Source organism: Pseudarthrobacter sp. Pseusp20 (assembly GCF_059492155.1).
The window spans coordinates 1,636,404-1,751,746 of record NZ_CP168521.1 but is presented as its reverse complement, the minus strand read 5'-3'; the positions used below and the strand labels follow the sequence as shown (position 1 = coordinate 1,751,746).

The 115,343-nt window shown below is 67.6% G+C and carries 82 protein-coding genes, 1 pseudogene and 2 riboswitches (2 of these 85 cut by a window edge); of the genes and pseudogenes, 30 read left to right on the top strand and 53 right to left on the bottom strand.

Going from position 1 to position 115,343, the window contains the following annotated elements; all coding sequences use genetic code 11:
- Positions 1-1,016 carry the 5' portion of a CoA-acylating methylmalonate-semialdehyde dehydrogenase gene (locus ACEN9K_RS08090; RefSeq protein ID WP_018771622.1) on the bottom strand. 469 nt of this gene lie to the left of the window's left edge, so the window shows 1,016 of its 1,485 coding nt (coding positions 1-1,016); the start codon lies at positions 1,014-1,016; the stop codon falls past the left edge of the window.
- A gap of 34 nt (positions 1,017-1,050) precedes the next feature.
- Entirely contained in the window at positions 1,051-1,971 is a 921-nt protein-coding gene (gene mmsB, locus ACEN9K_RS08085; protein WP_056390018.1) for a 3-hydroxyisobutyrate dehydrogenase, read from the bottom strand.
- Between the two features lie 141 nt (positions 1,972-2,112).
- Between mmsB and ACEN9K_RS08080 the strand changes: the two genes are divergently transcribed.
- Positions 2,113-3,015, top strand: a complete 903-nt coding sequence (locus tag ACEN9K_RS08080) for a LysR family transcriptional regulator (RefSeq protein WP_026266127.1) — start codon at positions 2,113-2,115, stop codon at positions 3,013-3,015.
- Positions 3,016-3,050: 35 nt separating this feature from the next.
- Here the strand turns inward: ACEN9K_RS08080 and ACEN9K_RS08075 are convergent, their stop codons facing one another.
- From ACEN9K_RS08075 to ACEN9K_RS08060, 4 genes are all read right to left on the bottom strand, one after another.
- Positions 3,051-4,196 (bottom strand): zinc-binding dehydrogenase, encoded by a 1,146-nt coding sequence (locus ACEN9K_RS08075; RefSeq protein WP_495635521.1) that lies wholly within the window; start codon positions 4,194-4,196, stop codon positions 3,051-3,053.
- 8 nt (positions 4,197-4,204) lie between these two features.
- Positions 4,205-5,587 carry an MFS transporter gene (locus ACEN9K_RS08070; RefSeq protein WP_018771618.1) on the bottom strand — a complete coding sequence of 461 codons (1,383 nt, stop codon included), beginning with the start codon at positions 5,585-5,587 and terminating at the stop codon, positions 4,205-4,207.
- A 166-nt stretch (positions 5,588-5,753) separates the two neighbouring features.
- Entirely contained in the window at positions 5,754-6,869 is a 1,116-nt protein-coding gene (metX, locus tag ACEN9K_RS08065; protein ID WP_144600399.1) for a homoserine O-acetyltransferase MetX, read from the bottom strand.
- A gap of 12 nt (positions 6,870-6,881) precedes the next feature.
- A riboswitch (SAM riboswitch) is annotated at positions 6,882-6,997 on the bottom strand.
- Between the two features lie 100 nt (positions 6,998-7,097).
- Positions 7,098-8,420, bottom strand: coding sequence for a bifunctional o-acetylhomoserine/o-acetylserine sulfhydrylase (locus ACEN9K_RS08060; RefSeq protein ID WP_495635520.1), 1,323 nt, complete (start codon positions 8,418-8,420; stop codon positions 7,098-7,100).
- A gap of 43 nt (positions 8,421-8,463) precedes the next feature.
- Positions 8,464-8,578, bottom strand: a riboswitch (SAM riboswitch).
- Positions 8,579-8,797: 219 nt separating this feature from the next.
- Between ACEN9K_RS08060 and ACEN9K_RS08055 the strand changes: the two genes are divergently transcribed.
- On the top strand, positions 8,798-9,436 hold the full coding sequence (locus ACEN9K_RS08055; protein ID WP_026266126.1) for a VOC family protein: 639 nt from the start codon (positions 8,798-8,800) through the stop codon (positions 9,434-9,436).
- A gap of 189 nt (positions 9,437-9,625) precedes the next feature.
- On the top strand, positions 9,626-11,257 hold the full coding sequence (locus ACEN9K_RS08050) for an HNH endonuclease signature motif containing protein (RefSeq protein ID WP_495635519.1): 1,632 nt from the start codon (positions 9,626-9,628) through the stop codon (positions 11,255-11,257).
- Between the two features lie 45 nt (positions 11,258-11,302).
- On the opposite strand, the gene ACEN9K_RS08045 is transcribed toward ACEN9K_RS08050, so the two are convergent.
- The 6 genes from ACEN9K_RS08045 to tdh all read right to left on the bottom strand — a co-directional run bounded on the left by ACEN9K_RS08045 (position 11,303) and on the right by tdh (position 17,713).
- The gene (locus ACEN9K_RS08045) at positions 11,303-12,082 is read right to left on the bottom strand and encodes a CPBP family intramembrane glutamic endopeptidase (RefSeq protein WP_056391015.1); all 780 of its coding nucleotides are present in this window, start codon (positions 12,080-12,082) and stop codon (positions 11,303-11,305) included.
- A 111-nt stretch (positions 12,083-12,193) separates the two neighbouring features.
- Positions 12,194-12,982 (bottom strand): DeoR/GlpR family DNA-binding transcription regulator, encoded by a 789-nt coding sequence (locus ACEN9K_RS08040; protein ID WP_018771901.1) that lies wholly within the window; start codon positions 12,980-12,982, stop codon positions 12,194-12,196.
- A 100-nt stretch (positions 12,983-13,082) separates the two neighbouring features.
- Positions 13,083-14,294, bottom strand: coding sequence for an imidazolonepropionase (gene hutI / locus ACEN9K_RS08035; RefSeq protein WP_495635518.1), 1,212 nt, complete (start codon positions 14,292-14,294; stop codon positions 13,083-13,085).
- 11 nt (positions 14,295-14,305) lie between these two features.
- A complete protein-coding gene (locus ACEN9K_RS08030) occupies positions 14,306-15,421 on the bottom strand; it encodes an NAD(P)/FAD-dependent oxidoreductase (protein ID WP_495635517.1) in 1,116 nt (371 codons plus the stop codon).
- A gap of 40 nt (positions 15,422-15,461) precedes the next feature.
- On the bottom strand, positions 15,462-16,658 hold the full coding sequence (locus tag ACEN9K_RS08025; RefSeq protein WP_134164498.1) for a glycine C-acetyltransferase: 1,197 nt from the start codon (positions 16,656-16,658) through the stop codon (positions 15,462-15,464).
- An 8-nt stretch (positions 16,659-16,666) separates the two neighbouring features.
- Positions 16,667-17,713, bottom strand: a complete 1,047-nt coding sequence (gene tdh, locus ACEN9K_RS08020) for an L-threonine 3-dehydrogenase (RefSeq protein ID WP_134164499.1) — start codon at positions 17,711-17,713, stop codon at positions 16,667-16,669.
- A gap of 130 nt (positions 17,714-17,843) precedes the next feature.
- Between tdh and ACEN9K_RS08015 the strand changes: the two genes are divergently transcribed.
- Entirely contained in the window at positions 17,844-18,755 is a 912-nt protein-coding gene (locus ACEN9K_RS08015) for a LysR family transcriptional regulator (RefSeq protein WP_018771896.1), read from the top strand.
- A 48-nt stretch (positions 18,756-18,803) separates the two neighbouring features.
- Here the strand turns inward: ACEN9K_RS08015 and ACEN9K_RS08010 are convergent, their stop codons facing one another.
- The 5 genes from ACEN9K_RS08010 to ACEN9K_RS07990 form a co-directional block, all read right to left on the bottom strand.
- Positions 18,804-19,430 (bottom strand): DUF5666 domain-containing protein, encoded by a 627-nt coding sequence (locus ACEN9K_RS08010; RefSeq protein WP_495635516.1) that lies wholly within the window; start codon positions 19,428-19,430, stop codon positions 18,804-18,806.
- 190 nt (positions 19,431-19,620) lie between these two features.
- Positions 19,621-21,129 carry an Asp-tRNA(Asn)/Glu-tRNA(Gln) amidotransferase subunit GatB gene (gene gatB, locus ACEN9K_RS08005; RefSeq protein ID WP_018771894.1) on the bottom strand — a complete coding sequence of 503 codons (1,509 nt, stop codon included), beginning with the start codon at positions 21,127-21,129 and terminating at the stop codon, positions 19,621-19,623.
- The gene (gatA, locus tag ACEN9K_RS08000; RefSeq protein WP_495635515.1) at positions 21,129-22,703 is read right to left on the bottom strand and encodes an Asp-tRNA(Asn)/Glu-tRNA(Gln) amidotransferase subunit GatA; all 1,575 of its coding nucleotides are present in this window, start codon (positions 22,701-22,703) and stop codon (positions 21,129-21,131) included. Before gatA ends, gatB begins: the two co-directional genes overlap by 1 nt.
- 2 nt (positions 22,704-22,705) lie before the next feature.
- Positions 22,706-23,002: an Asp-tRNA(Asn)/Glu-tRNA(Gln) amidotransferase subunit GatC gene (gene gatC / locus ACEN9K_RS07995; RefSeq protein WP_268002848.1), complete on the bottom strand. Its 297-nt coding sequence runs from the start codon at positions 23,000-23,002 to the stop codon at positions 22,706-22,708.
- Positions 23,003-23,148: 146 nt separating this feature from the next.
- Positions 23,149-24,645 (bottom strand): CitMHS family transporter, encoded by a 1,497-nt coding sequence (locus ACEN9K_RS07990; RefSeq protein WP_268002847.1) that lies wholly within the window; start codon positions 24,643-24,645, stop codon positions 23,149-23,151.
- Positions 24,646-24,881: 236 nt separating this feature from the next.
- Between ACEN9K_RS07990 and ACEN9K_RS07985 the strand changes: the two genes are divergently transcribed.
- Complete coding sequence (locus ACEN9K_RS07985) at positions 24,882-26,651, top strand: sensor histidine kinase (RefSeq protein WP_495635514.1); 1,770 nt, start codon at positions 24,882-24,884, stop codon at positions 26,649-26,651.
- Positions 26,644-27,306 (top strand): response regulator, encoded by a 663-nt coding sequence (locus ACEN9K_RS07980; protein ID WP_018771890.1) that lies wholly within the window; start codon positions 26,644-26,646, stop codon positions 27,304-27,306. The genes ACEN9K_RS07985 and ACEN9K_RS07980 overlap by 8 nt, the downstream gene beginning before the upstream one ends.
- 13 nt (positions 27,307-27,319) lie before the next feature.
- On the opposite strand, the gene ACEN9K_RS07975 is transcribed toward ACEN9K_RS07980, so the two are convergent.
- The 21 genes and pseudogenes from ACEN9K_RS07975 to ACEN9K_RS07875 all read right to left on the bottom strand — a co-directional run bounded on the left by ACEN9K_RS07975 (position 27,320) and on the right by ACEN9K_RS07875 (position 65,240).
- Positions 27,320-27,700 (bottom strand): RidA family protein, encoded by a 381-nt coding sequence (locus ACEN9K_RS07975; protein ID WP_056390984.1) that lies wholly within the window; start codon positions 27,698-27,700, stop codon positions 27,320-27,322.
- Positions 27,701-27,746: 46 nt separating this feature from the next.
- Positions 27,747-28,250: a GNAT family N-acetyltransferase gene (locus tag ACEN9K_RS07970; protein ID WP_134164504.1), complete on the bottom strand. Its 504-nt coding sequence runs from the start codon at positions 28,248-28,250 to the stop codon at positions 27,747-27,749.
- A 182-nt stretch (positions 28,251-28,432) separates the two neighbouring features.
- On the bottom strand, positions 28,433-29,242 hold the full coding sequence (locus tag ACEN9K_RS07965) for an inositol monophosphatase family protein (protein ID WP_495635513.1): 810 nt from the start codon (positions 29,240-29,242) through the stop codon (positions 28,433-28,435).
- Entirely contained in the window at positions 29,239-31,575 is a 2,337-nt protein-coding gene (gene ligA / locus ACEN9K_RS07960; RefSeq protein ID WP_495635512.1) for an NAD-dependent DNA ligase LigA, read from the bottom strand. The genes ACEN9K_RS07965 and ligA overlap by 4 nt, the downstream gene beginning before the upstream one ends.
- Positions 31,576-31,631: 56 nt before the next feature.
- Complete coding sequence (locus ACEN9K_RS07955; RefSeq protein ID WP_268002846.1) at positions 31,632-32,255, bottom strand: hypothetical protein; 624 nt, start codon at positions 32,253-32,255, stop codon at positions 31,632-31,634.
- A 123-nt stretch (positions 32,256-32,378) separates the two neighbouring features.
- Complete coding sequence (locus ACEN9K_RS07950; RefSeq protein ID WP_223994565.1) at positions 32,379-36,824, bottom strand: type VII secretion EssC family protein; 4,446 nt, start codon at positions 36,822-36,824, stop codon at positions 32,379-32,381.
- Positions 36,821-37,525: a hypothetical protein gene (locus ACEN9K_RS07945; protein ID WP_018771884.1), complete on the bottom strand. Its 705-nt coding sequence runs from the start codon at positions 37,523-37,525 to the stop codon at positions 36,821-36,823. Before ACEN9K_RS07945 ends, ACEN9K_RS07950 begins: the two co-directional genes overlap by 4 nt.
- Positions 37,526-37,603: 78 nt before the next feature.
- On the bottom strand, positions 37,604-39,385 hold the full coding sequence (locus ACEN9K_RS07940) for a serine/threonine-protein kinase (protein WP_495635511.1): 1,782 nt from the start codon (positions 39,383-39,385) through the stop codon (positions 37,604-37,606).
- Entirely contained in the window at positions 39,382-41,388 is a 2,007-nt protein-coding gene (locus tag ACEN9K_RS07935) for an FHA domain-containing protein (RefSeq protein WP_018771882.1), read from the bottom strand. Before ACEN9K_RS07935 ends, ACEN9K_RS07940 begins: the two co-directional genes overlap by 4 nt.
- Positions 41,375-42,307, bottom strand: a complete 933-nt coding sequence (locus ACEN9K_RS07930; protein ID WP_018771881.1) for a PP2C family protein-serine/threonine phosphatase — start codon at positions 42,305-42,307, stop codon at positions 41,375-41,377. Before ACEN9K_RS07930 ends, ACEN9K_RS07935 begins: the two co-directional genes overlap by 14 nt.
- A complete protein-coding gene (locus ACEN9K_RS07925; RefSeq protein ID WP_018771880.1) occupies positions 42,304-43,584 on the bottom strand; it encodes an RDD family protein in 1,281 nt (426 codons plus the stop codon). The genes ACEN9K_RS07930 and ACEN9K_RS07925 overlap by 4 nt, the downstream gene beginning before the upstream one ends.
- A 261-nt stretch (positions 43,585-43,845) precedes the next feature.
- Positions 43,846-43,926 (bottom strand): annotated as a pseudogene (locus ACEN9K_RS07920) (zinc-ribbon domain-containing protein); the annotation flags it as partial.
- Positions 43,923-46,541, bottom strand: a complete 2,619-nt coding sequence (locus ACEN9K_RS07915) for a transglutaminaseTgpA domain-containing protein (protein WP_495635510.1) — start codon at positions 46,539-46,541, stop codon at positions 43,923-43,925. The gene ACEN9K_RS07915 and the pseudogene ACEN9K_RS07920, both read right to left, overlap by 4 nt.
- Complete coding sequence (locus ACEN9K_RS07910; RefSeq protein ID WP_018771878.1) at positions 46,538-47,881, bottom strand: DUF58 domain-containing protein; 1,344 nt, start codon at positions 47,879-47,881, stop codon at positions 46,538-46,540. The genes ACEN9K_RS07915 and ACEN9K_RS07910 overlap by 4 nt, the downstream gene beginning before the upstream one ends.
- A 73-nt stretch (positions 47,882-47,954) precedes the next feature.
- Positions 47,955-48,926 carry an AAA family ATPase gene (locus ACEN9K_RS07905; protein ID WP_018771877.1) on the bottom strand — a complete coding sequence of 324 codons (972 nt, stop codon included), beginning with the start codon at positions 48,924-48,926 and terminating at the stop codon, positions 47,955-47,957.
- A gap of 52 nt (positions 48,927-48,978) precedes the next feature.
- Complete coding sequence (locus tag ACEN9K_RS07900; protein WP_495635509.1) at positions 48,979-55,089, bottom strand: Ig-like domain-containing protein; 6,111 nt, start codon at positions 55,087-55,089, stop codon at positions 48,979-48,981.
- A 147-nt stretch (positions 55,090-55,236) separates the two neighbouring features.
- A complete protein-coding gene (locus tag ACEN9K_RS07895; RefSeq protein ID WP_495635508.1) occupies positions 55,237-61,410 on the bottom strand; it encodes an Ig-like domain-containing protein in 6,174 nt (2,057 codons plus the stop codon).
- Positions 61,411-61,544: 134 nt separating this feature from the next.
- Positions 61,545-62,624 carry an adenylate/guanylate cyclase domain-containing protein gene (locus ACEN9K_RS07890; protein WP_223995152.1) on the bottom strand — a complete coding sequence of 360 codons (1,080 nt, stop codon included), beginning with the start codon at positions 62,622-62,624 and terminating at the stop codon, positions 61,545-61,547.
- A gap of 145 nt (positions 62,625-62,769) precedes the next feature.
- Positions 62,770-63,366, bottom strand: coding sequence for a PH domain-containing protein (locus ACEN9K_RS07885; RefSeq protein ID WP_018770088.1), 597 nt, complete (start codon positions 63,364-63,366; stop codon positions 62,770-62,772).
- Complete coding sequence (locus tag ACEN9K_RS07880) at positions 63,359-64,267, bottom strand: biotin--[acetyl-CoA-carboxylase] ligase (protein WP_134164515.1); 909 nt, start codon at positions 64,265-64,267, stop codon at positions 63,359-63,361. Before ACEN9K_RS07880 ends, ACEN9K_RS07885 begins: the two co-directional genes overlap by 8 nt.
- A gap of 85 nt (positions 64,268-64,352) precedes the next feature.
- On the bottom strand, positions 64,353-65,240 hold the full coding sequence (locus ACEN9K_RS07875; RefSeq protein ID WP_224084385.1) for an SDR family oxidoreductase: 888 nt from the start codon (positions 65,238-65,240) through the stop codon (positions 64,353-64,355).
- A gap of 216 nt (positions 65,241-65,456) precedes the next feature.
- On the opposite strand from ACEN9K_RS07875, the gene ACEN9K_RS07870 reads away from it, so the two are divergent.
- The 4 genes from ACEN9K_RS07870 to ACEN9K_RS07855 all read left to right on the top strand — a co-directional run bounded on the left by ACEN9K_RS07870 (position 65,457) and on the right by ACEN9K_RS07855 (position 70,669).
- Positions 65,457-67,040, top strand: coding sequence for an acyl-CoA carboxylase subunit beta (locus tag ACEN9K_RS07870; RefSeq protein ID WP_018770091.1), 1,584 nt, complete (start codon positions 65,457-65,459; stop codon positions 67,038-67,040).
- Positions 67,040-67,282 carry an acyl-CoA carboxylase subunit epsilon gene (locus ACEN9K_RS07865; protein ID WP_224084473.1) on the top strand — a complete coding sequence of 81 codons (243 nt, stop codon included), beginning with the start codon at positions 67,040-67,042 and terminating at the stop codon, positions 67,280-67,282. Before ACEN9K_RS07870 ends, ACEN9K_RS07865 begins: the two co-directional genes overlap by 1 nt.
- 68 nt (positions 67,283-67,350) lie before the next feature.
- Complete coding sequence (locus ACEN9K_RS07860) at positions 67,351-69,036, top strand: DUF885 domain-containing protein (protein ID WP_495635507.1); 1,686 nt, start codon at positions 67,351-67,353, stop codon at positions 69,034-69,036.
- 184 nt (positions 69,037-69,220) lie between these two features.
- The gene (locus ACEN9K_RS07855; protein WP_495635506.1) at positions 69,221-70,669 is read left to right on the top strand and encodes a dicarboxylate/amino acid:cation symporter; all 1,449 of its coding nucleotides are present in this window, start codon (positions 69,221-69,223) and stop codon (positions 70,667-70,669) included.
- A 93-nt stretch (positions 70,670-70,762) separates the two neighbouring features.
- On the opposite strand, the gene ACEN9K_RS07850 is transcribed toward ACEN9K_RS07855, so the two are convergent.
- The gene (locus ACEN9K_RS07850; protein WP_495635505.1) at positions 70,763-71,323 is read right to left on the bottom strand and encodes a hypothetical protein; all 561 of its coding nucleotides are present in this window, start codon (positions 71,321-71,323) and stop codon (positions 70,763-70,765) included.
- Between the two features lie 163 nt (positions 71,324-71,486).
- Between ACEN9K_RS07850 and ACEN9K_RS07845 the strand changes: the two genes are divergently transcribed.
- From ACEN9K_RS07845 to ACEN9K_RS07820, 6 genes are all read left to right on the top strand, one after another.
- Positions 71,487-72,161, top strand: coding sequence for a TetR/AcrR family transcriptional regulator (locus ACEN9K_RS07845; RefSeq protein WP_495635504.1), 675 nt, complete (start codon positions 71,487-71,489; stop codon positions 72,159-72,161).
- A gap of 18 nt (positions 72,162-72,179) precedes the next feature.
- Positions 72,180-74,702 carry an MMPL family transporter gene (locus ACEN9K_RS07840; RefSeq protein ID WP_495635503.1) on the top strand — a complete coding sequence of 841 codons (2,523 nt, stop codon included), beginning with the start codon at positions 72,180-72,182 and terminating at the stop codon, positions 74,700-74,702.
- Positions 74,703-74,711: 9 nt separating this feature from the next.
- Entirely contained in the window at positions 74,712-75,356 is a 645-nt protein-coding gene (locus ACEN9K_RS07835) for a Maf family protein (RefSeq protein WP_018770098.1), read from the top strand.
- A gap of 129 nt (positions 75,357-75,485) precedes the next feature.
- Positions 75,486-77,297, top strand: coding sequence for an acetyl/propionyl/methylcrotonyl-CoA carboxylase subunit alpha (locus tag ACEN9K_RS07830; RefSeq protein WP_495635502.1), 1,812 nt, complete (start codon positions 75,486-75,488; stop codon positions 77,295-77,297).
- 18 nt (positions 77,298-77,315) lie between these two features.
- Positions 77,316-77,753, top strand: coding sequence for a YybH family protein (locus ACEN9K_RS07825; RefSeq protein WP_018770100.1), 438 nt, complete (start codon positions 77,316-77,318; stop codon positions 77,751-77,753).
- A 43-nt stretch (positions 77,754-77,796) separates the two neighbouring features.
- A complete protein-coding gene (locus ACEN9K_RS07820; protein WP_495635501.1) occupies positions 77,797-78,528 on the top strand; it encodes a glutamine amidotransferase in 732 nt (243 codons plus the stop codon).
- Between the two features lie 58 nt (positions 78,529-78,586).
- On the opposite strand, the gene ACEN9K_RS07815 is transcribed toward ACEN9K_RS07820, so the two are convergent.
- A complete protein-coding gene (locus ACEN9K_RS07815) occupies positions 78,587-79,996 on the bottom strand; it encodes an MFS transporter (RefSeq protein WP_495635500.1) in 1,410 nt (469 codons plus the stop codon).
- Positions 79,997-80,274: 278 nt separating this feature from the next.
- Here ACEN9K_RS07815 and ACEN9K_RS07810 point away from each other — a divergent pair, with 278 nt between their 5' ends.
- The 3 genes from ACEN9K_RS07810 to ACEN9K_RS07800 are packed head-to-tail and all read left to right on the top strand — an operon-like array spanning position 80,275 to position 85,452.
- Complete coding sequence (locus tag ACEN9K_RS07810) at positions 80,275-81,687, top strand: MFS transporter (RefSeq protein WP_495635499.1); 1,413 nt, start codon at positions 80,275-80,277, stop codon at positions 81,685-81,687.
- 1 nt (position 81,688) lies between these two features.
- Positions 81,689-83,896, top strand: coding sequence for a molybdopterin oxidoreductase family protein (locus ACEN9K_RS07805; protein WP_495635498.1), 2,208 nt, complete (start codon positions 81,689-81,691; stop codon positions 83,894-83,896).
- On the top strand, positions 83,893-85,452 hold the full coding sequence (locus ACEN9K_RS07800) for an FAD-dependent oxidoreductase (RefSeq protein WP_495635497.1): 1,560 nt from the start codon (positions 83,893-83,895) through the stop codon (positions 85,450-85,452). Before ACEN9K_RS07805 ends, ACEN9K_RS07800 begins: the two co-directional genes overlap by 4 nt.
- Positions 85,453-85,473: 21 nt before the next feature.
- Here ACEN9K_RS07800 and ACEN9K_RS07795 read toward each other — a convergent pair whose 3' ends face one another.
- Genes ACEN9K_RS07795 through ACEN9K_RS07770 form a run of 6 tightly spaced genes read right to left on the bottom strand, consistent with a single transcriptional unit; the run spans position 85,474 to position 90,398 of the window.
- Positions 85,474-85,857 carry a hypothetical protein gene (locus tag ACEN9K_RS07795; protein WP_134164525.1) on the bottom strand — a complete coding sequence of 128 codons (384 nt, stop codon included), beginning with the start codon at positions 85,855-85,857 and terminating at the stop codon, positions 85,474-85,476.
- Positions 85,858-85,866: 9 nt separating this feature from the next.
- Positions 85,867-87,453, bottom strand: a complete 1,587-nt coding sequence (locus tag ACEN9K_RS07790) for a radical SAM protein (protein ID WP_223994505.1) — start codon at positions 87,451-87,453, stop codon at positions 85,867-85,869.
- A 16-nt stretch (positions 87,454-87,469) separates the two neighbouring features.
- On the bottom strand, positions 87,470-87,829 hold the full coding sequence (locus ACEN9K_RS07785) for a hypothetical protein (protein WP_495635496.1): 360 nt from the start codon (positions 87,827-87,829) through the stop codon (positions 87,470-87,472).
- A gap of 1 nt (position 87,830) precedes the next feature.
- Positions 87,831-88,178: a hypothetical protein gene (locus ACEN9K_RS07780; protein WP_495635495.1), complete on the bottom strand. Its 348-nt coding sequence runs from the start codon at positions 88,176-88,178 to the stop codon at positions 87,831-87,833.
- The gene (locus tag ACEN9K_RS07775) at positions 88,175-88,933 is read right to left on the bottom strand and encodes a prolipoprotein diacylglyceryl transferase (protein WP_223994501.1); all 759 of its coding nucleotides are present in this window, start codon (positions 88,931-88,933) and stop codon (positions 88,175-88,177) included. The genes ACEN9K_RS07780 and ACEN9K_RS07775 overlap by 4 nt, the downstream gene beginning before the upstream one ends.
- 49 nt (positions 88,934-88,982) lie before the next feature.
- Complete coding sequence (locus ACEN9K_RS07770) at positions 88,983-90,398, bottom strand: NAD(P)H-quinone dehydrogenase (RefSeq protein ID WP_495635494.1); 1,416 nt, start codon at positions 90,396-90,398, stop codon at positions 88,983-88,985.
- Positions 90,399-90,501: 103 nt separating this feature from the next.
- Between ACEN9K_RS07770 and ACEN9K_RS07765 the strand changes: the two genes are divergently transcribed.
- Positions 90,502-91,320, top strand: coding sequence for a purine-nucleoside phosphorylase (locus ACEN9K_RS07765; protein ID WP_018770111.1), 819 nt, complete (start codon positions 90,502-90,504; stop codon positions 91,318-91,320).
- 57 nt (positions 91,321-91,377) lie between these two features.
- Entirely contained in the window at positions 91,378-93,126 is a 1,749-nt protein-coding gene (locus tag ACEN9K_RS07760) for a phospho-sugar mutase (protein WP_134164530.1), read from the top strand.
- A 71-nt stretch (positions 93,127-93,197) separates the two neighbouring features.
- Here the strand turns inward: ACEN9K_RS07760 and nirD are convergent, their stop codons facing one another.
- Positions 93,198-93,578, bottom strand: coding sequence for a nitrite reductase small subunit NirD (gene nirD, locus ACEN9K_RS07755; RefSeq protein WP_018770113.1), 381 nt, complete (start codon positions 93,576-93,578; stop codon positions 93,198-93,200).
- Between the two features lie 272 nt (positions 93,579-93,850).
- Between nirD and nirB the strand changes: the two genes are divergently transcribed.
- From nirB to ACEN9K_RS07725, 6 genes are all read left to right on the top strand, one after another.
- Entirely contained in the window at positions 93,851-96,493 is a 2,643-nt protein-coding gene (gene nirB, locus ACEN9K_RS07750; protein ID WP_495635493.1) for a nitrite reductase large subunit NirB, read from the top strand.
- A 2-nt stretch (positions 96,494-96,495) separates the two neighbouring features.
- Positions 96,496-97,527 (top strand): uroporphyrinogen-III C-methyltransferase, encoded by a 1,032-nt coding sequence (gene cobA / locus ACEN9K_RS07745; RefSeq protein WP_495635492.1) that lies wholly within the window; start codon positions 96,496-96,498, stop codon positions 97,525-97,527.
- A gap of 14 nt (positions 97,528-97,541) precedes the next feature.
- Positions 97,542-98,708: a uroporphyrinogen-III synthase gene (locus ACEN9K_RS07740; RefSeq protein WP_018770116.1), complete on the top strand. Its 1,167-nt coding sequence runs from the start codon at positions 97,542-97,544 to the stop codon at positions 98,706-98,708.
- Positions 98,709-98,931: 223 nt separating this feature from the next.
- Positions 98,932-99,804 (top strand): FAD-dependent oxidoreductase, encoded by an 873-nt coding sequence (locus tag ACEN9K_RS07735; protein ID WP_026265906.1) that lies wholly within the window; start codon positions 98,932-98,934, stop codon positions 99,802-99,804.
- A gap of 89 nt (positions 99,805-99,893) precedes the next feature.
- Positions 99,894-100,613 carry a deoxyribose-phosphate aldolase gene (gene deoC / locus ACEN9K_RS07730; RefSeq protein WP_056393529.1) on the top strand — a complete coding sequence of 240 codons (720 nt, stop codon included), beginning with the start codon at positions 99,894-99,896 and terminating at the stop codon, positions 100,611-100,613.
- Positions 100,614-100,665: 52 nt separating this feature from the next.
- Positions 100,666-100,929 carry a hypothetical protein gene (locus ACEN9K_RS07725; protein WP_018770119.1) on the top strand — a complete coding sequence of 88 codons (264 nt, stop codon included), beginning with the start codon at positions 100,666-100,668 and terminating at the stop codon, positions 100,927-100,929.
- A gap of 81 nt (positions 100,930-101,010) precedes the next feature.
- On the opposite strand, the gene ACEN9K_RS07720 is transcribed toward ACEN9K_RS07725, so the two are convergent.
- A complete protein-coding gene (locus ACEN9K_RS07720) occupies positions 101,011-101,823 on the bottom strand; it encodes a metal-dependent hydrolase (RefSeq protein ID WP_018770120.1) in 813 nt (270 codons plus the stop codon).
- Between the two features lie 6 nt (positions 101,824-101,829).
- The gene (gene mfd / locus ACEN9K_RS07715) at positions 101,830-105,594 is read right to left on the bottom strand and encodes a transcription-repair coupling factor (protein WP_495635491.1); all 3,765 of its coding nucleotides are present in this window, start codon (positions 105,592-105,594) and stop codon (positions 101,830-101,832) included.
- Between the two features lie 268 nt (positions 105,595-105,862).
- On the opposite strand from mfd, the gene ACEN9K_RS07710 reads away from it, so the two are divergent.
- Genes ACEN9K_RS07710 through ACEN9K_RS07700 form a run of 3 tightly spaced genes read left to right on the top strand, consistent with a single transcriptional unit; the run spans position 105,863 to position 108,135 of the window.
- Positions 105,863-107,368: an SDR family oxidoreductase gene (locus ACEN9K_RS07710; RefSeq protein ID WP_056393527.1), complete on the top strand. Its 1,506-nt coding sequence runs from the start codon at positions 105,863-105,865 to the stop codon at positions 107,366-107,368.
- Positions 107,369-107,412: 44 nt separating this feature from the next.
- On the top strand, positions 107,413-107,910 hold the full coding sequence (locus ACEN9K_RS07705; protein WP_018770123.1) for a DUF2505 domain-containing protein: 498 nt from the start codon (positions 107,413-107,415) through the stop codon (positions 107,908-107,910).
- 3 nt (positions 107,911-107,913) lie between these two features.
- Positions 107,914-108,135, top strand: coding sequence for an SCO4848 family membrane protein (locus ACEN9K_RS07700; protein WP_056393524.1), 222 nt, complete (start codon positions 107,914-107,916; stop codon positions 108,133-108,135).
- Positions 108,136-108,225: 90 nt separating this feature from the next.
- Here the strand turns inward: ACEN9K_RS07700 and sufU are convergent, their stop codons facing one another.
- The 4 genes from sufU to ACEN9K_RS07680 form a co-directional block, all read right to left on the bottom strand.
- On the bottom strand, positions 108,226-108,675 hold the full coding sequence (gene sufU, locus ACEN9K_RS07695; RefSeq protein WP_018770125.1) for a Fe-S cluster assembly sulfur transfer protein SufU: 450 nt from the start codon (positions 108,673-108,675) through the stop codon (positions 108,226-108,228).
- A gap of 23 nt (positions 108,676-108,698) precedes the next feature.
- Positions 108,699-110,024: a SufS family cysteine desulfurase gene (locus tag ACEN9K_RS07690; RefSeq protein ID WP_026265910.1), complete on the bottom strand. Its 1,326-nt coding sequence runs from the start codon at positions 110,022-110,024 to the stop codon at positions 108,699-108,701.
- A gap of 541 nt (positions 110,025-110,565) precedes the next feature.
- Positions 110,566-113,139: a LuxR C-terminal-related transcriptional regulator gene (locus ACEN9K_RS07685; protein WP_495635490.1), complete on the bottom strand. Its 2,574-nt coding sequence runs from the start codon at positions 113,137-113,139 to the stop codon at positions 110,566-110,568.
- A gap of 70 nt (positions 113,140-113,209) precedes the next feature.
- Positions 113,210-115,343 carry the 3' portion of a helix-turn-helix transcriptional regulator gene (locus ACEN9K_RS07680; protein WP_082581843.1) on the bottom strand. The gene runs 503 nt beyond the window's last position, so 2,134 of the gene's 2,637 nt are visible here — the last part of the coding sequence; the start codon falls outside the window, past its right edge; it ends in the stop codon at positions 113,210-113,212.

Here is a 115,343-nt window from a genome sequence, read left to right as displayed (position 1 = left end):
TCGGCCCCCGCCACATAGGAGGCCACGCGGTCCCGGTGCTCCGCGGTGATCAAGGGGCCCATCTGGGACGCGGGGTCCGTTCCCGGGCCGATCTTCAAACCCGCCATGCGGCTGGAGATTGCCTTCACCAGGTCGTCCGCGATGTTGCCCACGGCCACCAGGACGCTGACGGCCATGCAGCGTTCGCCGGCTGACCCGTAGGCGGCCGAAACCGCAGCGTCGGCAGCCATGTCCAGGTCGGCGTCGGGAAGCACCACCATGTGGTTCTTGGCACCGCCCAGTGCCTGCACCCGCTTGCCGTGTTCTGCCGCCCGCTTGTAGATCGACTGGGCAACGGGAGTGGAGCCGACAAAACTCACGGCTTTGACGTCCGGGTGCTCCAGCAGGACATCCACGGCTTCCTTGTCACCGTGGACCACGTTCAGCACCCCGGCCGGCAGGCCCGCTTCGGCGAAGGCCTCCGCGATGAAGACGGCGGCCGACGGGTCCTTCTCGCTGGGCTTCAGCAGCACGGTGTTGCCGCAGGCCAGGGCACTGCCGATCATCCACAGCGGCACCATGGCCGGAAAGTTGAACGGCGTAATGCAGGCTACGACGCCCACCGGCTGGCGGACGGAGTGCACGTCCACCCCGGTGGAGACCTGCTCGGACCGCTCGCCCTTGAGCATGTGGGACAGGCCGGTGGCGAAATCGATGTTCTCCAGGCCGCGGGCGATTTCGCCCTCTGCGTCGGAGAGGACCTTCCCGTGCTCGCTGGTGAGGATGGCCGCGAGCTCGGGCTTCCGCTGGGTCAGGATTTCGCGGACCCGGAAGAAGATGCCGGTCCGCCGGGCCAGGCTGGTGGCCCGCCAGGCCGGCAGCGCGGAACGGGCAGCCGCGATGGCTTCCTCTGTCCGTGCCGCCGAGGCAAGCGCCACCTGCTTCTCCTGTTCACCGGTGGCGGGATTGAACACCGGGCCGAAGCGGTCTGCGTCGCTGACGCGGGTGCCGTTGATGTAGTGCGGGATGGTTTCCACGGGGAGTCTCTTTTCCTGCGTTGCGTGGTGCGGGCTAGTTGGCGGACGGCGCCGGGTTGGCGGGTTCGAGTGAGCCGTCCACGAGCTTGATGATCATGGAGCAGTCCTTGCCGGCGTCACCGGCGTCAATAAGCCGCTGGAACAGCTGCTGGACGTGCCTGCCGATCTCCAGGGGCGTGCCGGTATCCTCGGCTGCGCTGATGGCCAGCCCAATGTCCTTGTTCGCCAGCTCTGTGGTGAAGGTGGGCGCGAAGCCGTTGTTCGAGGCTGCGGTGGGAACCACGCCGGGCACTGGGTACCAGGTCCGCAGTGCCCACGAGTCGCCCGAGGAGACAGAGGCAATGTTCCAGAAGACCTGCTTGTCCAGGCCCAGCCGGTCGGCGAGCACAGCGCCCTCCGCGGTGGAGGCCAGGTTGATGAAAAGCATCAGGTTGTTGCAGATCTTGGCCGCCTGCCCCGTTGTGGGGCCGCCCGTGGGGATGATGTTGGCGGCCATGGGGCCGATGTAGCCCGTGGCGTCCGCCACGGCCCCCTCTTCGCCGCCAACCATGAAAGTAAGCGTTCCCGCTTCCGCCCCGCTCATTCCACCCGACACCGGGGCGTCCACGAAGCGGAAGCCGGCGGCAGCAGCGGCGTCGTGCAGTTCCTGGGCGGAGGCGACGTCGATGGTCGAGGAGTCAATCAGCAGCGTCCGGGTGTCCGCGTGCGCCAGCACGCCGTCCCCGCCGAGATACACCGCACGGGCGTGTTCACCCTTGGGCAGCATGGTGAACACGGCGTCCGCACCATCCACCGCCTCGGCGATGCTGGCGGTCCGCTTGACGCCGCCTGCTTCAGCGGCTGCCAGGGCTGCCGGGTTGAGGTCGAAACCGCGCACATCATGCCCGGCTTTCGCCAGGTTTACGGACATGTGGCCGCCCATGTTGCCCAGGCCAATCCAACCGATAACTGCCACGAGTAAGCTCCTTTGCTTCCATTCCAGCCGTACTGCCGGCATGTCTGTGTCAACGATCACACCCTGTTAGAGTGCAATCAAGGGGAAAAATCACAGAGGCCATGTGCATTGCTGCACATCGAAGGAAGGACCGCAGTGGACCTGAGACGGTTGCCAAGCCCCGACGACCTGCTCATCCTGCTCACCGTTGCCCGCCTGGGCCGGTTCAACGCGGTAGCCGAGACGCTGGGAACAACCCACACCACCATCTCCCGCCGCATCCTCGCCCTGGACAGGCAACTGGGCGGCCGGACTTTGGAACGCAGCCCGCAGGGTTGGGAGCTGACGCAGCTCGGTGCCGCGGCCGTGGAAGCGGCAGAGGCGATCGAAGGTACCCTTGGCTCGCTGTCCGGCCTGATCAGCCAGGACCAAAGCACCCTCGCCGGCCTGGTCCGCGTCGCCACGACGGACGGCGTGGGAGCAGTGTTCGTCACCCCGTCGCTGGTGCGGCTCCAGCAGCAAAACCCGCAGCTGAACATCGAAATGCTCAGCGCCACCCGGAAAGTCAGCCAGAACCGGTCGGGCGTGGACCTGGAGATCGTGGTGGGCCGGGCGGACGTCACCACCGCGCAGACAATCTTCCTGAGCAACTACTACCTGCGCCTCTACGCCAGCTCAGCGTATGCCGCCCGGCATGGTCTGCCGGAAACGCTCGACGACGTGGGGCAGCACGGGTTTGTGTCCTACGTCGAATCCGCACTCCAGGTGGCGGAGCTGGGGCCGCGCTGGTCTTCGCAGCTTCCGCTGCCCAGGACGAGCTTCCAGGCCACCAGCGTGTTCGCCCAGGTGGAGGCGGTGCGGCAGGGTGCGGGCATTGGGCTGCTGCCCAACTTCATGGTGGCGGGCTGCGGGGACTTCGTGCCCGTCCTGGCAGCCGACTTTGAGCGCCAGCTCCCCATCTGGGCCGTTGCCCGCCCGGAGTCGCTCCGGTCCGCACCGGTCCAGGCGGTGATTGCGGCACTCAAGGCGGAAATGAAGGAGCGCTCCGGGGTGCTGGCGGGGTAAGCGCTGTTCTTGCGGACCCAGGCCCCCCGCACAAGTCAGGCCTGGAACAGCCGCCTTACCACCTGCCCGGATGCCAGCGCGTCCAGGCCCTCATTGATCTCGCTGAGCGGCCGGGTGTCAGTGTGTAGCAGCTCAACCGGCAGCCTGCCTTCGCGCCAGAACGCCAGGTACTGCGGAATGTCGCGCGCCGGCACGGCATCCCCCATGTAGGAGCCCAGCAGCCGTTTTCCCGCCCCGGCCAACTGCAGGGCCGGCACCGTCAACTGGGCGGACGGATGGGGCAGGCCCACCGACACCACGGCGCCTCCCCGCGTCACCTGCTCCAGGCAGGAGGCGATAACGCCTGCTGATCCCACTGCTTCAATGGCAACGTCCACACCGTCCCCGGACGCTTCCGCGATCAGCCGTGCCGCGTCCTCCGGCGTTCCCACCGATGTGGCGCCGGCGTCGCGGGCCAGCTGGTGCTTGCCTTGGTTTGGATCGATGGCAATGACGTCGGCGGCTCCGGCGAGGCGCGCTGCCATGACGGCTGACAGGCCCACGGCTCCGAGGCCGAACACCGCTACGGACTGCCCCGGACTTACAGCCGCGGTATTCAACACTGCACCCATTCCGGTGAGCACGGCGCAACCAAACATCGAGGCAACCGTGTCCGGGACGTCGTCGTCGATCACCACCACCGATTCCCTTGCCACCACTGCGTAATCGGCGAAGGCCGAGACGCCAAGGTGGTGGTTGATCCGTTCCCCTGCCGGAGTCCGCAGCAGTGCCGGCCCGTGCAGCAGGTCGCCGGAGCCATTGACCTCTGCGGCACGGTGGCAGAGGGCCGGCCGGCCGGCCAGGCATGCACGGCACCCGCCACAGCTCGGCACGAAGACCAGCACCACATGGTCGCCGACGGACACGTCGGACACGCCGGCCCCCACGGACACCACCCGACCCACCGCCTCGTGGCCCAAGGCCATGGGCAGCGGCCGGACGCGGGAACCGTCCACCACCGAGAGGTCCGAGTGGCAGAGGCTGGAGTACGTGATGGCAACACCAAGCTCACCGGCGCGGGGCTCCGGCTGCTCCAGTTCCTGCACCAGCAGCGGAGCGGCCTCGGAGTAGGTCTGCTTCCCGTTGCCGGCCCCCGTGGTGGGGGCGGCGGGAACGGTGGAGTACAGGACGGCGGCTTTCACGGATCCTGCTACTTCTTGCGGGCGGCAAGGAGGTCGGCGGTGCCCTGGGCGTCGGCGGCGTCCACGTCGTGCAGCGAGATGCCGCGGGTTTCCTTCAGGAAGTAGACCGCGACGGCGGTAATGGCGCAGGCGATCAGCAGGTAGACCGCCACGGGGACGGAGGATTTGTAGGCGCCCAGGAGCGAGGCGGCGATGATCGGGGCCAGGGATCCTGCAACGATCGACGTCACCTGGTAGCCCAGGGAAACCCCGGAGTAGCGCATCCGGGTGGGGAACATTTCCGCCATGATGGCAGGCTGCCCGGCGTACATGAAGGCGTGGAACACCAGGCCGATCATGATGGCCGCCAGGATGATGGCATCGTTCTTGGTGTCCATCATGGGGAAGGCGAAGAAGCCCCAGGTGGCCCCCATGATGGCGCCGGCCATGTAGACGGGCCTGCGGCCAAACCGGTCCGACAGCTTGCCGACCATGGGCACGACGGCGAAGTGCAGGGCGTGGGCAAGGAGCAGCAGGAGGAGGATGCGGGTGGTGTCGGCCTGGACCACGGTTTTCAGGTAGGTGATGGAGAACGTGACCACGAGGTAGTACAGGATGTTTTCCGCCAGGCGCAGGCCCATGGCGGTGAAGACGCCGCGGGGGTAGCGCCGGAATACCTCAGCGACGCCGTAGCCCTTGTGGCCGGCTTCGACCTCTTTGCGGGCTTCGAGGAAGATCGGTGCGTCATTGACCTTGGTGCGGATGTAGTAACCGATCAGGACGATCACCGCGGACAGCCAGAACGCTACGCGCCAGCCCCACCCCAGGAAGGCGTCCTGGGTCAACGTGGAGGACAGGGTGAACAAGACGGCGGTGGCAAGCAGGTTTCCCAGCGGCACTGCCGACTGTGGCCAGCTGGCCCAGAAACCGCGGGATTTGCTGGGGCTGTGTTCGGCCACGAGGAGGACGGCGCCGCCCCACTCGCCGCCAACGGCAAAGCCCTGGGCGAACCGGAGGACCACCAGCAGTGCGGGAGCCCAGTAGCCGATCTGCTGGAACGTGGGCAGGCAGCCCATGAGGAAGGTGGAGACGCCTACCAGGATGATGCTCAGCTGCAGCAGCTTCTTGCGTCCGAACTTGTCGCCGAAGTGGCCAAAGACGATGCCGCCGATGGGGCGCGCCACGAAACCGACGGCATAAGTGAGGAAGGCGGCGATGATGCCATCCAGTTCTGTGCCGGCGTTGGGGAAGAAGGCCTTTCCGAACACCAGGGTGGCAGCCGAGGCGTAGAGGAAGAACTCGTACCACTCAACAACGGTTCCGGCCATGGAGGCCGTAACCACTTTCTTAAGGCCTGAAGCCTTGACGTCGGTTTCCTCTGTGCGCCTTGCGGCGGAGCTTTCCGTACTCATGCGAACTCCTTCGGCGTCGTCGTCGACACCACGGGGACCAATCAATGGCGGCCGGGTGTGATGCACACCACGAACGCACCGGATTCGATTGAGTATGGTCTGCCTGCGGTGCAACCTCAACGCCGATTAGTGCAGAAGGCATCTGCAGGAATGCACATGCGGGGCGCTAGGCCAGGAAGCTGCTCCGGAGCTGGCTGCCCAGCTGCCCGATCTCTGTCAGGAACCCGTCGTGCCCGATCGGCGCCTGGATGACGTGCACGTCCACGTCCCCCGGCAGGGCCTGGGCCAGCTCACGGGACTGCGACGGGAAATACAGCCGGTCCGAATCCACGGCGGCCACGAAGAACCTGGCGGTGGACCTGGCCAGGGTTTCGGCCAGGGTTCCGCGGCCCCGGCAGATGTCATGGCTCATCAGCGCCTCGGTGAGGGCGATATAGCTGTTGGCGTCGAAGCGCTTCACGAGCTTGCTGCCCTGGTGGTCCAGGTAGCTTTCCACCTGGTAGCGGCCGCGGGCGGCCAGAGCCTCACCCTTCAGGGGCGACTCCGGCGCCTGGGGTTCCCGGCCGAAGCGGCCTTCCAGTTCAGCCGCGGACCGGTAGGTGATGTGGGCAATGCGCCGGGCAAGTGCCAGCCCGGCTTCCGGGCAGGGGCCGCCATAGTAGTCGCCGCCGTTGAAATGTGGGTCCTGCCGGATGGCCAGGGTCTGGGCCTGCGCGAAGGCGATCTGTTCCGCCGTGCTCGCGGCACCCACGGAGATGACGGCGCAGCGCTGCACCCTCTCCGGGTAGGTCACTGCCCATTCAAGGGCGCGGGCGCCGCCCATGGATCCGCCCAGGACAGCGAACCAGCTGCTGATGCCCAGCTGGTCAGCCAGCCGGGCCTCTGCCACCGTGCTGTCCCGCAGGGTGACCAGGGGGAAGCGGGAGCCCCAGGGGGCTCCGTCCGGGGCGGCCGAGGACGGGCCCGTGGACCCGTAGCAGCCGCCCACGATGTTGACGGACACCACGAAGAACTTGTCCGTGTCCACGGGAGCGCCGGGACCGGCCAATTGTTCCCACCAGCCTTCTTCGTCCGTGTCACCGCGGGTCACGTGGGTGCTGCCGGTCAGGGCGTGCTCGATCAGGATGGCGTTGCTGGCGTCGGCGTTGAGCGTGCCCCAGGTTTCGTAGGCCAGCGTGACGTCCGGGAGGTATCCCCCGGCTTCAAGTTCCAGCCCTCCGATGGAGGCGTAGCGGACAATTCCGTGTTCGGGGATGGTGGTTCGGGCGACGGTAACCGTCATGGCAAGACCTCTTCTACGCGCTTGCCTGCCGTCGTCTGACCGGCAGGCCAGGTCCTCACCCGGGGCACCCCACCGCGGATGGAGGGTTGCCGGCCAGCAAGCCGGGGCTGTCACTGGCACTCATGACCTGGTTCGAGTGTACGAAACACCCCCCGCTCCAGGCCAAGAGTGTGACTGGTTGTGACTTCCCCGCTTGCCGGCCCTCCCGGCGTCAGCCCTGGCGCGCTTTTAGCTCTGGGCGCCTTTGGCAGCGCGGAAACCCGCTTCCAGGTCGGCCAGGATGTCATCGATGCGCTCCAGGCCAACAGAGAGCCGGACCAGTCCCGGATTCACCCCGGCCACCGCTTGCTGCTCCGGCGAGAGCTGGCTGTGGGTGGTCGACGCCGGGTGGATGACCAGGGAGCGGACGTCGCCGATGTTGGCCACGTGGGAGTGCAGCTCCAGGGCGTCGACGAAGCGCTTGCCCGCCTCCGCTCCGCCGGCAAGGTTGAAGGCCACGACGGCGCCCGTTCCCTTGGGCCCGTACTTGCGGCCACGCTCGTACCAGGGGCTGGAGGGCAGCCCGGCGTAGGCGACGGATTCGACGTCGTCCCTTCCTTCCAGCCAGCGCGCCACTTCCGTGGCGTTGGCAATGTGGCGTTCCACCCGCAGGCTCAGCGTCTCCAGGCCCTGGGAGATCAGGAAGGCGTTGAAGGGGGAAACCGCCGAGCCAAGGTCGCGCAGCAGCTGGACGCGGGCCTTGAGGATGTAGGAGAGGTTGGCCCCCAGTGTACCGTCGGCGCCTAGGTCGCGGGCGTAGACCAGGCCGTTGTAGGTGGGGTCCGGGGTGTTGAAGCCGGGGAACCGTTCAGGGTCATTGCCGAAGTCGAATTTGCCGGAGTCCACGATCACGCCGGCAATTGCGGAGCCGTGGCCGCCCAGGTATTTGGTGGCGGAGTGGATCACGATGTCCGCACCCCACTCCAGTGGGCGGATCAGGTAGGGCGTGGACAGGGTGTTGTCCACGATCAGTGGCACGCCTGCCTGGTGGGCCACCTCCGAGATGCCTTCGATGTCCAGGACGTCCTGGCGGGGATTGGACACCACTTCACCGAAAAAGAGCTTGGTGTTCGGCTGGACGGCGTCGCGCCACTGGTCCAGGTTGTCGGGATCCTGGACGAAGGTGACCGAGATGCCGAACTTCTTCAGGGTGTGGGCGAACAGGTTGTACGTTCCGCCGTAAAGACTGGGGCTCGCCACAATATGGTCCCCCGCCTCCGCAATGTTCAGCACCGCGAACGTCTCGGCGGCCTGGCCAGAGCTCAGCAGCAAAGCGGCCAGGCCTCCCTCAAGGCTGGCGATCCGCTGTTCGACGGCATCCTGGGTGGGGTTGCCGATCCGGGTGTAGATGGGTGCAAGTTCGGCGAGGGCAAAGCGGTTGGCTGCGCTTTCGGCGCTGGGGAACACGAAGGACGTGGTCTGGTAAATGGGGAGCGCGCGGGCTCCGGTGGCACTGTCGGGCTCCTGGCCGGCATGGATCTGGCGGGTTTCGAAAGACCATCCGTTGGACATCCAAATCTCCTTTGACGTGGGCCCGGAATGCGTGGGGCAGTACGGGCCGCGCTTGCTTCCGGCTCTTGCCGGACAGCCAGGTCCTCACCCGGGGCACCCCACCGCGGGTGGAGGGTTGCCGGCCAGCGAGCCGGGGCTTGGCGCTGGCGCTCATGACCTGCGCCCAGTCTAGGAACGGGGTAGTCGCCGTGGACAGCATTGTGACGAACAAGGTCGCCCTGCATGGCTTTCGAGCCGCCACAGGTGGGCCGCCCCGCACCCGGCCGGGGACGCCGCCGTCGTCCTTCTTGCCCATGTTCCCGGCCCTTTTCCCGGCCGCCTTTCCAGTAAGGGTACCCTTAGCTGAGAGCCGGATCACAAAGTGCCAAGATGTTGCCATGCGCATGGATCACGTCTCTTACGCCTGTGAACAAGATGGCCTCGCGGCCACTACCGAACGTATTTCATCTGCCCTCGGCGTTGAGGCAGTGAAGGGCGGGGTGCACCCCCGGTTCGGAACCCGGAATATGATCATCCCGCTCGCCGGGCACAAGTACCTGGAAGTCGTAGAGGTCCTGGACCACCCGGCTTCGGACAAGGCACCGTTCGGACAGGCAGTGCGTGCCCGTTCCGCGGCCGGTGGTGGCTGGATGGGCTGGTGCGTCGAAGTGGACGACCTCGCCCCGTTCGAGGCACGCCTTGGCCGCGCCGCGGTGAACGGCAACCGCAAGTTCCCGGACGGCCGGGAGCTGGTCTGGAAACAGATTGGCATCCTTGGCCTTATCGCCGATCCCCAGGTGCCGTACATGCTCAAGTGGGAAGGCGACCCGGCACTGCACCCGTCCAACGCCTACCCCAGCAACCTTAAGATGAGCTGCCTGACCATCGCCGGCTCCGCGTCCCGCGTGACCGAGTGGCTGGGTGAACCGGTGGAGAAGCCGCTTGAGGACGTTGCGGTGGAGTGGGTCGCCCCGCACGGAACTCCGGGCATCCTGTCGGTCACGTTTGAAACCGCCAACGGAGCCGTCACCATCTGACGCTCCACCCCAGCCTCCCGGAATGTCCGGGAGGGGGTTCGCCGGGCCAGTACCCGGATCAGCTTCGGCCGCCATCAGGTGGTGACAACGGCGTCACTACCCGATGGCGGCCGAATTCATTTAAGTGGCTGCTTCCTACATCGCTGCGATCCAGGTCTGAATGTCGGTGCCTCGCTGGATGATGTGGGTATGGGAATCGGCACGGATGTTGGGGTGGTGTTGGAGGGTGTTTCTGCCTCTGTTGCTGCCCTCGATGCGCTGGACCGTGAGGATCATTTCCTTGCCGCCGGGTCCGGTGTTGGCGCTGACGTGGATGTGCTGCAGCGGCGGTATGAGCTCCGGCTGGAACGGCTGGAGGCAGTCTCCCGGGTCGAGGCTCAGCTCGCGGCGGTGAAAGCCCTGGACGCGGCAGAAGCGGTCGAGATCCAGCAGGCACTGCTTGCCCCCGACGCCCCGGTGAATGAGCGTATGTTTTCGGAGACGTCAACGGTGGAGGAGATCGCCGGTGTCCTGACTGTCAGTTCGGCGGCCGCGGGTGCTTTGGTGGAACAGTCCCGGCTCGTGTGTTCCCTGCCGCCGCTCCTGGGCGCCCTGTCAGCCGGTGCCGTGTCGTGGCAGCATGCCAGGATTGTCGCCGATGCAACCGAGGGGCTCACCCCTGACGGGGCTGCTGCCTTGGTGGCGCACTTCTTCGACCCCGCCGCCCCCAACCCCGCCCGCGGCGCCGCGCCCGGTGAACTTGTCCCTGCCCGGTTCCGCGCCAAGGTCCGCGCCTGGCGGGAACGCCACCACCCCGAAACCCTCGAAAAACGCCACGCCAAAGGCGTCGCGGACCGGCGGATGGAATACACCCCGGACCGCGACGGCATGGCCTGGCTCTCGCTCTACCTCCCCGGCGACACCGCCTGCGCCATCTGGAACCGCACCACCGCCACCGCCCGCGGCCTCCAAGGCCCTAACGAGCCCCGCACCCTCACCCAACTCCGCCCCGACATCGCAGCATCACTCCTCCTCGGCGCAGGAACCACCACGGCCACGGGTGATCCTGCGGGAACAACTACCGGGAGTAGCGGTGATGTTGGAAAGGTCCCCACCCCGCGGGCCGATGTCCTGGTCACCGTCCCGGTGTTCGCGCTGCTCGGGCTGACCGATGAGCCGGCGGTGCTGGACGGCCTGGGCCCGATCCCGGCGTCGATGGCGCGGACGCTTGTCGCGGACGGGGCGGAGTCGTTCTACCGCGTCCTGGTCGACCCCCGCGACGGGGCACCACTGGAGATCGGACGCACCCGCTACCGGCTCCCCGAAACCATCAAACAATGGATCCGCATGCGGGACGGAAAATGCACCTTCCCCGGCTGCACCAACCACACCCCCGACAACCACACCGACCATGGCACAGCCTGGGACCACGGCGGCAGAACAGCCGTCCGGAACCTGGCGCAGCTTTGCCCCAAACATCACCGTTTGAAGCACGCCCGCACCTGGAACCCGGATCCCGCGACGGAACACGGACCACCCGGCTGGACCTCACCCACAGGCCGCCACTACAACCCCGAACACCAAGACCCCCAACCAACCCACTGGCCGCCAGGAATAGTGCCGCTTGCCGCCGTTCCAGCCTGGCCGGATCCGGAAATGGAGGAATCCGAAATGGATCCGGAAGTGGAGGAGCTTGAAATGGAGGAACCCGACGGCGACAACCTGCTGGACCCGGAGGACCTTTGCGCTGCTGATGCCCTCTGGGACGACTTCTACGCGAAACCCTTCGTGTTGCCACCAGACCCACAAGCAGACTGGCCGTTGCTGCTGACGCTGATGTGACAGCAACAAGCATGGCTGGAGTCGCCCAGGCTGGTGTCCAGGGTCCTACCCCAACCCCATGGCTTTGCCGAACAGGCTGAAGCCAACGAAGGCCACGATATCCAGCAGGGCGTGGGCGATGACCAGTGGCATGACCCGGCGGGTCCGGGTGTACAGCCAGGCAAAGACCACGCCCATCACGGCGTTGCCAATGAAGGGACCAAAGCCTTGGTAAAGGTGGTAGCTGCCGCGCAGCACGGAGCTCGCCGCAATGGCCAGCGGCATGCTCCAGCCGAACTTGCCAAAGCGGTCCAGGAGGTAGCCCACCACAATGACTTCCTCAAGCACGGCGTGCCGCATGGCGGACAGGATGAGCACAGGCACGGTCCACCAATAGGCATCCAGGGCGCTGGGGATGATGGCGGTGGTAATTCCGAGCGCCCGGCCGGCCGCATAGAGACCCAGCGAGGGTATGCCGATCAGTCCAGCCAGTCCGAGGCCCTGGAGCAGATCCCTGCCGGGCCGGGCAAAATTGAACCCCAGTTTCTGAAAGGCAGAGCGGGAGTTGCCCGCCTCGCCCGGCACTGCCTGGCGCTGGTCCGTCAGGAAGTAGAAGACCAGCAGCACGGGCACCAGCGCAAAGATGATGTCCAGCAGCTGATATGTGAGGTCGAAGTATTCGCGGGTGCTCTGGGAGCGGTTCAGGGTGGACGTGCCCTCGGCAAGCGGGGCACGTGTCATCTTGTCCAGCAGCTGCACCACGGAGTAGACAGCCGACTGGCCCAGGGACAGGCCCAGGACGATCCATACTTCGAGCCGAAGGCGACGGCGGGAGGGAACCAGCATGTTCCCATCTTGCCTTCAGTTTCTGGATCCGGCCTGATGGAGCGGCTGGTGTCCGCAGTCACAAGCGGGCAGCGGTGCGCCGCCGGAGGAGCCCGGTGCCGGCAGTTCGGGTCAGGCGGGCGCGACAATCACTTCCGTGCCGTTGGCTTCAAAGGCAGCCTTGTCGCGGGGCGAGATGCCGGCATCGGTGATCAGCCGGGTGAAGTTGTAGCCGTCCATGGTGGCGAAGGCCCGCACGCCCACTTTGGAGGAATCGGCCAGGACGTAGGACACCCTGGCCCTGCTGGCCAGCAGCGCATTGACGGAGGCCTCCCCCTCCCCCGTGTTGGTGGGCCCGACTTCGGGATCGATGCCGTTGACGCCGATGAAGGCGATGTCCAGCACCACCTTCTGCATGATGATGTCCGTATAGGGTCCCACCAGTTCATAGGACCGCGGGTTGAGGATTCCACCGGTCACCATCACCTTGATGTTGGGCCGTACGGCCAACTGGCCCGCGATGTTGATGGCATTGGTAACCACGGTGAGGGTGGGCTGGTTGGAGGGGGCGTTCAGGTCTTCCCGGGTGGCCAGGATCTGGGCGAGCGCTGTGCTGGTGGTCCCTCCGCACAGGCCAATCACAGCGCCGGGCCGGATCAGCGCCGAGGCGCACTGCGCGATTTGTTCCTTGGCTTCGGCGTGGTCGTCGCGGTTGTAGCGGCCGGGGAGGTCGTAGGCCAGGGCACCGGTGGTGGCGCCGCCGCGGGTACGCGTCAGCAGCCGGCGTTTGGCGAGGCTGTCCAGGTCACGCCGAGCGGTGGCCGGGGATACGTTGAGGGTGCTGACAATCTCGTCGACCTCCACCTGGCCGGTTCTGGCCAGCAGGTCAAGAATCGCGGTCAGCCGGTCAGTGCGCGTCATGCAAGCGGGGCCTTTCCGTACATCAGCCACCACGATCGATGACGTTTCCTGATTATAACTCAAGGAAAACAGTCAGGAACAATCAAAAAACGGTATGGACCTACCGCTCCCTGGCTCCGGCCCGCCACACAGCGTACGTTAATGGCATGCCGGGACGGTAAGCGAGATGCGTTGCGGACGGGGCGTTGAGCAGGTGCAGGTCGGCGCGGTGCCCGACGGCGATGGACCCCACGGCGCGTTCACCGTCCGCATCGCGCCCGCTTTCCTTGTGCAACGCCAGTGCGCCGCCATAGGTGGCGGCGCGGACGGCCTCATACACGCTCAGGTGCATCTGGAGGACGGCGGTGGTGACGCAGAATGCCATGGAACTTGTATACGACGTTCCGGGATTGCAGTTGGAAGCGAGCGCCACCTGCACACCGGCGTCGAGAAGCGTGCGGGCTGGGGCCAGCGGCTGGCGGGTTGAGAGGTCGCAGGCCGGGAGGCAGGTGGCCACAGTGCCCCGCTCGCCTGTGCCGGTGGCGGGGTCCCACCCGGACCAGGAAGCCGCAAGGGACTTCACGTCCTGCCCTGCCAGGTAGTTGACGTGGTCCACGCTGGCGGCCGCCATCTCCACGGCAAGCTGCACGCCGGGGCCCTCACCCAGCTGGTTGCCGTGCACGCGCAGGCCCAGTCCGGCTTCGCGGCAGGCCGTCAGCACGCGGCGGGACTGTTCGGCTGTAAACGCGCCCTCCTCGCAGAAAACGTCGGCCCACTGGACGTAGGGGCGGACGGCATCAAGCATCGGTCCGCAGACCAGGTCTGTGTACTCCTCCGGGTCCTGTCCGGCAGGAACCAAGTGGGCGCCCAGGTAGGTCACTTGGTCCGCCACGCCGGCGGCGATACGCGCGCTGCGGGCCTCGTTCCCGATATCCAGGCCGTAGCCGGTCTTCGTTTCCAGGTAAGTGGTCCCCTGCGAGACTGCCTCGGCAACCCGGCCCATGGCCAGGCGGGTGAGGTCAAAGTCCGACGTGGAACGCGTGGCGTTCATGGTGACGGCGATGCCTCCGGCAGCGTACGCCTCCCCCGCCATCCGTGCTTCGAATTCCGCGGTACGGTCCCCGGCGAACAGCAGGTGGCTGTGGGAGTCCACCCATCCGGGGAGCATGGCGCGGCCGCCGGCGTCGATGGCTTCGTCCGCCGCCGGGGCCTCGGCCGCGGCGCCGATCCACGAGATCCGTTCGCCCTCGACCACTACCGCCGCGTCCTTCAGGACCCGGTGTTCAAGGTCCTGGGTCATCAGCTCGGCAATATTGGTGATCAGGGTGCTCATTGAACCATTCTTCAGCGTCGGATGGACCAGCGGCTGGCAGCAAGGGCCCGCGCTGTCCGGGATTCCGGACCGTCGGCGGCGGCACCTCCGGACGCTCCCTGGCCGGCGAGGATCTGGTCAGCCGCCAGCTCAGCCATCGCAGCGGAGGTCTGGAAGCCGTAGCCGCCCTGCCCCACGAGCCAGTAGAAGCCGGGGGCTTCGGCATCGAAGCCCGCCACCGGAACCCCGTCGGCGGCCTCAGTGCGCAGGCCGGTCCAGGCGCGGCGGATTCCCGTGATCCCCAGGCTGGTGATGGAGTTCAGCTTTTCCACCAGGCGCTCCACGTCGCCTGGCCGGGGCCGCGCGTCCTCGGGGCCACTGGGCACGGTTTCGGACGGCGAAACCAGGACGTCGTCACCGTCAGGGCGGAAGTAGAAGGTATTGTCCGCGGCCGCCACCATCGGGGTGGCGGCAGGCAGGGGGCGTTCGACGGCGGCAATCGCCGCAGTGCGCCGGTACGGCTGCAGCCCCAGCTTCTCGACGCCGCTGATAACTGCGAGCTCATCAGCCCATGCACCGGCTGCATTGACCAGGACGCCGGCTTCAAAGCCCTCGGCCCCGGCACCTACCTGCCATCCGGAACCCAGCCGTTGCGCGGAATGCACCCGTGCGCCGGTGATGATATCGGCTCCGGCCTCGAGTGCCTGTTTGCGGTGCGTGTCCAGGAGCAGGGGCGCGTTGCAGCCAAACGAGCCAGTATCCAGTCCGGCGGCGGCGAAGGTTCCCGGGAGCAGGGCCGGGCACAGCTCAAGCGCGCGGTCAACGGCGATGGGCTGCATGTGCCCGCTGGATTCCGCGGCAACATCGGCCTCGGAGCCGATCAGCATGAAGCTGCGCGGCGTCAGGACCGGTTCCGGCAGTTCCGCGTCCCGCGCCGTGATCAGTTCCAGGGTCCGGAGCGTGAGTTCCTGCACCACGGGAGGGCCGTAGCTCGGGATCAGCTGCCGGGCGGAGCGGGAGGACGTGTGGTACGCCAGCTCCTGCTCCGCCTCCACCAGTGCCACGCTGCAGCGGCCGGCCAGCGCGGAGGCCAGGGACAGGCCGGCAATGCCGCCGCCCACGATCAGGACATCGTAATGTGCTGCCATCCGTCCATCCTTGCAGAGTTCGTGGCCGGTGGAACTTTCGTCAGGCTGCTGCTTCGGCGCGGCTGGCGACGAAGGCACGAACGCACGCTTCGACGTCGTCCGCTGAATGGGCGGCGGACAGCTGCACCCGGATCCTCGCGGCACCGCGCGGAACCACGGGGAAGCTGAAGGCGGTGACGAAGACGCCGTGCTGCAGCATCCGGTCGGCAACCTTGGCGGCCATCACGGCATCGCCGAACATCACCGGCACGATGGCGTGTTCGCCGGGCAGCAGGTCGAAGCCCTCCCCGGTCATGCGGCGGCGGAACAGTTCGGCGTTTTCGAAGAGACGGCGGCGCAGGTCGGCCGAGTTTTCCACCAGGTCCAGAGCCTTGAGGGTGGCGGCCACAATGGCGGGAGCCACCGAGTTGGAGAACAGGTAGGGGCGCGCCTTCTGCCGCAGCATGGCAATGATCTCCCTGCGGCCGGACACGTAGCCGCCTGACGCCCCGCCCAGGGCCTTGCCGAAGGTGCCGGTGTAGATGTCCACGCGGGAGGACACGCCGGCGTGTTCGGGGGTGCCCGCGCCGGTGGCGCCCATGAAGCCCACGGCGTGGGAGTCGTCCACCATCACCAGGGCGCCGTACTTTTCGGCGAGGTCGCAGATGGCCTCGAGCGGAGCCAGGTAGCCGTCCATTGAAAACACGCCGTCGGTGACGATGATCTTCCGGCGGGCGTCCTGCGCCTCCTGCAGGCGGGCCTCGAGCTCGGCCATGTCCTGGTTGGCGTAGCGGTAGCGGCGCGCCTTGCACAGCCGGATGCCGTCGATGATGGAAGCGTGGTTGAGGGCGTCCGAAATGACCGCATCCTCGGACCCGAAGAGGGATTCGAAGACGCCGCCATTGGCGTCGAAGCAGCTTGAGAACAGGATGGTGTCCTCGGTACCCAGGAAAGCGGAAACCCTGGCCTCGAGTTTGAGGTGCAGGTCCTGGGTTCCGCAGATGAAACGGACGCTGGCCATGCCGAAGCCGCGCTCGTCCATGGCGGCCTTGGCGGCATTGATGATGTCCGGGTGGTCGGCCAGGCCCAGGTAGTTGTTGGCGCAGAAGTTCAGCACGTCGGCACCCGGCGCGCCGATCTGTCCGGCGGTGATGTGGCTGGACTGCGGCGAACTGATGCTGCGTTCGGTCTTGTAGAGCCCGGCGGTGCGGATTTCCTCCAGCTCGTCGCGAAGCTGGTCCTTGATGGAGGTGTACATGGGTTTCCTTACAGTCGGGTCCAGTCGAGGACTACTTTGCCGCCCACGCCGCTGCGGGCAATGTCGAAGCCCTTCTCCCAGTCCGTGGCGGGAAGCGTGTCCGTGACCACGGCGGAGATGCCCGCATGGAGCACGGGGTTGGATGAGAGCATGGCGCTCATGGCGTACCAGGTTTCGTACATCTCCCGGCCATAGATGCCCTTCAGGGTCAGCATGTGGGTGACCACCTTGCCCCAGTCGATGATGATTTCCTGGCTGGGCAGCCCCAGCATGGCGATCCGGCCGCCGTGGTTCATGTTGTCGATCATCTCAGGCAGGGCGGAGGGGTGGCCGGACATTTCCATTCCGACGTCGAAGCCTTCGCGCATGCCGAGCTCGCGCTGGGCGTCGCGGACCCGGGTGGTGGAGACATCGATGGCGAGGTCGGCCCCGAGCTGCCGGGCCAGGTCCAGCCGGGGCCGGGAGACGTCGGTGATGGCGATCTTGCGGGCTCCGGCGTGGCGGGCGACGGCGACTGCCATCAGGCCAATGGGGCCGGCCCCGGTGATGAGGACGTCCTCCCCCACCAGCGGGAAGCTCAGTGCGGTGTGCACGGCGTTGCCGAAGGGGTCGAAGATGGCGCCAAGTTCGGGCGTGACGGAGGGGTCGTGGTGGACCCACGCGTTGGTCTCGGGGATCACCACGTACTCGGCGAAAGCCCCGTCGCGCTGGACCCCCACGCTGACCGTGTGGATGCACATCTGGCGGCGTCCTGCGCGGCAGTTCCGGCAAATGCCGCACACAACGTGGCCTTCCCCGGAGACCCTGTCGCCAACCTTGACTTCGCGGACGTCTTCGCCCACCTCCACCACTTCGCCGTAGAACTCGTGGCCGGCGATGAGGGGCGCTTCGATGATCCCCTGGGCCCAGGAGTCCCAGGACTGGATGTGCAGGTCCGTGCCGCAGATCCCGGTGGTCATGACCCGGATCTTCACGTCCGCCGGACCGGCCTCCGGCTCGGGCCTGTCGACGAGTTCGAAACCGGCCTGCGGGCCGGGCTTGTACAGGGCCTTCATTGGCGTCCTTACTTCTTGGCATTCAGATCTGGAGGTCTTGTCCTCCTCATTGAAGCCTCGGCGAAGCGTTAGCACAACAGGAATTTTCTCAATCAACGATTTAGGAATTGCTAATGATTAGACTGGCAGGGTGGAGATACATCAGCTGGAGATCCTGCGTGAACTGGGCGCCCTGGGGAGCGTGAAGGCCGTAGCAGACACCCTCATGGTGACCCCGTCTGCGGTCTCGCAGCAACTGGCCCACCTGCAGCGAACAGTCGAGGTGCCGCTGACACGCAAGGAGGGCCGGAACCTGGTGCTTACGGAAGCCGGCCAGGTGCTCGCCGACGCAGGCGCCGCCGTCGTCAGCGCCATGGCCGACGCCCGCGGAGCCCTGGGCACCTACCACCACTCGCCGGCCGGCCGGGTGACGCTCAGCGGCTTCCACAGTGCCGGGCAGGCGCTGTTCGCGCCGCTGGCGCGCATGCTGGACCGGCCGGAACACCCCCGGATCGAACTGTCCGATGAGGATGTTGCCCAGCAGGACTTCCCTGCCCTCACCGCCCGATACGACCTGGTCCTGGCGCACCGCATGGACCACAGTCCCCGCTGGCCCGCGGAACGTGTGGCCGTGATCCCGCTGGCGCACGAGCCCCTGGACGTGGCACTGCCCGCCGGCCACCCGTTGGCCCAAAAAGATACGGTCACGGCGGACGACGTCGGCGCCGAGGCCTGGGTGACCAGCCACCCCGGCTACTCCCCCGCCGATGTCCTGTCTGCCGTCGCTGCCGTGTCCAGCCGGGAGCCAAACATCGTCCACCGCATCAACGACTACTTCACGGTGGCGGCGCTCGTGGCCGCGGGCGGCGTGGTGGGGCTGCTGCCCAGGTACACGGCAGGGCCGGTCCTGAATCCGGGCATTGTGCTGCGGCCCCTGGAAGGCATCAGCACGCGCCGCAGGATAGACCTGCTGGCCAGGCCGGAAAACCTGAAACGGCGGGCGGTGGTGATGGTCTGCGAGGCGCTGGAGGACATCATGGCCGGGCTGGTGCGGCAGGGCTGACCTGGGCTCAACCCGCGCTGGAGGGGCAGCTCAAGGGGCAACCGGACGCTATGCCCCTTCGTCGTCCTGGTGGTTCCCGTTGCCCATCTTGTGTCCAAGGCCGTGGCCGCGTCCCAATCCAAGGCCAGGCCCGTCACCGGCACCCTTCACGATCCGTTTGGCTGCTGCCTTGTCCCCGTCCTTGGTGCCGGAGATGCGTACTGTGTCCCCGGCGGCGATGTCTGCGGTGGTTCCGTCCGTCGGCTTAAGCCGCTGGCCGTCGTCGCCTGTTGGAAACATGGTGATCCTGGTATCGGCGTTGACGGCGTAGGTCTGGGAGTAGCCGTCCTCGCTTTTGACGGTGATGGCCGAATCGCTGACCGATTCCACCGTCCCACGCTGTTCCAGGACGGTCTGGAACGTGCCGTCGGCGCTCTTGACCACGCCCTCGCCGTGGAGTGCCTGCGGACGTTGGGCCTTCTTGTCCTGCTTGTCCTGTTGGTCCTTCTTGTCCTGCTGGCCGGGTGCAGAGTCTTTGCCGGGTGCAGTGTCTTTGCCTGGTGCCGTTTGCGAGGGCGACGGCGTCGGCGTGCCCGTGGCGGACCACGCCAGGGCCGTCCCTGTACCCGTCAACGCCAGTGCCACTGCCCCGGCAAGCAATGCCTTGCGCGCCCTCATCGGTTCCCTTGCCACCATGGTTGTTCCTCCCGCACGCCGCCGGGGCACCAGCGCCCCGTGGGCTCAAGTGTAAGTCCGCCGCGGACGCGCAGCCACGGGTACTTTCAGCCGGCGGCACCTGAGTACTTAAAGCCCAACTGGGTCGCAGTTAATGTCGTTATCAGCGCTCAAAACGACATCTGCTGCGACCCAGTTGGGTATCGGAGTGCTAGACGGTGACGCCCAGCTTCTCCAGGATCAGTTCCCGGACTCGGGCGGCGTCGGCCTGTCCGCGGGTGGCCTTCATGACCCCGCCCACGATGGCGCCGATGGCCTGGACCTTACCGCCGCGGATCTTGTCCGCGACGTCGGGCTGGGCAGCGAGTGCGGCATCGATGGCTTCCAGGAGGGGGCCGTCGTCGGAAACCACGGCGAGTCCGCGCTTCTCGACGATCTCTTCGGGGGTGCCTTCGCCGGCGAGCACGCCGTCCAGCACTTCCGTTGCCATCTTGTTGTTGATCTTGCCGGCCTCCACCATGCGGTTGAGCTCCACGATGGTGGCAGGCTGGACGCCCAGCTGGCCGGGGTCGACGTCGGCGGCCTTGGCGCGGCCCACGATCTCGCCCATCCACCACTTGCGGGCCACGGACGCGGACGCGCCGGCCGCGATGGTTTCCTCGATCTCGTCCAGGACGCCGGCGTTCACCACGTCGCGGAATTCCAGGTCAGAATAGCCCCAGTCGGCCTTAAGCCGCTTGCGGCGCTCGGCCGGCGGTTCTGGCAGCGTGGCGCGCAGTTCCTCCACCCATTCACGGGACGCCACCACGGGGACCAGGTCCGGTTCCGGGAAGTAGCGGTAGTCGTCCGCGTCCGACTTGGGCCGGCCCGACGTGGTGGTGCGGGTGTCCTCGTGCCAGTGCCGGGTCTCCTGGACAACGGGATTGCCGGAGTCCAGGACGGCGGCGTGGCGCTGGATCTCGTAGCGGACGGCGTGCTCGACGGCGCGCAGCGAGTTCACGTTCTTGGTTTCGGACCGGATACCGAACCGTTCCCGGCCGTGCGGGCGGAGCGAGACGTTGGCGTCGCACCGCACGTTGCCGCGTTCCATGCGGGCATCGGAGACGCCAAGGTTCTTGACGATCTCGCGGATGGCGGCCACGTAGGCCTTGGCCAGTTCCGGGGCGCGGGAGCCGGCGCCCTCGATGGGCTTGGTGACGATTTCCACCAGCGGGACGCCGGCACGGTTGTAGTCCACCAGCGAAAAGTCGGCGCCGTGGATGCGGCCGGTGGCACCGCCCATATGGGTCAGCTTTCCGGCGTCCTCCTCCATGTGAGCGCGCTCGATCTCCACGCGGAACACGGTGCCGTCCTCCAGTTCCACGTCCAGGTAGCCGTCGTACGCGATGGGCTCGTCGTACTGGGAGGTCTGGAAGTTCTTGGGGGTGTCCGGGTAGAAGTAGTTCTTCCGGGCAAAGCGGCAGGATTCGGCGATCTTGCAGTTCAGCGCCAGGCCGATCTTGATGGAGGACTCCACCGCCGTCTTGTTGACCACGGGCAGCACGCCGGGCATGCCCAGGTCCACCTCGTTGACGTTGGTGTTGGGCTCGTCGCCGAAAACGTTGGGTGCGGAGGAGAACATCTTGGTCTTGGTGTTGAGCTCCACATGGACCTCAAAGCCCAGGACGGGGTCGTACTTCTCCATGGCCTCTTCGAAGCTCAGGATTGCCTCGGTGTTCATTATTTTGCCTCCTGGGCTTCGAGGGTACCGGCTGCGGCAAGGTCGGGAGCCTGGGCCAGCAGCGGGCCGCCCCACTTGGCTTCGAGCAGCGATTCCAGGACCGCGCCAACCCGGTAAAGGCGGGCGTCCTCGCGGGCCGGGGCCAGCAGCTGGATGCCGACGGGAAGTCCGTCCTCGTCGGCCAGGCCGCCGGGCAGTGACAGGCCGGGAACACCTGCCAGGTTGGCGGGGATGGTGGCGACGTCGTTCAGGTACATGGCCAGCGGATCGTCCAGCTTTTCCCCGAGCGGGAAGGCCGTGGTGGGGGCGGTGGGTGAAATCAGGACGTCGGCCTGTTCAAAGGCGGCGTCAAAGTCCCGCTGCACCAGGGTGCGGACCTTCTGGGCCGAGCCGTAGTAGGCGTCGTAGTAGCCGGCGGACAGGGCGTAGGTGCCCAGGATGATGCGGCGCTTGACCTCGTCGCCGAACCCGGCGGCGCGGGTGGCACCCATGACGCGTTCAATGGTCATGGGCCCGTCCTCGGGGAGGACGCGCAGGCCGTACCGGACGCCGTCGAACTTGGCCAGGTTGGAGGAGGCCTCGGACGGCATGATCAGGTAGTAGGCGCCCAGGGCGTACTGGAAGTTGGGGCAGGAGACCTCCACGATCTCCGCGCCGGCATCCTTGAGCAGCTCCAGGGCGTCGTTGAAGCGGTTTTCGACGCCGGCCTGGTAACCCTCGCCGTGAAGTTCCTTGATGATGCCGATCCGCAGGCCATCGACGTTGCCGGTCTTCGCGGCAGCCACGAGGTCTGCCAAGGGGTCCGGCAGCGACGTGGAGTCGCGGGGATCGTGGCCGCCGATGACCTGGTGCAGCAGGGCGGAGTCCAGCACGGTGCGGGTGACCGGGCCGATCTGGTCCAGCGAGGAGGCCATGGCGATGGCACCGTAGCGGGAGACGCTGCCGTAGGTGGGCTTCACGCCAACGGTTCCCGTGACGGCACCGGGCTGGCGGATGGAGCCACCGGTGTCCGTTCCCAGGGCGAGGGGCGCTTCGAAGGCGGCAACCGCCGCAGCCGAGCCACCGCCGGAGCCGCCGGGGATCCGGTCCAGGTCCCAGGGGTTGCGGGTGGGGCCGTAGGCCGAGTGCTCGGTGGAGGAGCCCATGGCGAATTCGTCCAGGTTGGTCTTGCCAAGGATGGGCATCTTCGCGGCGCGCAGGCGCTCCACCACGGTGGCGTCGTACGGGCTGTGCCAGCCTTCGAGGATTTTGGACCCTGCAGTGGTGGGCTGGCCGATGGTGACGATGAGGTCCTTGACGGCGATGGGGACGCCGGCCAGGACGTGCAGGGCCTGGGCCTCAGCACCGCCGGCGGCGCGGATGGCGTCCACCTCGGCGGCGACGGCGAGCGCTTCCTCGGCGTTGACGTGCAGGAAGGCGTTGACCTTGCCGTCGACGGCGGCGATGCGGTCCAGGTAGGCCTGGGTAACTTCGACGGCGGTGACCTCGCCGGCGTGGAGCTTTTCGGCCAGCTGCGCGGCGGACAGCCGGATCAGGGTGTCGGCGCTGGTGCCGGCGGTGTTGTGTTCAGTCATGGTTATGCCTCATCCAGGATGGCCGGGACCTTGAAACGGTTGTCATCGGAATCCGGGGCGCCGGAGAGTGCCTGTTCCGCCGTGAAGGTGTGTCCAACAACGTCGTCGCGGAACACGTTGGTGAGCGGAATGGGATGGGACGTGGCCGGGACGTCATCCCCGGCGGCCTCACTGACGGACTTGACCGAATCGACGATGACGGCGAGCTCGCCGGCCATCCTGTCCAGCTCTTGGGCACTCATCTCGATGTGAGCGAGCCGCGCGAGATGCGCGACGTCGTCACGGTTGATCGCAGCCATGGATCTCCCCTGCAAAGTTCGGATTGTTTTCCGATCCAGTCTAGTGCGGAAACGCAGATGCCCGTCTGACGGCCCCCAGCGGGCGTCAGACGGGCACCTTACTTACCCGGTCCTGCCTCGGGGACAGGAGCGCGGGCAGCTAAAGACTAACCGATACCAATGGCTCCAGTCAGCAGCCCGACGCCGAGCATTACCAGGGAGATGACGGCAGTGCGCCACAGGACCTTCTTGTGGTGGTCACCGAGGTCCACCTTGGCCAGCGAAACCAGCAGCAGGATGGCAGGGACCAGCGGGCTCTGCAGGTGGAACGGCTGGCCGGTGATGGAGGCACGGGCCATGTCAGCGGCGCCAACGCCGTAGTGGGCGGCGGTCTCGCTCAGCACCGGCAGTACGCCGAAGTAGAAGGCGTCGTTGCTCATGAAGAACGTCATGGGGATGCTCAGGATGCCGGTGATGACCGCCATGAACGGGCCCATGGAGGACGGGATGATCTGGACGAGCCATGCGGACATCGCTTCCACCATGCCGGTGCCCTTGAGGACGCCGGTGAGGACGGCTGCGGCCATGACCATGCTGACGACGGCAACGATGGAGGGGGCGTGGGCGATCAGCTGGGCGCCCTGGTCCTTGACCTTGGGGAAGTTGACCAGCAGGGCGACCGCGGCGCCCACCATGAAGACGAACGGCAGCGGGATGATGTTGGCTACGAGCACCACCATGACGGCGACGGTCAGGGCCAGGTTGAACCAGAACAGCTTGGGGCGAAGGGTGGAGCGGTTCGGGTCAAGGGCGGTGTCGGTGAGTCCGGCGCCGCTGTCCTCAAGGAGGGTGTCGGCGCGGTCCAGTACGGCCACGGAGGATCCTGCCGGGGAGCCGTCGACGGCGGGGGCTGCTCCGCCGGGGTTGCCCTGGCGTCCGCGGCCGGTTCCGGCACCCGTGCCGCCGGTTCCGCCGGCGGAGGCACCGCCGTCGGACATTCCGTCAAACCCTGCCGCCGTCTCCGGGACGCCCCAGATTTCCGGAGCGGTGGCACGGAGGCGGTTGCGCTCCTGCAGGCCCAGCAGCCAGGCGAAGGCGAACACGACCACCAGGCCGGCCACCAGGGACGGGATCATGGGGACGAAGACGTCATTGACGTCGATCTTCAGGGCGGTGGCGGCGCGGGCGGTGGGGCCGCCCCACGGCAGGATGTTCATGGTGCCGTTGGCCAGGCCGGCCACGCAGGTGAGGACCACGGGGCTCATCTTGAGGCGCAGGTAGACCGGCAGCATGGCGGCCGTGGTGAGGATGAACGTGGTGGACCCGTCGCCATCCAGCGACACGGCGGCCGCCAGGATGGCGGTGCCCAGGACAACCTTGGCGGGGTCGTTGCCCAGCTTGCGGAGGATGAACTTCACCAGCGGGTCAAAGAGCCCGACGTCGATCATCAGGCCGAAGTAGATGATGGCGAACATCAGCAGCGCCGCGGTGGAGGTCATGGACTTCATGGAGTCCATCACCATGTTGCCGATGCCGAGGCCGGCGCCGGCAAAAAGGCCAAAAACAGTAGGGACAATGATCAACGCCAGCACTGGCGTCAACTTCTTCGTCATGATCAGCACCATGAATACCGCGATCATGGCGAATCCAAGTATTACCAGCACAGCCGGCTCCTTCTTGTGAACAGCACCACAGCGTTGTGATGCGTGCTACAGACTGTAGGGTGGCGTCCGTCACGGCAGTGCCTTTGGCTCAATTGATTGGCATACTGCTTATTGGGAGCATTTTGCTCATTGTGCTCACGGGCCTGATGCGCTGAAACCACCGGCTCGGCCGCACCCGCATCCTACGCAAGAACACCCCTGCCAATACACTGCCAATACACCGTCAAGGAGGATGAATGCAGCGTTCCGCACCCCGGCCGCCGCTGCGGTTTTCCACCCAGACGCTGCTGCTGCAGCTGGCGGTGGTGCTGCTGGTGGTGCTGCTCAGCGCCACCGTGCATGCCTGGCTGACGTACGACCGGGTTGGCAGCGACGCCGAAAACCAGGCCCTGACGCTGGCGCGCACCGTTGCCTCGGATCCGCAGGTCAGGGCCGACGTGCTGGCCATCAGTGAACAGCCCGGCACTCCCCCGCCCGGCGAGCTTCTGGCCGGGCCGCTCCAGTCAGCAGCCGAGGCAGCGCGGACCCGGACCGGAGCGCTGTTCGTGGTGATCACCGACGAAACCGGGATCAGGCTGGCCCATCCCGATCCCCAGCGGCTGGGTGAGAAAGTCAGCACGGACCCGTCCGAGGCGCTGTCCGGCCAGGAAATCACCACCCGGAACACCGGAACCCTGGGCCCCTCCGCGGGCGCCAAGGTTCCCGTGTATGCGCCCGGCAGCACCACGGTGGTGGGTGAGGTGAGCGTGGGCTACTCCATGGAGACGGTGGCCCAGAGCGTGGCCCGCGACATCGGGCCGGTGGCGCTGACGGCCGCGGGTGCCCTGCTGGCCGGGATCCTGGGGTCCTTCCTGCTGCGCCGCCGCCTGCAGCGGCTCACCCTTGGCCTGGAGCCGGAAGAGATCAGCACGCTGGTCCACGACCAGGTGGCGGTGCTGCAGGGCGTGGACGACGGCGTCATCGGCGTCAGTGCCGACGGCCGGGTGAGCGTCTTCAACGCCGCGGCGCAGCGCCTGCTGGAGTTGCCGGATCTGTCCGGCACCCGGTGGGAGGATGCCCCGGTTCCGGAGCAGCTGAAGTCCCTTACGCGGACCGCGGCCGGCGCTGTGGCAGTTCCAGGCGCTGTGGCAGTTCCAGGCGCCGCCGGTCCGGCCGTGGATGCGCTGGAACTGGTGGCCGGCGGCCGGGTCCTGGTGGCGAACGCCCGCAAGGCGCTGCACCACCGGGAGGACCTGGGCTGGGTGATCATGCTGCGGGACCGCACCGAGCTGCAGCAGCTGACCCGCCAGTTGGACGCCGTGGGAACCATGTCCACCGCACTGCGTGCCCAGCGGCACGAGTTCGCCAACCAGCTGCACACCCTGGCCGGCTTCCTGGGCATCGGGCAGCACCAGGAGGCACGGGACTACCTTGCCCGGTTGGCCGCCACCGGTCCGCTGAAGTTCCCGGTGGACCAGGCGGAACTGTTACAGGACCCGTATCTCCAGGCCTTCGTCGGCGCCAAGGGCGTGGAGGCGGACGAGCGCGGCGTTGCGCTCCGCATCGGCCCGGAGACCCTGGTCAGGGGGCAGGTCACCGAAGCCCAGGACGTGACCACGGTGCTGGGCAACCTGATCGACAACGCCGTCAACGCCGCCGTTGCCGGGTCATCAACGGAGCGCTGGGTTGAGCTTGAGGTCCTGGATGAGCCGGCCGACGACGGCGGAACGCTGCATATCGTGGTGGCGGACTCGGGTGACGGGCTGGCAGAAGGCACAGACGCGGAGGGCGTGTTTGCCGAGGGTTTCACCACGGCCTCCGGCCCTGTCCGGGCAGGTGGCGGACAGGGCTTCGGACTGGCTCTCGCGCGCCAGCTGGCACGGCGCCGCGGCGGCGACGTGAAAGTGCTGGAGCGCGGAACCAAGGGCGGGCCGGGCGCCGTGTTCATGGCGACCCTTCCGCAGACGACGGCGGGAAAGCCCGCCGCCGCAACCCCGGGGGCAGCCGGAAAGGATGAGAATGGCTGACGATTTTCGGGTCCTGATCGTGGACGACGACTTCCATGTGGCCAAGCTCCACGCAACGTATGTCGACTCGGTGGCAGGGTTCCTGGCGCTGGCGCCCGTGGGCACTGCCTCCCTGGCACTGCAGGCCATCCACAGCCTGCGGCCGGACCTGGTGCTGCTGGACGTGTACCTGCCGGATGCATCGGGCCTGGACCTGCTGCAGCAACTGGATGTGGACACCATCATCCTCAGCGCCGCCTCCGATGCCTCGTCCCTCCGGGTGGCGTTCCGCCGGGGAGCGCTGGGATACCTGCTCAAGCCCTTCACTGCGGAGTCGCTGTCCCAGCAGCTGCGCTCCTATGCCCGGTACCGGCGCCTCCTGGGCCAGCCGGGGGCACTGGACCAGGAGGCGGTGGAACGTGCAAAACGTTCCCTGATTCCGGGTGATGTCACGCCGTCGTCGAAACCCCGCTCCGCCACCGAAGCGGCAGTGCTGGAGTCCCTGGCCCCCGGTGAGCAGTACTCGGCCGCGGAAGTGGCCTCCCGGGTGGGCGTCTCCCGGGCAACCGCCCAGCGGTACCTGTCCTCCCTGGCCGACGACGGCGCGGTGGACATCCAGCTCCGCTACGGCACCACCGGCAGGCCGGAACACCGGTACGGCCTGCCGGCGCGGTAATCCAGGGAGAGCGTCAGGCAGCTTTCTGGGCGACGAGTTCGATCTCGACAAGCATCTTCGGATCCAGGAACGGCAGCACGTGGACCAGGGAGAGGGTGGGGCGGATGTCACCGAACACCTCGCCGTGCGCCCGGCCGGCCTCTTCCCATTTGCTGATGTCCGTCAGGTACAGCTTGGACTGCACAACGTCCTCGTAGCCGAAGCCGGCGTCGGCCAGGACCTTGCCGAGTTTCTGCAGGATGTACTGGGTCTGGGTGTAGAAGTCGTCCCCCACGATCCCGTCGTCACCGCTTGCCGCGGTTGCGGAAATGTAGAGGGTGTCGTCCACCTGGACGGCACGGGAGTAGCCGAGGGTCTGTTCCCAGACGGATCCGCTGCCGAAGGTTTTGCGCATGGGTGGCCTTTCAAAGCTGGAATGGGTCGCCACCACTGTAGGGCTGCTACAGGTCGCGCCGGTAAACCAGCAGTTTTGTGTCGGTTCCGGGAACGAACCAGTCCCGTTCAGCCACCCGGTGGAAGCCGGTCCTGCGGTACAGGCCGTGCGCGCTTTCCCAGTCTTTCCCCGTGGTCAGGGCCACCGCGCGGATGCCTGGAAGGGTACGGGCATAATCGATGATTGCCTCCACCATGGCCCGGCCGGCGCCGCTGCGCTGGACGGCAGGGTCCACTACCAGCATGCGGAATTCCAGCTCGTCCGGCAGGGCAATGTCCGCGTAGGGTTCCCCGGCGAGCGCCAGCGTGACGGAGCCGATGACGGTTCCCTCCCGTTCGGCTACCCAGATGGTGGCCTGTTGGGCCCGTTCAGCAACGTCCATGATCTTGACCATGTACGGATGGGCGGGGTCGTCGAAGTAGCCTGCGGAGAGATAGGAGTCGCCGGTGATCCGGGCGATGGCCGGGAAGTCGGCTTCGACGGCGGGACGGATGGTTGGCTGCTGCTGCACCCGTCAATGGTAGTGGCGGCCCGGCCCCGGTTCCGGCGGAAACGCGCTTTCCGTGATCGAACTATCAGAACCGGTGAGCGGTACCAGTGCAGTACCAGTGCAGTACCAGTGGGCAGTGCCGGTGTTGCAGTGCCGGTGTTGCAGAGCCAGTGTTGCAGAGCCGGCCCGGCTTCCCGCGCCGCCTAGAGCGGAAACTTGCCGCTCAGCTCCAGGCTGGCCGCGCACGTCCAGGCGTCGAGCCGCTCCTCATCGGTGGGACCGCCGTCGAGCGGGCTGGTCAGGCGTGGCCTGCGCACCCAGCAGCCGGCTTCCTCCGCGATCAGCGCCCCGGCCGAGAAATCGTGCTCGTTCAGGCCCCTCTCGCCGTAGGCGTCATGCGTTCCGTCCGCCACCATGCACAGGTCCAGGGCCGCGGAACCAAGCCGGCGGACATCGGCAAACCCATCCATCAGGGTGGCGAAGGCGGCAGCCTGCTGGGAGCGGATGCCGGGTTCGTAACTGAATCCGGTGGCCAGGATCTGCCCGGTCCGGCCCGGGACCGGGCCCTCAAGCCTGGTGGTGGTTCCGCGCTCCTCCAGCCAGGCACCCCGGCCGCGGGCGGCGTAGTAGATCCGGCCCAGCGCCGGGGCGTTGACCACGCCGGCCAGCCAGGCGCCGTCGGAGTCGGCAACAGCCACGGAGGTGGCGTAGTAGACGATGTTGCGGATGAAGTTGGTGGTGCCGTCCAGCGGATCGATGGACCAGCGGTAGCCGGTGGGATCGGCGGGGCGGGTGGTGCCCTGTTCCTCGCCGGTGATGCTGTCCCCCGGGCGGGCCGCGGCAATGACGTCCCGCACCGCGTTTTCGGCGGCGACGTCGAAGGCCGTCACCCAGTCCCCGGCCGCCCCCTTGTTGCTGGCGTCCAGCGCGTTGCCGTCCCGGCCGGAAAGGACCCTGGCGCCAGCCGCGGCGGCCCGTTTGGCGACCTCCAGCAATTCCGAAGCGGACGTCATGCGTTCTCCTCCACTGCGGCCGGTACGGCCGCTTCCCCGTTGGCGTCCCCGTCCGCTCCCGGCGCTGCCGCATCCCCCAGGGCTGCCGCATCCCCCAGGGCTGTCGCATCCCCCAGGGCTGCCGGGCCGCCGTCGAGCAATTGCCGGAACCCGTCCTCGTCCAGCACTGGAATCCCCAGCTGCTCTGCTTTGTCCAGCTTGCTGCCGGCACTTTCGCCGGCCACCACGTAACTGGTGTTTTTCGAAACGGAACCGGCCGCCTTTCCGCCGCGGAGCAGGATGGCCTCCTTGGCCTCGTCGCGGCTGAAGTTGGGCAGCGAGCCGGTGACCACCACCGTCAGCCCTTCGAGCGTGCGCGGCATGGATTCGTCCCGTTCGTCCTCCATGCGCACCCCGGCGGCGGCCCAGCGGTCGATGATTTCAAGGTGCCAGTCCTCCGCGAACCATTCCTTCAGCGCGGCGGCGATGGTGGGACCCACGCCGTCCACATGGGCCAGCTCCTCCTCCGACGCTGCCCGGATGCGGTCCATGGAGCCGAACGCCTGGGCCAGGGCCCGGGACGCCCGCGGGCCCACGTGCCGGATGGACAGGGCAACCAGCACCCGCCACAGGGGCTGGGTCTTGGCCTTTTCGAGTTCCTTGAACAGCTTCTGCGTGGTGGCGGTGGGCCTGGACGGCGACTTGGCCGTGCCCTTGCTGAAGAAGTACGGCACCAGCTCGTACTCGCCGGTGGGAACGCCCTTGGTTTTCTTCTCCCTCCGGATCCGGACGCCGGCCAGGTCCTCGGGGGTGAGGTCGAACAGTCCGGCTTCGGAGGCCAGGGGCGGAACATCGGGTTCGGCCGGCTGGGTCAGCGCAATGGCCGCTTCCCAGCCCAGGGCCTCGATGTCGAAGGCGCCACGGCCCGCTACGTGGAACACCCGCTCACGAAGCTGCGACGGGCAGGACCTGGCGTTGGGGCAGCGGACATCCACGTCCCCCTCCTTGGCCGGGGCCAGCGGAGTACCGCAGGATGGACATTCGGTGGGCATCACGAAATCCCGCACGGGCGGGTCCTGCTGGTCCCGGAGGGCCAGCACCGGGCCCACGATTTCGGGGATGACGTCGCCCGCCTTCCGCAGGACCACGATGTCGCCGATCTTGACGCCTTTGGCCTTGACCACGTCCTGGTTGTGCAGGGTGGCCATTTCCACCGTGGAGCCGGCCACCTTGACCGGCTCCATGACCCCGTAGGGGGTGACGCGGCCGGTTCGGCCCACGTTGACCTGGATGTCCAGCAGCTTGGTGTGGACTTCCTCCGGCGGGTACTTGTAGGCCACGGCCCAGCGCGGAACGCGGGTGGTGTTGCCCAGGGCCCGCTGGGTGGCAAAGTCGTCCACCTTGATCACGATGCCGTCGATTTCGTGGAGCAGCTTGTGGCGCTGGTCCCCGTAGCGCTTGATGAAGCCAAGGACGTCTTCCCTGGTCTCCAGCACCTCGAAGTACGGGCTGACCGGCAGGCCCCACTCCTTGAGCAGCCCGTATGTTTCCGACTGGCTGCCGGCCGCGAGCCCCTCGCGGGCGCCGATGCCGTGGACGAACATCTTCAGCGGCCGCTTGGCCGTCTCCGCGGGGTCCTTCTGCCGCAGGGAGCCGGCGGCCGCGTTGCGGGGATTGGCCAGCGGTGCCTTGCCGGCTTCGATCAGGGCCTCGTTGAACTCCGCGAACGCCTTGGAGGGGATGAAGACCTCCCCGCGCACCTCCATTTCGGCGGGGAAACCGCTGCCGCGCAGTTCCTGCGGGATTTCCTTGATGGTGAGCAGGTTGTGGGTGATGTCCTCGCCCGTGGTTCCATCGCCGCGGGTGGCAGCCCGCACCAGTCTGCCGTCGCGGTACAGGAGGTTGACAGCAAGGCCATCGATCTTGAGTTCGGTAAGCCAGGCTGCCTTGGTGCCGCCGTCCCCGATTTTTTCGATGCTGGCCTCGGCCCGGTTGAGCCAGGCCTCAAGCTCGTCCAGCGAGAAGACGTCTTCCAGGCTGTACATCCGCTGCAGGTGCTCCACGGGCGCGAAGGCGGCGGATACTTCGCCGCCCACTTCCTGCGTTGGCGAGTCGTTGGCCACCAGTTCCGGGTGCAGCGCCTCGATCTCCTCGAGGCGGCGGAAGAGGGTGTCGAACTCGGCGTCCGAAACCAGGGGTGCGTCCTCCTGGTAGTACGCGAACCGGTACTTCCGCACCAGGTCCGCGAGGTTTTCGTATTCCTCGCGGATGGCTTCGGTGGGAACGGCTTCGGGCTCGTGTGGTTCCGCGGTTCGGGTGGCGGTCTGTTCTGCGGGTCCTGGTCCTGTGCTCACAGACCTATCTTGCCTTACACCTGCGACAGCCAGCGGGCAGGGCGGCGTGAACGCTGTCAGTGCGAGCGCAGCCGGTTCCGGTTTCGGTTCCACCAGGCGAAGGCGCCCGCGGAAACGCCCACCAGCAGCGCTCCAAGGGCGATGGGCAGGAGCGCAGGTCCGCCGGGGCCCTCGTCACGGGCAGGGGCAGCAGCGGCAGCCATCCGGGCAGGCCCGGCAGTCCGGTTGACCGGGCTGTTCCAGTCCACCCCGCTGGAGGGGCCGGTCGGCGGCCGGTAGCCGGCAGCGGGTGACGTGGTTCCGGTGGCGGACCCATCCGGGAGTTCCGCTGCCGTGGCGGGAGGCCCGGCCGGTTCGGGAGTGCCTGCCTGCGGCTGCGCGGCTGGCTCCGTTGGCTGCGGCTGGAGTGGCTGGGCGGGAGGCTCGGCGGGTGGCGCCGGTTGGGCCGGCGGCTGGGCAGCCTCCTTGGATTTGCGGGGCCGGCCGGGGTCGGGGTTGTCGGCAAGGATGGGCACGCAGACAAGACCGCAGTCTGGTGGGGCCTGGGTGCCTGCCGTCGGAGAGGGGTCCGCGGTTGCAGCCAGCGCGGGACCGGAGGGGAACAAGCCGAGGGCCAGGGCAAGGACAGCTGCTGATGCCGTCGTCGAAACAGTGCGGAGGATCGGGGCGGACGGGGTCATTGCTACCTTTCGATGCGCGCAGTCCCCCCACCGCGGCTTTCTGGTGTCCCCGGTAGTCTTCTACAACGTCCTGCGGGGCCGCAAATCCCGACGGATCGCGGCCCCCGCATTCATCGGCGCTGTTCAGTCCCGGTTTTCGGGCGGGAGCGCCACCTGGATTTTCCGTGCCTTGCCCCGCCCCACCACGTACCCGCGGCCCGGAATGAAGTCCGGGCTGACCCGGCCCAGGGACGTGTTGAGCAGGCTGTCGCCCTCAATATCCCCCGGGTTCAGCAGCAGGCCGCGGCGGCCCGATTTGAAGGGCTGGGCAAGCTGCCAGGCGGAGGACCAGGTGGAGGATTCGGACTCGCCGATGACCCATTGGTCTGCTTTGAGGGACGCCGTCACCAGCTGCGCCATTCCTGACTCGGCGATGGTGTCGGTGAACTCGGTGAGGCCCTCGATGAAGAAGGCCACGGTGCCAGGGTTTCCGGTGGAGTGCTCCACCAGGTCCTCCACCACTTCGGCGACGTCGTCCGGGCCCACCACGGCGCGGTTCCAGATGGGGAGGGACGCGACGGCGGACCGGCGGGACCCGAGGTAGACCAGTTCCGTGGCGGGATTGGACCGGCGCAGCGCGTAGGCCAGGGTGACCAGCGCCACGGTGCGCCCCGAGCCCGGCGGCCCGGCCAGGAGCAACGGTCCGCGCGCCATGAGTTCGGCCGGTTGCAGGGACTCGTCGTCCACTCCAATAACGGGCAGGTCGGGGCTGCCGGCCGGCAGGACATCCAGGTCCACCTGCTCGGGGAGACGCTCAATGCCCGGGGCGGTTTCCAGGCCCTGCCGCTGCATGGCTTCGCTGAGCTTATGGACCTCGCGGGCCTGCAGGGCCAGGTTCGAATTGCCGCCCAGGACGGCCAGCTGGACTTCAAGCCCGTCCAGCAGCCCACGGCCCGGGGGCGACGTGGCCGTGAGGACATCCCTGGGAACATCCATGGAAATGTAGTCGTCCTCAGAGGACAGGCGCAGGACCAGGCGGCGCTGGATGGAGGCGAGCAGGGACGCGGGGACGGCGTTGGGCCGGTCCCCGGTCACCACCAGGTGGATGCCCAGGGTCCGGCCGTCCGTGGCCAGCTGCAGGAAGATGTCCCAGAGCCCGGAAAGCTTGCTGTGCTCGTACGCCTCGCGGAAGGCTGACATGCCGTCCACCAGCACGAAGATCCGCTTCTCGTCCGGCCGGTTGGCCAGCCTCCGGTACTCCACGATGGTGGAGGCGCGCACCTCGGCGAACTGCGCGGAACGCAGCTCGGCGATGTCCCGGAGGAGGCGCAGCAACCGCCCGACGCGTTCGACGTCGTCGCCATTGATGATCTCCCCCACGTGCGGAAGCTCCTCAAGCATCCGCAGCCCGGAAGAGCCGCAGTCGATGCCGTAGACGTGGACGGGGCCGCCGCGCGGGGTGACGGCCGCGGCAATCGCGATGCCGCGCAGGGCGGCGGACTTGCCGGAACCACCGGTGCCGTAGATGGCCATGTTGCCGTCGCGGTCAGGCTCGTAGAAGACGGTGGGCTGATCCTGGTGGACGGGGTCGTCCGCGACGCCCAGCAGCAGCTGTTCGTCGGTGCGGGGGTTGGGCAACTTGGAGAAGTCGTAGGTCTTGGCCAGCTCGTCCAGCCATGGTTTCCGCGGCGGCCGGATGGCCAGGGTGTCCGCCGCGTGCACGATGGTGGAGGTCATCCTGGCGATGTCATTGGGACCGGCCGGTTCCGGGGCCGCAGGCTTTTCGGGTGCCGGCGCTTCCCAGCTGGGACCGGAGCCGAAGGCCATCTCCACGATGTCGATCTGGGGGCGCTGCGGTTTATCCGTGGTCCAGCCGCCGGCGTAGCCGGTCTGGAATCCCTGGATCCGTCCGGGCCCGGTCTTGGCGGCACCGCGGCCCGGGATGGCGGGGTCGAAGTAGGCAGCATCCGGCACCCCCAGGATGTCGGTGGCGTCGTCCTCGTCGGCCATGCGCAGCGCCACCCGCAGGTTGGTGTTGGCGCGCAGGTTGTCCTTGATGACGCCCGCCGGCCGCTGGGTGGCCAGGATGAGGTGCAGGCCCAGGGAACGGCCGCGGGCGGCGACGTCCACCACCCCGTCCACGAATTCGGGCACGTCGTTGGCCAGCGCGGCGAACTCGTCCACGATGATCACCAGGTACGGCGGCGCCTCCGGGTCCGCCTCCCGCTGCAGGGCCAGCAGGTCCTTGGCCTTCTTCCGGTTCAACAGCTGCTCGCGGTAGTGCAGCTCCGCGCGCAGGGATGTGAGGGCCCGCCGCACCAGGTGCGGGGAAAGGTCCGTGACCAGGCCCACCGTGTGTGGAAGGTTGATGCAGTCGGCAAACGCCGCTCCGCCCTTGTAGTCCACGAAAAGGAAGCTGACCCGGTCCGGGCTGTAGGCCGCAGCCATGCCCATGACCCACGACTGCAGGAACTCGGACTTGCCGGCACCGGTGGTGCCGCCCACCAGGGCGTGCGGTCCTTCGTTCTTCAGGTCCAGGTACAGCGGCTCGATACCCTTGGATCCCACCAGCGCCCTGAGGGTTCCGTTGTCCTTGCGGTTGGCCACGGCGGTGGCGTGCAGGGAGTTGTTTTCCGTCCAGCGCTCCACCACGGCCTGCGGATTGTCCAGGAAGTCCTTGCCGATCAGGGCCGCATAGGACACCGCGCGGGGCAGGTCGGAATCGTCATTGACCGGCTTGCCCACGTCAACCACGGGCGCCAGCATCCGGGCCAGCTGTGCTGCGAGCTCCGCGTCCACGCTCTCGCAGCTGACCGGGTAGGTGTGGCGGCCCAGCCGGACCTGGCCGGTGGTGGTGCCATGGTCGCCGTCCACCACCATGAAGTCACGGCAGGCAGCCGGGAGTGACTGGATGTCAGTGGCCACCCACAGGATGTGCACGCCGGAGTCGGGACCGCGTTCGGCCAGCCGGGTCAGGCGGCCGCGGTCCACCGGGGCGTCGTCCTCCACGATGACCAGCACGGAGGGAAGGACCGGCTCTTCGGGCTCATGCTTTACGGGGTCGATGCCGGGGCGCAGGTCCGGGCCTGACCGTTTGGCCGCCGCCTCCCGGGCGTCGACCAGGTCCTCGAGGCGGGCCAGCAGTGAGGAGCCGCCGGCCGACCCCGCGGCAAGGTGGTCCCCGCCCAGCGGGCTGTGGCCCGAGCCTACGTGCGGCAGCCACTGCAGCCAGTTCCAGCGCTCCCGCGACTGGGCGGACGTGATGGCGGTGAGGACCACCTCGGCCGGGGAATGCAGTCCCACCAGCTGCAGCACCATGCCACGGGCCACGTCGTCCACCAGGCCGCGGGCGCCGGCGATCCCCAGCGCGCCGGAGGTGCGCAGCTGGGACACCACGGGGACGCCTTCGATCCCGCTGAACTGCTTGATGCAGTCCTGGATTTCGCGGCTGTACTGGACCTCGGTGTCGTTGCTGGAGGGCTCTTCCAACGGGATGCGGGACGGGGCGGTCCCCAGCCCGAACCGCAGGCCGAGGAACGACGGGTGTTCCGGCCGGTGCGTCCACAGCAGCGGCCCCAGCTTGTAAATCGCGTCCACCGTGTCGCTGACGGACGGCGCTTCCTGCAGCCGGACCGCGCGTTCCACCTGCTGCAGTTCCGTAAGGTCCTGCCGGAATGCGGCCATGGCGGCGCGGAACTGCTTGAGCTGCTCCTTCTGCTGCTTCCGGGTCCGCATTGTCTGGTCCACGTGGTGGCCCACGATGAACAGGGGCATCATCAGCATGAACACCATGGAGAGCACGTTCTGCGTGACCGCGAAAATGACCGCGCCCATCATCAGCGGTGCCACCAGCATGATGTAGGGGAAGGGATGGTCCTCGGGGCGCTTGGGCCCGGCAGGAAGAACCCGCTTGGGGACGTCGAAGCGGGGCACCACCCGCGGGGAGCGGTTGAAGTCCACCAGGGGCGACGTCGGCGCTGCCGCATGGTTGTGGCCCAGCGGCACCACGGTGACGGTGGTGTCACCCAGGGTCACCGTGTCGGAGGAGTTCAGCGTGGCCCTAGTGACGGGCAGCCCGTCCATCAGCAGGCCGTTGGCGGAGTTGGTGTCAACGATCTCGATGCCTTCGCCTACCGTGATCCGGGCGTGCCGTTTGGAGGTCAGCGGATCCGTCAGGCGGATGTCCACGTCCCGGTCCCGGCCAATGTAGCTGGTGCCGGTGGGCAGCGAGAATTCGCGCCCGGCGTCGGGCCCTGACAACACGCGCAGGGTTGCGGCGGCCGGTCCCCGGTTGGCCCCGGGTTCGTGGAACTGCCCACTGACCTGGGCCAGCGATACCACCGAGCCGGGGCGCAGGCCTGATTCGAGGAGGTTGTCCTCCCGGGCCAGGATGTTCCCGCTGATGCCGGCACCCACGAATGCTTCATCGATCCGCAGCGAAAGGTTGTCCGGCGCGGGGGTGCCTTTACGGGCGGGGTCCGCCGTCCACAGCACGGTGGCGATGTCGGCCACGGTGGCCATGCCGTCCACCGTGACGGCCAGGTCCTTGGCGTCGGCGGGTTCGCGGCGGAGTGTCAGCCGGATCCTCATCCTTCGTCCACGCCCCTCATCTTCTCCAGCAGGTACAGGTCATCGGGTGTCACCAGGTGAGTGGTGACGGCGTGTTCAACCAGGCGTGCCCGGCGGTTGGTTGCCAGCTTGCCGCCGCCGCCGCGCAGTCCCGCCACGCCCACCCGGTCCAGCTTGTCGCAGACGTTGTCCAGCTTGCGGTTGAAGCGCGTCAGTGCCCAGCCCAGGGTCTTGGCGGCCGCCGCGGAGGACGGGATGGTGCTGAAACCGGTGCCCTCACGCCGGAGCACAGGCTCGGCGAGCGCCACGATCAGCGCCTTCTGCGCGTCCGTGAAGACCACGGGGCCGATGGTGGTGTCCCCGTTGCCGGCTTCTTCGCGGGCTTCCTGCCGGAAAGACGGCGTCTTCACGTGCACGGCGAACTCGTAGGTGGTGGGCCCCGCCGTGAAGATGACATTGGTGTGGCTGAACACCAGCGGAATCCGCGCACCGGGTGACAGCCAGGCCTGCATGCCGCCGGAGGCGTCAGCCACGGTGGCGGAGAGCATGCTGCCCACGTTGCTCAGCCACCAGATGCCGTCGTAGCGGGCGACCTGCAGGAACTGCCGGTGCAGGTACGGGTTGTCGTCCACCTCAAGGTCGCCTTCACGGCCGATGTTGAAGATGTCCTCATCCGATGGCTCGTACCATTCGCCACAGAAATCTATTGCTAGATCCCCCATGATCTGTGCCTCCTCAAGGCAGAACTGTTGCGGTAGTCGGAGTGGTGGTGTTGCCGTGAAACCGGCAGTGCGGGACGTTCATTGGCCGGTGCAGGCGATGGAACCGGACCCCAGCGGTGAGAACGCACCGTCCGAGCGGACGATCATGACCTGGATGCAGGTTTGCCCCGACGGGTTGGGCCTGAGCCGGACGGGCGCCTGCGCGATGGATTGGTAGTCGCCGCCCCCACCGATGGTATAGACCCTCCATTTGTAGGTATCGCCCGGCTTGGGCTCGGGGTTGTTCCAGTAGAAGGATGCCTCGCCGTTGGTGTCGACCGTTCCGGCCAGGCCTTCGACATCGGGCACGGTGCCACTGTCCAGGGCGTCCGCAGGGGGTTTGCTGGCCTGCTGGGTTTCCACCGCCTTGGGGGTGCCTGTCGTCGTGTTGGCCACCACGATGCCCACCACAGCCGCCAATACCAGGAGGGTGCCGCCGGCGATTGCGAGCCAGAGGTTGCGTTTGCCGTGGTCGGCCTTCGGAACCGCTTGCGGCTCGTCCGCCTTCACCGCCCGCTGGACTGTTGCGTCCACGGTGTAGCCCGTGTCCTGCGTTCCTCCTGTGCCCGTGACGGGTGCACCGTAGTTGGCCGTCCCTGTGCTGCCACGCAGGACGGTGGACTGCGCCCACTCCCCCTGGCCGGCGCCGTCGTCCGTGGCTGCCGCCGGAGCAGCCGCCCCGGTGGCCGCCGCCCACGTGGTGCGGGCCGGAATCTGCGGCACTGCCGGGGCAGGCTGCCATTGGCTGGGGCTGGCGGGAGCAAAGTGCGACGGCGGGAGGGCGCCGCCCCCGGGCCCCGTCGCGTCAGTCCCGGTGCCGGTCGGGTTGGGGCGGGTGCGGGCAGGGAACGTGGGTGCGCTGCCGGTCCGCTCCGGATCGATGGCAGCAATGCTGCGGACGCGCGTCTCCTCGGTGCCGTCGTCCGGGTGGCCCTCCTCCTGCTGCGGCTCCTCCAGGACCTCGAAAGGCGTGACGGAAAGGTTGAGCTCGGCCTGGATGCGCTGCAGGGCCAGGGCGAAGGCGTGGGCCGAGGAGTACCGGGACTGGGGCGATTTGGCCATGGCGGTTGCCAGGGCCAGTTCCAGTGATTCCGGCACATCGGCACGGCCCAGCCGCGGCAGCGCCATGTTGCTGATCCGGTTGATCAGTTCGCGCTGCGAGTTGTCCGCGCCCGGCATCACGAAGGGTGAACGTCCGGCCAGCAGGGTGTACAGCGTGGCGCCGAGGGCCCACACGTCCACCATGACGCCGTCAACGCCGCCGTCCCGGAACTGTTCGGGCGGGGACCAGGGAATGGACATGCCCGAATCGTCATCAGAATCCCCGGCCAGGGTGCCGGAGATGCCGAAGTCGGTGAGGGCAGGACGGTTGTAGTCCGTCACCAGGATGTTGGCGGGCTTGATGTCGCGGTGGGCGATGCCGGCGCGGTGGGCGGTTTCGACGGCGGAGGCCACCTGGATGCCGACCGCCAGGACCTCGTCAACGCTGAAGCGCTGCCGCCGGTAACGCACGTCCAGGCTGGGCCGGGAGCAGTACTCCATGGCCAGGTAGGAGTGCCCGTCATCGGTGACTTCCGCTTCGAAAATGGTGACGATGTATGGGTGCGAGGACAGCTGGGCCATGAGGTTGGCCTCGGACTCGAACCGCCGCCGCGCGCCCTCTGTCTTGAGGTCCGAGAGCAGCACCTTGACGGCGACTTTCCGGCGCGGCCTGTCCTGTTCGTACAGGTAGACGTCGGAAAACCCGCCGGAGCCGAGCAGGCTGATGTAGGTGAAGCCCTGGATGCGGGGCGGCGGCGCAACGGGCCGTTTGGAACTCAAGGAATCTCCTCAAAACGCAGTGAGATATTGTCGCCCAGCTCCGCGATGTCGCCGTCGAGCAGGATGGCCATCTCGTTCTGGGCCAGGCGGCGCGGCGGTTGGCCTTCGCGGACCAAGACAGTGCCGTTGGTGGCCTTGAGGTCGCAGAGCATCACGTGCCAGCCCTCAAGCCGCACCTCGACGTGGGACCGGGAAATGTCGCCGCCGGGGCTTGCCACCTGGACGAGCCGCGGCATCACGCCGCCCTGCACCCGGGACACTGACGGCTGCCTGCCGATGACCATCGACTGGTCGAGGTCCAGCAGTTCGCCGGTGGACAGGCGCATGCGGCCCAGCCTGGGACGGGCCACCTGCACGGCATCCGGCAGCAGGGCAGCCCCGCAGGCGCTGCAGAGGGCACGTGTGGGTGGGTTGGCGTGGCCCTGGGCGCAGACGCGGGCCAGCACCATTGGTCCATTGGCGGGGTCCTGCTGGACGGCCGGCGCGTTTGTTGCCGGACCGGACGCGGTTCCCGGCAGGCTGCTTTTCATCACCGTCTGGCCATCGTGGTCGGGGTCGAAACCGGTGCCGGTGCCGGTGCCGGATACAGCAGGCGCCGGTACGACGGGCGCAGGTGCCCCGGATGCCGGTGGAGCCAGTGGCGTGCCGTGGTTTGGCGGCGGGGTGAAGCCAGGGGCGTCGTGGGCCGGCGTAGCTCCCCCCGTGCGCCACGGGACGGAGTCGATGAGGACGCCGGCGGAGGCAGGACGGGGCCGGCCGGAGGGCTCTCCAGTTGTACCGGCACTGGATCCAATTCCAAGTCCGGCGCCAGGTGTGGGTTGGTGGCGGCTGTCGGTCTCTGTCGCAGTCCCGGGACCGGCTGCCGGTACATCCGGGGCCGGGTCCTCCGGGCTGCGGAGGGCGGGCAGGGGTTCGGCTGCCGGCAGGGCCGGGCGTTGCTGCGGGGACACCTGGCCGGAATCGTCGTCAGGGTCCTCACGCACGGCAGCGTCTTCGATGTGCCGCATGACGGTGCGGTCCCAGAGATGGTCATAGGACGTCGTCATCTCCGCTGCGGGACCGGCGCCGGCTCCGGTGGGGGCAACGCCGGCGAAGCCTGTCTCCGGCACCTCAATTGGGGCGGGCTCACCTGAAGCATTCCCCACAGCTTCACCCTCAGCGCTGCGCTCCCCGCCGGCACCAATCTCACCGTCGACACCACGCTCCCCGTCGACACCAATAATGAAATCCGGGGCAATAGTGGCATCGGGGTCATGGACATCCCGGGCGTGGGCGTGTGCGGCTTCCGCTGGATCGACCACCCCGTCGGCCGGGCGTTCATCAACGTCCTCTTCGATGACCCCCAGCACCGTTTCGGCCGAGGCTGCATGCCCGGGCAGGAGCGTGGTTTCGGGCAGGTCTTCCGCCTCGTCCGGAACGTCCGGCTCCCGCAGGTCAGCCGGGGCGTGGCCGGCGGGAGCAGCAGAAGCCTCGTCGCTGCCGGAAGTTTCCGCCGGTGCAACAGCATCCGCTGCGGCCGGAGCATCGACCGCAGCCGGGCCGGAGCGTGCGCCCAGGGTCAGGGACTGCAGCAGCACCACGCCCTCACCGAGCGGCAGCTCGGGTTGTTCGGTGGCGAGCCCGGCGGTACCGGTGGTCCCAGCCGCAATCGCCACCCGGCACGTGCCGGGGACCACGAATTTGCGTTCGTTCCAGGTGGTCACGTCCCGGCCGTCGAGGTCCACGGCTCCCCCGGGCTGTTCGACGGTGAGGTCGATGTCGCCCCGCAGGAAAACCCGCAGGGATCCGTTGAAATCCAGGATGCCGAAGGATGGGATGCGGGTGAGGGATCCGCCGGAAGTGCTGGTCACGGCGGCGAGGATCTCGTGCGGCTCAGGCCGGCCGGCCAGGAGTTCCCACAATGCGCCTGCGAGTTCCGCGGGCGACCCGGGGCCCAGGAGGACTGCGGTGCGGGACCTGACAATGCCCAGCCAGGTGCCGGGGATGTAGCTAGCGGCGGTCATCGTCCGGCTCCCCGTTGTGGTCCGCGGTCTCCTCCACCGGTGCGGGCAGGGGCTGCGTCACGGCTTCGGATGCCTGCGGCCGCGGCAGGGTCACTTCGTCCCCGTCAGCGGAGGTGAGGCGGGGCGCGGTGGTGCCAGCGCCGTCGTCGTTCGAAACGTTCCTGGCGTCCACCACGATGGCCGTGACGTTGTCCCGGCCGCCGCTGCGCAGGGCGGCCTGGATCAGGGCGTCCACCGCCTCCTGCGGATCCGCCACGCTGCTGAGGATCCGGAGGATGTCATCGTCTGCCAGTTCCCCCGTCAGGCCGTCGGAGCAGACCAGGACGCGGTCGCCTTCCTCCACGGGAAGGAGCCAGTAGTCCGCTTCCGTCTCGTCGCCCGTGCCCAGGGCCCGGGTGACCACGTGCCGCCGCGGGTGGACGGTGGCCTCCTGGGCGGTGATTTCGCCCGCGTCCACGAGTTCCTGGACCTCCGAGTGGTCGACGCTGATCTGCTCGAACCGTCCCTGGCTGAGCCGGTACGTGCGGGAATCGCCGATGTTCACCACCAGCCAGTACGGCATGCCCATCTGTTCCACCACGACAGCACCGGTAAGGGTGGTGCCGGCACGGGCTCCGGTGGCCTCACGGATCGAGTTGTCCGCACGCACCAGGTACTGCTGGAGGACGGCAGCGGTGATGCTCCGCTCCCCCGTGGCCACCTGGGGAATCCCGGCCAGGGCCCGCACGCACAGGCCGCTGGCGATTTCGCCGGCTTCATGGCCGCCCATGCCGTCAGCGACGGCGAAGACGGGATCGGCGGCGATATACGAATCCTCGTTCAACTCCCGGCGGAGTCCCCTGTCCGTTCCGTAGCCGTAGCCGAGGCTGAGTCCCGGCCCCGGCTGGATGGTGGAAACACTGGCGGGGTGCTGGTTCATGCCTGTCCTAGGTAAAAGGTACGGTCTCCAAAGTGCACGCTGGATCCCGGGGTAACAAACGTGGGGACGCCCGGCACCAAGGGGGTGCGCAGGCCGTCCGGGGTGGTGACGGCGCTTCCATTGGTTGACTGGCGGTCCGTCACCCAGATGCCCGCGCCGTCGGTGAGCAGGTGCAGGTGCGTCTTGGAGATCGAACGGCCGGGGTCATCCACAGCCAACAGCTGGGCCTGCTGTTCCCCGGCCTGCCCCACCGGGTTCCGGCCCACCAGGACGCTGCGGTCCAGCTGGAAGTCGCGGCCGTCGTCCAAGCGGATACGGAGGACGGCCACAGGGGCGGGGCCGCCGGTTCCGGGCCGCACCTGGGTGCGTTCGACGTCGTCGTCCACATGCGGCGGGGGCATCCGGTGGCCGGCGGCGGGCGGCGGCGCGAAGGAGGCAGGTGGGCTGTAGGGCATGGTCTGCCACGGCAGGGCGGCCGACGGCGAAGGTGCCTGGGGTGCCGGAGCCGGAGGTTGCGCCGCAGGGGTTTGCAGAGGGGCATGAGGGGCTGGGTGTACAGGGGCTGGGTGTCTGGGGGCTGGGTGTCCGGGGGCTTGGTGTACGGGAGTCTGGGCCACGTTGGCGCCGGCCACCGGCGACAGGACCTGCTGCACGGGCGGCAGGTCCAGGGGCGCGAAGCTGTAAGGCCCTTGGATGCCACCGGTGGTGATGGGATCGCGGCCCGCCTTGACATCGAACACCAGGGTCTTGGCGGCGGTGTCATTCCAGCCCCGCAGCCCGCCGTCCCTGTCCCACCGGCTGGAAACCACCACCAGCACGGCCCACGCGCCACCCACCAGGAGCAGCGGGCCAAGGATGGGCAGGGCGGCGTCAAACCACTTGAAGACCACCACCAGCACCGCGGCCAGCACGGCCAACAGGATGCCTGCTCCGGTGATGAGGCCACGCAGGAACACGGCGCCGGCGCCGGGAGCGTAACCGTCCTGGTCCGCGCTGCGGATGCCCATCAGCAGGTTCCCGGGCGTTTTGCCGGTGCGTGCTTCCAGCCCGAGCACCACGAAGAGGTAACCCAGGGTCAGGCCAAGGCCGATGCCGCCAAAGAGCACCAGAGAGGACGTGTCATAGACAATGAAGCCACCGCTTCTGGTGCGGGTAATCCCGGCGAATCCGATGGCAAACGTCACCACCAGCACCGCCACCCCAGGCAGCCAATCAATGACGGCAGCGCCAAGCCGCTTGCCCGCCGCAGCCGGAACAAGCTGAAGGTTCACTGCCATTCCCGTTCCTCCCCCTGGAGCGGCCCCCACCCTTGTGGTACCGCCCGTCCTGCCCGGCACGGTACCCGTATGCAAGGTGCCCGCTTGCGCGGTGCCCGTCAATGCGGTGCCCGCCGGCTGTGCCGGGGGCCTTTCTACTACCGGGATAGTACCGGGAATCCCGGACGAGTGCGCGGGGCGCGCTTCCCCGGGATCGCTCCTTGCTTGGTCCGCCGGCAGGTCCGGGGTGCGGGGGCGGCGCGCCGCCCTGTTGGGCAGCGGCGCGCCGCAGGCAGTGCAGAACGTGGCACCCGCAGGGACGGGCTGCCGGCAGCGCGGGCAGCGTTCGGGATCGAAGGTCACTGCTGGCCGGGTCCTTGCTGGTTGGGTCCTTGTTGAACAGGCCCTTGCTGATTGGGTCCTTGTTGGTTGGGTCCTTGTTGAACAGGCCCTTGCTGAACAGGCGGTACGCCGGCACTGCCGGAGGCACGACGGCGGCGGGCAGCGATGAACCCGGATACCGCCGGCAGCGACACCCGGCCGCCGCGCAGGCTGGCGCCCTTGCCTGCGTTCATCGCGGCCCGGGCGTCGCCAAGCAGCGAACGCGGCGAGAACCGTGCCTGCTGTCGCCGCCAGAACCCTATCCCGGAGGTCATCTCCTTGAGGGAACCATCAACGATGGTCCAGTACTCGCGGACATCCTCTTCGGTTGGTTCCCCGGCGCCGAAGATCGAGGCGTCGGCCCGGCGCGCCAGCATGGTGGTGGTCCCCTGGGTCGCCGGGAAGGCATCGGCCAGGACCGCAGCGCTTTCCCGCCGTGTCGAACGGGTGTCGACGGCGGCACCCAGGTCGGTTGCCAGGCTCACCACCTCGTTCCAGCCCCCGCCCACGCGCTGGGCGGGATGGCCGTCCCGGAAACGGGACTTCCGCCGTCGTGCCTTCAACAAGGCGATCAGCAACAGCGGCAGACCCAGGATCACCAGCGGGATGGCGGCGACGCCCAGCGCGCCCAGGAGGGCGCCCCAGAACAGCCAGGGATTGTTCTTTTTCTGCTCCGCGTCCAAGGCGTCGGGTGAGGAGTCCGGCGGCAGGTCCGCGGGCTCCTGCGGCGGGGGCGGCGGCTGCAGCACCTGCGGCTTGGGCTTGGACTTGTTCTCGGGGTCCGGCGGAATGGGGATGTTGTCCTTTGGTGGGGTGGGGTCGAAGCTGACCCAGCCCACGCGTTCAAACGCGACCTCCACCCAGGCGTGGACGTCCTTTCCGGTGATCTTCACCTCACCCGCACCGTTCTCCGGGCTGGTTGGCTCAGGGTAGAAACCCATCACCACGCGGGACGGGATGCCCAGGTGCCGGAGCATCAGGGACATGGCCACCGCGTACTGTTCATCGTCGCCGAGCATCTGCTTGGCGGTCAGCAGGTTGCGGATCCGGGCTGAACCGTGGCCGGAGACGCTGGGGAGCTGCCCCTCGCTGACCAAACCGTTGCTGAAGGCCCCCGTCTTCTGGAAGTGCGCCTCGATCTGGCGCACCCGGTCGATGGCCGTGGGCGCGTCGGCGGACAGGTCGTTGGCCTGGGAGCCCACCACCGGCGGAACTTCCAGGGGGTCGGGAAGGGAGACCTTCGCGAAGTCGTACTGTGTCAGCTGCCCGTGCTCGAGTTTGGCGGGGTCGGACACCTGGACGGTGTAGGAGTCGCCGCGGGACAATCCGCTGGTGGTGACGGCGGTGTCCGTTCCGGGGTTGAAGTAGAGGCCCGCAGCCGCAGCCGAGCCGGACTGGTCAAAGCTGATGCCCGTGGTCTTCCGCCCGCCGGGGACGAAGAAGCCCTGGTAGTCCTCCACGTTGATGCTGATCGAGTAGTCGTTGGTGGGCACTACCCCGGATGCGTCGGCCAGGGTGTTGATCGACTTGGCGTCGCCCACCTTGCTGAAGTTGCCCGAACCGTTGGGGTCCATGTTGTAGTTGGTGCCGTTGAAGGCATCCAGGGCGCCAAGGCGCACCCGGCCGTCCCGGGGGAGGCCTTTGACGACGAACAGGGTGTCGTCCTTCTTGTCCTTGACGTAGCTCCGGAAACTGGCAAGGGGGGTGATGTAGTCCTTGGGATCGAACGGCGGTACCACCACGTTGCGGAGGACCTTCCGGTCATCGCCGGCGCTGACCATTGGCGCGGCCACCGCGGTGATTCCCACGCTGGCGGCGATCACCCCCGCGGCCATGCCCAGCCGCCGGATCCTGGCGCGGCGTGCGGTGGCACTGTCCGCCTGGGGGCTGTTCACCGCCACCCGGCGGGTGCTGTTCCGGCGCAGGGCGTCCCGGCGGAAGGTTGCCCAGGCGATGCCGAGGACGGTCAGGCCGATGCCGCGTTCCAGGGTCAGGAACGCGGCGTTGGTGCTGAAGGCGATGCCCGTGACGAACAGGACCAGTACCGGCAGGAGCGGCAGGTAAGGGCTCCTTGCCCGCCAGGTCAGGAGCGCTGCCACGAGTGCCAGGACCAGCGAACTTAGGAAGGGGACGATGAGCACGCCGCCGGCGGTTCCCACCGGCACCCCCACCGTCAGCATGTCCTTCCAGGCGAAGACGACGCCCAGGAGCAGGGTCCGCAGCGAATCCAGGGTGGGGACGAATCCGGCGATGGCGGCGTCCGGCACCGCCAGCAAGGTTCCGAACACCAGGTAGGCGGCCAGGGCCAGGGCGGTGGTGATCAGCAGCCCCAGTCGCAGGTGGGCGTTCGCCGCGCCGATGCCCAGGCCAAGGATGATGCCGCCGAACCCCGACAGGAGGTAGTACGGGTCGCCGCCGAAGCTCAAACCGAATCCGAGCAGGCCCAGGCCCAGCAGGACCACCAAGGCTCCGGCATCGATCAGGAAATGCCAGGCCGGCTGGCCGTCCGCAAAGGCCGAATCCGGGGTGGCGGCCTTGCGGCGGGTACGGGTTTGCGGGGAACCGCTTTGTGGCGAATGGCCGGGTGCGGTGCTCATGCGGCAGCCTTTCTCAGCACGATGGCAAGGTCGGCCAGGTCGCCGAGCGTCAGGACAGTGAGGTCTGCGATGTTGGCCCTGGAGGGGGCGGCGCCGGTTTCCACCCGGACCGCCAGGCTTCGGACGCCGGGCGGGACGGAGGCTGCAGCGGAACGGAGCTGGCTTGCCGTCACATTGCTGCCCACCACGAAGAACACGACGGAGGCATTGGGCACCGTGTCGGCCAGGGTCCTGGCAAGGTCGACGGCGGTGCGGCGCATCGGGGTGCCGACGATCCGGGTCATGTCATCAAGCATGTTGCGGCCGGTTTCGCAGCGCAGGGGTCCTTTTTGCGTGAGCACATCCAGTTCCCGCTGTTCGCGGATTGCCTGCCGGCCGATGGAGGCGGCCACCGAGATGGCCATCTCGAACTCGTTGTCGGAAGCGTATTCGTCCGTGTTAATGGACAGCGAGATGGCCAGGTGGGCGCGGCGGGTTTCCTCGAACTGGCGCACCATCAGCTTGTTGGTCCGGGCCGTGGTCTTCCAGTGGATGTGCCTGCGGTCATCCCCGGGCACGTAGTCGCGCAGGGCGTGGAAGGAGACGTCGGCGCTGGACAGATCCGTGGTGGGCATGCCCTCGAGGTCGCGGATGAAGCCTGCGGCGGAACCGGCCAGGGCAACGGTGCGCGGGTGGACGAAGAGGTCCTCCGGCTCGGTCCAGAGGACCTGGCGGCGCAGCAGGTGCAGGGGGTCGGCCCGGACGGAGCGGACCGGTCCCACCACGATGACGGCGCGCCGGGCGGTGGGGATGGTGAACAGGTCCTCATGGACCTGTCCGGGCTTCATCCGGGGCAGGTGGAAGACCGCCGTGGTGCTGCCCACCGGCAGTTCCAGCGCGGCCGGCAGCAGCGGCCGGGCCGACGTGTTGGAGACGGCAATGCTGCCGACGGCGCTGTCCCCCACCGCCACCCTCGTGCGGGCAAGGTCCAGCACCACGCCGTAGGAGGACCTGCCGAGGATGAAGGCCACCGCGATCACGAACATGGCGAAGGCGGCAATGGACGCTGCCGTGGCTTCCTGCCAACCGAAGGCCTGGCCTGTGGCCCACAGCAGGATGGCAGCGGCCAGGACGGACCACCCCAGGATGCTGACCACGGACAGCACCGGCCAGGCGTACCTCAGCCAGGTGTCCCGGACAGCCCGCCCGGCGGGTGCCAGGGCGAGGAGGGCGGTGCTGCTGGCTTCGGACCATACGGCCGCGGGGTGCAGCCGGGTGGGGCGGCCGTTCCGGTGGAAGGGTTGCCGGAGACGCTCCGCGAGCCGGGTCAGCGGGGCGCCGCTGGACGTGCCGTCAGACATAGGGGTGTGCCTTCGTTGTTGCGCTGGAATGTCAGTGGTGGTGGCTGCGGCTTGAAGCCGCAGGCCCGGCGCCTCAGGCGTTGGTGCGCTGCTGCGGGGCGGCGACGTCGGCCAGGATCCTGGTCAGCACGGCCTCAGCGGTGGCGCCCGAGAATTCGGCTTCGGGGTCCATCACGAACCGGTGGGTCCACACCACGGGTGCCAGTTCCTTGATGTCATCCGGCAGCACAAAGTTCCGTCCCTGCGAGGCAGCCCAGACCTTGGCGGCCCGGACCATGGCCAGGGCGCCGCGGACGGAGACGCCCAGGCGCGTCTCCGGGGCACTGCGGGTTTCCTCGCAGAGCCGGGAGATGTACTCAAGCACTGCGGTGTCCACGTGCGCCGTGGCGGCGAGGTCGGCCATGTCCGCCACCGCCTGGGTGGTGATGACGGCAGACAGGTCCTTGGACCGGTCCTTCAGGTTGTTTCCGCCCAGCAGCCGGACGGTGGAGGCGTGGTCAGGGTAGCCGATGGAGGTCTTGATCAGGAAGCGGTCCAACTGGGCCTCGGGCAGGCGGTAGGTACCTGCCTGCTCGATGGGGTTCTGGGTTGCCATGACCATGAAGGGGCGGCCTGCCTCGTACGTGACGCCGTCCACGGTGACCCGGGATTCCTCCATGACTTCCAGCAGCGCCGACTGGGTCTTCGGCGAGGCACGGTTGATTTCGTCAGCCAGGACGATGTTGTTGAAGATGGGGCCCTTGTGGAACTCGAACTTCTGCGTCTTCTGGTCGTAGATCGTCACACCTGTCACGTCGGAGGGAAGCAGGTCAGGCGTGAACTGGATGCGGTTGTTGGAGCCCTGCACCGTGGCGGCGAGGGCCCGGGCCAGGGAGGTCTTCCCGGTGCCCGGAGCGTCCTCGAACAGGACGTGGCCCTCGGCCAGCATGGCGGTGAAGGTCAGCCGGATGACGTGTTCCTTGCCCAGCACCGCCTGCCCCACGTTGGCAACCAGCTTTTCGAATGTGTCGGCAAACCACTCGGCCTGCTCGATGGTCATGGTCATGAAATGTGCTTCCTTCTACTGGTCGAAATTCCCTGTTTGATGCTGGAGCTTGCTAGCGGTTCGGCATGCCGGCCGGCGGGTTGCAGCCCACGTTGGAGGTGTCGCAGCGGAGCCAGTTGCCCGCGGCCATTCCTTCGCTCAGGTGGTACCAGATGCCGCTGGGATTGTTCGAGGTCTTGTACCAGACCTGGTAGCGGTCAGCCCGGGAGTAAGCGCCTGCGTCGAGCCAAATCCCCTCACCCGTGCACTGTGATGGGTTGCCGGCAACGTAGCTGTCAGTGCCCTTGCGGGGCTCCGTGCAGCTGCGGACAGGGCTGGCCGTGACGTTCCAGGATGTGGGCGGCGGCGGCGTGTTGTCTGGACCGGAGGTTGAGGTTGCCGGTCCGCCAATCGCCCCGTCCACCACCGTTACGGCGCGGACGCGCAGCCTGTGGCTCTGGTTCCATCCACCGGCGCCCGCGTCATAGCTGGTCGCCTTGCCCACGTTCTGCCAGCCTCCGCCGTCCATGCTGACCTCATAGTGGTTAAGCGGACGGCCGTTGGTGCTGGGGTTATTCCAGGTCCAGTGCACCTGCCCGTCGCCCTTCGCCGATGTCGTGCCGTTCACGTTGGGGGCATTGGCCGGACCATAGGGGTTCCCCGTGCCGATGGCCTTCGCGTCGCCGGACATGTTGTTCTTCGTGGACGTTGCGATGATCGTGACAGTGATATCCCTGCCGTTGGTCATGCCGCCAATGGTTCCGCCCCCGGCCTTGATGGCGCCGGTCTTGCCGTCGGCGTTGTAGGAGTAGGCAATCTCGGACGCCGTGGAGCCGTTGCGCTGGGCATCCGTCAGCGGCGTGAACGTAACCTCCAGCTGACCGCTGGTTCCGTTCTCCCGCACCGTCCCGCCGTTGACCTGTCCAGGCTTGCCGGCCGCCCGGATGGGGGCCGACTGCGCACTGGTGGCACTGGTACCGGCCTTGTTGGTGGCAGCCACCGTGAAGGTGTAGTTGGACTCGGAGTTGTCCACGGTGACGTTCTGCGAGGTGCCGGCAACCTGCTGGCTGGCCACCGCCGCGCCACCACGGAGGGTGGTCAGGGTGTAGGACGAGACAGGGTCGCCATTGTTGTTGGGCGCAGACCAGACCACTCGCAGCTGGCTCTGCGAGCCCACCGGAGTTGCCTGCGACACGCTTGGCGCGGCAGGGGTCGCGGGAACACCGGCCGGGACTTCGGCCGCCGAATACGGGCTCCACTCGGACGGGTCCTTGGCGTCGTTGCGGGCCAGGACGCGGACCTTGTACGACACCCCGTTCTGCAGTCCCTTCCACACATAGCTGACGGAGGTCAGGTTCTGGATCTGGGCGTTCTGGCCGGCCGGCGCCGGTGAGATCTCCAGGTCGTATGACTTCACCGGGGAGCCCTTGCTGGCCGGTGCGGTCCAGTTGACGGCCAGTTGCTTGTCGCCGAATTTCAGGGATGGGGCCAACGGAGTATCCGGTTTGACGTCCGGCCGGACGTCCGCCGAGGCCGGCGACCGGTCCGACTCGCCAAATTCATTCGTGGCCGTGACCTGGAAGTGGTAAGTGGTGTTGTTGGTCAGCCCGTTCAGGGTGCAGGTGTTGGCGGGGCAGTCCTGCCGGAACCCGCCCTCCCCATACACCGTGTACTTGGTGATGGCGGAGCCCCGGTCCGCGGGGGCGGACCAGTTGAGCAGCGCGGTTTGGTCCCCAACACTCTGTGCCTGGGGCGTGGTGGGTGCTGCAGGTTTGTCCTTGACGGTCAGCCGGACCCGTGCCGTGGCATGCCGGGAGCTGTCCTGCGTCTTGTCCTCCACGGTGTACGCCACCACCAGGGTTCCGGTGAAGCCGGGAGCAGGCGTGACCGTCACCGAGTCGCCGTTGACGCCTACGTTGCCGCTGCCTGTTTCGGTATTGGCGGCGATGATCTTCAGCGGTGTTTCGGGGAACGGGTTGGCGTCGTTCGCCAGGACGTTGATGGTCACGGGCTTCCCGGCGGCGGCGTTGGGCTCCACGTCGTCATTGGCCACCGGCTTGGGCCGGTTGGAGGCTGTCACGGCGAGCGGGTACGTGGCCGTGGCTTCGAGGCCGCGGGAGTCCGTCGCCTTGACCTGCACGGCGCCCCTGGTCCCCGTGGCCGTCGAATCCGCCGCGGAAACCTTCAGGGTCCTGCCTTCGATGCGTGCACTGAAACCGCCGGGCGGGTCGCCCACCAGCTGGTACTTCATCTTTTCGACGTCGTCCCGGTCGGGATCGGAGGTCAGCTTTCCCAGGTCCGTGCTGGCCGTGTCGCCCTTGGGGACATCAACGTCCGCGCCGAGCAGCTCCGGCGGGTTGTTTTTGTTGGGGTCCGGCAGGACCTTGGTGCGGATGCTCAGGGTGGACTTCAGGCCGGCCGGATCATCAGGTCCGGTGCCGTCGGTCACCTCGAACGTGAGGGACCCCGGGCCCACGTAGTCGGCGCCCGCCGTGTACTTCAAGCCGGTGCCGTCTCCCGTGACCGGATTCCCGCCGTCGGCACCGATGAGTTTGATCCGGTCCACCTGGGTCAGCCGCGGCGAGCGTCCCTCCCGTACCTTGACCCAGTCCTTCAGGTCGACGTCCACGGACTGTCCGGCCACCACTTCAAGGACCTCGTCCTTGGCCAGGGTGGGAACCTGCTGGCCCAGGCCCGGCACCCAGATGATGGCCGTTGACTGCTGGCCGTCCACGTCCTCCACGGTGTACGGGACCAGCTGGGGCTGTTCCGTAAGGTCCACCAGCATGTTGCCGTTCCCGCCAGGCCGCGCCGTGGTGGCCTCCGTGCTGATCTTCAGGTTCTCGCCCACGCCGTCGGGGTCCTCGTCGTTCTTGAGGACCGGCACATCAACGGCGGTCTTGCCCATGGCCTGGGCAGACGTCACCCTGTCATCCCGGGCAATCGGGGCTTTCAGGGGCACCTCGTTGTCAACCACCAAGCGGATGGTGGCCTGCGCCGTGGCATCCCGGTCGTCGGCGACGGTGTACCGCACATTGACGGTTCCGGCCTCGTTCGGGGCCAGGAGGATGATGCGGCCGCTGTTCCTGCTGACGGTGGCCTGCAGTGCCGGGTCGGCGTCGATGCCGTCGGTGAGGATGCGGATGCGGTCACCGTCGGGATCGGTATCGTTTGCCGTTGCGTCGACGGCGATCTGCCGGCCCGGGCGTACCCGGACCTCGTCATCCACCGGGGTGGGCTTCTGGTTGGACTCGCCGCGGGGTGCGATGCCCACCGTCACCGTGCCCGTGTTGATGGCGCCCTGGCGGTCCACCACTTTGTAGCGGAAGGTGTCTGTACCGGCGCCGTCACCTGCGGCGGTGAAGTCGATGAAGTTGCTGCCCACCGTGGCGGTTCCCATGGCAGGGGTGCTGTCGATGCCGGTCAGCTGCACCGAGTCGCCGTCGGGGTCAATGCCGTCAAGGGGGACCGGAATCCGGACGGTGCCGGCCGCCACCACGCGGGCGGTCAGGTTGCGCGGCTGGGGGCGGGAGTTCTCCGCGCCCTCGAGCGGCAGGATGTGGATGGTGACGGCGGCTGCGCTCTTCTGGCCCTGCGGATCCACCGCGTTGTAGATGGCGCGCACGGTCTTGGGCTGGCTGCCGGCAATGAAGCGGAGCGTGTTCTCGGAGACGAAGCTCTTGCCGTCGGCGGGATCCACGGCCTGCGGCAGGACGGGGTCCACAGACAGTTCCTGGCCCTGCGGGTGGGTGTCGTTGTCCAGGACGGGGATGGTGACCACGTCGTTGACGCGGACATTGACTTCATCCGGTTTGGGTTGCGGCGCCTCCACCACGGCCGGCGCCGGGACGGGCACCACTGACACGCTGCCGGTGGCCGACTTCCTGCCGTTGGACATGGTGTATTCGAACAGTATGGGGTCCTTGGTCCCCAGGACGTCGGTGATCCGCAGGACGCTGTGGTTGATCACGCTGACGGACACAGTCGCGTTATCGGGGAGTTTGACGGACTGCAGCACCAGGACGCCGCCGGAGGGGTCTGAGTCGTTGGCCAGGGGGTCCAGCAGGACGCTGCCGCCGGTGGGCATCAGGGCCACGTCATGGACCGCCACGGGGTCGCCGCCGTCGTTGCCGGATTCCACGTCGACGCGGATGAGGCCCTGGCTGCTTTGCGGGCCGTTGCTGGCAATGTAGGTGAGGTAGACCGGACCGGGGGTGGTGCTGCGGAACGTGAAGGTGCCGCCGTCGGTGACGGGGCCGAGTTCGGCAGGGCCGTTGGCTTCCACCTGGGCCAGCCGGAGGGCACCACCGTTGGGATCGACGTCGTTCTTCAACGGGGAGATGACCAGGTCCTGGCCCACGACGGCGGTGACGTGGTCGGCGTTGACCACGGGTGCCAGGGCGCCGGGCGGCTGGACATTGACCACCACCTTGCCGGTGACAGTGGCGCGGCCGTCCCAGATGGTGACCTGGACGTTCTTCTTGCCGGCCGTGGCCCCGGAATCCTGGAAGGTGAGCAGGCCGTCGCGCCGTACCTTGACCTGGTCCTGGTCGTTGTCGGCCTTGGCGTCCAGCAGGACCAGGTCATCGCCGTCGGGATCGATCCAGTCGGTGAGGATGTTCTGGCTGACGGTCTTGCCCTGTTCCACCAGCATGGTGGTGTCTTCGCCGCGCTTGAACTTCGGCTGCTTGTTTTCATCGGGTCCTACGACGCTGAGCGTGACCTGGCCGGTGGCGGACAGGCCGCGGCCGTCGGAGGCGCTGTAGTTGAAAGTCTCCGTGCCGGGTTTGGCGTCCGCGGGCACGGTGATCTGGAACGCCGTACCGCCGTAGATGCTTTCCAGGGTGCCGGACTTGGGCCCGGCCTCCCCGACCGCTGCGGTGAGCACGTCGCCGTCGGGGTCGGAGTCGTTGTCCAGGACGCTGAGGATGGTGGTGCGGCCCGGGCGGACGCCGACGGCGTCGGGCTTGGTTTCGGGCGGCCGGTTGGGTTTGGTGCGGTCCGGCAGGATGTTGATGGTGTTGTTGTCCGCCGACTCCTGGTCCTGGTCGTCGGACTGGTTCTTTGGTGGGATGACGTCGTCCCAGTTGTTGACCAGCTGCATGTTCTGGTTCACCAGCCACACGTTCCCGGAGTTCACATCATTCAGGACCACCAGGTCCCGGTTCACCCGGAAAACATACGACGGCGACGCACTCGCCCTGGGCACGTCAACCTTCTTATCGTCACCATCATTGACGCAATCCCGGACATACTTGTTCGCACCCGACCACGCCGCATGCACACACCCGCCCAACTGCACCGGAGCAGCCGGAACACCCTCGCCGTCGAACGCCACCACCATCGCCGCTCCCCCGTCAAGCGGCTGCTTCAGCAACGCCTTCCGCGTGGCCAGCGCCACAACATCACTGCCCGGCCCCGCCTGCTGCAACTTCGCATCCCTGGCATTCTCCAACGCCAGCCGCTTGCCACCCGGCAGGAACAGGCTCCCCGCCGCGGCATCCAGCACCACCGGCCGGTCCCCCACCACCGTCACCTGCAGATCCCCGGCACCCTTAAGCCCATCCCACGTGCTGGACTCCGACGACGTCACCTCACCGTTGGCGTCAACACCCGTCACCGTCACAACACCGGTCTTAGGGTCCGCCGAATACACCCGGTCATCAGAGCCCACCGCAGAGACGATGCCCGCCGAACCGACCATCACCGGCTCCGACGCTTCCTTATCAAAACCATTCACGGTGGACGGCGACACCGCCCACACCTTCCCCGACGCAGCATCCGTCACCGAAATCGTCCGCGTCCCAAAACTCACATCAGCAGCCCCCGGCAACTGCTTATCCCCACCCAGGCGCATATTCGCCGGCGACACCTGATTCAACGTCGAACCAGTCTCGTCATCGACGAACACCTCACCTGCATGCTGCAACACATCGAACGTCGTCGACGCCGGCGTCACCGCACCGTCCAACACCCGCGACGGATAATTCAACCGCCCCACAGCATTCTTCGACTTCGACACCACCCACACGCCGCCGTCATTCAACTCCACCTCAGTGGTCTTAAACCCCGGATACAACACAGCACCCGTCACCACAACAGCAACCACAGCACCAAACGCAGTGCCGGTGACGAGTTTCCTATGTCGCTTTTTCAGCCCGAGCTTCCCCAGCAGAGTTGTCACAGCGTTAATTTCCCTCAGATTGTGTAGCCAGATGGCGGCCTGGTCGCAGGACAGGCAGCAGGCTTCCTTTTCCCCGGGGTAAGCCTACCGAATAGCGGAAACCGCCGCGATGGGCACAACTGCCCGGGCTGTGGCCGGGCATGGGGCCTAGCAATGCGGTGCCCCAAGCCCGGCGGGATCGGCGAGCGTGGTGTGGCCGGCGATCACGTAGCGGCCAACATTCCGTGCCGAGCCGGATTCAACCCGCCACCATCGGACGATCCCGTTGCCGGACCAGTTGTCGCTCTGGTCGATCCAGCACGCCACCATGATGCGGTCCTGGTCCGTCTTGTAGAACCAGGGCGGGCTGTCCGCGTTGACGCCGTCACAGTCGAAGTAGGGACTTGGCCGGTAGTTCGATCCCCCCAGGGTGAAGGTGCAGCTCCTCACGAAGTTGGGGTCGGAGGTCTTGATCCGGGTTTCCCACAGGCCCTGCTTGCCCGCGGTGGCGCTGGCGGTAACCACCGCGCTGCCGGTGCCGACGGAGTTGAAGGTCTGGACCGCGATGGTGACGGTGTCACCGAAGTTGGCCGTGTTGACCGTCCTGCTGCCGGAGGGGGCAACGTTCTCCCAGCCGCCGTTGTTGATCTTGATCCTCGTTTGCGCCACGTCGTTGGTGCTGGTGGACGGGGAGGACCAGTTCAGGGTGGCGGATTTTTGGTTTACACCGCCGTTTTGGCCGGACGCCGAGGGAGTCCCCGGGGAGCCGTACGGCGTGGCGGTGGCAGGGGCGCTTCCATCAGAACTCGGGGCCACCGTGGAGTTGGCGACGACGGTGATACTGACGGCGTTGCCGTTGGTGAAGCCGCCGATGGTCTGGCCGGGCGTGATGGGCCCGCGGGCACCGTTGCTGGCGTTGTAGCTGTAGCTGACTTCGTTTTCGGCAGAACCGTTGCGTTCCGCGGCGGTCAGTTTACGGAAGTCCACTGTCACGGCGCGTCCTGCTCCGCCGGTGTTCGCCGGCGTGGCCGTCACGCCGGAGACCGCCGCCAGCTTGCCCGTGGCGCGCCGGGGCGCGGAGGGCGGGCTGACCGCGCCCTTGCCGGCCTTGTTCTCAGCCTGCACCGTGAACGTGTAGGCGGCCTCAGAGTTGTTGGCGGTGAAGTTTGCGGTGCGGACGTTGCCGGGGACGGTCTGCGCCTGGGCGGGGGCGTTGCCGCCGCTCATGGTGACGTAATAGGTGCTGATCGGATCACCGTTGGTATTGGGTTCGGCCCACGTGACCCGAAGCTGGTTCTGGGTCCCAACGGATGCTGCGACGGCGGACGAAGGTGCTGCAGGTGGCGCCGGGACACCGGCGGGATTGTCCTCCGCTGAATAGGTACCCCAGTCGGAGGCGCCAAGCTCGTTGACGGCCTGGGCGCGCACCTTGTACTTCACGCCGTTGGTGAGGCCGGTCCAGGTGTAGTTCAGCCCGGCGACCTCGTTCTTTACCGCGACGCCGCTGGCCGGTGGCGGTGAGATCTCCAGGTTGTAGTGCTTCACCGGCGAGCCCTCGGTTTTCGCCGATGGCCAAGTGATGGCCATGGTCTTGTCCCCGGCCTTCACCGTGGGCGCCTCCGGTGGCGATGGCTTCTCGTCAGGCCGGATTTCGTTGGACTGCGGCGAGGCCTGCGAGTCCCCCACCTCGTTGGTGGCGAGCACCGTGAAAACGTACTTCACGTTGTTGGTGAGCCCACTCAACGTGCAGGTGGTGGTGGGGCACTTCTGTTCGAAGCCGTTGTTCGAGCGGACGGTGTACCCCGTGATGGGAGCGCCGTTGTCCGACGGCGGCGCCCACTTGAGAACGGCGGTGCGGCTGCGGACGTCGGTGGCGCTGGGGGCAGAGGGTGCGTCGGGTTTGCCGCGGACGGTGAGCCGCAGCCGGCCGTCCACCTGGCGGGACAGGTCGCCCGTCTTGTCGGCCAAGGTGTAGCGGACCACCATGACGCCCTTGTACCCGTCAGCCGGGGTAACGGTGACGCTGTCCCCCGACACGGACGGCTGGCCTGCTGCGGCGCCCGTCTCCACGGTGGCGCCAACGATCCGCAGGGGCGTATCCGGGAAGGGGTTGAAGTCGTTGGCCAGGACGTTGACCTGTTCCGTCTTTCCTGCGTTGGCCTTGTCCACCGCATCGTCGTTGGCCACCGGCAGGGGCCGGTTGGAGGCCACGTGGCGTGCGCTGATGGTGGCGCCGACGGCGGGTGACCTGCCGTCGGTGACCTTCACCTGGATGTTTCCGGTGACGCCGATGCCAAGGGAACCATCGGCAGTGATGGCGAGGGTGGCGCCGTCGACCTTTGCGCTGAAGCCGGCGGGAAGCGTCCCGTCCAGTTCGAAGCGGAGGTTGTCCTTGTCCCGTTCGTCGACGTCCTTGGCCAGTCCGGCGAGGTCCACCGTTGCCGTTTCGGCCCTGGGGACGTCCACGGAGGTGCCGCTGAACGTGGGCGGGTGGTTGGCGTTGGGGTCCGGGATCACCTTGGTCATGATGACCAGGGTGGATTTCAGGCCGTCGGCGTCGTCGGGTCCGGAGCCGTCCGTTACTTCGAAGGTGATGGAGCCCGGGCCCACATAGTCCGGTTTGGCGGTGTAGCGCAGGGCTTTGCCGTCGGACCGGATGATGCCCTCCGGGGAGCCGCCCTGGACCTGGACGGAGTCGGCCACAGTGATCCGGGCGCTGCGGCCACTGCGGACCCGGACGTATTCGGACAGGTCCAGGGTGGCGTCCTTGCCGGACATGACCTCAACGGTGTCGGTCTTGGCGAGGGTAGGGTACTGCGCGCCCTGGCCCGTGATCCACATCAGGGCAGTGGAGGTGAGGCCGTCGACGTCCGTGACCGTGTAGGGGATCAGCTGGTCTTCCGGGGTGAGGGTCACCACCACGTTGCCCGACCCGCCCGGGCGGGCGTTGGGATTTCCGTCGGGCAGGCTGACCTTCAGGTCTGTGGCCACGCCGTCGGCGTCGGTGTCGTTTTTCAGGACCGGCACATCGACGGCGGTCTTGCCAAGGGTTTCTGCCACCGTTACCCGGTCATCCTTGGCCACGGGACGCTTGAGCTCGGCGTCCGGGCTGATCCGGATCCGGATGACGGCGCCGGAGGAAGCTTTCTTATCATCCTGGATGCGGTAGCTGATGCTTTCGTTGCCGGCAGCCCCGGGCGCCGTGAAGAGGACTCTGGCACCGTCTGTGGCCTCCACCTGCAACCCGGAACCGGCTTCGAAACCATCGGAGACCAGGCTGAGCGGGTCGCCGTCGGGGTCGGAGTCGTTCGCCAGGGCCTCCACCGCCACTTTGCGGCCCGGCCGGACATCCACGGGGTCGTCCACCGCAATGGGCTTCTGGTTGTTCGCCTCCGGCGGGGCGATGCCCACGATCACCGTGCCGGTGTTCTCTGCGCCGATCCGGTCCCGCACCCGGTAGGTGAAGCTATCGGTGCCGGCAGCGTCGCCCGCCGCCGTGAATTCCAGGTAGCCGTCCCGTACTACTGCGGTGCCCATGGCAGGTGCCTTGTCGATGCCGATGAGCTGGACGGAGTCGCCGTCGGCGTCGATGCCGTCCAGGGGCACGGGTACCTTGACGGTCATACCTGCCACCACGCGCGCGGTCAGGTTGCGCGGCTCGGGGCGGGAGTTCCGGTCATCGTCACGGGCGCGGATGCGGATGGTCACCTGCTGGGAATCCACTTGCCCGGATTCGTTCTGCACCTTGTAGATGGCGTATACGGTTTTCGCCTCGGGGCCGGCAACGAACCGCAGCTGGTCACCGGCCACGAACATGCGTCCATCGGCGGCATCCGGCTGCTGGGCGAGGTCGGGCAGGAGTGCGAGCCTGGAGCCGTTGGGGTCGGCGTCGTTGGCCAGGACGGGGATGGTGACGGCGTCGTTGACCCGGACGGTGGCTTCGTCCGGCTTTGCCTGTGGTGCCTGGAGCTTCGCCGGGGCGGGGACCATCAGTACGGCGATCTCGCCGGTCGCGGACGAGCGGCCGTTGGAGACGGTGTACCGGACGGTCAGCTGACCTTCGGCGCGGATGTCGGTAACCCGGACCACCGAGTGGTCAAGTACCGCAACGCTCACCGGCAGGCCGGCGTCGGCGGCGACGGACTGCACCACCAGTACGCCACCCGAGGGATCCGAGTCATTGCCCAGGACATCCACCAGTACGTCGCCGCCGGTGGGGAGCAGTGCGGTATCGCGGACGGCGACGGGAGCACCCTCGTCAGTGCCCGGCACCACATCCACGCGCACCAGCTGTTGGGCGCTGGCCGGGCCGTTGGTCACAAGGTAGCTGACGTAGTGGGCGCCGAGGGTGCGGGAGTTGAAGGTGAAAGTCTGCTGGTCCGGGTTGAGGGTGGCTGTGGACTCGGCATCGGGCGTGGCCTGCGCCAGGCGCAACGTGCCGCCTTGCGGGTCAGAATCGTTCTTCAACGGGGTGATGACGGTGTCGGTGCCGGCAACGGCCACCACGTGATCGGCGTTGGCGATCGGCGGCAGGGAGCCGGGGCTCCTGACATCCACGGTGACTTTGCCTTCGGCCGTGGCTTGTCCGTCCGACATTGTTACGGTCAGGTTTTTACGGCCGGGGGCGGCGCCGGAGTCCTGGAAGGTGAGCTGGCCGTCTGGGCGGATCCGGGCCTGGTCCAGCGGGTCGGTGCTGGACACGGAGACGGCGAACAAGTCGTCGCCGTCGGGGTCGATCCAGTCGGGAAGGATGTTCTGCGTGACGGCCTTGCCTGTTTGGACCACCAGGGTGGTGTTCCGGTTGGGCTTTTGCCGCGGCGGTGTGTTGCTGCCGGCCGGAATGACATTGAGGGTGATGTCGGCCGATGCAGAGAGTCCGCGGCCGTCATCCACTGTGTACTTGAAGGTTTCGCTGCCCGTCTTGTCCGCGGGCACCGCAACCTGCAGCCCGGTGGAGCCGTAGATGGGCGAAACGGAGCCCGTCTTGACGCCTTCCGGAGTGCGGACGGTCAGCACGTCGCCGTCGGGGTCAGAGTCATTGTCCAGGACAGGCAGGATGGTTGTTTTCCCTGCCCGGATGCCGAACTGGTCCGGTTTGGCCACGGGGGCGCTGTTGGGTTTGGTGCGGTCCGGCAAAACCGTCTGCTGCACCTCGTCCGCGGAGTCCTTGTCGGCGTCGTCGGAAGTTTCCTTTGGTGGGATGACGTCGTCCCAGTTGTTGACCAGCTGCATGTTCTGGTTCACCAGCCACACGTTCCCGGAGTTCACATCATTCAGGACCACCAGGTCCCGGTTCACCCGGAAAACATACGACGGCGACGCACTCGCCCTGGGCACGTCAACCTTCTTATCGTCACCATCATTGACGCAATCCCGGACATACTTGTTCGCACCCGACCACGCCGCATGCACACACCCGCCCAACTGCACCGGAGCAGCCGGAACACCCTCGCCGTCGAACGCCACCACCATCGCCGCTCCCCCGTCAAGCGGCTGCTTCAGCAACGCCTTCCGCGTGGCCAGCGCCACAACATCACTGCCCGGCCCCGCCTGCTGCAACTTCGCATCCCTGGCATTCTCCAACGCCAGCCGCTTGCCACCCGGCAGGAACAGGCTCCCCGCCGCGGCATCCAGCACCACCGGCCGGTCCCCCACCACCGTCACCTGCAGATCCCCGGCACCCTTAAGCCCATCCCACGTGCTGGACTCCGACGACGTCACCTCACCGTTGGCGTCAACACCCGTCACCGTCACAACACCGGTCTTAGGGTCCGCCGAATACACCCGGTCATCAGAGCCCACCGCAGAGACGATGCCCGCCGAACCGACCATCACCGGCTCCGACGCTTCCTTATCAAAACCATTCACGGTGGACGGCGACACCGCCCACACCTTCCCCGACGCAGCATCCGTCACCGAAATCGTCCGCGTCCCAAAACTCACATCAGCAGCCCCCGGCAACTGCTTATCCCCACCCAGGCGCATATTCGCCGGCGACACCTGATTCAACGTCGAACCAGTCTCGTCATCGACGAACACCTCACCTGCATGCTGCAACACATCGAACGTCGTCGACGCCGGCGTCACCGCACCGTCCAACACCCGCGACGGATAATTCAACCGCCCCACAGCATTCTTCGACTTCGACACCACCCACACGCCGCCGTCATTCAACTCCACCTCAGTGGTCTTAAACCCCGGATACAACACAGCACCCGTCACCACAACAGCAACCACAGCACCAAACGCAGTGCCGGTGAACCACCGCGATCGCGGCAGGCGGGGCCGTCGGGGCGCGCTGGCAGCAGGCCTCTGGGCGCGCGTTTGTCCGCGACGTGTCATGAGTGGAAATCCCCCGGTAAATCTAGGCTCTGTGCCTGCAGCCGGCGTCACAGGACCCCGGGCACCACAACGATACCGCTATACGCCAGCAAATGGACAAATTCTTCCGGGCGGCTTCGACGACTGCCGGTTTCCTAGTCCAGGACCAGGCCCTTGCCCCGGCCGCGGGTGAGGCGGACGGGATTGATCTCACCGAAGCCGCGGACATTTTCCGGGGCCTGGGGAATCATGATGAACCGCTCGTCGTGCTCCAGGGCGGAGGCCGTCATGGAGTCGACCAGAACCGTTCCGGGATCGGCAAGGGTGGTCAGCCGGGCGGCCAGGTTGACCGTGGGACCGTAGATGTCGCCCAGGCGGGACAGGATCCTGCCCCACACCATGGCCACCCGGGCTTCGGGAAGGATCTCGTCCTCGGTGAAGGCCTCGGCCAGCGCCAGGGAGATTTCGGCACCGGCCGCCGGAGTTTCGGCGATGTACAGGACTTCGTCGCCCACGGTCTTGACCAGACGGCCGCCGCCCACGGAGATGATTTCGGCGCACTTGTTTTCGAAGCGCTGGACCAGCCGGGCGAGGGTCTTTTCGTTCATCCGGCGGGACAGGCTGGTGTAGGAGACAAGGTCCGCGAAGCCAACCGCGCGGGCCAGGGGCAGCGGCGCGTCGTCCTCGTCGCCTTCACGGCCTTCCTCGCTGGCCTGCAGCCCGGCCTCGGCACGGACGGCGAGGCGCTGGACGCCGGCGTTGAGTTGGCGCCGCCATGAATACACCAGGACCTCTTCCAGCGCGTCCACCAGCGCGGGAAGTTCGTTGACCAGGCGCTTGCGGGCCACAGCATCGGTGACGCCCTGCTCGTGGACCATGTCCTCCACCAGGGCTTCGATCTGCCAGACCACCATGCGGTCCGTCATCTGCCCGATGGAGCGGGTCACCGAAATGGCTGCTTCTTCGGTCAGCTTGCCGGCGCGGACCAGGTCCACCACGGTGGACAGGGCGGCCTGGTCGCGTTCGGTGAAGGCAACGTCCTCGTCGCCGAAATTCGGAAACCCCAGTGCACGCCAGAGCTTGCGGGCAGAGAGCAGGGAGAGTCCGGCGCCGGCGGCAACTTCACGACGGCGGAGCTTCCGTTCCCCGCCCAGGAGGCGGGCTTCGAGGGCCTTCATGGCCAGGCGTTCGGCGGACATGGCGCCGGTGGGCGGGTGCCGGTCTGCATCCGGCATGGCCGCGGCCGGCGTGGAGCCGGGTTCCGGCGCGGATCCGGGTTCCGGTGCGGCGTCGCCGGAAGCGGCCACCTCCACGGGCGCAGCGTCAGGATCAAGGGCGGCGGTGGCAGGGGCGGTGCTGTCGACGCGTTCCTGCTGGTCCTCATCGGTCATCCCGTCCACCTTCTCTCATGTCCTCCGGAAAAGCACCGGCAGGGTAATGCGTCGCGCCATCCGGCTGGGCGCTGTCGTCCGGCAGTTCCCCGATGGCGTCGAGGATAAAGTCGCGGAATTTGGCAACCTCAGGCACGTCGCGGAAAGTCACCACGCCCTGGTACCCGGTTTCCAAGGATATATTCCCCGAGCGCACCAATCGCTGCAGCAGCGATTCGTGGACCGTCAGGTTACGCACCGACGCCAGGTTCACCTGCTGGTCCCGCCGGTTAAGCAGCCCGTACCGCGCCACCATCCGTTGGCTGGTAAGCGTGTAGCGGGTGCCCTGCCAGCGGAGCAGGCGGGGCAGGCAGTAGCCCAGCCAGACAGCCGCAGCAGCGAGGACGCAGGCAGTGACAAGCCACGGCGTCCACTGGCGGCCAAGGGCAGGAGCCATGCGGGCTGCCCCGCCGCGGACGATCCAGGCGCTGGCGTACGCCGCCAACGCCGGCGCCAGCACGAAGGCCACGGCTGCCCCGGCCAGCTTCCGGGGCTGCGGGCGGGTAGTGACGATGACCTGCTCCCCGGGAACCAGGATTCTACGCATAACCACCTTGGCCTGGCGCGTCCGGCGCCGTCCAGGGCCGCAGGTGCACCACGTCGCCGGCGGTCACCACGTGCTCCCGCGAGTCGCGGTCCACCACCAGCAGGGAGCCGTAATCGTCCAGGCGGGACGCGTGTCCAATGATCTCGTGGTCGCCGGGCAGCTGTGCGCGCACTTGCTTGCCCAGGGTGACCATCACGGCTTCCACCCTCTTGTGCAGCGACGGGCCACCGGCCATCCCGGCCGCAGGGTCGCCGTCGGCGTTGCAGAAACTGCGGTACAGGACCGCAAAGTGGGACAGGTAGCTTTTCAGCAGCGCGGTCCGGTCCGTGGTGCGGGCCCCTTCCAGGGCCACGGAGGTGGCGGTGGGCACCGGAAGTTCGCTTTCGGTCAGGGTGACGTTCAGGCCGGTCCCCAGGATCACCGGGGGCACGTTGCCATCAACCATCGGCCCCAGCTGGGCGAGGATGCCGGCGATTTTCCTGCCCCGCACCAGGACGTCGTTGGGCCATTTGAGCTCGGCCGGAATCCCGGCCGTTTCCAGGAGCGTCTCACGCAGCGCCAGCGCTGCGATCAGGGACAACCAGGAGTAGCTCTGGGTGGGCAGGGGCCTGCCGTCCGCGTTGACCGGACGCAGCACCACGGACACGGACACGGAGCTCAGTGGCGGCGCTTCCCAGCGCCTGTCCAGGCGTCCCCTGGCGGCGGTCTGGTACTCGGCGGTCAGCACGGAGAGGTCAGGCCAGGCCGAAGGTTCCACCGTGACACCGCGCAGGAGGTCCGCGTTGGTGGAGCCGGTGGAGTCCACCACGTCGATCCGCGGTATTCCGGTGGCAGAGAGGAAACGCTGGTCGGCCAGTTCCCCTCGGTTCAGGGGGGTGCCCGGTGCGTGTGCGTCGTCCATACCCAAATCCTACCGAGCCTGGCCCGGTCCCACCGAGCCGTCTGCCGCCCCGGGAAGGACAACCCGGCCACGCCCGTACGGCCGCCTAGAGGAAGATGTCCGGAACCAGACGGTCTTCGGGTGCTCCCAGGCTGTAAGGACGGAAATCGGTCACTCCCGCTGCCGCCAGGACCTGCTCGTCCGTGTAGAAGTTGCCCGACGGCGGCCCACCGGCGGCGAGGTTGCTGCCGGTCAGGATGGCGTGGGCGGCGTCCGCCATGATCTGCGGTCCACGCGCCGCCAGCACCATGGTTTCGCCGTGGGGCATGTTCCGGATGGCTGCGGTATCGATGAGGGTGCAGGGCCACAGGGAGTTGACCCTGATGCCGTCAGCCTTCAGTTCCTCCGCCAGCCCCAACGTGGTCAGGCTCATCCCGTATTTGGCCATGGTGTACGCAAGGTGCTTCCCCGCCCAGGAGGGGTGGAGGTTCAGCGGCGGCGAGAGCGTGAGGATGTGCCCCTGTTCCGACTTCCGGAGCGCCGGCAGCGCCAGCTTGGACAACAGGAAGGTGCCGCGGACGTTGATGTCCTGCATCAGGTCGTACTTTTTCATGTCCACTGCATCAGTGGTGGAAAGGTCGATGGCGGAGGCATTGTTGATGACGACGTCGATGCCGCCGAACCGCTCAACGGCTGCGGCCACGGCGCCGGCCACGTCTTCGTCCCTGCGCACATCGCCCACCAGCGGCAGCGCCTGGCCGCCGGCCTCCTCGAGCTGCGCAGCCGCCGTATACACGGTGCCCGCCAGCTTGGGGTGCGGCTCCCCCGTTTTGGCCAGCAGCACTATATTGGCGCCGTCCCGCGCCGCCCTTGTGGCAATGGCCAGTCCGATTCCGCGGCTGCCGCCGGAGATGAGGATGGTCCTGCCCGCCAGGGAACCGGTGGCCCGGTAGGGGCTTTCGGGAGCATGCAAAGCATCATCGCTTGAAGTCATGGCAACACTGTAACCCAACTAAGTTACCGGCGAGTAACATTGAGGGGACGTGGCAGGAACGGCAGAAAATTGTAGGTTCCCTACAGCTGCGGGCGTCCAAAGCGTCACTAGACTTGCCAGCAGGGTTCGTCTTTTGTGTGGATGCTACTTAAAGCTCCGGACAGTACGGGCCCGCCAGCCAACAGAATTGACCTGCTACAGAGCCGGAGACACTTGATGAGCCACGATCTGACAACGACTGCGGGAAAGATTGCCGATTTCCGCGACCGCCAGGCGCGCGCCGAACAGCCCTCCGGCCCCGAAGCCATCGAAAAGCAGCATGCGCGCGGCAAGAACACGGCCCGCGAGCGCATCGCCCTGCTGCTGGACGAAGACTCGTTTGTAGAATTCGACGCCCTGGCCGTGCACCGCTCCACCGCCTTCGGCATGGAGAAGAAGAAACCCCTGGGCGATGGCCTGGTCTCCGGCTACGGCACCGTCGACGGCCGGCTGGTGGCGGTGTACAGCCAGGACTTCACTGTCTACGGCGGATCGCTGAGCCAGGTCAACGGCGAAAAAATAGTCAAGGTGCAGGAGTTCGCGCTCCGCAACGGCTGCCCCGTCGTCGGCATCCTGGACGGCGGCGGCGCCCGCATCCAGGAAGGCGTGGCCTCGCTGGCCATGTTCGCGGACATCTTCCGCAACAACGTCCACGCCAGCGGCGTGGTGCCGCAGATCTCCCTGATCATGGGGCCTTCCGCCGGCGGCGCCGCCTACTCCCCGGCCCTCACCGACTACGTGGTGATGGTGGACAAGACCTCGCACATGTTCATTACCGGCCCCGACGTCATCAAGACCGTCACCGGCGAGGATGTGGACATGGAAACCCTGGGCGGCGCCCGGCAGCACAATGCCACCACCGGAACGTCCGCCTACCTGGCCTCGGATGAGACCGACGCCATCGAGTTCGTGCGCGAACTGCTGGACTTCCTGCCTTCCAACAACCTCTCCGAGGCACCGGTGCTGGGGCACCAGCAGGAGTTGGAGGTCGACGACGACGACCTCGCCCTGGACACGCTGGTTCCGGATTCCGCCAACCAGCCCTACGACATGCGCGCCGTCGTCGAACAGATCGTGGACGACGGGCACTTCCTGGAGATGCAGGCCCTGTACGCCCCCAACGTGATGATCGGCTACGGCCGGGTGGAGGGCCACACCGTGGGCATCGTGGCCAACCAGCCGCTGCAGTTCGCCGGCACCCTGGACATCGCGGCGTCAGAGAAGGCCGCCCGGTTCGTGCGGCACTGCGACGCCTTCAACATCCCCATCATCACCCTGGTGGACGTCCCCGGGTTCCTCCCCGGCAAGGACCAGGAATTCCAGGGCATCATCCGCCGCGGCGCCAAACTCCTCTACGCCTACGCCGAGGCCACTGTTCCAAAGCTCACCGTCATCACCCGCAAGGCCTACGGCGGCGCCTACATCGTGATGGGTTCCAAGAAGCTCGGCGCCGACCTGAACCTGGCATGGCCCACGGCCCAGATCGGTGTGATGGGCGCCCAGGGCGCGGTGAACATCCTCTACCGGCGCGACCTCGCCGCGGTCGCCCAGGACGGCGGCGACGTTGAGGCCCGCCGCGCCGAGGTGATCCGCCAGTACGAGGAAGAACTCCTCAACCCGTACCAGGCAGCCGAACTGGGTTACGTGGACGCCGTCATCGCCCCCTCCGATACCCGGATCCAAATCATCAAGGGACTGCGTGCCCTGCGCGACAAACGCGCCAGCCTCCCCGCCAAGAAGCATGGGAACATCCCGCTGTGATGGCCACCGAAAATACCGGGACCGGGCCGGCCGCCGAAGCGCTTGCCGCTCCGCTGCTCTCTGTGGTCAAAGGACAGCCGAACGCCGAGGAACTGGCCGCACTGACCGCCGTCGTCCTCTCCCTTGGCGGCGCCGAACCTGCACGTGCGGACAAACCGACCGTTCGGCACTGGGTGCGCCGGCAGCAGCTCAAGCTCGAACCCACGCCCGGTCCCGGCGCCTGGAAACGAAGCCGCGGCTGAGTCCCGGGCGTGGATCCCCGGCGGCGTGGGCCCAGGCCTCGGCGCAGTCCGGGCGATAGTCTCGTCATGTGACTACAGACACTGCACCCGCCGCGCGCCCGCACACCCGGATCGACGCCGTCGCGGACAACTACACGGACACCCTCATCAGGCTCAACCCGACCTTCGCCACCACCCTTGGCCTGCCGGGACATGAAACGGAGTACCAGGATTTCTCCCCCGCCGGCATTGCCGGATTCGCGGAGGCGGCGCGGGAGGCCCTGGTTGCCCTGGAGGGCCTGGAACCGGAAGACGACGTGGACGCCGTCACCCTGGACGCCATGCGGGAACGGCTCGGCCTGCAACTGCTGATCCACGCCTCCGGCTGGGAATACGCGGACCTGAACAACATCGCCTCCCCGGCCCAGGACATCAGGGCCATCTTCGACCTCATGCCCACCGGCACCGAACAGGACTGGGAGCACATCGCCGGGCGCGCCCACAACGTGCCGGCCGCCATCAGCGGCTACACCGAATCCCTGCGCATGGCCAGGGACTCCGGCCGGGTGGCCGCTGCCCGCCAGGTGCGGACCGTCATCGAACAGGTGACCAAGTACGCCGCCCCGGACGGCTTCTTCGCCAAACTGGCCGCAGAGGCCACCACGGCTGACGGGCCACTGCCCGCTGCGCTGCAAACTACGCTCGACGCCGGTGCTGACGCCGCCCGGGGTGCCTACGCCCGGCTGGCAGAATTCCTGCGCACCGAACTGCTCCCCGCCGCGCCTGAGAAGGACGCCGTGGGCAGGGCCCGCTACGCCCTGGCCTCCCGCTCCTTCCTGGGGGCGGAAGTGGACCTGGAAGAAACGTACGCCTGGGGCGTCGAGGAACTGGACCGCCTCATCGCGGAACAGGAGCGCGTTGCGGACACCATCAAGGCAGGCGCCACCATCGCCGAAGCCAAGGACATCCTCAACAACGACCCCTCCCGGCAACTGAAAGGCACCGAGGCGCTCCGCGGATGGATGCAGGGCCTCTCCGACAAAGCCGTTGCCGAACTCGCCGGAGTGCACTTCGACATCCCCGACGTCATGAAGAAACTCGAGTGCCGGATCGCTCCCACCGACGAGGGCGGCATCTACTACACCGGCCCGTCCGACGACTTCAGCCGCCCCGGCCGCATGTGGTGGTCCGTCCCCGCCGGCGAGGACACGTTCACCACCTGGGCAGAAACCACCACCGTCTACCACGAGGGCGTCCCGGGCCACCACCTCCAGGTGGCCACCGCAACCTACCGCCGCGAGCTGCTGAACAAATGGCGCCGGAACGTCTGCTGGACCTCCGGCCACGGCGAAGGCTGGGCACTCTACGCGGAAAAGCTCATGCAGGAACTGGGCTACCTCAACGATCCCGGCGACCACATGGGCATGCTGGACATGCAGCGCATGCGCGCCGCCCGCGTGGTCTTCGACATCGGCGTGCACCTCGAACTCGAGATGCCCCAACGCTGGGGATCCGGCACCTGGACCGCGGACAAGGGCTACGGCTTCCTCAAGGAAAACCTCCCCATCAGCGAAGGCCAACTCAACTTCGAGTTCACCCGCTACCTCGGCTGGCCGGGCCAGGCCCCCTCCTACAAAGTAGGCCAGCGCCTCTGGGAACAGATCCGCGCCGAACTTGAGGCCCGGCCCGGGTTCGACCTCAAGGAGTTCCACACCAAGGCCCTCAACATCGGCTCCGTTGGACTCGACACGCTCCGCCGGGCGCTGCTCTCGTAGTCTCCCCCCTTCGGGGAGGGAGGGCAACAGGAGACATTAAGCACACCCGGGGCGGGAATAAGTAACATAGGCCGCCGTCTGCCTTGTGTTTGCTCGGTTTGCCGGCTTCCTGCGTGAGCGTGGGCGCGTAATATTTCTCAATGTTCGTTCGTCGTGGTATGCGGGGTGGCTCTAGCGTAGTCGGGTGAGCACTCAGACAAGCACCCCGTCCCCCGCAGGGAAGACCGGATTCCAGCTGCCCAGGTGGGCGGGCTCGTTCGGCTTCCAGATCATCGCCGCCCTCATCGTGGGCCTTGGCCTCGGCCTGCTGGCCAAGTACACCGGCAGTACCAAGGCCAACCCCAACGCCCTCGGCGCCACCCTGCAGACCATCGGCTCAAGCTATGTGTCCCTGCTGCAGACCGCCGTGGTCCCGCTGATCTTTACCGCCGTCGTCAGCTCCATCTCCAACCTGCGCCAGGTGTCCAACGCCGCCAGGCTGGCCTGGAACACGCTCCTGTGGTTCGCCATTACGTCCCTGATCGCCGTGCTGATCGGCATCGGCCTGGGCGTGCTGCTGCAGCCCGGCGCCAACACCGGCATCAGCGGGGAAGCCAAGTACACCGGCAAGTCCGGTGACTGGTGGGCCTTCCTGGTGGGCCTCTTCCCCAAGAACTTCCTGGGCCTGGGTGCCAGCTCCACGGTCGGCGATTCCGGCGCCGTCACCACCTCGGTCAGCTTCAACGTCCTTCAGATCCTCGTGATCGCCATCGCCGTGGGCGTCGCCGCGCTCAAGGTGGGCAAGGCTGCGGAGCCGTTCCTCAACCTCAACGCCTCAGCCCTTGCCGTGATCCAGAAGGTCCTGTGGTGGATCATCCGCATCGCGCCGCTGGGCACCGTTGGCCTCATCGGCAACGCCGTGGCCGTCTACGGCTGGGACACCATCGGCTCGCTTGGCAAGTTCACCGTGGCCATCTACGCCGGCCTGGTCCTGGTGCTGTTCGTCGTCTACCCCATCCTGGTCCGCAGCCACGGACTGTCCATCAAGCAGTACTTCTCCGGCGTGTGGCCCGCCGTCCAGCTGGCCTTCGTGTCCCGCTCGTCCGTGGGAACCCTGCCGCTGACGCAGCGCGTCACCGAACGCAGCCTGGGCGTCCCCCGCGCCTACGCCTCCTTCGCCGTGCCGCTGGGCGCCACCACCAAGATGGACGGCTGCGCAGCCATCTACCCCGCGATCTCGGCAATCTTCGTGGCCCAGTTCTTCGGCATCCAGCTGGACTTCAGCCAGTACCTGCTGATCGCACTGGTTTCCGTCCTCGGTTCCGCCGCAACCGCCGGCACCACCGGCGCCGTGGTGATGCTCACCCTGACGCTCTCCACGCTGGGACTGCCGCTGGCCGGCGTCGGACTCCTCCTGGCCATTGATCCCATCCTGGACATGGGGCGCACCGCTGTGAACGTGGCCGGCCAGGCCCTGGTTCCCACCATCGTGGCCAAGCGCCAGGGCATCCTGGACGAATCGCTGTACAACGCACCCCGCAGCGGGACCCCGTTCGTGGATGACAGCGACGCCGATGCTGCCGCCGGCGAAACCGCTACCGACGGCACCAGCGCCGACACCGCACCCCGCGAACTGCAGGATGCAAAGGCGTAAGGCACAGCAGCAAGGAAAGGCGTCCCCGGGAGATTCTCCCGGGGACGCCTTTTTGCAATCAGGGCTGCGCGTATCGCTCAACAACAGTGATGGTCAGTGCCAGCCACCTCCGATTACCCCGTTCTGGATGGCTTTCGTCACGGCGTCGGCTTCAGCCTGGGTCAGCTTTCCATCCGCTACAGCCTTGTCCAGGCGGGACTTGAGTCCGGCTGCATGTTCGGCCTCTTCCTCGCTGCGGATCTCCTGCAGCGCTGCGGTCACCTTCGCTTCATCGATGCCCAGCGATGCAGCAAGGGACTTGGCGAGTGCAGCCTCGCGGGCGGCAGGATCCGGCTTCTGGCCCTCGGCCGGCGGCGTGGTGGGCTTGTTGGCTTCGCGGAAGGCCTTCAAGGCGTCGGCCACCTTGGCTTCATCAACGCCCAGCTTCGCTGCCAGCGCCGAGGCCTGCTCCATCCCATGGCCGCCGCGGCCGCCGTGCCTGCCCATGCCATCGGGGGCGCTGCCGGTAGTTCCGTCAGCGGCAGCACTGGAACCCGTGCTGGGTGTGGGAGTGGGCGTCGTGGTGGCGGATGCCATGCCGGCCACGCCGATTCCGGCACCAAGCGCCAGCGCTGCGGCCGTCAGGCCCACGGTCATCTTCTTCGTGCGTCTCATGTCGCGTCTCCTGATTCGCCGTCAACTGACGGCTCCTGGTGATTCGCCTCGGGCGAGGCATACCAAGCATCCGGCGCAAGGATCAGGAAGGGCTGTCGGGAAGCTATGGTTCTCCTGTGAATTTAAGTTGCATTGAGTGCAAACTTGCACGTAGTGTAAGCGCGTGACATCACCCGTTGCCCCGCCGGACGAACCCGCCGCACCTTCCCGGCGCGAGCTGAACAAGGCCGCCACCCGCCAGGCGATTACCGACGCCGCACTGGGACTCCTGCGCTCCAAAGGCCCCGGAAACTTCACGGTGGAAGACATCGCCGACGCCGCGGGGATCTCGCGCCGCACCTTCTTCAACTACTTCAGCAGCACCGACGCCGCCCTCGCCTCCATCGTCCATGGCTTCCTGGACAACGCGATTCAGCAGTTGCGCCTCCGCCCGGCGGACGAGCCCATGCTGGAATCCGCCCAGGCCGCGCTGATGGCCCTTGCCGACCCCAAGGCCGTGGCGCCGCTGGCGGAACTGTTCACGCTGACCCAGCAGAGCCCGCTGATGTCGCACCCGGAACTCGAGGCGTGGGACCACTGCCGGGCGCAGGTCTTCACCGTCGCCCGCGAACGCCTCGCCGGCACCCCCGGCGCCCAGGACGAGCTTTATGTCCACGCCCTGGCCGGCTCGATCATCTCCTGCGGAAAGGCCGCCATGGAGGTGTGGTTCAGCCGCCGCGGTCCGGACCTGACACCCGCATCCCTGGCCGAGCTCCGGCAGTTGCTCATCGATGCCATGGCCCTGCTGGCCACCGGCTTCAACACCCCCGCTCCACCATCCGCCACCCGTTCCTCCTGATCAGATCGGTTCACCCGCATGGCACTGCTCCTCTACCGCCTCGGCAAGTTCTCCTACCGCCGGCGCTGGCTTGTCATCTCCCTGTGGCTCGCCGTGCTGGTGGCCGTGGGCGGCTCGGCCGCGGCATTCCACGGCACCCTGTCCAACAACTTCCAGATTCCCGGGACCGAGACCCAGCGGATTGCGGACAAGCTCAAGCAGGAGCTGCCCTCGGCCTCGGGCGGCAGCGCCACGATCGTTTTCGAAGCCCCGGACGGCGGCTTCACGGCCCAAAGCCGGGCTGCCGTGACGGAGGCGCTGAAGAAGCTCCAGACCCTCCCCGAGGTGCGTGGCACGGTGGACCCGTTCGCCACCCAGGCACAGGTGGACCAGGCCGGCAAGGCCATCACCGACGGCGAACAGCAGCTGGCGGCCGGGCAGGCACAGCTGGACGCCTCCCGGGCCCAGCTTGAAGCCGGCAAGGTGCAGTTGGCGGCAGCCGAGCAGCAGCTCACCGCCGCCGGGGCGCCGGCAGCACTGATTGAAGCCCAGCTTGGCCAGCAGAAGGCAGCGCTGGCCCAGGGCCAGGCCAAGCTGGACGCCGGCGCCCAGGAACTGGCGGCCAACAAGGCCAAGCTGGAACAGGGCAAACGGCAGGCCCAGGCAGCATCAGCCATCCGCTTCGTGTCCGCGGACAACAAGGCCGCCGTGGCACAGGTGCAGTTCAAGACCTCCATCAACGGGCTGGCCCCGGCCGTGCGCAAGCAGGTGCAGGAGATCGCCCACGAGACCTCCGCGGCAGGCGTCACGGCGCTGGCCAGCAAGGAAATCACCGAGGACATTTCGGCACTTTTCGGCACTGCGGAAATCGTCGGCATCGCCGTTGCGGCGCTGGTCCTCATCCTCATGCTGGGTACGCTGATCGCCGCCGGGCTGCCACTGCTGATGGCCATCATCGGCGTCGGCGTGGGCGTCGGCATCACGTTCGCCCTTTCCGGCCTGTTCGACATGAGCTCCATCTCGCCCATGCTGGCCCTGATGCTTGGCCTCGCCGTCGGCATCGACTACTCGCTGTTCATCGTCAACCGGCACCGCACCCAGCTCCTTGCCGGCATGGATGCGGAGGAGTCTGTTGCCCGGGCCAACGGCACGTCCGGCAACGCCGTGGTCTTCGCCGGCCTGACCGTGATCATCGCCCTTGCCGCCCTGGTGGTCCCCGGGCTGCCCTTCCTCGCCGTCATGGGCCTTGCGGCAGCGGGAACCGTGGCCGTTGCGGTGCTCGTGGCCATCACCCTGACCCCTGCCATGCTGTCCCTGATCGGACGGCGCATCATCTCCCGGCGGGCCTGGGCCAAAGCCGAAGCCCACAACGCCGAACCGGACCACGAAGCGGCCGACCTCGCCACCGATAAGGAACGCAGCACCCGCGGGTGGGGCGGCCTGGTCACCCGGCACCCGTGGGTGGCACTGATCGCGGGCATCCTCCTGCTGGGCACCCTTGCGCTGCCCGCCACCCAGCTGCAGCTGGCCCTGCCGGACGGAGGCTCCGAACCCGTGGAGTCAGAGGCCTACCAGGCCTACGACCTCACGGCCCGCAGCTTCGGCGAAGGTGTCACCGGACCCATCGTGGCCGTCGGCGAGTTCCCCGCGGACCTGGACGAAGCCCAGGCCCGGAAGCTGCAGTACGACATCGCGGACAAGCTCCGTGCCGTGGACAATGTGGTGGCAGCCGTGCCCGTCGCCCTCAGCGGGGACCGCCGGACCGCCGTGTTCCAGGTCATCCCCAAGGAGGGCCCGGCCAGCGCCACCACCGTCATGGTGGTCTCCGAGCTCCGCGGCCTCAACGGGGAGATCCAGTCCGACTACGGCGTGGCCATGGGACTGACCGGGCAGACCGCCGGCAACGTGGACGTCTCCACCAAGCTTGGTGACGCCCTGCCGCCCTACCTGGCCATCGTCGTCGGACTTTCCCTGATCCTGCTGCTGCTGGTGTTCCGGTCCATTGTGGTCCCGCTGCTGGCCACGGGCGGCTTCCTGCTGTCCCTGTCCGCCGCCTTCGGTGCCGTGGTGGCGGTATACCAGTGGGGCTGGCTGGGGAACATCTTCGACGTGGCCAACCCCGGCGCCGTGCTCAGCTTCCTGCCCATTATCCTGATCGGCGTGCTGTTCGGCCTGGCCATGGACTACCAGGTGTTCATCGCCTCCGGCATGCGCGAGGCATACATGCACGGATCGTCCGCCAAGGAAGCGGTCAGGGTGGGCTTCCGGCACGCGGCCGCCGTAGTCACCGCGGCCGCGATCATCATGGTCAGCGTGTTCTCCGGCTTCATCTTCAGCCACCTCACCATGGTCCGGCCGCTGGGCTTTGCCATGGCCTTCGGCGTACTGTTCGACGCCTTCATGGTCCGCATGACCATCGTCCCGGCCGTAATGTACCTGCTGGGCGCCAGGTCCTGGTGGCTGCCGCGGTGGCTGGACAGGATCCTGCCGGACGTGGACGTGGAGGGCGCCAAGCTCAACAGGGGCCAGGCAGCACCCGCCTCCGGCGAGCTGGTCCACTAGGCTGAAGCCGTGCTCCATCTGATTCTCGCCTCCCAGTCCCCCGCCCGCACCAAGCTCCTGGCCGAGGCCGGCATCCGGCACACCGTGCTGGTCTCCGACGTCGACGAGGCCGCCGTGCAGGCGCGGTACGGCGTCACGGACCCGCACGACACCGCGCTGCTGCTGGCCCGCGCCAAGGCCGAGGCCGTGGCGGCGCTGCCGGAAGCGGACGGCGCCCTGGTGCTGGGCTGCGACTCGGTTTTTGAATTCGACGGCGAGGCGCACGGCAAGCCCTACACCGCCGACGTCGCCCGCGAGCGGATGCTCCGGATGAGCGGCAGCGCGGGAGTGCTGCACACGGGCCACTGGCTGGTGGACTGCAGGGACACGGACGACGACGGCGGCAGCGGCCGCGGCTCGGGCGCCACGGTGGGGGCGGTCGCCTCAGCCGAGGTTTCCTTCCTGGAGATGGATCCGGCAGAGATCGACGCCTACATCGCCACCGGAGAGCCGCTCCACTGCGCGGGCTCCTTCACCATCGACGGCCTGGGCGGCGCCTTCATCCGGAAGGTCGACGGCGACCCGCACGCCGTCGTCGGCCTTTCCGTCTCCACCCTGCGCGGGCTGCTCGCGTCCGCCAACGTGCGCATTACGGACCTCTGGCCCCGGCGGTAAATCGCCCGGTTTCCACACTGCTTGTAGCTTCCCTACAAAGGACGGCCGGTTTACACGCGGATTCCGCAAGTAATATCGGCGGAACCTCCAAAAGCGCGCTAGGCTCCCTGAAGGAAAGAAGGAGACGCCTTGTCAGCAAATTTGGAGCAGTCCGCAGGTACTACACAGCCGAGCCTCACAAAGGTGCTGATCGCCAACCGCGGCGAAATCGCCGTGCGCATCATCCGGGCGGCCCGGGACGAGGGCATTGCCTCCGTGGCCGTCTACGCAGATCCGGACCGGGACGCGCTGCACGTCCGGCTGGCTGACGAGGCGTACGCCCTGGGTGGCACCACCGCGGCGGAGTCCTACCTGGTGATGGACAAGATCATTGACGCCGCCCGCCAGTCCGGCGCCGACGCCATCCACCCCGGCTACGGCTTCCTGGCCGAAAATGCCCAGTTCGCCGCACGGGTGATCGAGGCCGGCATCACCTGGATCGGCCCCTCCCCGGAGGCAATCTCCGCCTTGGGCGACAAGGTCCAGGCCCGGCACATCGCCGAAAAGGTGGGCGCCCCGCTGGTTCCGGGCACCGCCGACCCCGTTGAGTCCGCGGACGAAGTCCTGGACTTCGTGGACCGCCACGGCCTGCCCGTGGCCATCAAGGCTGCCTTCGGCGGCGGCGGACGCGGCATCAAGGTGGCCCGCACCCGGGAAGAAATCCCGGAGCTGTACGAATCCGCCGTCCGTGAGGCCACCGCAGCCTTCGGCCGCGGCGAATGCTTCATCGAGCGCTTCCTGGACGCCCCACGGCACGTGGAAACCCAGTGCCTGGCCGACGCCTACGGCAACGTGGTGGTGGTGTCCACCCGCGACTGCTCCCTGCAGCGGCGCAACCAGAAGCTCGTGGAGGAAGCCCCGGCACCGTTCCTCACCGAGGACCAGAACCGGCGCCTCTACGAATCCTCCAAGGCCATCCTGAAGGAGGCCGGCTACCTCGGCGCCGGAACCTGCGAATTCCTGGTAGGCCAGGACGGCACCATCTCCTTCCTCGAAGTAAACACCCGCCTCCAGGTGGAGCACTGCGTGTCCGAGGAAGTCACCGGCATCGACCTGGTGCGCGAACAGTTCCGGCTGGCCAGGGGCGAGGAACTGGGCTACGGCGATCCCGAGGTCCGCGGACACTCCATCGAATTCCGCATCACCGGCGAGGATCCGGGCCGCAACTTCCTGCCGGCCCCCGGCACGGTCCGCGTCCTGAAGAACCCCACCGGTCCCGGCGTGCGCGTGGACTCGGGCGTGGAACAGGGCGACGTGATCAGCGGGAACTTCGACTCCATGCTGTCAAAGCTGATCATCACCGGCGCCACCCGGCCGCAGGCCCTCCAGCGTGCCCGCCGCGCCCTGGAGGAGATGGTGGTGGAGGGCATCCCCACCGTCATCCCGTTCGACCTCGCAGTTGTGTCGGACCCCGCTTTCGCCCCACCCGAGGGCCCGTTCAAGGTCCACACCCGGTGGATCGAAACCGAATTCAGCAACAACCTTCCCGCCTGGACGCCGGATGCCCCAACCGATGCAGACGGCTCCGCAGAAGACCGCCAGCGCGTCGTGGTCGAGGTGGGCGGCAAGCGGCTGGAGGTGGTCCTCCCCGCGTCCCTGGGCACGCCGGGCACTGCAGCAGGCGCCGCCGCCAAGCCGGGCAAGTCCAAGAAGCGGTCCCGCTCCGCCGGTCCCGCGGCTGCCACCGGCAACGCCCTGACCTCCCCCATGCAGGGCACCATCGTGAAGGTGGCCGTGGCTCACGGGGACGTTGTGTCCGAAGGTGACCTGGTGGTGGTCCTCGAGGCCATGAAGATGGAGCAGCCCCTCACCGCACACCGGTCCGGGACCATCACCGGCCTGACGGCCACGGCGGGCGAAACGGTGTCCGCGGGCGCCATCATCGCCACCATCGAAGACTAGAAAGCAGTCCCGGCAGCCATGCTCGCACCCAGCTTCCAGGAAGAAGTGGACCGCTACCACCAGGCGGTTCCCGAAATCACCCGGGGCAACCCGGCCCCCATCAAGGAGCTCTACTCCCGCCTTGACGACGTCACCCTGGCCAATCCCTTCGGCGGCATAGCGCGCGGCTGGGCCCAGGTGGAGGCCCGGCTTGACCAGGCGGCGCGGCAGTTCCGCGACGGCGAGATGCTGGGCTTCGACACCGTCACCTCCTACACCGCCCGGGACACCGCCTACCTGGTGGAGACCGAGCACTTCCGGGCACGGCTGGACGCGGCGGCCGCCACCGAGGAATTCGCGCTTCGCGTGACCAGTATCTTCCGGCGCGAGGAAGGCTACTGGAAGCTGGTGCACCGCCACGCCGACCCCGCAGCCCGGCCACAGTCCCGCCGGTCGCTGACCCAGCCCGCCGGCTGAGCCGGTGCTGGCAGGGGGCGCCGCCAGGATGCAGACTTAGCTCATGCTGCCTTTCCTGCTCCTCGCCTCCCGCCCGGAAGACGCTGCCGCGGAGGAGGAATATGCCGCCTATCTGAGGTACGGCGGGCTTGAGGAACGGGAGCTGCGCCGGGTCAGGCTTGAGGCCGCTCCCCTGCCCGCGCTGGATCTTGCGGATTATTCCGGCGTCATCGTGGGCGGCAGCCCGTTCACGTCCAGCGATCCGCCGGAGCAGAAGAGCCCGGTCCAGCACCGGGTGGAGCGGGAGTTGTCCGGCCTCCTGGACCAGCTGGTGGCCCGCGACTTTCCCTTCCTGGGCGCCTGCTACGGGGTGGGGACGCTGGGCCGCCACCAGGGCGCGGTCATCGACAGGACCTACGGCGAGCCGCTGGGCGCCGTGGAAATCGAGCTGACGGATGCCGGGCTGCAGGATCCCCTGCTGCAGGGCATGCCCCGGACCTTCACGGCCCTGACCGGCCATAAGGAAGCGGTCAGTTCCCTGCCACCGCACGCGGTGCTGCTGGCGAGCTCAGCCACCTGCCCCGTGCACATGTTCCGGGTCAAGACCAACCTTTATGCCACCCAGTTCCATCCCGAACTGGACACCGACGGGCTGGTGACCCGGATCGATATCTACCGGCACGCCGGCTACTTTCCGCCCGAATCCGCCGAGGAGCTGATGGCCGCAGCACGCCAATTCACGGTCACCGAGCCCATGGCCGTGCTGAAGAACTTCGTGGCGCGCTACGCACGGTGAGCATGAAAATGCCCGGCGGGCCGGATGGCCGCGCCGGGCATTTTCGGCACCCGAAGCGTCAGGCCACGTTGTTCTCGTAGTCCAGGTCGCGGGTCTCGCGGGTAAGGAACAGCGCAATCAGGGTGAGCACGGCCATGGCCGTCAGGTAGACACCCACCAGGACAGGGCTGCCCTTGGCCGCTTCCCACAGGGCCACGGCGATGAACGGTGCCACCGCAGCGCCCAGGATGCTGGAGAAGTTGTAGCTGATCGCCGAGCCGGTGTAGCGGACGTTCGTGGGGAACAGCTCCGGCAGCAGCGCTCCCATGGGCCCGAAGGTGAGGCCCATGAGGGAGAACCCGAGGATCAGCAGGCCCATGGTGCCCACAAAGCCACCGCTGAACAGCGGAACAAACAGCAGGCCGAACACGAAGATGCCCGCGGTGACGGCGAGGAGCATCTTGCGCCGGCCGTACTTTTCGGCCAGGGGTCCGGAGACCAGGGTGAAGATGCCGAAGAAGACGACGCCGGCAATCAGCATCCAGAGGAAGTCGTTGCGGGGGTAGCCGAGGCCTGGAACGAACGCGGCAGCAGCGGCGTCAGACATGGGCTTTCCGGCCTTTTCGGCCGCGGCCTTGGCACCTTCGAGGGTTGGCTTGGTGCCGTAGGTAAGGGTGAACGTGGTCATCAGGTAGAAGAGCACGTACGTGGCCAGCATGATGAAGGTGCCCAGGATCAGCTGGCGCCAGCTGGTCTTGAAGACGCGGCCAAGCGGCAGCTTGGCCACCTCCTTGGATTCCAGCACCTTGGTGAAGGCGGGGGTTTCGATCAGCTTGAGCCGTACGTACAGGCCCAGGATCACCATGACGGCGCTGAGCAGGAACGGGACGCGCCAGCCCCACGCCTGGAAAGCTTCCGGCGTCAGGGTGTAGCTCGCAACCAGGAAGATGACGTTGGCGATGATGAAGCCGATCGGGGCGCCCAGCTGCGGGAAGGTGCCGTAGATGGCCCGCTTGTTGGCAGGGGCGTTCTCGGTGGCCAGCAGCGCGGCCCCGCTCCACTCCCCGCCGAGCGCAAGGCCCTGGGCGAAGCGCATGACCACCAGCAGGGCCGGTGCCCAGAATTCCCAGCCCGGAACCAGCGCGGTGGGGAGGCAGCCGATGAGGAAGGTGGCAATACCCATGGTCAACAGCGACGCCACCAGCGTGCCCTTGCGGCCGAACTTGTCGCCGAAGTGCCCGAAGACGATGGAGCCGAGCGGCCGGGCGATGAATGCCACGCCAAAAACGGCGAAGGAGCTCAGCAGCTGGGTGGTTTCGTTCGCGCCCGGGAAGAAGAGCTTCGGGAAAACGAGCACGGCGGCAGTGGCATAGACGTAGAAGTCGTAGAACTCCACTGTGGTGCCGATCAGGCTGGCCACGATGACGCGGCCGCGGGAGTTCACCGGCTGGTGCGAACCAGGCACCGTGGTGGTATCGGTGGATGACATAGGTAAACGCTTTCGTGAGACCGGCCGGGCACAGGCAGGGCTGCCTCCCGGCTCGAATAGTTAGAGTTCGATCTTACTTCGCCGCGTCCAGTCAATGGACGAAACGTCCACCATTCGGACGTGTGTTGCATGTCTCACAATGCGGTCCGGCAGGCCGCCTCACGCCGCCGGGCCGGACCGGATAGGCAAAAGTCACAGCGCGTTAACAAACATCGACCGTCCGTGAAACGCGCCGTCCCTACCTTTGAGGAACAACATCCCCCTGAAGGAGGTAACCCGTGACTGTTGACCGCACCGTCGATGCCGGCGTACAGCCCGGCTCTACCCGCACCACAGACACCCCTGCCCTTGAATTCCGCCCCGGCCGCTGGATCGCCAACTGGGATGCCGAGAACAAGGAGCAGTGGGAAACCGCCGGCCGCGCCATCGCCCGCCGCAACCTGAACTGGTCCATCTTCGCCGAGTTCCTCGGCTTCGTTGTCTGGCAGCTGTGGTCCATTGTGGTGGTCCAGCTGCCGGCCGCCGGCTTCACATTCTCCACCTCGGAGATCTTCTGGCTCATCTCCATGCCCAGCCTCGTGGGCGCCACCCTCCGCATCCCGTACACCTTCATGGTTCCCCGGTTCGGCGGACGCAACTGGACCATCGTGTCCGCCCTGCTGCTCCTGATCCCCTCCACCGGCCTGGCGCTGTGTGTCTCCAACCCGGAGACGCCCTTCGGCGTCATGCTGCTCGTGGCCGCACTGGCCGGCTTCGGCGGCGGCAACTTCGCCAGCTCCATGGCGAACATCACTTTCTTCTACCCGGCCAGGGAAAAGGGCTGGGCGCTGGGCCTGAACGCCGCAGGCGGGAACCTGGGCGCCGCCGTCGCACAGCTTGCCGTTCCCATCGTGATCACCCTGCTGGCCGCCGGCACCGTCAACCTTCCCATGGCCGGCTGGATGTGGGTTCCCTTCATCCTTCTCGCAGCGTTCGGCGCCTTCAAGTACATGAACAACCTCACCAGCGCCAAGGGTGACGTGGCCGGCTCGGTCGCTGCGCTCAAGGAACCGCACCTGTGGATCATGGCTCTGCTGTACATCGGCACCTTCGGCTCATTCATCGGCTTCGCCGGTGTGTTCCCCAAGCTGATCAAGGACTACTTCCCCGCGTTCTCCTCCATCGGAGTAGGCACCGTGGCCCTGTCCCTTGCATTCCTGGGCCCCCTGGTGGGCTCGCTGGCCCGCCCGTACGGCGGACGCATGGCGGACCGCATGGGCGGGGCCCGGATGACGGTCACAGCCTTCGCTTCCATGGCCGTCATCACCCTCACCATGATCTGGACCCTGCCGCTGAAGAACTTCTGGCTCTTCCTGATCCTCTTCCTGATGCTGTTCACCGCCAGCGGCTTTGGAAACGGCGCCACCTACCGGATGATCCCCGTCATCTTCGCCACCTCCAGCCGGGCCGCACGCAACGGCGCCAGCTCCGTGGCAACCCAGCGCCTGGCGTCCTCGGCACTCGGGCTGATCTCAGCGATCGGCGCCTACGGCGGCTTCGTCATCCCCCAGGTCCTGAACGCTTCCAGCACCGCCAGTGGCTCCTACACCCCGGCCTTCTACGGATTCGTTGCCGCCTACGTGGTGATGCTGCTGGTCTGCTGGACCTGCTACATCCGCAACGCCGGCCGGAACGCGATGGGACACGTCTAACATGACCAAAAGCGCCGACACGCACTGCCCCTACTGCGCCCTGCAGTGCGCCATGACGCTCACGTCCCCTGCGGACCTGGCCCCGGCTGCCCAGCCGGGGCCAGGCCCCGTGCCTGCACCGAATCCCGCGCCCGCACTGGAGGTTGCAGGCCGGGACTTCCCCACCAACCGCGGCGGCCTCTGCCGCAAAGGGTGGACCTCCCCCACGCTCCTGAACCACGCGGGCCGGATCACCGAGCCGCTGCTGAAGGGACCCGACGGCGTCCACCGGCCCATCGGCTGGGACCAGGCCCTGGACCTCGCCGCCCAGGCAGTGAAGGACGCCCGCGCACGCCACGGCGCGGACGCCGTCGGCGTCTTCGGCGGCGGCGGACTCACCAATGAGAAGGCCTACCAGCTGGGCAAGTTCGCCCGGCTGGCCCTGGGCACCTCACGCATCGACTACAACGGCAGGTTCTGCATGTCATCCGCCGCGGCCGCCGGAATGCGGGCGTTCGGCGTGGACCGCGGCCTGCCCTTCCCGCTCGAAGCCCTGGACACCGCCGGCACCATCCTGATGCTGGGGTCAAACGTTGCCGAGACCATGCCCCCGTTCGTACAGCACCTGCGCGGAGCCCGCGACGCCGGCGGGCTGGTGGTGGTTGACCCCCGCCGCTCCGCCACGGCAGCCTTTACGGCCGACGGCGGCGGCCTGCACCTCCAGCCGCTGCCGGGCACCGACCTTACCCTGCTGCTGGGCCTCTCCCACGTGGTCATCCACGAGAACCTGGTGGACACCGCCTACATCGAAGAGCGCACCTCGGGCTACAGCTCCGTAGTCCGCAGCGTCAACGCCTTCTGGCCCGAACGCGTCCAGTCGCTGACCGGCGTCCCCGCGGAACTGATCCGGCAAACCGCCCGCATGCTCGCTGCCGGGGCGCAGGAAGGCGGAAGCTACATCCTCACCGGACGCGGCGTGGAACAGCACGTGGACGGCACCGACACCGCAACCGCGGCCATCAACCTCAGCCTCCTCCTGGGCCTGCCGGGCTCCGCCCGCAGCGGGTACGGGACCCTTACCGGCCAGGGCAACGGCCAGGGCGGCCGCGAGCACGGCCAGAAGGCGGACCAGCTCCCGGGCTACCGCAAGATCACCGACCCGGCTGCCCGCGCACACGTCGCCGCCGTCTGGGGCGTTCCGGAGGAGACCATCCCCGGACCCGGCCTGCCCGCCGTGCAGCTGCTGAAGTCACTGGGAAAGCCCGACGGCGTCCGGTGCCTTTTTGTGCATGCCTCCAACATCGCGGTGGCAGCTCCCGACGCCAACGCCGTCATCGAAGGGCTGCGGAGCCTGGACTTCCTGGTGGTCTGCGACTTCTTCATGTCCGAAACCGCCGCGGAGGCGGACCTTATCCTTCCCGTGCTGCAGTGGGCGGAGGAGGAGGGGACATTGACCAATCTGGAGGGCCGCGTCCTGCGCCGCCGCCGTGCCATCTCACCTCCGGCTGGTGCCCGGAGCGAGCTGTGGATCATGGCCCGCCTCGCCGAGCGGCTGGACGCCCCGTCCACCTACAGCGAGGATCCGGAGACGGTCTTCGAGGAACTGCGGCGTGCCTCCGCCGGGGGCCTGGCAGACTACTCGGGCATTGACTACGCCATGCTGGACCGCGGGGAGGCCGCCTACTGGCCCTACCCGGCCGGCAGCAGCGGAACGCCGCGGCTGTTCGCCGGCCGCTTCGCCCACCCCGACGGCAAGGCCGTGATGGTCCCGGTGGTGCCGCGCCGCCGTCGTACTTCTGCCGGCGATGGCGGGACCTCCGGAGACCCCGCCGGCAAAGCCATGACCCTCATCACCGGCCGGCTCCTGGAGCATTACCAGTCAGGGGCCCAGACGCGGCGGGTGGCCGAACTCGTCGCCGCACAGCCCGAGGCGAGGGTGCAGATCCACCCCTCGGCGGCAGCCGCCATGGGCATCGCCGCCGGATCGCTGGTCTCCGTGGCGAACGTGCGCGGCGAGGTGGTGTGCCATGCGGAGCTGAGCACAGCCATCCGCCCGGAGACAGTGTTCCTGCCCTTCCACTTCCCCGGCTCCGAAAGCGCCAACCGCCTCACCGAAGCCGCCACTGATCCCATCTCCGGGATGCCCGAATTCAAATTCAACACCGTATGGGTCCGGCCCGTGGCCGCACCCGATTCCGCCCGCATGCTGCAAACGACGGAGGCCTCATGAGCGAGCAGATTGTCATCGTGGGATTCGGCCCCGTGGCCGCCAGGCTGGTGGACGAGCTCCTGCCCGCCGTGCGCGCAGGGCAGGTCCAGGTCACCGTGCTCGGTGAGGAACCCGAGGCAGCCTACAACCGCGTCCTGGTGGCCGACCTCGGCGTCGGCCGGACCACCGCTGACGCACTGGCCCTTGCCGATGCCGCCGAGCTGGCCGCGGACGGCGTGGACGTCCGCCTGGGCGTGCGGGTCAAGCGCGTGGACAGGCCCCGGCAGCAGGTCCTGCTTGCTGAAGGAGCACCCGTGCACTACGACCGGCTGGTGTTCGCTACCGGATCCCGGCCCGTCATTCCCAATCTCACCGGCATCAACCCGGATCCTTCCTCCCCCGTGCTTCCCGCCGGGGTCACCGCGCTGCGGGACCTTCGCGACGCCGCTGTCCTGCGGCAGGCGGTGGACGGCGGCAAGCGCGTAGTGGTCCTGGGCGGCGGCGTCCTGGGCCTGGAAACGGCGCTGGCCGCCGCGGAGGAAGGCGCCACCGTCACGGTGGTCCACAACGGCCCGCACCCCCTGGGGCGCAGCATCGACCGTGCCGGCGGGGCCGTCCTCGCTGCAGGGCTGCGGCGCTGCGGGGTCCGGGTGGCAGGCAACGCCCGTTCCACCGGCGTTGAGCACAACGCGCCCGACGGCGGTTTCTCGGCTTTGCTGCTGGATGACGGGCAGGCGATTGACGGGGACCTCCTGGTCATTTCATGCGGGGTGCGTCCCCGGACGGAGCTGGCCGACGGCTGCGGGCTGGCCACCGGCACCGGGATTCTGGTGGACCACCGGCTGCGGGCGCACCACGAACCGCATATCTTTGCCATCGGCGACTGCGCGGAGGTCCACTGCCCCGATCCGGGCTGCGCCGCATGCAGGAACGCCACGGGGCCCTCCGGCCTGGTGGGCCCTGGCTGGCGGCAGGCCGAGTGGCTGGCGGGCTACCTGACCCTGCTGTCCTCCGGTGGGGTGGAGGAGGCGGAACTGCTGTCCGCGCTCCCGCCGGAACAGCCCGGCGTCGTGGTGCTGAAGGCCCGCGGCCTGAACATGGCTGTGGCCGGGAACAACGACGCGGATCCGTGGGACGAGGAAGCGCTCACGGCGGGCGCGGCCAACGGCAGGGCCCGCCTTCAGGTGGCCCAGTGGGCTGATCCTGAGCATGGCCGGTACGTCAAGATGACCACCCGAGGCGGAGTGCTCGAAGGCCTGGTGGCGGTGGGCATGCCCCGCACGGGGGCCGAACTGGTGGGACTCTTCGAACGGGGCGCAGAACTGCCTGCCGACCGGTCGCTCCTCCTCCGCCTGGACGGGCCGGACCAGCTGCCCGGCGCAGCCGCGGACCCGGCCGGGACCGTGTGCCGGTGCGCCGGAGTCAGCGGGTCCACCATCACGGGCGCCGTGGCCGACGGCTGCTCCACGGTGGCGGACGTTTCCAAGGCCACCCGGGCGGGCACAGGATGCGGTGGCTGCCATGAGGACATCAAGGGCCTCATTGAACGGCATTTCCGGGCGGTGCCGGCAGCCTGAGTGGCGTGCTGTGGTTGCTTTTCACACCCCGAACAATCGTCCCGTGACCAGGTAGATCCCGTAGATGCCCGCGGCCAGGAGGACACCCAGATAGGACAGCACGAGCCTCGTGTCGCGCAGGTAGCACTTGGATTTCATCAGGCCGCGCCGCCGCGCTTTCCAGTATCCGATGAACCCGATGGCTGCAAACACGGACAGCGCCACGGGCCCTGCCAGCCACCCCAGCAGGGCAACCGTGGCGAAGATGCACAGGCGCAACGGGTCAAAAGGTGGTGCTTCGGCGTTGTCAGGGCCGGAACCCGGAGGGGCAGAGGGCACTGCAGGCGTGACGCCGTGCTTGGCGCCCAGAAGCTCTGAGGGCAACGGGCCGGCGGCGATCCGCCGGGCGTGTGACGCGGAGTCCATCATTCCTCCCTAAACCTGACGCATCGGAATCAGCCGTGCACCAGTGGCCGTGCTCATGCGTTGCCTCGCCAGAGAGGGCCAGGCCTGCACTGCGCAGAACGGCGCGCATTGATGCGCGCCGGCGTCGCTCTTGGTTCCCACGTGCACGCAGCATTGGGTGAGCCGTTCCTCGATCATCGTGGAGATGTCCATGAAAGGTTTGACCATGATGCGCGTTACCCGTTCCGCGAGGAGCCTGCGGAGGCGTTGCTGCTGCCCCGGGAGTTTGCCCGCCGCCAGGGTGGTAAGCGTGCCGATGCCAAGATCGCACTGGGTGCAGACGTTCTTCCAAAGGTCCATCGTGCGGGGGTGGGACAGGGACGCCTGTTCGCTCAACAGGTCAAGCAGCGAGGTTTTCATCAGGTTCCGCAGCTCCAGGGGGATGGCGCTGTCGGCGATCCGGTTCGCAAGGCTGTCCGGGTTAAGCTCGAGCCAAGTGAGCAGCTGATCATGCCCAATCAATGCTGCCAGGGACCTCCAGACGCCGGCGTCGTCCTTCAGCATGTAGCCCACTGAGGCGCAGTGCGGGTGGGAGCAGGGCAACGCTGTCAGGTCGTGCCAGGACACCACGCCGTTGGTCTGCCCGGCCAATCTTTCAAGGACGCCTGTGTGGGTGAGCCGGTCCATGGCATCGATGCCGTGTCCGCGTCCGGAACCGAAGACGGGCTGCAGCGCCACCCCTCCGATAAAGGGAGTCTCCAGGGCACGCATCACCACGGCACCGACTTCACCGTCGTTGACGCCCAGGGATGCTGTCATGGTCAGCGTGGTGAAAACGCCTGCATCCGACAAGCGCGAAATTGCCGCGTCCTTGAAGCGGGTAAGGTCTCCGCCGCGGTGGTGGATCGACGATTCCCTGGATGGACCGTCGTACTGGAGGTACACCTCCACCCTGTCCCGGTGCTGTTCCAGCAGGGCAAGCAGGTGGTCATCGGTGGCAATGAGCATGCCGTTGCTGTTCACCATGATCCTGACGATTGGCCGGGAAACGAGTTCATCCAGCAGTTCGGCAAGATATGGGTACAGCGTTGGTTCACCGCCGGAGAGCATCAGCACATCAAGGCGGTTGTTTTCCCGGGCCAGGCGGGTGTCAACATTGTCAAGCACCTCCCTCAATGGTGCGACTCCCTGCAGTTGTGGGCCGGATGCGGTGAAGCAGGTGGGGCAGCGCAGGTTGCAGTGCTCAATAATGTCCTGCAGCAGGATGCAGGTGTGTTGCGTTTGCATGGCTGGAAGCCCAAAGGCATATGCCTCAGGGACAGGGCGGAAATTGTCGGTCTGGTCAGGGATGTGCTGCTTGGTGGGCGCCTGCCACTTCTCCAGATAGCGGAGGATTTCCGGAGACTCGTCGTACAGGGTGCGGACCAGCCCATGGTCCGGGCAGCCCCGTTCGAGCCACACGCGGCCGTCACGAATGAGCAGCGCCCCTGCCAGCCGGCGGACCTGGCTCAGTGGAGGGTTGGTTTCGTGGCATTTGGGGCAGAAAGCGGTCACATAGCGGTGGATCCTGTCACCGCGCAGCGGCTGTCCCGGACCGGGCAACTGTTGAGACTTCATGAATCGGCGCCCCTTCTCAAGCTCCGGATTGCACCAGGGCACCCACGCAAAGTCCCCCGCCGAGTAACGTAAATATGCCGAGCCCGATCAGCAGCCCGGCCCCGGTGCGCGCGGTGCGGGGACTGACGGCAAGAACTACAGCCAGCCCCAGATAGACGGCGATCGGGACGAAGGCTGCCGGCCCGGCGAAGATGCTGGTTGCCCATGCATTCGGTGGTGCGATGTTCGGTGCTCCAATGCCTACTGTTGCCCAAAGGTAGAGGATGTACAGCGCCACAGCCCCGTAGACGACTCCAGACCCCAGATAGCCGCCCCGCGGTTCCGGCTGCTGCCCACGCCGTTGCTCCTCCGGCGGAACCCCTTGACCGTCATTCATGTCAGGCCCGGACCTGGGCAAGGAACGCGACGCAAAGGCCGCCACCCAGCAGGGTGAAGACTCCCAAACCGATAAGCAGCCCTGCACCCAACCGGGCCGTCGAGCGCCTGATGGCCAGAGCGATGGATACCGCCAAATAAACGGCAATGGGGATAAACGGGGCTGGCACGGCCAGGAAGGTGGCTGACCAGGCATACGGTCCCCGAGCCATCGTCCCCAGTACATAGACGGCGTAAAGGGCCAGCGCCCCAAAGACGATGCCGGCCGCCAGGGAACCGCCGGCAGGTGATTGCGGCCGCAGGTTGCCCTGGTCCGGGGGCTGCGGCGGGATGTCGGGAGCGTCACTCATGCTGCGGTTCCTTCCATCTCGCGGCGGAGCGGCGAGCCGAAAACACGCCGGACCCGCCACACCAGGAGGGGCAAAACCGCCAGCAGGAACCATTGGGGCCGGCTCATCCCCAGCCACAGCACCTCATTGCCCCGGACAAACTCGACCAGGAACCTGAACACGGCGTAGGCGCTGACGAAACAGATAAAGAGGTCGCCGGGGTGGGGCAGGCGGTCCCGGAAACGCCACATCACGGCGAAAGCGGCCGCGTGAAAGAAGATCTCGTAGACGAAAGACGGATGAAGCCCCACCCCGGCCGGCGCCCCGATCAGCGCGGCCTGGGCCGGGGTGAGAAGGATTCCCCACGCTCCCCCGGTTGGCGTGCCGGGGAGCTCTGTCAGAAGGCAGCCGATGCGCCCGATGATGAGGGCCAGGGCTACAGCAGGGGCCAGCAGATCCCCCGTCGGCTGCCGGTAACCGGTCAACCGTTTGGCCAGGAGCACGCCGCCCCAGGCCCCCACAAGCCCGGCCAGGATGCTGCGGTCGCCGTTGCCCCACCAGTCAGAAAGTGAAACCTGGCGTGAGATATCCCAGGTAAGCAACCTGGAACCGATAGCCCCGAAGGCAACGGCAAAACCGGCTATCGGCCACAACCGCGGATCCGTCAGCCCGCGGCGGCGCTTCTCATATGCGTAGAAGAGCAGGGCTGCGAGAATTCCCAGCCCGACGAACCCAGCATGCACCAGCCCGTTTCCCGCGAAGGGAAGCCCAATCATGAGCAGAGTGTAACAACGGGTTGCCCAGCGAATGCGGGCCCTTCGGCCCTTACATGTGGACGTGCAGGCGGCGGGCGGCTTCGGAGATGGATCCGGTCAGCGACGGGTACACCGTGAAGGTGCTGGCGACGTCGTCAACGTGCAGCTTCTGCTTGACCGCGATGGAGATCGGGAAGATCAGCTCCGAGGCGTTCGGCCCCACCACCACGCCACCGATCACCGTGCCGGAACCCTTCCGCGCAAAGATCTTGACGAACCCGTCCTTGGCATTGCGCATCTTGGCGCGGGCGTTGCTGCGCAGGGAGAGCTTGACGACGTCGGCCTGGTACTTGCCGGACTCGATCTCGGCTTCGGATACGCCAACGTTGGCGATTTCGGGCGAGGTGAAGATGTTGGATGCCACCTGGTGGAGCTTGAGCGGGGTCACGCCGTCGCCCATGAAGTGCGCCACCGCGATGCGGCCCTGCATGGCGGCCACGGAGGCCAGCGGCAGGACGCCCGTGCAGTCACCGGCGGCGTAGATGTTCGGGGCCGTCGTGCGGGAGACGCCGTCCACCTTGATGTGGCCGCTCTCGCTGACGGCGACGCCGGCCTCCTCGAGGCCCAGGCCTGCCGTATTGGGGATGGACCCCAGGCAGAGCAGGCAGTGGCTGCCGGTCACCGTGGAGCCGTCGGAAAGGGTCACCACCACGCCCTTGTCGGTGCGTTCCACAGTCTGGGCACGGGAACGGGACAAAACCCGGACCCCGCGGCGTTCGAAGACTTCCTCCAGGACCACGGCGGCGTCAACGTCGGAGCCGGGCAGCACGCGGTCGCGGCTGGACACCAGGGTGACCTTGGAACCAAGGCCGTTGTAGGCGGAGGCAAACTCCGCGCCGGTAACACCGGACCCCACCACGATGAGCTCCTCGGGCAGCTCGTCCAGGTTGTAGATCTGCGTCCAGTTCAGGATCCGCTCACCGTCGGGGCGGGCGGTCTCCAGCTCGCGCGGGTGTGCGCCCACGGCCAGCAGGATGGTGTCCGCCTTTACAGTCTCGGTGCCGTCCACCGTCATGACCTCGATGGTGTGGGTGTCGAGCAGCCGGCCGGAACCCGCAATAATCCGCACGCCCAGCTTTTCCAGGCCGTCCCGGATGTCCTGGGACTGGTTGCGGGCAAGGTTGAGGAGGCGGTCGTTGATGTGCTTGAGGTCTGCTCGCATCACCGGCACGAAGTCGCCGCCGTCGACGTCGAACTTCACTCCCAGCTCGCCGGCCTCTGCCACGCGGGTCATCAGGTCGGCCGTGGCAATGAGGGTCTTGGAGGGAACCACATCGGTCAGCACGGCGGATCCACCCAGGCCCGCGCGTTCGATGATGGTGACCGTCGCCCCGAGCGAGGCGGCCACCATGGCGGCTTCGTATCCGCCGGGACCACCTCCCAGGATTGCGATCCGGGGGGAGCTGAAATCTGGATGCGTAGTCACAGTCATCCATTCTCGCCCATTTGCCGCTGACCACCAAGAAAACAGGGCACTCTCCGGGCCGGCCGTGACGGGGGCAACACGGGCGGCACGATAACTTGTACTGGTGAGTACAACAGACTTCCTGAACACGGACCCGTTTGCCGCCGCACGCGCCGCAGCGGACTACATCGCCGAAGAGACAGGCGTGGACCGGCACGACACTGCCCTGGTCCTCGGCTCCGGGTGGGGCGAGGCCGCCGACCTCATCGGCGAAACCACCGCCACCCTGTCGGCCGAAGAAGTCCCCGGCTTCCATGCCCCCGCCGTGGAAGGCCACGTGGGCACCATCCGCTCCATACTGACGCCCTCGGGAAAGCGCGCCCTGGTCCTGGGCGCCCGCACGCACTACTACGAGGGCAAGGGCGTCAGGGCAGTGGTCCACGGAATCCGGACCGCGGCGGCCGCCGGGTGCAGCACCCTGGTCCTCACCAACGGCTGCGGCGGACTCAACGAGGACTGGGCCCCCGGCACCCCGGTGCTGATCAAGGACCACATCAACCTCACCGCGTCCTCACCGCTGGAAGGCGCCACCTTCGTGGACCTTACCGACCTGTACTCGCCGCGCATCCGCGGGCTGGCCCGCGAGGTGGACCCCACCCTGGACGAGGGCGTGTATGCACAGTTCCCCGGCCCGCACTACGAAACACCGGCCGAGGTGCAATACGCCAAGCGGATCGGTGCCGACCTGATCGGCATGTCCACGGCGCTGGAAGCCATCGCCGGGCGGCACTCCGGGATGGAAGTGTTCGGAATTTCGCTGGTCACCAACCTCGCGGCCGGGATCAGCCCCCAGCCGCTCAGCCACCAGGAAGTCATCGAATCCGGCCAGGCAGCCGGCCCGCGCATCTCCAGGCTGCTGGCCGATATCATCGCCCGGCTCTAACGGATCAGGCGCCCAGGGTGCGTCACGGGCACGGGCAATGACGATAGCGTTAGGCCCATGACGTCTTCCGATGCCGAACTTCGCCTGCTCACCGAAGCCCGCGAATGGGCTGCCCAAGACCCGGATCCCGCAACGAAGGCGCTGCTCCTTGAGCTTGTCCGCCTTGTAGAGGACGGCGATCCCGCGGCCCGGCAGGAACTGGAAGACAGCTTCCGCGGCACGCTCCAGTTCGGCACGGCAGGGCTGCGCGCCGCCCTTGGCCCGGGGCCGAACCGGATGAACCGGGTGGTGGTGCGCCGCGCCGCAGCGGGACTCGCGGCCTTCCTGGGGGACGCCGCAGCCAAGGCCGCTCCGGGCACCCGCCCGCGCGCCGTCGTCGGGTATGACGCCCGGCATAACTCGGATGTCTTCGCGGCCGAAACCGCGGCAATCTTCACCGCGGCCGGCATCGAAGCCTTCCTGCTCCCGGCGCCCCTCCCCACTCCCCTGCTGGCGTACGCCGTCCGCGCCCTGGACTGCGACGGCGGCGTCATGGTCACCGCCAGCCACAACCCGCCCCAGGACAACGGGTACAAGGTGTACCTGGGACGGCATGCTGTGCCGGCAGACGGCGACGGCGCCCAGATCGTGGCGCCCTACGACGCGGAAATCGCTGGCCGGATCAGCGCCGTGGGGCCGCTGGAATCCATCACGCTGGCAGAGGGCGGCTGGACCGTCCTGGACGGTTCGCTGGCAGCCGGGTATGAGCGGGCGACGGCGGCACTGGCCATGGCGGACCGCTTCCCCGCCCGGGACCTGCGGATAGTCCTCACCCCGCTGCACGGCGTCGGCGGCGGGACTGCGCTGGACGTCCTGGAAGCGGCAGGTTTCAAAGATGTCACCGTGGTGGCTGAACAGGCCGAACCGGACCCGGATTTTCCCACCGTAAGTTTCCCCAACCCGGAGGAACCCGGCGCCCTGGACCTGGCCCTCGAGGCGGCCGCGCAGCTGGACGCCGACCTCGTGATCGCCAATGATCCCGACGCCGACAGGGCAGCCGTGGCGGCAAAGGATCCCGATACGGGCGCCTGGCGGATGCTCCGGGGCGACGAAGTGGGTTCCCTGCTGGGCGCCCACATGGTGGCCCGGCTCGCGGACGGCACCGCCGGCGCGGACGCTGACGGCCGGGGCGTCTTCGCCAATTCGATCGTTTCCTCACGGCTGCTGGCCCGCATCGCCGCCGCGGCCGGCTTCGCCCATGAGGAAACACTGACCGGGTTCAAGTGGATCTCCCGGGTTCCCGGGCTTGTCTACGGCTACGAGGAGGCGCTGGGGTACTGCGTTGCCCCGGAGCTGGTGAAGGACAAGGACGGCATTTCCGCCGCCGTCCTGATCGCCGAACTCGCGGCAGCGGCCAAGGCCGCAGGCAAGACGGTCTTCGACACCCTGGATGAGCTGTACCTCCAGCACGGCCTGCACGCCAGCGACCAGCTAAGCATCAGGGTTGCGGACCTGGGACTCCTGGACGCCATGATGAACCGCCTGCGGGTTTCGCCGCCGGAATCGTTCGGACAGTCCGCTGTGGAGGTCTTCACGGACCTGGCTGAAGGCAGCGCGCACCTGCCGCCCACCGAAGGGCTGCTCTACATCACCCGAAACCTGACCCGTGTCATCATCCGGCCCAGCGGCACCGAGCCCAAGCTCAAGTGCTACCTCGAGGTGATCCACCAGGTGGGGTCCGCCGCGGAACTGCCGGCAGCGCGCCAGGCCGCGCGTGCCTCGCTGGACGAGGTCCTGCACGACGTCAGCGAAGCGCTGGGCCTGTAGGAACTGCCGGTTAAACACCAAAGGGCGCCTGGGCCACTGAAGGCCCGGCGCCCCCTTAAGGGGTGCGGGTGTTACAGCTGCACCTCGACGATGCCGTCGGTGACCCGGGTGCTGAATGCTGCCAGGCGCAGGCCCGGTGTGGTGAAGCATTCGCCGGTCTCAAGGTCGTAGACCTCCTTGTGCAGGGGGGAGGCGATGGTGGGCCGCGTCCCCTTTGAGCCCAGGATGCCGCGCGCCATGACGTGGGCTCCGGTGGCCGGGTCCTCGTGTGCCACGGCGAAGACTTCACTGGGGCCGGTGCGGAACAGCGCCACCTGCCGGCCTGCCACCAGTGCGGCCTCGCCCCAGGCTGGTTCGAGGTCCTCCACCGCGCAGACACGGTGCCAGCCGGTGTGGAATCCAGCGATGTCAGATTCGGCGGCGAGCGCCCCAAGTTCCAGTGTTGCCGTCATGTCCGGCTCCTTTCCCTGTGCCTGTTGTCCTTGCACGGCTGCTTTTGCGGCCGTTTCCAACGCTAGGGTCCGGGTGTTTCAACGGGGTGCGGTGAATGTGTCCGGCGCGTAAAAGAGACCTAACCCGCCCGGAAATGCGCTCGTGATGCAGAAGTTAAGTTGGCGAAACAAATGGGAAACTGAAGCGAAACTGCGTCTCCCTAGTCTGGATGGACAGCTCGTCAGAGAAGGCTGCAGGAAAACTGCCTGCGGCCCATGCGAAAGGCCCATCAGTGACCGAACAGACTTCAAGCACAGAGACTCCGCGCCGCATCGTCGTCGCCGGCGGCGGCCCCGCGGCCCACCGTTTTGCGGACGCAATGCATGCCCGCGGCCTCGATGGCTGGCATGTCACGGTCCTCACCGAGGAAGTCCACCTCCCCTATGACCGGGTGGCGCTGTCCAAAGCCCTCACCGACAACGACGTCGACCTGACGCTCGGCACGGCGTACATGTGGGACCACGCCGGCCTGGACCTGAAGACCAGCGAGCGCGTCGTAAAGATCAACGCCGAAGCGAAGACGGTGGAAACCGCCGCCGGCAACAGCTACCCCTACGACGAACTCGTAGTCGCCACCGGCTCGAATGCGGCCCGCCTGCCCATCCCCGGCGCGGAGCACACGCACGTCTACCGCACGCTTGAAGACGTCTGGGCCATCAACAAGGCCATCGCGGAGCTCACGGAGAAGCTCGGCCGCAAGGTCAACGCCGTCACTATCGGCGGCGGGCTCCTGGGCCTCGAGTCAGCTGCCGGCACCGAGCAGCTCGGCGCCAACCCGATCGTCATCGACGGTTCCCAGTGGCTGATGGCCACCCAGCTCGACGAGGGCGCGGGCCAGGCCATGGGCAGGCTCATCAAATCCAAGGGTTTCGAAGTCCACGGCGGGGTCTTTCCCTCGGAGGTACTTTCCGACGACGACGGCCAGGTCACCGGGGTGCTGATGGCCGACGGCCGCGTCATCGACGCCGACATCGTGATCGTCGCCATCGGCGTCCGTCCCCGCGATGAACTCTTCCGCGCCGCCGAGGGCGAGGAACAGGTATTCAGCCTGGGTCCCCGCGGCGGCGTGGTCATCAACGACTACTGCGAAACCGAAGTGCCCGGCATCTGGGCCATCGGTGAAGTGGCCAACTACGGCGGCATGTGCCTGGGCCTGGTGGCGCCGGCCAACACCATGGCGGAGATCGTGGCCGACCGGCTGCACGGCGGGGACGCCACCTTCCCGGGCTTCGACACCGCCACCAAGCTCAAGCTGTCCGGTGTGGACGTGGCCAGCTTCGGTGACGCGTTCGCCAAGACCGAGCACGCCCTGGAAATCGTCTATGCCGACCCGGCCCGCGGCGTCTACCAGAAGATCGTGACCACGGATGACGCCAAGACCCTCCTGGGCGGCATCTTCGTCGGCGATGCCTCCCCTTACATGAGCCTGCGCCCGCTCCTGGGCCGCGAGCTCCCGGCCGAACCGGGCGCCTTCCTGAGCGCGGCCGGCGGTGGCGAGGCGCCGGAGACCGAACTGCCGGATGACGCCACGCTGTGCTCCTGCAACAACGTCACGGCCGGAACCATCCGTGACACCATCAACGCCTGCGGCGCCTGCGAGGGCAACGCCCCGGTCCAGGAACTGGGCGAGTTGAAGGGCTGCACCCGGGCCGGCACCCAGTGCGGCTCCTGCGTCCCCATGCTGAAGAAGCTGCTGGAAACCGAGCTGACCAAGTCCGGTGTGGAGGTCTCCAAGGCCCTCTGCGAGCATATCGAACTGTCCCGCCAGGAACTGTTCGACGCCATCCGCGTCCTGGGGCTGACCTCCTTCGAAGAGATCATGGCCAAGTACGGCACCGGCGCCGGCTGCGACATCTGCAAGCCGACGATCGCCAACATCCTGGCCAGCCAGAACAGCGCCTACGTCCTGGACGCCGGCCGCGGCACCCTGCAGGACACCAACGACCGCGCCCTGGCCAACATGCAGAAGGACGGCACCTACTCGGTGGTCCCCCGCATCGCCGGCGGTGAGATCACCCCCAAGAAGCTGGGCGTCATTGCGGCCGTGGCCGAGAAGTACGGCCTGTACACCAAGATCACCGGCGGCCAGCGCATCGACATGTTCGGCGCCCGGCTGGAGCAGCTGCCGGAGATCTGGAAGGAACTGGTGGACGCCGGCTTCGAGTCCGGCCAGGCCTACGGCAAGAGCCTGCGGACCGTGAAGTCCTGCGTCGGTTCCACCTGGTGCCGCTTCGGCGTCCAGGATTCGGTGGCCATGGCCATCAAGCTGGAACTGCGCTACCGCGGCCTGCGCAGCCCGCACAAGCTCAAGATGGGTGTTTCCGGCTGTGCCCGCGAATGCGCAGAGGCGCGCGGCAAGGACGTGGGCGTGATCGCCACGGCCGACGGCTGGAACCTGTACGTGGGCGGCAACGGCGGAGCCACCCCGGCCCACGCCCAGCTCCTGGCCAAGGACCTGGACGACGAAACCCTGATCAAGTACATCGACCGCTACTTCATGTACTACATCCGCACCGCGGACCGCCTGCAGCGCACGGCCCGCTGGCAGGAGGAGCTCGACGGCGGCATCAAGCACGTTGAGGACGTGGTGGTGAAGGACACCCTGGGCATCGCCGAGGACCTTGAGGCCGCCATGGCCAAGCACGTGGACACGTACGTGGATGAATGGGCAGACACCCTCAAGGACCCCGAACGCCTGCGCCGGTTCCGCTCCTTCGTCAATGCCCCCGACCAGAAGGACGACTCCATCACCTTCGTCCCGGACGAGCGCGGCCAGATGCGCCCCGCCACTCCGGAGGAAAAAGGCAAGGTCCTGATCGGGGCTTCCATCCCGGTCCGCTCCGCCACCACGGAAACCCCTGGAAACGAGGCATAGCCATGCAGCTCAGTATCGACCTCACCGGCCGGAACGTCCTGGTGGCCGGCGCCCCCGACGCCGCGCGGCAGGCGGTGCGGCGGTACCAAGCCGCGGGCGCCGTCGTGCACCGCCTTGGCAGCCCCGAAGAGGCGCGGCTCGTCCACCTGCCGGAGCGGCTGTTCCTGGTCGCCGCCGTCGAGGACGGACAGCCCGGCTGGGACGCCTTCCTGGACCGCTGCCGGAAGACCGGCATCCCGGTCGCGGCCGAGCCTGCTGCGGGACCCGCCGGACACGTCACCCTGGTGGGCGGCGGCCCCGGCACGAGCGACCTGCTCACCGTGGCGGCGGTCAAGGCACTCCGCGATGCCGACGTCGTGTTCTACGACCGACTGGCGCCGTACCAGGAACTGCCGCGGCTGACCTCCGCGGAACTCGTGGACGTCGGAAAGAAGCCTGGCCACCACAAGGTCAGCCAGTCTGACATCGAAAAGCTGATGGTGGAAAGTGCCCTTGCCGGCAACAACGTGGTCCGCCTCAAGGGCGGGGACCCCTACGTCTTTGGCCGCGGCGGCGAGGAAGTTGCCGCCTGCGTGGCAGCCGGCGTCAAAGTGCACGTCATCTCCGGCGTCACCAGCGCCATCTCGGTCCCGGCCGCAGCAGGCATCCCGGTGACCCACCGCGAAGTCAGCCACATGTTCACCGTGGTCTCCGGGCACGCCCCGCTGACGGAGAAGGAGCACCACCACCTGGCCGGTCTGGGCGGCACCATCGTGGTGCTCATGGGCATCGGCACCCTCCACCAGCTGGCGGCAGGCCTGCGCCGCGCCGGGATGCGCCCGGACATGCCCATGGCCGTGGTGGAGCGGGGCTACCGGCCCGGCCAGCGCACCACCATCGCTGACCTCGGCACCATCACCTCCGCCGCTGCCGGCTGCAGCAACCCGGCAGTGCTGGTCATCGGCGAGGTGGTGCGGGTGGCTGAAGCGAACCGTGACCACGCCGGTGCCGCCACAGACCTGGACAGGCTGGCGGCCTCGCTGCTGGGATCATGAAAGGATTGACCCCCATGACTGCACTTGCACCGGCTGAACCAGCCCAGGCCGCACCGACGACGCAGGCCGAAGAAGCCACCGATGCCGCGGAGTCGCCCTTGGAAGGGTTCCGCATCGGCGTCACCTCGGACCGGCGGTCGCGCGACCTGATCGAGGCCCTGGAGCGCCGGGGTGCCGAAGTGCTGCATGCGCCGGCGCTGAAGATCGCCCCCGTCCAGGAGGACATGCGCCTCATCGAGGACACGCGGGCCATCATCGCCGCCAAGCCGGACCTGTGCATCGCCACCACCGCCTACGGCATGCGCCGGTGGTGCGAGGCCGCTGACTCCTTCGGGATCGGCGACGAACTGCTGGAAACGCTGGGAAACTGCCGCATGTTCGTCCGGGGGCCCAAAGCCCGCGGTGCCGTGCGCGCGGCCGGCCTTGCCGACGTCGGCATCAGCAGCGACGAAACCACCGCCACGCTGGTGGACATGCTGCTCACCGAAGGCGTCCGGGGCAAGACCGTCGCCATGCAGCTGCACGGCTACACCGACGTCCGCCAGATTGAACGCCTGCGGATGTCCGGCGCCACGGTCCTCACCGTCACGCCCTACCGGTGGGTCAAGCCCGACGGCGAGGACAGGCTGCCGCGCCTGATCGAGGCCGCCTGCAGCGGGAACCTGGACGTCCTGACCTTCACCAGCGCCCCAGCCGTGGACGCGATGTGGAGCACCGCCCACGAAATGGGCCTGTACAAGCAGCTGGTGGAAAGCCTGAAACTGAACGTCACCACCGCCGTGGTGGGTCCCGTGACGGCACAGCCACTCCTGGACGCGGGCGTGACGCCGCTCATCCCGGAACGTTTCCGCATGGGGGCCCTCATCCGGCTGGTGTGCGAGCACCTGGCCCTGAACCATGTCCGGCGGCTGGACACCCGCTCCGGGAACATCGAGCTTCGCGGCCGCAGCCTGCGGATCGACGGCCAGGCGGTGGAACTGGCACCCGCTCCCCTGCTGCTCCTGCGCGCCCTGCTGGGTGCCGGCGGCGCTGTCCTGTCCCGTGAATCCCTCTCCGACCTGCTGGAACTCCGGGGTTCCGTGCACGCACTGGACATGACGGTCAGCAGGCTGCGTTCGTCACTGCCGGACGGAAAGCTCATTGAAACGGTAGTCAAGCGCGGGTACCGGATCCGCGTCTAAGGATGCCTGGGCCGGCCACTTGTGCGCCGGGAATGCGGATTGTGTCCGCCGGCCGGTGAATGAGAGGTGGGTCACGGGTTCTGTTACCGGCCGGTAAATACTGGCGAACACGGGCCCGGTAAACAGCAATGGATGGGTAACACAACCGAAAAAGCAGGCCCCTACGCTGGGTTTCATCATGAAGTTCCGGCCGGTTCCCGGCCGCCAGCGAAAGGGCCAGCACATGTCCGCTCCGGCACCCTCAACGTCCACCTCCGCCGCAACCCGCATCGTCATCGCCGGCGCCGGCCCCGCCGCCCAGGCCCTGGTGGCCCAACTGGACCGGGCACGGTTCGCCGGCACCATCACCGTGCTGAGCAACCGCGATGACACCCCGGCGGAACTGCTGGAGCTGGCCATGCTCCCCCAGGTCTCCGTCCGCTTTGGCCAGCCGGCCAGCCACATCGATGCTGCCAAGCGCACCGTGGCAACCGCCGACGGCATGGAATTCGCCTACGACCAGCTGGTCATCGCCACCGGTTCGGCTCCCGTGGCCAACCCGGTGGACGGCGCCGCGCAGTGCCTGAGCTACTCCACTATCGATGACGCCCCGCGCATTGCGGACGGAGTGCAGGAAGTCACCCGCGAGCTGGGCCGCCGCCCCGTGGGGATCCTGGTGGGCACCGGGGCAGCGGCAGGGCAGGCCGAAGCGGTACTCCGGGCCAAGGGGGTGCGGCCAATCCGCACCACCGCCCGGCCCGCGGCCATCATCCCCGCGGTCGTTTCCGGAGGGGCCGGTTCCCCCCTCGCCGCCTCCGCCGTGGTCTTTGAAGACGGCAGCAGCATGACCGGCGACCTGGTGGTCCTGGCCGAGGAGCGGGTATCCCGGGACGGCCTCGCCGCCAGCGCGGGCCTGCGGACGGCCGCCGGCGGCGGCATCGAGATCAGCAGGGACTTCCGGACGTCCGTGCCGGGGATCTGGGCGATCGGCGACGCAGCAGCGTTCGACGGCGTGCGGCTGGGGCTGCTGGTGGCCGCCGCGTCGGCGGCAGGTGCCTGTGCCACCCAGTTGCTGACTGCCGCGGCTGCAGCGCCGGTCCTTCAGGCTGCCGCCTGAGCGGCCGCCACCGGCGCCGTGCGCTGTGACAAGATGGTTCCCGAAACCGAGTCAACGCCGGGCCCAAAAGGCCCTTCGAGAGGACCATCATGAGCAACGAAGCCACCGTTCACGCAGGAACCGCTGATCCGGCCGGGACCGCGAACATCGCCTCCTGCATCGACCACACGCTGCTCAAGCCCGAAGCCTCGGAAGCTGACGTGCTGAAGGTCTGCGCGGAGGCAGCCGAGTACCGGTTCAAGTCGGTCTGCGTCAACCCCATCTGGGTCAAGACCGTCACCAAGGCGCTCAAGGGCTCCGGCGTCCTCACCTGTTCCGTGGTGGGCTTTCCGCTGGGGGCCACCCCTACAGACGTGAAGTCGTTCGAGGCCCGCGGCGCCGTGCTGGACGGCGCGGACGAGGTGGACATGGTGATCAACATTGCCGCCGCGAGGGCCGGTGACCAGGGCGCCTTGACCGAGGACATCGCCGCGGTGGCCGAGACGGTGCACGCCGGCGGCGCCATCCTGAAAGTCATCATCGAAACAGCCCTGCTCACGGATGAGCAGAAGGTGCTGGCATGCCGGGCGGCCGTTGAGGCCGGGGCGGACTTCGTGAAAACCTCCACGGGCTTCAACGGTGGCGGCGCCACCGTTGAAGACGTGGCCCTGATGCGCCGCGCGGTGGGCCCTGACCTGGGGGTCAAGGCCTCCGGCGGCGTACGGTCCCTGGCCGACGCGCAGGCTATGATTGCAGCAGGTGCAACACGAATTGGTGCCAGCTCCGGGATTGCCATCGTCAAGGGTGAACAGGGTTCAACCGCTTACTGACCGGACCCGGAAGCGGCCGCAGACCAAGCCCCGCGGGGCCGAGGAGGAACATATGTCCAGCCAGATCAACGCGTCCAGCCGGGACTCGGCGTCGAACCAGGACTCCGTCCGGACCCCGCAGAACGAGAACAACCTCGCCACCAGCGTCATCCTGTTCGCGGTCTGCTTCGTGCTGTTCCTGGGCGCCATCTACTCGCTGTCCTTCCTCAGCCTGGGCAACCCGTGGCCCATGGCCGCCTGCCTGGCCCTGTTTGCGCTGGCCTTCTGGATCCCGCAGACCATCCTGGGCCGGTCCGACTCTGCGGGCGAGCACTAACACCCACTCCATACAGCAAACAACGGACCGGCGGACTTTTCCGCCGGTCCGTTGCTGTTTCCCGCTGAAGGGTGTTGCCTGCTAGAACCAGAGCCTGATCCAGGCGCCCGCGGCAGCCGCCGCACGGCCCCAGTGCTGTTGGGCGATGGCCCAGCCGGCCATGGACATGCCCACCATGGCGTACGCGCTGACCGGGATCAGCACCAGCCACTCCCGCTTGGAACCGGCACGCCCCAGCAGGGGAAGGGACAGGGCGCCGTTGGCCCGCCAGACGTTCCGCAGCAGGGGCAGCCGGCGCAGTATTTTCGGCGGCCGGACCACCAGCGGCCACAGCAGCGGCACTCCTCCGGTGGTGATGAGGTCGCCCACGATGTGCACCACCACCCCGATCAGCATCGAGGTGGGCAGCCAGGTCCACTGCCCCGGCGCGTATACGGTGACCAGGCCCGCCATGACCAGCGCGAAGATCCAGTTGGAGATAAAGCCGCTTTTGGGAAAGAGCTTCAGCGCCTTCGCCGCAATGTTGATCAGGAACATGCACAGCAGCCCGGCCCCCACGGACAGGCGGCCCCAGCCGGTGTCCAGGTGCACCTGCGATGCCAGGCCGGCGAGGAAGACAAAAACCGCGGCACCAAGGATGGAGTGCGTTCCCTGCCGGTGGCCCCCGCTGGCGTTCTCGATGCCGCGCGCAATCACGTTGGACAGCGGCGGCAGCGAGTGGGCCACCGTGCTTGCCCGGTGGTCCCAGTCGCAGACCAGTGCCGTGCCCGCGGTGGCCATGCCGCCGATGAGGATGCCCGTGGGATCCAGCGGGTACCAACCCAGGGTGTAGGGGCCGGTGGACGCAACAGCTACCCACGCCGCGGCTCCAGACGCGGCGTGGTGTCCTCCCATCACGTGCTAGCCGCTGACTGCCGGGGCGGCGAGCGGGGCGTCGGAAAAGATATTCCGGATCACGCCGTTGGCCCATTCCAGGATCTCGGCGTCCTGCAGGTCCCGGCCGCCGATCCGTGCCGTCTTGGGCTTGGGGATGAGGACGGCGTCGAGTGCGGGTTTGGACTGCGATCCCGGGTACATCCGGTTCAGGCGCATGATCTTGGATTCCGGGAGCGAGGCCGGGGAGAACTTGATGAAGTTGCCCTGCAGAGCGACGTCGGACAGGCCGGCTTCGCGCGCACCAACACGGAAGCGTGCCACCGCCACCAGGTTCTGGGCGGCCAGCGGAAGTTCACCGTAGCGGTCAACGAGCTCGGCCTGGACCTCGTCGATGGCCTCATTGGTGATGGCCGCCGCGAGCTTCCGGTAGGCCTCCAGGCGCAGCCGTTCGCCGGGGACATAGTCGTGCGGCAGGTGGGCGTTGACCGGCAGCTCGATCTTCATCTCCGCGGCCTTTTCTTCGGCCTCGCCCCGGTAGTCCGCCACGGCCTCGCCCACCAGCCGGATGTACAGGTCAAAGCCCACTCCCTGGATGTGGCCGGACTGTTCGCCGCCCAGCAGGTTGCCGGCACCGCGGATTTCCAGGTCCTTCATGGCCAGCTGCATGCCGGCGCCCAGTTCGTTGTGCGCGGCCACGGCCTTGAGCCGTTCCAGCGCCACCTCGCCCAGCGGCTTCTCTGACGGATACAGGAAGTAGGCGTAGGCGCGTTCACGGCCACGGCCCACGCGGCCGCGGAGCTGGTGCAGCTGGGACAGGCCGTACTTGTCCGCGCCGTCCACGATCAACGTGTTGGCGTTGGAGATGTCCAGGCCTGTCTCGATGATGGTGGTGCACACCAGCACGTCGAAGCGCCGCTCCCAGAAGTCAACGATGATCTGTTCCAGGCGGCTCTCGGACATCTTGCCGTGCGCCACCTCCACCCGTGCCTCGGGCACCAGCTCGCGGATCCTGGCGGCCGTCCGCTCGATAGTGGACACCCGGTTGTGGACCAGGAACACCTGGCCTTCACGCATCAGCTCGCGGCGGATGGCGGCCGAGGTCTGCTTGTCCGTGTACGGGCCCACGTAGGTCAGCACGGGGTGCCGTTCCTCCGGCGGGGTGGCCAGGGTGGAGGTTTCCCGGATGCCGGTGAGGGACATCTCCAGGGTGCGGGGAATCGGGGTGGCACTCATGGCCAGGACGTCCACGTTGGTGCGCATCTTCTTCAGCGCTTCCTTGTGCTCCACGCCGAACCGCTGTTCCTCGTCCACGATCACCAGGCCCAGGTCCTTGAACTCAAAGTCCTTGGCCAACAGCCGGTGCGTGCCGATCACCACGTCCACGGCACCGCTCTTCACACCCTCCGCCGTCTCCTTCGCTTCCTTGGCGCTCTGGAACCGGGACAACGGCTTCACCCGCAGCGGGAAGCCGGAGAAGCGTTCGGTGAAGGTCTCGTAGTGCTGCTGGGCCAGCAGGGTGGTGGGCACCAGCACCGCCACCTGTTTGCCGTCCTGCACCGCCTTGAAGGCAGCGCGCACCGCGATCTCGGTCTTGCCGTAGCCCACGTCGCCGGACACCAGCCGGTCCATGGGAATCTCCCGCTCCATGTCCGCCTTGACCTCGTTGATGGTGGTCAGCTGGTCCGGCGTCTCCACGTACGGGAAGGCCTCCTCCAGTTCGCGCTGCCAGGGCGTGTCGGGTCCAAACGCGTGGCCACGGGAGGCCATGCGGGCAGAGTACAGCCGGATCAGTTCGCCGGCGATCTCCTTGACGGCTTTGCGGGCCTTGGACTTGGTGCTGGCCCAGTCAGCGCCGCCCATCTTGCTCAGCACGGGGGTGTCGCCGCCCACGTAGCGGGTCACCTGGTCCAGCTGGTCCGTGGGGACGAACAGCCGGTCGCCGGGTGCGCCGCGCTTGGCCGGCGCGTACTCCAGCACCAGGTATTCCCGGACGCCGTCGCCGCCGCCGGCCACCTTGCGCTGGATGAGTTCCACGAACCGGCCAATGCCGTGCTGTTCATGGACCACGTGGTCCCCCGCCACCAGTTGCAGGGGATCGACGGCGTTGCGCCGCTTGGAGGGCATCCTCCGCATGTCCTTGGTGGACCCGGCGGAGGTCCGTCCCAGCAGGTCGGCTTCGGTGAGCAGGCCCAGTTTGAGGCCGTCCAGGACAAAACCACGGCCGACGGCGGCAGTAGTCACCTCGATGATGCCCGGCTGGGGTTCGTGGTCCAGGCTGTCCACCCGGGCACAGGGAATGTCGTTCTCATGGAACAGCTCGGCCAGGCGCTGGGCCGGCCCGGGCCCTTCCGTGGCCACCACGATCCGCCACTGGTCGCGGACGTGCGAACCGATGAACTCCATCATTTCCGCCACGTCGCCCTGGTAGCCCCGCGGCTCCCGGGCATGCAGGTTCAGCACGTCGATCTCGGGCAGCAGCTCCGCGTCCTGCGCCAGTGACGTAATCGACCACCAGGACACGCCGTGCTCCAGCGAGGAGGTGCGCGTTTCCGCCAGGGACCGGAAGCTGGCAGAGTGCAGCGCCGCACTCGCCTGCGAGCTGAGGTCCAAAGGTGCCGCACCGCCGTCGGACGCGGTGGACCATGCCGCTTCGAGGAACTCCTCGTTGGTGGCGGCAAGGTCGTGGGCCCGGGTGCGCACCTTCTCCGGCTCGATCAGCACGGCGATGGAGTCGGCAGGCAGCTGGTCAACGAACGGAACCATCGCATCCACCAGCACCGGCGCCAGGGATTCCATGCCCTCCACGGCGATTCCGCCGGCGATCTTCTCCAGCATGTCCGCGGCGGCCGGAAGCTGGGTCTTCAGCGTGGCGGCGCGGGACATGACGGACGGGGTGATGAGGATTTCCCGGCACGGCGGGGCATGCAGTTCGGTGGGGTGGTGGACGCCCGGGGCGGACAGCGAGCGCTGGTCGGCCACGGCAAACCAGCGCATCTGGTCCACTTCGTCCCCGAAGAACTCCACTCTGATGGGGTGGTCCTCGGTGGGCGGGAAAACGTCGATGATGCCGCCGCGGACGGCGAACTCACCGCGGTGCGTCACCATGTCCACACGGGCGTACGCGGCGTCGGCAAGGCTCTTCACGACGTCGGAGAACGGCACCTCCTGGCCCACCTTCAGCGTGACGGGAACCAGGTCGCCCAGGCCCGCCACCACCGGCTGGACCACGGCGCGGACCGGCGCGACGACGACGCGGAGCCGGCCCGCCGTCGAGCCTTCCGGGTGCGCTGGATTTTCCGGATGGGCCAGGCGGCGCAGCACGGACAAGCGGCGGCCTACGGTGTCCGAGCGCGGCGACAGCCGCTCGTGCGGGAGGGTCTCCCAACTGGGGAACTCGGCCACCGAATCCGCGGGCAGGTAGGCGCGCAGGGCCGCAGTGAGGTCCTCCGCCTCCCGGCCGGTGGCAGTGACGGCCAGCACCACGCCCGGCTCCATACCGCCCGCCTGTTCCGCCTTGGCCGCCAGCCCGTCAGCCATCTCCGCGAGCAGCACCGGACGAAGTCCCGGAGGAGCGCTGATCTGGTAGTCCTGTCCGCGGACGGCGAATCCCCGGGCAGCCTCGGCGCGGACCCGGGCGAACGTCTGGTCCGGCGCCAGGGCACGGCGCAGCCCGTCCAGCGACGGGGCGGCACTGGTCTTGGCGGGCCGGGCCGTGCCTGTCCTGGACGTGCCCGTGCTGGATGTGCCTGTGCTGGATGTGCCGGCGGCGGACTGGCCGGGAAGACTCATGGCAGAAGCTCCTGTGGTGTTCATCGAGGGTCGCAGGCAACGCGAAAACCCGAAATTCGCTGCGAATCCCGGGTACTCCCAGCCTACCGTGCAGGAACGACATGGCAGCGCGGCGCCCACAGGCCTAGGCTGGCAGGGCCGGACAGTTGCCCGTTCGGAGCCCCTTAGTTCGGAGCCAGGCCGCCCGTCCGGACGGGCCGCGGCTCCGAACTACCAAGAACGAAGCCAGGCCGGTACGAACAAGGGCCAGGACCATACAGGAGCCAGCATGACTGCAATGAGCGCCCAGCCAGCACCAAAGACTGTCCTTGTCACCGGGGCCACCGGTTACATCGGCGGCCGCCTGGTGCCCCGGCTTTTGGAAGCAGGCCACACCGTCAAGGTGCTGGTCCGCTCGCCGGACAAGATCGCCGGCGTGCCCTGGCGGGACAAAGTGGACGTGGTGGAAAGCAGCCTGGACGACGGCGACGCCCTCCGCGACGCCCTGGCCGGCGTCGAGGTCTTCTACTACCTGGTGCATTCGATGGCCGCCGGCGCGGGATTCGAAGCCAAGGAAAAGGCCATGGCCAGGACGGCCGCGGATGCTGCAGCGGCCGCGGGGGTCCGCCGGATCGTCTACCTTGGCGGCCTGCACCCCCAGGGGGTGGAGCTGTCCACCCACATGCGGTCACGGGAGGCGGTGGGCAAGGTCTTCCTGGACAGCCCGGTGGACGCCGTGGTGTTCCAGGCAGGCGTGGTGATCGGCTCCGGCTCCGCCTCCTTCGAGATGATCCGGCACCTCTCCGAAACGCTGCCCCTGATGCCGGCTCCCAGCTGGGTGCGCAACAGGATCGAAGCCATCGCCGTGCGTGATGTCCTCTACTACCTGGTGTCCGCAGCGTCGCTGGAGGGCCCCATCAACCGCACCTTCGACATCGGCTGCCGGCAGGTGCTGACCTACGCGGGGATGATGCAGGAGTACGCCGCCGAAGCGGGCCTGCCCTACCGGGTGGTGCTGGCGCTGCCGGTACCGGCACCCAAGCTGGCAGGCATGTGGGTGGCCCTGACAACACCCATCCCGCTCTCCATGGCCGTGCCGCTGGTCCAGTCCCTGCAGCATGACGCGGTGGCCAACGAGCACGACATCGACCAGTACATTCCCCAGCCCGACGGCGGCCTGACCCCCTACCGCACGGCGGTGGCCCTGGCGCTGGGAAAGGAGCGGGACGGCCAGGTGGAGACCACCTGGGCCAACGCCGGTGCCGACTCCGATCCGCTTCCCAGCGACCCCGATTGGTCGGGGCACAAGGTGTACATCGACGAGCGGACCTTCCACGGCGATGTGGACCCGGCCCACGTCTGGACGATCATCGAGGGCATCGGCGGGCGCAACGGCTGGTATTCCCTGCCCCTGGCCTGGCAGGTCCGCGGCTGGCTGGACAAACTGACCGGCGGCGCGGGCCTGCTGCGTGGCCGGCGGCACCCGCACACCCTGGCCATCGGCGAAGTGGTGGACTGGTGGCGGGTGGAGCAGATCGACCGGGGCAGGCTCCTGCGGCTGCGGGCCGAGATGCGGGCGCCGGGACGGGCCTGGCTTGAGCTTTCCGTGGAGCCCGACGGCGCGGGCAGCCGCTACCGGCAGCGCGCCATCTTCTTCCCCAAGGGATTGAGCGGACGGCTCTATTGGCTCGCCGTGCTTCCGTTCCACAGCCTGATCTTCCCGGCCATGGCCCGGAACATCACCGCTGCCGCCCAGAAACTTGCCGATGCGGAGCCCTCGCCGGTCACCCCGTAGGATGTTGGAGGCGTAAATCCTTTCCCCAAATCCCAGGAGGACCCATGGCGCTGAGCGCAACCACAACCCTTCCGCACTCCGTTGACAGCGTTGCTGCTGTGCTGGTGAACGAAGATTTCCAGCGCCACGTCAGCCAACTGGTAGGCGGCACCCTGGAGTCCTTCAGCGTGGACGGTGACATCGCAGGGGCCTTCAACGCCACCTCGGTGCGTACCCTCCCCACCACGCGCCTGCCCGAGATTGCCCGCAAGTTTGTGGGTGAGCACCTGAAGGTGACGCAGGTTGAAAACTGGGAGGCCCCGGCCGCCGACGGCTCCCGCCAGAGCAACATTTCGCTGAAGATCGCCGGCGCCCCGGTGGATGTCACGGCCGTCCAGCGCCTGGTGGCCGATGCCGGTGGAACCCGGGTGGAGCTCGAGGGCGCCGTTAAGTCCTCTGTTCCGTTCCTGGGCGGCAAGATCGCCGACGCCGCCGAACCCATGGTGGCCAAAGCCCTGAACCTGCAGGCCGCACAGGCTCAGGCCTGGCTGGAAAGCCACTAACCCATGCAGCTTCCCGTCCTCGCAGCGCTGGTCCTCATCGTCGCCGGCGTCTGGTCCTTGGTCGTCTGGCCGCAGTTCCTGCGCCGCGTGATGAAGGATCCCCGCGCCCGCGATGCGGCAGGAAAGGCCACCAAATTCCTGACCGTGCACGTGGTGCTGGTGAGCATCTCCATGGTGCTGGGACTCGCCACAGCGGTGATCGGGGTTCTCGGCCTGCTGGGCTGAACCAGCCGTTCCACGGCGCGAAAACAGCCCGGACCTTGCCCCTGTTGGAGCAAGGTCCGGGCTGTTTCCGTCTGGCCTGGGTTGCCTGGCCTAGGCTGCCTGGTTAAGCGCGTCCTCCGCAGCAACCCAGGAGATCATGGCGCACTTGACCCGGGCTGCGTAGCGTGCCACTCCTTCAAACGCTGCCGCATCCCCAAGCAGCTCAGGATCAGCATGGACCTTCCCACGGGACCTCAGCACCTCCCGAAAGCTGTCGATAATTTCGTGCAGCTCAGCCACGGTCATGCCTTCGGCGAGGTCGCTGAGGACGGACGCCGAGGCCATGGAAATGGAGCAGCCGGCGCCGTCCCACGCCACCTGCGCCACTTTCCCGTCCTGGACGGCGAGCCGGAGTGTGACTTCGTCGCCGCATACGGGGTTGAGCTGGTGCGACTGCCCGGTGGAGGTGCCTTGGGGCGCTTCGGTCGCGGCGAGCCCGCTGCCGTGGCGGGCCTTCGAATGGTCCAGGATGATCTGCTGGTACAGCTGGTCAAGGCTCATGGTGTCACCTTTCGTCTTTTCCGCTATGCGCGGAAGTAGGCCCGGACGCCGGCAACGGCTTCAAGGAAGCGGTCCACGTCGTCCGTGGTGTTGTAGAGGTAGGCGCTGGCCCGGGTCGTGGCGGTCAGTCCAAGCCTGCGGTGCAGCGGCTGGGCGCAGTGGTGTCCCACGCGGACGGCGATTCCCCGGGAGTCCAGGAACTGTCCCACGTCATGGGCGTGGACGCCTTCGACGTCGAACGCGGCAAGGCCGATCCGTTCCTTTCCGGCTGCCGGGCCCAGGACCCGGACGCCGGGAATGGATTCCAGCCCCGCCACCATGCGCTGGCCCAGTGCGGCCTCCCACGCATGGATCCGGGCCAGCCCGGTTTCCGTCAGGTAGTTCGCTGCGGCCGCCATGGCTACCGCCTGGGAGATGCGCTGGGTGCCCGCTTCGAAGCGCTGGGGCGCCGGGAGGTACTCGGCCCGCTCCATGGTGACGGTAGTGATCATTGACCCGCCGGTCAGGAACGGCGGGAGGATGTCCAGCAGCTCCTGACGCCCGTACAGCACGCCAATCCCCGTGGGGGCGAGCATCTTGTGGCCGGAGAAGACCGCGAAGTCCACGCCGAGTTCCTTGACGTTCAAGGGCAGGTGGGGAGCCGACTGGCAGGCGTCCAGGACAACCAAGGCGCCGGCCGCATGCCCGAGGGCCGTCAGTTCCGCTACCGGGTTGATGATTCCCAGGACGTTGGAAGCGTGGGTGAATGCCAGGACTTTGGTACGCGGACCGATAATCCCGGCGGCCTGGTCCATGCGAAGGCTGCCGTCATCTCCGATGGGGATGTACCGGAGGGTGGCTCCTGTGCGGAATGCCAGCTCCTGCCATGGAATCAGGTTGGCATGGTGTTCCATCTCGGTCACCACGATGTCGTCCCCGGGCCCCAGGGACAGCTCCCCGAGCCGCTGGTCGCCGCGGCCCTGGGCAGCCCACAGTCCGGCATTGGACAGCGCGTAGGAGAGGAGGTTCAGTCCCTCCGTCGCGTTCGAGGTCCAGATGGTTTCCTCGTAGTCCGCACCGATGAAGTCGGCGATGGTCTGGCGGGCGTCCTCGAAGACTTCGGTGGCCTCAACCGCAAGATGGTGGGCGCCCCGGTGCACGGCAGCGTTGCGCTGCTCATAGAATTCCTGCTCGGCTTCGATGACGCTCACGGGGTTCTGGGATGTGGCCCCGGAGTCGAGGTAGACCAGCGGCTGTCCGTTCACCAGTTGATTGAGGACCGGGAAGTCATTGCGGATGCGCAGCACCTCGGCGTTGTCCATGACAGGTACGGCACGTTCCAGTGTGGCTGGCGTTGATACTACGGCCAAAACGAACTCCTTGGGCTGCCCATGTCTGACAACCCAATTGTCCCACACACGGCTGTGGCGGCCGCCCGGAAGGGGCGGCCGCCACCGCTGCCCCGGGCTTCGGCCGAGGGAGTAAAGGGCCGGCGACGGCTGGGGGGAGAGTCTCGGTCTCAGAAGACTCTGACGTCGCCGGCCCCGTCTTACCCGGTCCCTGGGGACCGGAAGTTGAGAGGGCCTCAATGTCCTGATTGGCTGCTCTGCGGCTTCCGGCCTGCCGCTTTGCTTTGCCTCCTTAAGTAAATCCCGTGGGGCCCTTACGTACACGAGTAGGGTGTACTCGAATCCAGGCGGGTGCACTACCGGGTTGGCGCTCCTGCGCACCCTCCGGGCGGGATGGTTGGCGGGCTTGGGTACGACGGCGGCCCGGCGGTGCTTCCCGGGTGGAAACACCGTGGGCAGCGGGTGGCCGGGGGCAGGGATTTCGACGTCGGGCGGTCAGCAGGGATTCCGATGCCCGACTGGCAGCACGGAGGCACGGCAGGGCCGGTTTGGGAGGCCAGGCCTACTTTGGCAGGGCCGCTTCCAGCTCATCGCGGCTGCGGACGCCGAGCTTGACGTAGGTGCGGTAGAGGTGGCCCTCCACGGTCCGGACGGAGACCATGAGCCGCTGTGCGATCTCGCGGTCGGTCAGGCCCTGCACGGCCAGCTCCACGATGTCCTGTTCGCGCCTGGTGAGGCGAACGGTGGGCGCCGCGGCGATGAAGCGTCCTTCACGGAACCGCTCGCCCAGTTCGTGGTCGCACTTTTCGCGCTGGGCCACGGCCTGGCGTGAGCGCCGGCGTTCACCGGCCTGCTCCAGCACCGTGCTGGCACGGGCATAGGCTTCGCGGGCCAGGTTGACAAAGCCTGCCTCCTCCAGCGAGGCAGCTGTTGCCATGAGGGTGTCGCCGTCGGCATTTTCCCAGGCGGTGGCCAGCGTCAGAAGAGCTTCTGCCCACCGGCCTTCCACGTCCCGGGCCGCCGCCTGCACCATGGGCACCACCGAGGGGTCGCCCAGGTCCCAGCACATGGCCAGGACCTGGAGCAGGTTTCCCTTCCGTGCGGAGGCCTGGGTGGTGGTCATCAACGTCTGCAGTGCGGCCAATCCCTTGCCGTCGCGGGCCAGGTATTCGGCGGCAGCGGCCATGTAGGCCTCTGCCAAAAGATCATGCGCCGGCCAGCCGGCGTCGGCGTCCTTGTGATCCTGTTCAAGGCGCTGTGCCTGTTCCGTGTCGCCCAGCCGGGCCGCGGCGTAGAAGCCGAGGGCCGTGCCGAACCGGTACAGCTGCAGCGGGTCGTTGAGCCTCAGCGCCTCAACAGCGGGCAGCAGGACCTGATAAGCGCGTTCCATCCTCCCCTGCCGCAGCAGCGAATACCCCCGCAGCAGCTGGAGGCTCCCGTTGAAGGTGGCCGCGCCAAGCGTGTGTCCGGCCGCGTAATGGTCGATCTCGCGCTCTGCCGGCTCCCATTCACCCATGGCCAGGTAGTCGGAGACGAGCCTTCCCAGCACGAACTCAGGGAAGAAGAACAGGCTGCCTTCGAGCGGGGGAAGTTCCGAGGCTGCCAGCAGTGCGGCCTCCAGCCCCTGCACGGGGCGTCCCGCCGAGCCGAGGGCGTGGGAGAGAAGGCCCTCAGCCAAGGCGCGGAGCGGTTCTCCGGCTTCTGCCGGGGGGCGCTTCCGCATCGTGTCCACTTCGTCGTTCAGCGCCGGGAAGTTCACCTCGGCACCGAGGTGGAGCAGGTGCAGGAGCCCTTCCTGCCAGCTCCTTTCGCCGTCGCTGGAGAGCGGGACGTTCTTTTCGACGTCGTCCGCGATCATCCCCAGGGGATGGCCGATGGCCAGGTGGGCCGAAACCCGGAGCAGCAGGACGGCCGGTCCCTGGGGATCATCGGCCAGCCGGAGCCAGCACTCGTCAAGGAGTGCCGCGGCCCCGGTATAGGCGCCATCGTTATACAGGGCCCGCGCCTGGATGGCCTGGGCCAGCGGAACCATGGCGGGGTCGTGGATACGGGACGCAATGGACCGTGCACTGTCGTTGCGGAACCGCAGCAAGGCTTCCTTGGCCGCGGCCAGCATCTCGTCGTCGCTGACCCTGACGCCGCACTCCAGGGCCCACTCCACTGCCCGCAACCGGCCCTCCCCGCGCAACTGGGTGGGATCCTGGTGGGCCCTGACCTTCTCCAGCAGCTGGAGGCTGCGGGAGACCGACACGGTGTTCCGGATGGCGCCGGCGAAGAGTCCGTTCCAGATGGAAAGCTCCGCCGGGATGCCGGGGGCTTCGACGATGATCTGCTGGTCCAGCAGGGACCGGACCACGGCTGCCCCGCTGATGTCTTCGATGACCTTCCTGCCCACCGGCCCGGCAAGGGCAATGAGCTTCAGTGCTTCCTGCTCTTCGGTCCGGCGCCGGAGATGGTCTTTGGCCACCACGCCTGCGAGGCGGTCCCCATCCGCGGGCAGCGGGCCCAGCAGCATCCAAATTCCGTTGCGCTTGGCGAGGACGCCGGCCTCGGCGGAGTCGTGCAGCAGGGCGTCGAGGATCCGGGGATTGCCGCTTGATGCGTTCCAGATGGAGTCCACCGTTGCAGCCGGCACGGTCCCGTCGAGGACGTGGTCCAGGACTTCTTCAATCTGTTCACGGTTGAGGGGCCGGAGGTCCACGCGTTCGGCCAGGCCGTCGTACCAGAGCTGGTCGAGCGGCTGTGGGAGACCCGGCCGTGGCCGGGCGGCAGCGAGCACCGTTGCCCATCCGGCTGAGATCACCTCGGCCAGCACCCCCGCGGAAGCATCATCGAGGTGGTGGGCATCGTCCACCGCCAGCAGGACCGCTCCCCCGCTGCCGGCCTTGAGCTTCTCAAAGTAGGACCACATGGAACGCAGCACCGCGACCGGCGAGACGGACTCCTCGGCGGTGAGTTCCCCCGTATAGGGTGTCAGGACTCCGAATGGCACTCCGGCCAGGGCCGAACTGGCGTGGATGCGCAGGATTTTCATGTTTCCGGCCAGGCGCTCGGTCACGGCGTCAGTGACGGCCGACTTTCCGATGCCCGGGCCGGCCATGATGAAGACGGCCCGGTGGGTTCCGTTCCGGACCATGGTGCAGATGCGGTCCACCGGCTCGCGGCGGCCGGTCAGGAGCCGGTGTGCAGTCGCCGGCTTGTGGCCATTAGACGAGTCCAGTCAGATCACCCCTTGAAGTTACGCCAAGCTTGGTGAAGACCTGGTACAGGTGGCCTTCCACGGTGCGCACGGAAACACCCATTTCCATGGCGATGTCACGGTTCGAGACGCCGCGGCCGGCCATGCGGGCAATCTGCCGTTCCCGGCTGGTCAGCAGCGGGCTTCCGCTGCTGGGAACAATGGGAAGGTTGGCCACGGTGGCAGCCAGGATGTCCAGCCGGGCCTGCGCAGTCCTCGCCGAAAGGGCATCCCCGTCCTGCCGGGCAAAGTCCACTGCCAGCGCCATGCACCTGGCCTCGACCGCATCGAGTTCGAGCGTGGCTGCAATTTCACCGCCAGCAAGGAGGGTTTTGGCATCCTTTGTCCTGCTGCCGACTGCGATCAGCCGCGAGACATCGGCCAGCGGTCCCTGCCGGCGGCCTGCGATCTCCTCCAGGAGGCGGAAGTCGGCGTCGCTGCCGTTCACCGTTGCTGCCAGCAGGTAGATGCCGGCCACTGTGTGCCTGCCCGCCTCCAGGTTCCGGCGGGCCCCTTGTTTCAGCGCTGCCACTGCCTCGGAGTCGCCCAGCCAGCGCCCCGCCACGAGCGAACAAAAATCGATAATGCTCTCCGTGGCAAATCCTGCCTTTCCCGGCGCCCTTTGCAGTTTGGTGAGGTACTTGCGGGCGAACGCGGCGTTGCCGGTCTGGGCGTACGCCAAAGCCGTGGCTGCGTAGGCGGTACGCAGTGCGGCCTGGACAGGCTGCAACTCCAGCTGGGCGGCGGCCGAGATCAAAGGCTCCAGGGCGGTCTCGCCGCGCCCGGAAAAGACAAAGGCCACGCCTGCTGCGAGTTCGGTGGCGGCGCTGCGGTATGGAAGCCGGTGGGGCTGGCCCGTGCTGAATGGGCTGAGGAGGTCGATGCAGCGGCGCCACTGGCCAGCCATCAGTGCGACGAAGTAGGCCTCCCTGGCGTAGCGCTCGCGCAAGCCCACGACGTGCGAGGCGTCCGTGAGCTGGCCGCCGAGCTTTCGCATGAGGCCCAGCGCGTCCATCTCGCGCCCGGTCATGGCCAGCGCGCCCATCAGGATGATCGCGCACTGGAGCCGGAACCCGGTGTCCGGATTGCCTGCGGGATCGGCAGCCCGCTCGAGCGCCGGGATCATGGCGGCGTAATCGCCGGCATGGGCCTGGTATTCGAATTCACTCAACGAGATACGGTTTGCCGCCACCGCTGCCGCTGCCGGCCAGGAGGAGTTGTTGTCCGCTTTCCCGAGCCGTTCCCGCGCCGCGGCGAGCAGTTCCCGGACTTTGCCCGCACGCTCCGGAATGCAGAGCATGACCCGCGCTTTGGCGGCCACCACTTCGGCGTACTCCAGGGGATCCAAAGCCTCGAGTTCAGGCTGGGAGATGCCATCCAGGGCGGAAAGTGCCTGGACCGGCATGTCCAGCTGCAGGTACGCCGCAGCCTTTTGCCGCTGCGCCGATGCCCACCCGGCGTCGGTCCTCTGCACCATCTCCGCGTACGTCAGGGCAAAACGGGGGTCGAAGAGCTGGACTGCGGCCTGGGCGGCCGCGAGTGCCAACTGCGGGCTCAGCTCGGCCTCGCACTCATGGGTCCACGCGGCGAAAGACATCAATTCTTCCACCGTCATGGCTGCCGGGTCCGGCTCCTGGCCGCCCAGCAGGACGCTGCGCAGCTCCCGCCGGCGGGAAATGCTCAGCCAGGTCCGGACTACGTCACCGATGTACTTCTCCCGCAGCGACACCCAGCGGTGCTCGGAGTCGTCGATCTCCAGCAGGCCGCCGTCTTCCATGTCCGCAACCACGTCCGCGCCATAGATGGCGGTAAGGGCGGCCAGTTCCACCCGCCGGGCACAGGAAAGCATTTCGATGACGTCCCGGGTTTCGGGTGTCTCCCGCGACCAGCGGGACCGGACGATGTCGTCAAGGCTGGCGGCGCCGTCGAGCACCACTTTGTCCCGCAGCGTCCAGACCGAATCGGACAGGACCAGGTTTCCGGAGAGCTGCTGTTCGGTGACCAGCGCTTTGAGCAGCAAGGGATTTCCACCCACCATCTGGTGGTAGGTGGTCACCAGGGAAGAGGCGACGCGGTGGCCCAGCAGGGAAAGGAGCACCTGC

What these genes read in the sequence shown, in the direction of transcription:
- tdh (WP_134164499.1), bottom strand. Translation starts at nt 17,713, where the DNA reads ATGAAGGCCCTGTACAAGCCCGGCCCGCAGGCCGGTTTCGAACTCGTC.
- ACEN9K_RS07790 (WP_223994505.1), bottom strand. Translation starts at nt 87,453, where the DNA reads ATGAAGTCTCAACAGTTGCCCGGTCCGGGACAGCCGCTGCGCGGTGAC.
- ACEN9K_RS07985 (WP_495635514.1), top strand. Translation starts at nt 24,882, where the DNA reads ATGCAGCGTTCCGCACCCCGGCCGCCGCTGCGGTTTTCCACCCAGACG.
- ACEN9K_RS08050 (WP_495635519.1), top strand. Translation starts at nt 9,626, where the DNA reads ATGGGAATCGGCACGGATGTTGGGGTGGTGTTGGAGGGTGTTTCTGCC.
- ACEN9K_RS07905 (WP_018771877.1), bottom strand. Translation starts at nt 48,926, where the DNA reads ATGACCATGACCATCGAGCAGGCCGAGTGGTTTGCCGACACATTCGAA.
- ACEN9K_RS08060 (WP_495635520.1), bottom strand. Translation starts at nt 8,420, where the DNA reads ATGTCCAACGGATGGTCTTTCGAAACCCGCCAGATCCATGCCGGCCAG.
- ACEN9K_RS07850 (WP_495635505.1), bottom strand. Translation starts at nt 71,323, where the DNA reads ATGAGACGCACGAAGAAGATGACCGTGGGCCTGACGGCCGCAGCGCTG.
- ACEN9K_RS07935 (WP_018771882.1), bottom strand. Translation starts at nt 41,388, where the DNA reads ATGACCGCCGCTAGCTACATCCCCGGCACCTGGCTGGGCATTGTCAGG.
- ACEN9K_RS07895 (WP_495635508.1), bottom strand. Translation starts at nt 61,410, where the DNA reads ATGACACGTCGCGGACAAACGCGCGCCCAGAGGCCTGCTGCCAGCGCG.
- ACEN9K_RS07720 (WP_018770120.1), bottom strand. Translation starts at nt 101,823, where the DNA reads ATGGGAGGACACCACGCCGCGTCTGGAGCCGCGGCGTGGGTAGCTGTT.
- ACEN9K_RS08030 (WP_495635517.1), bottom strand. Translation starts at nt 15,421, where the DNA reads ATGGCAGCACATTACGATGTCCTGATCGTGGGCGGCGGCATTGCCGGC.
- ACEN9K_RS07710 (WP_056393527.1), top strand. Translation starts at nt 105,863, where the DNA reads ATGACTGCAATGAGCGCCCAGCCAGCACCAAAGACTGTCCTTGTCACC.
- ACEN9K_RS08055 (WP_026266126.1), top strand. Translation starts at nt 8,798, where the DNA reads ATGCGCATGGATCACGTCTCTTACGCCTGTGAACAAGATGGCCTCGCG.
- ACEN9K_RS07685 (WP_495635490.1), bottom strand. Translation starts at nt 113,139, where the DNA reads ATGGTCCGGAACGGAACCCACCGGGCCGTCTTCATCATGGCCGGCCCG.
- nirD (WP_018770113.1), bottom strand. Translation starts at nt 93,578, where the DNA reads ATGACGGCAACACTGGAACTTGGGGCGCTCGCCGCCGAATCTGACATC.
- ACEN9K_RS07950 (WP_223994565.1), bottom strand. Translation starts at nt 36,824, where the DNA reads ATGAGGATCCGGCTGACACTCCGCCGCGAACCCGCCGACGCCAAGGAC.
- ACEN9K_RS07925 (WP_018771880.1), bottom strand. Translation starts at nt 43,584, where the DNA reads ATGGCAGTGAACCTTCAGCTTGTTCCGGCTGCGGCGGGCAAGCGGCTT.
- ACEN9K_RS07890 (WP_223995152.1), bottom strand. Translation starts at nt 62,624, where the DNA reads ATGCCGGATGCAGACCGGCACCCGCCCACCGGCGCCATGTCCGCCGAA.
- ACEN9K_RS08040 (WP_018771901.1), bottom strand. Translation starts at nt 12,982, where the DNA reads ATGACGCGCACTGACCGGCTGACCGCGATTCTTGACCTGCTGGCCAGA.
- ACEN9K_RS07930 (WP_018771881.1), bottom strand. Translation starts at nt 42,307, where the DNA reads ATGAACCAGCACCCCGCCAGTGTTTCCACCATCCAGCCGGGGCCGGGA.
- ACEN9K_RS07955 (WP_268002846.1), bottom strand. Translation starts at nt 32,255, where the DNA reads ATGACCCCGTCCGCCCCGATCCTCCGCACTGTTTCGACGACGGCATCA.
- ACEN9K_RS07965 (WP_495635513.1), bottom strand. Translation starts at nt 29,242, where the DNA reads ATGACGTCCGCTTCGGAATTGCTGGAGGTCGCCAAACGGGCCGCCGCG.
- ACEN9K_RS08010 (WP_495635516.1), bottom strand. Translation starts at nt 19,430, where the DNA reads ATGGTGGCAAGGGAACCGATGAGGGCGCGCAAGGCATTGCTTGCCGGG.
- ACEN9K_RS07875 (WP_224084385.1), bottom strand. Translation starts at nt 65,240, where the DNA reads ATGACTTCAAGCGATGATGCTTTGCATGCTCCCGAAAGCCCCTACCGG.
- ACEN9K_RS07975 (WP_056390984.1), bottom strand. Translation starts at nt 27,700, where the DNA reads ATGCGCAAAACCTTCGGCAGCGGATCCGTCTGGGAACAGACCCTCGGC.
- gatC (WP_268002848.1), bottom strand. Translation starts at nt 23,002, where the DNA reads ATGGCTGCGATCAACCGTGACGACGTCGCGCATCTCGCGCGGCTCGCT.
- cobA (WP_495635492.1), top strand. Translation starts at nt 96,496, where the DNA reads ATGCAGCTCAGTATCGACCTCACCGGCCGGAACGTCCTGGTGGCCGGC.
- ACEN9K_RS07725 (WP_018770119.1), top strand. Translation starts at nt 100,666, where the DNA reads ATGTCCAGCCAGATCAACGCGTCCAGCCGGGACTCGGCGTCGAACCAG.
- ACEN9K_RS07885 (WP_018770088.1), bottom strand. Translation starts at nt 63,366, where the DNA reads ATGCGTAGAATCCTGGTTCCCGGGGAGCAGGTCATCGTCACTACCCGC.
- ACEN9K_RS07820 (WP_495635501.1), top strand. Translation starts at nt 77,797, where the DNA reads ATGCTGCCTTTCCTGCTCCTCGCCTCCCGCCCGGAAGACGCTGCCGCG.
- ACEN9K_RS07870 (WP_018770091.1), top strand. Translation starts at nt 65,457, where the DNA reads ATGAGCCACGATCTGACAACGACTGCGGGAAAGATTGCCGATTTCCGC.
- hutI (WP_495635518.1), bottom strand. Translation starts at nt 14,294, where the DNA reads ATGAGCACCCTGATCACCAATATTGCCGAGCTGATGACCCAGGACCTT.
- ACEN9K_RS07800 (WP_495635497.1), top strand. Translation starts at nt 83,893, where the DNA reads ATGAGCGAGCAGATTGTCATCGTGGGATTCGGCCCCGTGGCCGCCAGG.
- sufU (WP_018770125.1), bottom strand. Translation starts at nt 108,675, where the DNA reads ATGAGCCTTGACCAGCTGTACCAGCAGATCATCCTGGACCATTCGAAG.
- ACEN9K_RS07740 (WP_018770116.1), top strand. Translation starts at nt 97,542, where the DNA reads ATGACTGCACTTGCACCGGCTGAACCAGCCCAGGCCGCACCGACGACG.
- ACEN9K_RS07880 (WP_134164515.1), bottom strand. Translation starts at nt 64,267, where the DNA reads ATGGACGACGCACACGCACCGGGCACCCCCCTGAACCGAGGGGAACTG.
- ACEN9K_RS07705 (WP_018770123.1), top strand. Translation starts at nt 107,413, where the DNA reads ATGGCGCTGAGCGCAACCACAACCCTTCCGCACTCCGTTGACAGCGTT.
- ACEN9K_RS07980 (WP_018771890.1), top strand. Translation starts at nt 26,644, where the DNA reads ATGGCTGACGATTTTCGGGTCCTGATCGTGGACGACGACTTCCATGTG.
- ACEN9K_RS07815 (WP_495635500.1), bottom strand. Translation starts at nt 79,996, where the DNA reads ATGTCATCCACCGATACCACCACGGTGCCTGGTTCGCACCAGCCGGTG.
- ACEN9K_RS07945 (WP_018771884.1), bottom strand. Translation starts at nt 37,525, where the DNA reads ATGGGGGATCTAGCAATAGATTTCTGTGGCGAATGGTACGAGCCATCG.
- ACEN9K_RS07865 (WP_224084473.1), top strand. Translation starts at nt 67,040, where the DNA reads ATGGCCACCGAAAATACCGGGACCGGGCCGGCCGCCGAAGCGCTTGCC.
- ACEN9K_RS07910 (WP_018771878.1), bottom strand. Translation starts at nt 47,881, where the DNA reads ATGTCTGACGGCACGTCCAGCGGCGCCCCGCTGACCCGGCTCGCGGAG.
- deoC (WP_056393529.1), top strand. Translation starts at nt 99,894, where the DNA reads ATGAGCAACGAAGCCACCGTTCACGCAGGAACCGCTGATCCGGCCGGG.
- ACEN9K_RS07760 (WP_134164530.1), top strand. Translation starts at nt 91,378, where the DNA reads ATGACGTCTTCCGATGCCGAACTTCGCCTGCTCACCGAAGCCCGCGAA.
- mfd (WP_495635491.1), bottom strand. Translation starts at nt 105,594, where the DNA reads ATGAGTCTTCCCGGCCAGTCCGCCGCCGGCACATCCAGCACAGGCACA.
- ACEN9K_RS07735 (WP_026265906.1), top strand. Translation starts at nt 98,932, where the DNA reads ATGTCCGCTCCGGCACCCTCAACGTCCACCTCCGCCGCAACCCGCATC.
- ACEN9K_RS07915 (WP_495635510.1), bottom strand. Translation starts at nt 46,541, where the DNA reads ATGAGCACCGCACCCGGCCATTCGCCACAAAGCGGTTCCCCGCAAACC.
- ACEN9K_RS07780 (WP_495635495.1), bottom strand. Translation starts at nt 88,178, where the DNA reads ATGAGTGACGCTCCCGACATCCCGCCGCAGCCCCCGGACCAGGGCAAC.
- ACEN9K_RS07700 (WP_056393524.1), top strand. Translation starts at nt 107,914, where the DNA reads ATGCAGCTTCCCGTCCTCGCAGCGCTGGTCCTCATCGTCGCCGGCGTC.
- gatB (WP_018771894.1), bottom strand. Translation starts at nt 21,129, where the DNA reads ATGAACACCGAGGCAATCCTGAGCTTCGAAGAGGCCATGGAGAAGTAC.
- gatA (WP_495635515.1), bottom strand. Translation starts at nt 22,703, where the DNA reads ATGACTGAACACAACACCGCCGGCACCAGCGCCGACACCCTGATCCGG.
- metX (WP_144600399.1), bottom strand. Translation starts at nt 6,869, where the DNA reads ATGACGGTTACCGTCGCCCGAACCACCATCCCCGAACACGGAATTGTC.
- ACEN9K_RS07840 (WP_495635503.1), top strand. Translation starts at nt 72,180, where the DNA reads ATGGCACTGCTCCTCTACCGCCTCGGCAAGTTCTCCTACCGCCGGCGC.
- ACEN9K_RS07795 (WP_134164525.1), bottom strand. Translation starts at nt 85,857, where the DNA reads ATGGACTCCGCGTCACACGCCCGGCGGATCGCCGCCGGCCCGTTGCCC.
- ACEN9K_RS07805 (WP_495635498.1), top strand. Translation starts at nt 81,689, where the DNA reads ATGACCAAAAGCGCCGACACGCACTGCCCCTACTGCGCCCTGCAGTGC.
- ACEN9K_RS08025 (WP_134164498.1), bottom strand. Translation starts at nt 16,658, where the DNA reads ATGTACACCTCCATCAAGGACCAGCTTCGCGACGAGCTGGAGGAAATC.
- ACEN9K_RS07775 (WP_223994501.1), bottom strand. Translation starts at nt 88,933, where the DNA reads ATGATTGGGCTTCCCTTCGCGGGAAACGGGCTGGTGCATGCTGGGTTC.
- ACEN9K_RS08045 (WP_056391015.1), bottom strand. Translation starts at nt 12,082, where the DNA reads ATGCTGGTTCCCTCCCGCCGTCGCCTTCGGCTCGAAGTATGGATCGTC.
- ACEN9K_RS07825 (WP_018770100.1), top strand. Translation starts at nt 77,316, where the DNA reads ATGCTCGCACCCAGCTTCCAGGAAGAAGTGGACCGCTACCACCAGGCG.
- ACEN9K_RS08070 (WP_018771618.1), bottom strand. Translation starts at nt 5,587, where the DNA reads ATGAGTACGGAAAGCTCCGCCGCAAGGCGCACAGAGGAAACCGACGTC.
- ACEN9K_RS07785 (WP_495635496.1), bottom strand. Translation starts at nt 87,829, where the DNA reads ATGAATGACGGTCAAGGGGTTCCGCCGGAGGAGCAACGGCGTGGGCAG.